The sequence below is a fragment of the Pseudomonas sp. FW305-3-2-15-C-LB1 genome, assembly GCF_058787615.1.
Genome location: NZ_JBYSZX010000007.1, coordinates 227385 through 322774, shown reverse-complemented (window position 1 = coordinate 322774; position 95390 = coordinate 227385). Strand labels below are relative to the sequence as shown.

The window sequence follows — 95390 nt, the reverse complement described above, 5'->3', positions numbered from 1 at the left end:
CCAAACACCTCAGATTTGGGCGCCATCATAGCGCCCGATTGAAGTGTCCAAAATCATTAGGCCAGTTCAGCTTGCCCGCGAAGGCGGTGGGTCAGACGCCAAACTGCTCGCGATATGCACGCACCGCTGGCAGGTGCTGCTTGAGCTGCGGATCATCTTCCAGGAACTGCAACACCTGGTTCAACGACACGATGCTCACGACTGGAATGCCGAAATCGCGCTCCACTTCCTGGATGGCCGACAACTCACCGTTGCCACGCTCCTGGCGGTTCAGCGCGATCAGCACACCGGCAGCCTTGGCGCCGTCCTGGGAAGCGATGATCTGCATGACTTCACGGATGGCGGTGCCAGCAGTGATCACGTCGTCGATGATCAGCACATCGCCCTTGAGTGGAGCCCCGACCAGGCTGCCGCCTTCACCGTGGGCCTTGGCCTCTTTACGGTTAAAGCACCAAGGCAGGTCCTGCCCGTGATGCTCAGCCAGCGCCACGGCGGTCGCGGCCGCCAGGGGAATACCCTTGTAGGCCGGGCCAAACAGCACATCGAAGGAAATACCGCTTTCAACGATGGCAGCCGCATAGAAACGACCCAGCTGAGCCAGGGCCGATCCCGAGTTGAACAGGCCCGCATTGAAGAAGTACGGGCTGGTGCGCCCTGACTTGAGGGTGAACTCACCGAAGCGCAAAACCCCGCGATCGATGGCAAAACGAATGAAATCGCGTTGATACGCCTGCATGAAAAAAGCCTCAGATACCACGGATTTAGCTAATTAGGTAGACGGCGTGTATCATACACGCACGCGATTTTTGGGGCCATTTATGCGGATCATCAGTGTGAACGTTAATGGTATTCAGGCTGCAGTCGAGCGTGGTTTGCTCAGTTGGCTGCAAGCCCAGAATGCCGACGTCATCTGCCTGCAGGATACCCGCGCCTCCGCCTTTGAACTGGACGACCCAGCCTTCCAACTGGATGGCTACTTCCTTTATGCCTGCGATGCCGAAGTGCCCACCCAAGGTGGCGTGGCTTTGTATTCGCGGTTGCAACCCAAGGCGGTCATCAGCGGCCTCGGCTTCGAGACAGCCGACCGCTACGGGCGCTACCTGCAAGCCGATTTCGACAAGGTCAGCATCGCGACCTTGCTGCTTCCTTCGGGGCAGAACGGCGATGAAGACTTGAACCAGAAGTTCAAGCTAATGGACGATTTCGCCCGTTACCTGGATAAACAGCGACGCAAACGTCGCGAGTACATTTATTGTGGCTCGCTGTACGTGGCGCAACAGAAGCTGGATATCAAGAACTGGCGCGACAGCCAGCAATCCCCGGGTTTCCTGGCGCCGGAACGGGCCTGGATGGACGAGATTGTCGGCAACATGGGCTATGTGGATGCCCTGCGCGAAGTCAGCCGCGAAGGCGACCAGTACAGCTGGTGGCCGGATAACGAACAGGCTGAGATGCTCAACCTGGGCTGGCGCTTCGACTACCAACTGCTGACCCCGGGCCTGCGCCGGTTCGTTCGCAGTGCACGCCTGCCGCGCCAGCCGCGATTCTCGCAGCACGCGCCGCTGATCGTGGACTACGACTGGACATTGACCATCTGAGGTCTTTTCCCAGGCACAAAAAAACCGACATCGCTGTCGGTTTTTTTGTGCCTGTTCACTATTTGATCACTCGCCAGGTCAAGGGGTAGCGGTAAGCGATCCCCTTGTTGGCCTTGATGCTACCAATGATGGTCAGCACCACCGTGGCGATTGCCAGGGCAACCATCAGGAAAAAACCGATCACTGCGAAGGCCAGCACAATGCAAGCGATCCAGGCGATGGCGACGGTGATCTGGAAGTTCAGGGCTTCCTTGCCCTGATCATCAATGAACGGGTCCACTTCTTTCTTCATCTGCCACAGGATCAGTGGCCCCACGACGCTGCCGAAGGGGAACACGAAACCCAGAAACGCCGCGAGATGACACAACATTGCGCCCTGGCGCACTTCGTAGGAAGGCGTCGGCACAGGCATTTGGCTGCTGTCATTCATGGCGCTTCTCCTTGAGGTGGGCTCAGTCAGCCAGGGCGGCGTTCTGCAGTTCGAAGATCTCTGTCATGCCTTTCTGGGCCAGGGCCAGCATCGCGTTCAATTCAGCCGGCTGGAACGGGGCGCCTTCGGCGGTGCCTTGCACTTCGATGAAACCACCGGTGCTGGTCATCACCACGTTCAGGTCGGTCTCGGCGGCCGAGTCTTCCAGGTAGTCCAGGTCCAGCACTGGCTCGCCCTGGTACATGCCCACCGAAACAGCGGCGATCATTTGCTTGAGCGGGTCACCGCCCTTGAGGCCGCCACGCTTCTTGATCACTTTCAGCGCGTCAACCAGGGCCACCATGGCACCGGTGATGGACGCAGTGCGCGTACCGCCGTCAGCCTGGATCACATCGCAGTCGACGTACAGGGTCACGTCGCCCAGCTTGGACATGTCCAGGGCGGCGCGCAGTGAACGGCCGATCAGGCGCTGGATTTCCAGGGTGCGGCCGCCTTGCTTGCCACGGCTGGCTTCACGCTGATTACGCTCGCCGGTGGCGCGCGGCAGCATGCCGTACTCGGCGGTCAGCCAGCCCTGGCCCTGGCCTTTAAGGAAGCGCGGCACGCCGTTTTCGACGCTGACGGTGCAGATCACCTTGGTATCGCCAAACTCGACCAGTACGGATCCCTCGGCGTGTTTGGTGTAGTTGCGGGTGATGCGGATCGAGCGGAGCTGATCGGCAGCGCGACCACTTGGACGTTTCATAGGGAACACCTGTACTGAGGACGAAAAACTGCCGAGCATTATAGAGCCGCGGGCCGATTCGGGGCACTGCTAAAAAATCCAGTTACGAATGCCCGGGTTTGGGCGCACTCGCCCCACTGCGCTACAATCCTGCGCCTTCCCAATCATCAGCCCGCATTTAAAGGGCTGCAACGCGAGGTACCTCCATGGTGCACAGCATGACCGCCTTTGCCCGCGTCGAAAAAGCCGGCGTACAAGGCACCCTGAGCTGGGAACTGCGCTCGGTCAACAGCCGCTACCTGGAGCCGCATCTGCGTCTGCCGGAATCGTTCCGCGACCTCGAAGGCGCTGTGCGTGAAGCGCTGCGCCAGGGCATTTCCCGCGGCAAGCTGGAATGCACCCTGCGCTTTACCGAAGAAACCACCGGCAAGCCGCTGCAGGTTGACCGCGACCGCGCCGCGCAATTGGTCGCCGCCGCCGAAACCATCGCCGGTCTGATCAAGCAGCCGGCCGCGCTCAACCCCCTGGAAGTGCTGGCCTGGCCCGGCGTGCTGGTGGCCGACGCCATCGACCCGCAGGCGCTCAACGCCGAAGCCCTCGCCCTGTTCAATCAGGGTTTGAAGGAGCTCAAGGCCGGCCGCGAGCGTGAAGGCGCCGAGTTGGCCCGCCTGATCAGCGAGCGCCTGACCTCGATCGAAGAAGACGTGGTCACCCTGCGCGAGTTGGTCCCGCAGATGCTTGCCACCCAGCGCCAGAAGGTCCTCGACCGCTTCACCGACATGAAGGCCGATCTCGACCCGGTGCGCCTGGAGCAGGAAATGGTGCTGCTGGCGCAGAAGAGCGATGTGGCCGAAGAACTGGACCGCCTGAGCACCCACATCCTCGAAGTACGCCGCGTGCTCAAGTCCGGCGGCGCCGCCGGTCGGCGCCTGGACTTCCTGATGCAGGAACTCAACCGCGAAGCCAATACACTGGGCTCCAAGGCTTTCGATCCGCGCAGCACCACGGCTGCGGTCAACCTCAAGGTGTTGATCGAGCAGATGCGCGAACAAGTACAGAATATTGAGTAAGGCAACCTCCATGACCCACAGCACCGGCACCCTTTACATCATTTCCGCGCCTTCTGGCGCAGGCAAGAGCAGCCTGGTCAAGGCCCTGACCGACGCTGACGAGCAGATCCGCATCTCGGTCTCCCACACCACCCGCGCCATGCGCCCGGGCGAGGTGAACGGCGTGCACTATCACTTCGTCGAGCGCACCGAGTTCGTCAAGATGATCGAACACGGCGACTTCCTGGAGCGCGCCGAAGTGTTCGGCAACCTCTATGGCACTTCGCAAAGCCACTTGCAGCAGACCCTGGACGAAGGCCACGACTTGATCCTGGAAATCGACTGGCAGGGCGCCGAACAAGTACGCCAGCTGATGCCCAAGGCGCGTTCGATCTTTATCCTGCCGCCGTCGCTTGAAGCGCTGCACCAGCGCCTGACCAACCGCGGCCAGGACAGCGACGAGATCATCGAAGGCCGCATGCGTGAAGCGGTCAGTGAAATGAGCCACTACGTCGACTACGACTACCTGATCATCAACGACGATTTTGCCCACGCGCTGGACGATTTGAAGGCGATTTTCCGCGCCAATCAGCTCCAGCAAAAGCGTCAGCAACAGCGTTTCGGCAAATTACTCGCCGAACTGCTCGGTTGATTGGCTCTTCCCAAAACCGCTGCAAGGGCTTTACATTGGCGCTTGTAGCGGTTTTGCGAGGGCCTGCGAAAAATCAGCGCTTCCCTAAACGCTGGTGATTTTTTAAACTGTTTAGTCCGCTCGCCCAACCGGGCAGCGCGCATCTTGCATTCGCTCCGAGGAATACCATGGCCCGCGTAACCGTTGAAGACTGCCTAGAACACGTGGATAACCGCTTTGAGCTGGTCATGCTCTCTACCAAGCGTGCCCGTCAACTGGCCACTGGCGGCAAAGAGCCCCTGGTCCAGTGGGAAAACGACAAGCCTACCGTTGTGGCCCTGCGTGAAATCGCCGAAGGCCTGATGAGCTACGAGTTCATCGCCAACGCTGAAATCGTTGAAGACGAACCGCTGTTTGCAGCGTTCGAGGACGAGTCCAACGAGGCCGTCTAAGCCTATGCCTGGTCGACGTAGCACGGCGCGGGGTCACAGCCAACGGCAGGAGTTCACACTTTGCCGAGCATAGACGCCCTCGCCGATCGCTTATCGGCCTACCTCGGCCCAGACCAGGTCAACCTGGTCCGCCGAGCGTATTTCTACGCCGAACAAGCCCACGACGGCCAACGCCGCCGTAGCGGCGAGGCGTATGTCACCCATCCCCTTGCGGTGGCAAACATTCTTGCCGACATGCACATGGACCATCAGAGCCTGATGGCCGCGATGCTGCATGACGTGATCGAAGACACCGGCATCGCCAAGGAAGCGCTCAGCGCGCAATTCGGCGAAACCGTGGCCGAACTGGTCGACGGGGTCAGCAAACTGACCCAGATGAACTTCGAGACCAAGGCCGAGGCCCAGGCGGAAAACTTCCAGAAGATGGCCATGGCCATGGCCCGCGATATTCGCGTGATCCTGGTCAAACTGGCCGACCGGCTGCACAACATGCGCACGCTGGAAGTGCTGTCCGGCGAAAAACGCCGGCGCATTGCCAAGGAAACCCTGGAAATCTACGCGCCCATCGCCAACCGTTTGGGCATGCACGCCATACGTATCGAGTTCGAAGACCTCGGCTTCAAGGCCATGCACCCGATGCGTTCGGCGCGCATCTACCAGGCAGTCAAGCGCGCCCGGGGCAACCGCAAGGAAATCGTCAACAAGATCGAAGAGTCGCTGAGCCATTGCCTGGCAATCGATGAGATCGAAGGCGAGGTCAGCGGCCGGCAAAAGCATATCTACGGCATCTACAAGAAGATGCGCGGCAAGCGCCGGGCCTTCAACGAAATCATGGACGTGTACGCGTTCCGGATCATCGTCGACAAGGTCGACACCTGCTACCGCGTGCTGGGCGCTGTACATAATTTGTACAAACCCCTGCCGGGCCGTTTCAAGGATTACATCGCGATTCCCAAGGCCAACGGCTATCAGTCGCTGCATACCACGCTGTTTGGCATGCACGGGGTGCCGATCGAGATCCAGATCCGCACACGCGAAATGGAAGAGATGGCCAACAACGGCATCGCCGCCCACTGGCTGTACAAGTCCAGCGGCGACGAGCAGCCCAAGGGCACTCACGCCCGCGCCCGCCAGTGGGTCAAAGGCGTGCTGGAAATGCAGCAACGCGCCGGCAACTCCCTCGAATTTATCGAAAGCGTGAAGATCGACCTGTTCCCGGACGAGGTCTACGTGTTCACGCCCAAAGGCCGGATCATGGAGCTGCCCAAGGGCTCCACGGCGGTCGACTTTGCCTATGCGGTGCACACCGATGTGGGCAACAGCTGCATCGCCTGCCGGATCAATCGTCGTCTCGCACCGCTGTCCGAACCGCTGCAAAGTGGCTCCACGGTCGAGATCGTCAGCGCCCCGGGCGCACGCCCGAACCCGGCGTGGCTCAACTTCGTGGTCACCGGCAAGGCGCGCACGCACATCCGTCACGCGCTGAAATTGCAGCGCCGCTCCGAGTCCATCAGCCTGGGCGAACGCCTGCTGAACAAGGTGCTCAACGGTTTCGACAGCGCCCTCGACAAGATCCCGCAGGAACGCGTGCAAGCGATGCTCCACGAGTACCGCCAGGAAACCATCGAGGACCTGCTGGAAGATATCGGCCTGGGCAACCGCATGGCCTATGTAGTCGCCCGCCGCCTGCTCGGCGAAGGCGAACAGTTGCCAAGCCCGGAAGGCCCGCTGGCGATTCGCGGCACCGAAGGCCTGGTGCTCAGCTACGCCAAGTGCTGCACGCCGATCCCGGGCGACCCGATTGTCGGCCACTTGTCCGCAGGCAAAGGCATGGTGGTGCACCTGGACAACTGCCGCAACATCACCGAAATCCGCCACAACCCGGAAAAATGCATCCAGCTCTCGTGGGCCAAGGATGTCACCGGCGAATTCAACGTCGAGTTGCGGGTGGAGCTGGAACACCAGCGCGGCCTGATCGCCCTGCTCGCCAGCAGCGTCAACGCAGCCGACGGCAATATCGAAAAAATCAGCATGGACGAGCGCGATGGCCGCATCAGCGTGGTCCAGTTGGTGGTCAGCGTACACGACCGCGTGCACCTGGCCCGCGTGATCAAGAAACTGCGTGCCTTGACCGGTGTGATCCGCATCACTCGCATGCGCGCCTAACCCACATTACAAGGAGTCATTCATGACCAAGACCGTTATCACCAGCGATAAAGCCCCTGCCGCCATCGGCACTTACTCCCAGGCGATCAAGGCGGGCAACACCGTCTACATGTCCGGCCAGATCCCGCTGGACCCGCAGACCATGGAACTGGTGGAAGGCTTCGAAGCACAGACCGTACAGGTCTTCGAAAACCTCAAGTCGGTGGCTGAAGCAGCCGGTGGTTCGTTCAAGGACATCGTCAAGCTGAACATCTTCCTCACCGACCTGAGCCACTTCGCCAAGGTCAACGAGATCATGGGCAAGTACTTCGAACAGCCGTATCCAGCCCGCGCCGCCATCGGCGTTGCCGCCCTGCCAAAGGGTGCGCAGGTCGAGATGGACGCGATCCTGGTCATCGAGTAAAACACCCGGCGCAGCCCCCACAGGCTGCGCCGACTTCGTTTCAGAAGGATTTCATGATGCGCAAAGCGCTTGTAGCCTCATCAATGCTCGCCCTGTTGCTCGGCGGCTGTGCCAGTAACCCTGCCGACAGGGATGTGAGCGGCACCTGGATCAACCAGGTCGCCATCGATGCGGCAGCCAAGGGCGGCCCTTTGCGTGAAGCCCTGCAGAGCTATGGCCCGAACCTCGAGTGGGAGGTCAATACCAAGGCTTCACAGGCCCGCTACTACAACGGTTTTGAAGTAGCGGAAGGCAAGTTGCTGGGTGAACAGTCCGGCGCGTGGAGCGTGGATTTCTACGGCAGCTCCGCCACCGAACTCAAGCGCAAAGGCAAGCAACTGCTGCAAGTGGCCAACGACAACGAGCCCGAACAGCTGTTTGCCCGCGCCAAAGACCCGGCCCCGGAAGGTGCACCTTTGGGTGCCAACTTCGAGCGAGCGCTGTACGGAGCCTACCTGGGCGGCGACTGGAAGATCAGCGACGGCTTCGGCAGCGGCGCCATCGTGCAGTTCCAGGCTGACGGCAAGGTCGCCGGCCTGCCCAATGTGGACCGGTATTCGCTGTGCCTGGCCGGTGATTGCGCCTCAATGAGCGGTGGCTACGACAGCATCTGGCTGCAGCTCAACGGCCAGGGCAACCCGTGGATCTTTACCCGCAAAGGCAAGCAGCTGGAAATCTTCCAGGCGATCAACACCGCGCAGGCGGATGAAGTGCCCTCGTTCACACCAGGCCCACGCCAATGGCTGCTTGAAAAGCAATAAGCAACCAAACATAGATCCAAATGTGGGAGGGGGCTTGCCCCCGATGGCGGCGCATCAGCCACTACAACGGTGTCTGACACACTGCTATCGGGTTTTGAGTTTCAGCCTTTGAGAATTGCTGCGTAGCCTTCGCGGAAGGTCGGGTAAGTCGGCGTCCAACCCAACGCCTTCACCCGAGCATTGCTGCACTGCTTGCTGCCCGCTCGCCGCACACTCGCATCCTCAGCCCACTCAGTCACACCCAGGTATTCGTGCAACCAGCCCACCACTTCGGCCAGTGGAGCAGGTGCATCGTCGACACCGATGTAGACCTTGTCCAGCGAGCCGCCCTCTTCCACATGGCGCAACAAAAAGGCGAGTAGCCCCGCCGCGTCGTCCGCATGAATGCGATTGCCATATAAAGGTGGATCGATTGCCACGCGATAGCCTTGGCGAACCTGGGTCAGCAGCCGTTCGCGACCAGGACCATAGATGCCGGTAAGCCGCACGACACTCGCCGGGATGCCGCTATTGAGCGCCACTTGCTCGGCTTCCAGCATCACCTGCCCGGAATATCCTTTCGATTGAGTCTCCGACGTTTCGTCGACCCACTCGCCATTCTGCTGCCCGTAGACGCTGCTGCTGGATACGAACAGCAGGTGTTTGGGTTCCTGGCCGTAGTCACTCAGCCACTCCAGCACATGTTTCAGCCCTTCTACATAAGCGGCGCGGTAGCCCGCCTCGTCGTGATCCGTCGCAGCCGCGCAGTACACCAGGTAATCCACCCCACCAATCGGCCAGGTGTCGGGGCAATCCTTTTTGAACAGGTCACCGGCAATGCCGATCACGCCGCCGGGAAGCCGCGAAATATCACGGCGCAGGCCATATACCTCCCATTCCGAGGCAAGCAATTGGCTGGCCAGCCGGCTCCCCACATCGCCACATCCGGCAATCACAACAGAAGGCGCTGACATCACAAAACTCCGCACAGAAAGGTCTAGGTTAGCCTTCGCAGATGACAGACGGCCAGAAAAAGCACAAATAAAGTTACTGTATTACTTCTGTTAACAAGAATTACTTGCAATAATAACCACCCATTTGTCCTCGACCCCTGGGTCTGGAAGGACGATCACTCATTTTTTTACTCAGGTCCGGCCAGCATGACACGTAATACAACCCCCGCTTCGCCAACCAAGCTTCACAGCCCATCCCGCGCCTGGCGCGCGATTGCTGCGCTGCTGTTCAGCGTACTGCTGGCACCGACCGCCGCCTTCGCTGATGCCACCGCACCAGCCACCCCCGCGGCTGCCGAGCACAACACCGCGGCACCGGCAGCACCTGCCGCAGCACCCGCTGCCACCGACCCGGCCCAGGCCGCTGACCCTGCCGCCGCCGACGACACCGGCGTAGTGCTGGAAGAAGACAACACCCTGGGCATGGCCCACGACCTGTCGCCCTGGGGCATGTATCAGAACGCTGACGTGGTGGTAAAAGCCGTGATGATCGGCCTGGCCATCGCCTCGATCATCACCTGGACCATCTGGATCGCCAAAGGCTTCGAGCTGCTGGGCGCCAAGCGTCGTCTGCGCACCGAAATCGTCCACCTGAAAAAGGCCACCACCCTCAAGGAAGCCAGCGAAAGCGCGACCAAGAAAGGCACCCTGGCCAACACACTGGTGCACGACGCGCTGGAAGAAATGCGCCTGTCGGCCAACACCCGCGAAAAAGAAGGCATCAAGGAACGTGTGGCCTTCCGCCTGGAGCGCCTGGTGGCAGCCTGCGGTCGTAACATGAGCAGCGGCACCGGCGTGCTGGCGACCATCGGTTCCACCGCGCCCTTCGTCGGTTTGTTCGGTACCGTGTGGGGCATCATGAACAGCTTCATCGGCATCGCCAAAACCCAGACCACCAACCTCGCCGTCGTTGCCCCAGGCATCGCCGAAGCCCTGCTGGCCACCGCCCTGGGCCTGGTTGCCGCGATTCCTGCGGTGGTGATCTACAACGTCTTTGCCCGTTCGATTGCCGGCTACAAGGCCCAGGTATCGGACGCGTCGGCGGAAGTCCTGCTGCTGGTCAGCCGCGACCTCGATCACCTGCCTACCGAGCGCAGCTCGCAACCGCACATGGTGAAAGTGGGGTAATCGGCCATGGGCCTGCATTTGAATCAAGGCGACGACGAACTCGTCGAGAACCACGAAATCAACGTCACGCCGTTTATCGACGTGATGCTGGTGCTGCTGATCATCTTCATGGTGGCGGCACCGCTGGCCACCGTGGACATCAAGGTCGACCTGCCCGCGTCCAGCGCCAAACCAGCGCCACGGCCGGAGAAACCGATCTTCCTCAGCGTCAAGGCGGACCAACGCCTGTTCCTGGGTGAAGAAGAAGTCAAGGCTGAAACCCTGGGGCCGGTGCTCGACGCCAAGACCCAGGGCAAGAAGGACACGACGATCTTCTTCCAGGCTGACAAAGGCGTGGACTACGGCGACCTGATGAGCGTGATGGATGCCCTGCGGGCAGCCGGCTACCTCAAGGTAGGCCTGGTCGGACTCGAGACGGCAGCCAAGAAATGATCACGACGCGCCACAAACTGACGCGTTATGGCACCAGCCTCGCCGTCGTACTGGGCGTGCATGCCATCGCGATCGCTATCGCGCTTCACTGGTCGGCGCCGCGCACGGTGCAGTTGCCACCGGCTGCCATGGTCATCGACCTGGCACCGATGCCAGCCCCACCGCCGCCGGCACCGCCCAAGGTGGTCACGCCGCCGCAACCGCCTGCACCGGTGGAAGAGCTGCCCCTGCCGAAACTGGCCGAGGCACCCAAGCCGACGATCCAGGTGCCCAAGCCGGTCAAGCCCAAGCCCAAACCGCAGCCGCCCAAGCCGGTGGAGAAGAAAATCGAGCCGCCCAAGGAGAAACCTTCCGAGGATCCGCCGAGCGACGCTCCGCCGACCCAGGCACCGGCTGAAAAATCAGCCCAGCCCGTTCCTGGCCCATCGCCGCAACAGATCGCCGCCAAAGCGTCCTGGGAAGGCACCCTGCTGGCTCACCTGCAGAAGTACAAGAAGTACCCGCCAGGTGCCCAGGCACGTGGCAAGGAAGGCCTCAACCGCCTGAAGTTCGTGGTGGATGCCGAGGGTAACGTGCTGTCCTACGAGTTGGTGGGCCGCTCCGGCAACGCCGACCTGGACCGCGCCACGCTGGACATGATCCGGCGTGCCCAGCCGCTGCCCAAGCCGCCGGCAGACATGCTCAAGGGTGGCAGTATCGAGATCGTTGCACCGTTCGTGTACAACATCGAGAAACGTCGTCGCTGAGCCGCTCCCAATGGGCACCCTCGGGTGCCCATTGCATTTCCCCTCCCCCGTATTTCAAGCCTTGCAGGCCCGCAAGCTGAACCGTGACTGAATGTGAAACCAATGTCATGGTTCTTCACTTGTAACACTTCAATACACCACCAATCATGCGCGAACAATTCTCATTTGAGAGGCCTTTCGCCATGTCCTGCCCTCCCCGCCTGACGCTTGCCCTGCTCGCAATCGCTGGCGCCCCCTGCGCAGCCCATGCGGATCAACTGGTCAGCCTGACCGTGCAGAACCACACCTTCACGCCGGCCAGCTTCACCGTGCCGGCCGGCGAGCGCTTTCGCATCCAGCTCACCAATAACGACGACACCGTCGACGAATTTGAAAGCTACGACATGAAGTTCGAAAAGATCGTCGTGCCCGGCAACACTATTACCGTCTTCGCCGGCCCTATGCATCCAGGCACCTACAGCTTTTTCGACGACTACCATCCCGACCAGGCCAAAGGCACCGTCACCGTCGTCGCGGCCAAGGAGTAAGTCATGCTGGCCTGTCTGCTGATCGTGTTTCGTGAAGTGCTGGAAGCCGGCATCGTCATCGGTATCGTCATGGCCGCCACCCAGGGGCTGGCGCGGCGCAGTACCTACATCATCGGCGGCATCGCTGCCGGTGTTGGCGGCGCGGCGATCCTCGCGCTGTTCACCGGCGCCATTACCCAGGCCCTGGACGGTTTCGGCCAGGAAATCTTCAACGCCGCCATCCTTATCGTCGCGGTGTGCATGCTCGGCTGGCACAACCTGTGGATGAGCAGCCATGGCCGCGAACTCGCCACTCAACTGCGCGAAAGCGGCGCCGCGGTGCAACGCGGCGAGAAGACCCTGTGGGCACTGGCCATCGTGATCACCGTTGCCGTGTTGCGCGAAGGCTCGGAAATCGTGCTGTTCCTCTATGGCATCGCTGCATCCACCCACACCGAACCCCTGACGATGCTCATCGGCGGCATGCTCGGGATTGCCGGCGGCGGCGTGCTGTCGTGGCTGCTGTATCGCGGGCTGGTGGTGATCAGCCTCAAGCGTCTGTTCTCGGTCACCACGTGGATGATCGCCGTACTCGCGGCGGGAATGGCCGGCCGCGCCGCCGCGATCCTGGCCGGTATCAACCTGATCCCGGCCTGGGGCTACGAGTTGTGGGACACCTCCTGGCTGGTGTCCGACGCAAGCCTCACCGGTCGGGCGCTGCAAGCGCTGACCGGCTACACCGACCGCCCCCTGGGCGTTCAACTGTTTGCCTGGGTGGTCACCCTTACGCTGCTGTTACTGGGTAGCCGCCTTGTGCAGTCGCGCACCACTCAATCGTCGTCACCCACCCTGGAGCGTCACCCATGAAACACCTGCACAAACCTGTGGCCGCTGCATTGGTCCTGACCAGCACCCTGGCTTTTTCTGCCTTCAGCCAAGCCCGTGAATACCCCATCGGCGGCCCGGTCCAGACCCACGACATGGAAATCGCCTCCTCGTACCTCACCGGAATCGAGATGGCGCCAATGCCACCGGGCATGGTCATGGACAAGGACTCGGTGCACCTTGAAACCGATGTGCATGCCACCGCTGACAACAAGTACGGACTGTCCAACGGTGAATGGGTACCTTACCTGAGCATCTCCTATTCCCTGGTCAAGGAAGGCGCTCCGGACTACAAGCAAATCGGCACGCTCCTGCCGATGGTCGCCAAAGACGGCGCCCACTATGCGAACAACGTGAAGATGGACGGCCCAGGCACCTATACCGTGGTGCTGCGCTACGAGAGCCCGCAGATCAATGGTTTCTTCCACCACGTCGACAAAGAAACCGGCGTACCCGAGTGGTGGGGTCCTTTCACCGAGACCTTCACCTTCAAATACCCGCAGAAATAACCGGCAAAACACCTGCGGCACCCGATTAGCCGGTGTCGCAAACCCCATCGTGTCTGATAACGTGCGTCTATCGATTGCAGCCGGTATGCTTGGCCCGCAACCTCATGGACGCCCGCTATGACTCTTACAGAATTGCGCTACATCGTTACCCTCGCCCAAGAGCAGCACTTCGGCCACGCGGCCGAGCGTTGCCATGTCAGCCAACCGACGCTGTCGGTGGGCGTGAAAAAGCTTGAAGACGAACTCGGTGTGCTGATTTTCGAGCGCAGCAAGAGCGCCGTGCGCCTCACACCGGTGGGCGAAGGCATTGTGGCCCAGGCCCAGAAGGTACTGGAGCAGGCGCAGAGCATTCGCGAACTGGCCCAGGCCGGCAAGAACCAGCTGACCGCGCCGCTCAAGGTCGGCGCCATCTACACCGTCGGGCCTTACCTGTTCCCGCACCTGATCCCGCAACTGCACCGCGTCGCGCCGCAGATGCCGCTGTATATCGAAGAAAACTTCACCCACGTGCTGCGCGACAAACTGCGCAACGGCGAGCTGGACGCTATCATCATTGCCCTGCCGTTCAATGAAGCCGACGTGCTGACCCTGCCGCTCTACGACGAGCCGTTCTACGTGCTCATGCCGGCCTCGCACCCGTGGACACAGAAAGACACCATCGACGCTGGCCTGCTCAACGACAAGAGCTTGCTGCTGCTCGGCGAAGGCCACTGCTTCCGCGACCAGGTCCTGGAAGCCTGCCCGACCCTGACCAAGGGTAATGACGGCGCCAAGCACACCACCGTGGAATCCAGCTCCCTGGAAACCATCCGTCACATGGTCGCGTCCGGCCTGGGCATTTCGATCCTGCCGCTGTCGGCGGTGGACAGCCATCACTACGCCCCCGGCGTGATCGAAGTGCGCCCACTCACGCCGCCGGTGCCGTTCCGCACCGTGGCGATCGCCTGGCGCGCCAGCTTCCCACGGCCCAAAGCGATTGAGATCCTCGCCGACTCGATCCGCCTGTGTTCGGTCGCCAAGCCGACTGCCGCGAGCTAAGCCAGGGTATGACTGAGCTGTCGCAGGTCTCGGTGACGGCACTCAAGGGTGTCGGTGAAGCCATGGCCGAGAAGCTGGCCAAGGTGGGCCTGGAGAACCTCCAGGACGTGCTGTTCCACCTGCCCCTGCGCTATCAGGACCGCACCCGCGTAGTGCCCATCGGCCAGTTGCGCCCCGGGCAGGACGCAGTGGTCGAAGGCACCGTCAGCGGTGCCGATGTGGTGATGGGCAAGCGCCGCAGTCTGGTCGTACGCCTGCAGGATGGCACTGGCGGCCTGAGCCTGCGCTTCTACCATTTCAGCAACGCGCAGAAGGAAGGCCTCAAGCGCGGCACCCGCGTGCGCTGCTACGGCGAAGCGCGACCCGGCGCATCCGGCCTTGAGATCTATCACCCGGAATACCGCGCCATTACCGGTGACGAACCGCCGCCGGTCGACACCACGCTCACGCCGATCTACCCACTCACCGAAGGCCTGACCCAGCAACGCCTGCGCCAACTGTGCATGCAGACGTTGACTATGCTCGGCCCGAAAAGCCTGCCTGATTGGCTGCCCCAGGAACTGGCCCGCGACTATCAGCTGGCGCCGCTGGACGATGCGATCCGCTACCTGCATCACCCGCCCGCCGACGCCGATGTCGACGAACTCGCGCTCGGTCATCACTGGGCCCAGCATCGCCTGGCCTTCGAAGAACTGCTGACCCATCAACTGTCCCAGCAACGCCTGCGCGAGAGCATGCGCTCCCTGCGTGCACCGGCAATGCCCAAGGCCACGCGCTTGCCTGCGCAGTACCTGGCCAACCTGGGTTTTGCGCCGACCGGTGCCCAGCAACGCGTCGGCAATGAAATCGCCTATGACCTGAGCCAGCAGGAGCCCATGCTGCGGCTGATCCAGGGCGATGTGGGCGCAGGCAAGACCGTGGTCGCCGCCCTCGCCGCCCTGCAAGCGCTGGAGGCCGGCTACCAGGTGGCGCTGATGGCGCCCACCGAGATCCTCGCCGAGCAGCATTTCATCACGTTCAAGCGCTGGCTCGAACCGCTGGGCCTGGAAGTGGCGTGGCTGGCCGGCAAGCTCAAGGGCAAGAACCGCGCGGCGGCACTGGAACAGATTGCCGGCGGCGCACCGATGGTGGTGGGCACCCACGCGCTGTTCCAGGACGAAGTGCAGTTCAAGAACCTGGCCCTGGTAATCATCGACGAACAGCACCGCTTCGGCGTGCAACAGCGCCTGGCGCTGCGCCAGAAAGGCGTCGGCGGGCGGATGAACCCGCACCAGTTGATCATGACCGCCACACCGATCCCGCGCACCCTGGCCATGAGCGCCTACGCCGACCTCGACACCTCGATCCTCGACGAACTGCCGCCTGGCCGTACGCCGGTCAACACCGTGCTGGTCACCGACACCCGGCGTGTGGAAGTGATCGAACGCGTACGCAGCGCCTGTGCCGAAGGGCGCCAGGCGTACTGGGTATGCACGCTGATCGAAGAGTCCGAAGAGCTGACCTGCCAGGCCGCCGAAACCACCTATGAAGACCTCACCAGCGCCTTGGGCGAACTCAAGGTCGGCCTGATCCACGGGCGCATGAAGCCGGCTGAAAAAGCCGCAGTCATGGCCGAATTCAAAGCTGGCAACCTGCAACTGTTGGTGGCCACTACCGTGATCGAAGTCGGCGTGGACGTGCCCAACGCCAGCCTGATGATCATCGAAAACCCCGAGCGCCTGGGCCTGGCGCAACTCCACCAGTTGCGTGGCCGGGTGGGCCGGGGCAGCGCCGCCAGCCATTGCGTGCTGCTCTACCACCCGCCGCTGTCGCAGATCGGTCGCCAGCGCCTGGGCATCATGCGCGAAACCAACGACGGGTTTGTCATCGCCGAAAAGGACCTGGAACTGCGCGGTCCCGGCGAAATGCTCGGCACGCGCCAGACCGGCCTGCTGCAATTCAAGGTCGCCGACCTGATGCGCGACGCCGACTTGCTGCCTGCCGTGCGCGATGCCGCACAGGCACTGCTGGAGCGCTGGCCGGACCACGTCAGCCCGCTGCTCAATCGCTGGCTCAGGCACGGGCAGCAATACGGCCAAGTGTGACGCCTGACGCACTTAAGCGACCAACAGTTGTATCAAGCTGGTTATACTTCGGTGACTGTAAGAAATTGGATCAGGCCATGTCAGAAGTTGCCCTCGCCACAGCCCCACTGACCGCCCCGCCGGTCATTCGGGCTCTGCTCGCAAAACTCGCCATCCCCTACACGGAAGTCGCCGACCTCCCGGGCCTGAATCCTGCGCAGAAGGTCCAGGCAGTGCTGCTGGAAGATGCGGTAGGCGCCCTGATGGTGCTGTTCCCGCAGAACCAGTTGCTCGACCTCAACCGCCTCGCCGAACTCACCGGCCGCCGCCTGACCGCTGTATCGCCGGATCGCGTCAAGCGCATGCTCGACAAACATGACCTGAGCCTGTTGCCAGGTTTGCCACCCCTTACCAGCTCGCCCTGCCTGTACGAAGGCAGCCTGCTCGACGAGCCGAGCCTGATGGTGCATTCGGGTGAAGCAGGCCTGTTGCTGGAGATTCCCAGCGACGCCTTCAAGACGATGCTCACCAAGGCCAGCGCCGGCCACTTCGGCGAGCCGTTGAGCAATATCCGCCCCAACCTCGACCGCCCCAACGATGACCGCGAGGAAATCACCCAGGCAATGCAGGCGTTCACCGCCCGCCGTATCCAGCAGCGCCTGGAAGCGACCATCGAGATTCCGCCCCTGGCCGACACCGCGCAGAAGATCATCAAGCTGCGCGTCGACCCAAACGCCACCATCGACGACATCACCGGCGTGGTCGAGACCGACCCGGCCCTGGCCGCCCAAGTGGTGAGCTGGGCCGCGTCGCCGTACTACGCCTCGCCGGGCAAGATTCGTTCAGTGGAAGACGCCATCGTGCGTGTGCTGGGCTTCGACCTGGTGATCAACCTGGCGCTGGGCCTGGCCCTGGGCAAGACCCTGAGCCTGCCCAAGGACCACCCGCACCAGTCGACGCCGTACTGGCACCAGTCGATCTACACCGCCGCCGTGATCGAAGGCCTGACCCGCGCCATGCCCCGCGCACAGCGCCCGGAAGCCGGCCTCACCTACCTTGCCGGCCTGCTGCACAACTTCGGTTATCTGCTGCTGGCCCACGTGTTCCCGCCGCACTTCTCGCTGATCTGCCGTCACCTGGAGGTCAACCCGCACCTGTGCCACAGCTATGTCGAGCAACATCTGCTGGGCATCAGCCGCGAGCAGATCGGTGCCTGGCTGATGCGCTACTGGGACATGCCGGACGAACTGTCCACCGCCCTGCGCTTCCAGCACGACCCGACCTACGACGGGCAATACGCCGAGTACCCGAACCTGGTGAGCCTGGCGGTGCGTTTGTTGCGTAGCCGCGGGATCGGTTCCGGGCCGGATGAAGCGATTCCGGATGCGCTGCTGGAGCGCCTGGGCTTGAGCCGTGACAAGGCTGAAGAAGTGGTGGGTAAAGTGCTGGATGCTGAAGTGCTGTTGCGCGAACTGGCGTCACAGTTCAGCCAGGGCTGAATCGATCGCCTGTCAGACCGCTATCGGGGGCAAGCCCCCTCCCACACTTGAAATGCATGCCCATGTGGGAGGGGGCTTGCCCCCGATGAATCCACCACGCTCTATTTCTTTTTCTTCGGCTTCAAGTACTTGGTCAACCCCTGGAACCAGATCACCAGCGCCGGGTTGCCCTTGATCTGGATCGACTTGTCCTGGATCCCCGTCATGAACGCCAGCTGCTTGTTCTTCGCCTGCATCGTGGCGAAGCCATAGGCGGCGTCTTTGAACGCGATGGCAAACGCCGGCGCCGGGTGAACACCCGAGCGGCTGGTGATGCGCTGGTCTTTGACGATGAAGTGACGGGCAACCTTGCCGTCGAGGGTCTGCAACTGGAACGCCAGGTCTTTATCGCCCAACTGTTGCTGGAAGGCAGGATTGGTGCGGCTGGCTTTGCCCATCATCAGGCCCAGCACCCACAGGAGAAGACGGAATTTCATGCACACGGCCTCGGTGTAATTATTGAGTGGCCGCAGCAGTTTAACGATTTGCAAAAAGAACGCCACCGATCTTGCGCATTAGCGGAAGATCGGCTGGCGTTTGACGCTTATAGCAGCATATTACTTAAACGTTTGGGCAAGGAACCGGCGCCCAGTCGGCCAGGTTCGGATCGCGGCAGCTGCCTTCGAGCTGAGTTTTACCGGCGCTGGCGACCTGCTTGCTTTCAGCTTGCTTGACCTGGGCAGTCTGGAAGGTCTTCTCGGTGCTCACCGCTTCTGTGGGTACGGTTGGCAGAACCGGCTTTTTCGGCGGTTTGGTGCCTGTGCCTTTCTTCTTGCCCGATGTCACAACAGGTGTTGTGTCGGCCTTGGCCACGGTGACCACGTCAGTACGCTGTACGCCAACCTGTTGCAGGTCTTTCTCGTAGGCCTGGGTGTAGTTGTTCAGGTCTTCGGCGGCTTTACCGTTGACCGCAACGATCAGGTCATTGGATTCCTTCAGGCCCGAGACGATTTCCGCCAGGCGCTTGCGGCCTTCGGTGTCGTTGACGGTCTTGGCTTTGCGATCAGCCACCAACTTGGTGAACGCGCTCTGGTAGCACTGCTGGGACGCCTTGGCGTACGCCGTGCTGCGGTCGATGTCGGAGACGCTTTTGTTCACATCAGCCGCATATGAGGCAATACGCTGGTTGTCATCGGCGATCTGCTTCTGACGTTCGGTGTAGTAACCCGCTGCACCGCCGGCCAGGGCGCCGCCCGCAGCACCGATGGCCGCATTACGGCCACGTTTTTCCTTGTCGCCGGTCAGGGCGCCGAGCAGGGCACCGCCGGCAGCGCCGATGGCCGCACCGGTCACGACCGACTTGGTCATGTTCGAGTCGGTGGCGCGCAAGTGCTGCACGGGCTCATAGCAGTTGGGGTAGTACTCGACCTTGGTGCTCGACGCGACCTTGGAGGCCGGCGATGTGGCGCAACCGGTCAGCACAGTGCTGAAGCCAGCCGCGATCAGCAGCAAGTGACGCTTGGAAACCGCCTTACGGGAAAAAAGCATAGGTGTGTTCTCTTTTAAGTTTGACTTGCCCAGCACGGCCCACCGCCGCCTGAGTCCCTTCCAAGCTCGCTATACAGCCAGCGCTCATCGCTGACCGCTCGCTGCGAGCAATTCCTTCAAGATCGTTGCCGGGTCGGCCCGCTGTTGCTTGCGGTAGTTGCCGACATGGCGAACGAACAGTGTTGCGCGCGTCACCAGGCTCTTGCCGAGCACCGGCTTGCGATCCAACTCTTCCTTGATCCGTTGAAACTGCGCCTGGATCACCGCATCGGTGTAGCGCGTGCCGGTGGCCAGGTTGTCGATATAGATCGCCACTGCGCCGTCGAGGGCGCTGCGGCCATTGGTAATGGCCATCTCGAACAGTTGCGCGCTGGCCGCGTCCTTGTTGTCCAGGGCCTGCTGGCGACTCTTCTGCAGGTTGGCCAGGCGGATGTTGTAGTTGGCGATGGTCTCGGCCACCAACGCGGCCGACTGAATCAGGTTGCCCGCCGCTTCTTCGCGTTGCTGGGCGATCAGCGAGACGTTGCGCTTGAGCTCTTCGTTGACCAGCCCCAGCTCGGCTTGCAGTTTGGGATCGACGCTGGCGGCGATGATGCTGTCCAGGCGCTTGGTCGGGTCCTGGGCGTCGTCGATGGCGTCGGTCAGCGAGGCCAGGCGGCCCTCTTTCTGCCATTGGGCGAACAGCTCCTTGTAGCGCGAACGTGGCGCCGACAGCGCGCCGATCGCCACGCGGAAACCGGTGGTCTCGTTGCTCTGCTCGGTGCCATCGGCGGCAAACAGGGGGTATTCGCGGCGCATGCCGGTGAACAGCGTGCCCTCGCCTTCCAGGTAGTTGCCGCCCTTGACCACAAAGCCACCGTAGGTGCCCTGGCGGCGCCCGGCGTGGACCAGTTGGAACGATTCCTGGACCATTTCCGCAGCGTTGCCGATCACGTCGAACATACCAATCGGATTGGGCAATTTGGTACCGATGGGCATCAGGCGCGCAGCCTGGCCGGTACCACCGGCGACCTGGTTGAACACCGCGTAATCACTGAGCGGGCCGTCGCTGTCGCTGCCGTCGACACGGCGCGGGAACAGGCGCCCTTCCAGGTCCTGGCGGCTCACCGCATGGCCGCCGCGCGCAGCGAACTCCCACTCCACTTCGGTGGGCAGGCGCACAAAACCCAGTCCGCCGTCATCCGCCGAGGAACCACGGCCACTCACCGGCAGCAAGTCGCGGTGGTATTTCATCAGCCAGGCGCTGTACACCGCCGAGAAGCGCTCGGCTTCAAAGCGCGACAGTTTCACCTTGGGCAGGCGCCCGGCCATGCCGGTCGGCGCATCGCACGCCGGCGCCGGTTCGCCACTGGCCAGGGACTGCGCCTGGGACATCACCTGGGCGTACTGGCGCGCGGTCACTTCGTACTTGCCGATGAAGTACAGCATGGGCTTGAGCGGAGTCTTGGCGTCGGTCTTCGGCATCAACGGCGCGATGACTTTGTTCCAGTCCTTGGGCAGGTCCTTGAGGGTGAACTGGCCATTGATGAAGTCGCGACGGTAGCCGGAAATAAACGATTGCTGATAACCCGCCTCGCCTTCGGCAAAGGGGTAGCCGAGGCTGATCTCGCGGTCATCCAGGGTGCCCTGGGCCAACACGTAGGCGTAGCGGAACACCATGTTGCCTTCACAAGGCAACGGCAGGCTGACGTCGCCTTCCAACGGCTTGGGGTTGTCGAGCTTGTCACTCGCCTCATCGGCCCAGGCCATCGAGGCCAGGGTCAGCGCCACACAGGCGCCCAGCAACTTATACATCTCTGATTCCTTCAGAAGCCTGGATCCGCGCCACTCGCCAACCACCACACGCCGCCGCCACGGCGCTGACGCCGAGGACTGCAACCAGGGCCAGGCCGTAATGGCGCGCCAGCAGGTGGCTGGCGTGTTCGCCCGGCACCTGCACGAATAATTCATTCAAGCCCGACTCGGCCAGGCCATACAGCCCGGCACTGAGTACGGCGGCGAAACCCGCGCTGTACAGCGCCTGCACCACCACGAATAACAACAACCCACCGGTGGAAAACCCCAACAGGCGCAACACTGATAACTCACGCCGCTTGCGCGCGACGCAGGCCAGGGCGCCGGCAAAAATGGCCGCAAACGCCCCCGCCAACGCCAGCCCGCAGATCACCCAGAACACGATCGACAGGTTGCGGCTCAACGACTGCACCTGCGCGATGGTCTGCGCCTGGGTCGACACCAACAGGTTCTGCCCCGCGAAGTACACCCGCAGCGGCTCCACATCGGTAAGGTTGCGGGCATACAGGCGGAACGCCGGGTACACGCGCTGCTCACTGACGCCTGCAGCCTCCCCGTCCCAACCCAGGCCTGGCACTGCGCGGCCATCGCGGTAATCTTCCGCCGCTTCCAGCAAACCCAGGTCGGCAAACAAACCGTCACGAGCAAAGGCTTCCAGCGGCAACACCGCCAGCACCTGCACGCGCGTGCGCTGGGCTTCGACGCGCCCGGCCACTTGTCGTGCAAAGCTGGTTTCCAGCCAATCGCCAGGCCGCGCCGCCAGCTTTTCGGCAGCGGTGTGGCTCAGCACAATCTGGTCCAGGCCCTTGGGCACCGGCAGGCCGGCCAGCAGTGGGTCACCGGACGCGGTCGGCAGCATCTCCAGGGCCAACATGCCCACTTGCGCCGTCGCCGCAATCTGCCGCGTACGCGGTATGGCGAACGCCACCTCACTGCGCTCGCCCAGTTGCTCGATAAACGCACTGCTGAATCGACCACCGCCCAACGGAATAATTTCACGGGTGGCGGGGTCGGTCTGCAAACGTTCGGTCAAACTGCTAACCAGTCCAAATTTCAGGCCGAATAACACCAGCAGCGGCGCGATCACCGCCACCAGCGCCAGCACCGAACAGGCCGACAGCCAGGCATCGTTGCGGTAATCCTGCCAGGCCAGCGACGCCACCAGACCGATGCGCATCAGCACACCTCCCCGAGGGTGGCGGTGACGCCGCCATCGGTGTCGCGACGGCAACTGATGCGTCGCACCTGCAAGCCACTGGCGCGGGCCAGGGGCTCGTCGTGGGTGGCGATCACACAGGCTGCACGGTGTTCACGGGCCTGGGCCAGCAATGCGTGCATCACGCGCTCGGCATTCAGGGGGTCGAGGGACGCTGTCGGCTCGTCCGCCAGCACCAGTTGCGGCGCATGGGCCAGGGCGCGGGCACAACTGACGCGCTGGCGCTGCCCCACCGACAGCGTCGCCGGTTTCTTGGCCAACTGGTCGCTGATCTCCAATTGCTCGGCCAGGCGCGCCACGCTGCCATCGTCCTTCAAGCCCAGCAGTTGCCGGGACAAGGCAATATTGCCGCGCACATCGAGAAAGCCCAGCAGGCCGCCGGTTTGCAGCACATAGCCCAAGTGCTGGCTGCGCAGCGCGGCCAATGCGGATTGCCGATCAGCGCGCCACAGCCCGGCAATGTCCTGCTGATAAAACTCGAACTGCCCGACCTGATCCGGTGCCAAGACCAGCGCCAGCAGGTCGAGCAAGGTGCTTTTGCCGCAACCGCTGGGCCCGACAATCGCCACTTGCTCGCCCGCACGCAACGCCAGCGCCGGGATCACCAGGCTATAGCGCTGGCTACCGACGCCCCGGCTCTTGTGCACCGCGTTCAGGGTGAGCATCACGGCAACGTCGACAACGGAACGCGGTACAACGCATCGCCCGGCTCGGCATCGCCGAAACGGACCCAGTTGGCCAGGTCATTGTGGAAGGTTTCGTAGAGGCGGATTTTCGAGTCCAGCTCGTCAATAAAGTCTTCCTGCTCGGCCACGCTCAACGACAACCACAGGTCCTGGGTCATGTTCAGCGATTTGCTGCGGTACGGCAGGCCTTCGAGGTATTCGCCGAGAATGCCGCCGTCGGCCAGATTGCCGCCCTTGCGCAGGGCCTGCGGGTCCCGGCTCATGTAGGCCGAGGCACTGGCGATTTCCTGGAAGAAGTCCTTGGGCGAGGTCTGGGTCTTGCGCGCCGCGTCGACGATCAGTTTCAGTGACTGCTGCAGATCGTTGAGCTGCAACTTGGTCAGCATCACGCACACCTGGAACGCCGGCAGTGCCGGGTTGGTCAGGTCGCGGTCGGCGGTCCAGGCGCTGACCAGTTGCGGCGCCTGGCTCGCGGTTTTGCGGCCGAGGAAATCCATGTGCATGGCATAGCCGACCGCTGCGGACTTATCCGCCAGGCTCGGTGCGCTGCTCAGCAACGGCACCGGCTGCGGCGTGTTGCTGCGCACCTGATGCACAAGGTTGGCGAACACCGTGCCGATCTCATCCACCCGCTCGCCGAGCTTGCGCACATCGCCACCGGGCACCGCGGTGTACAGGTCGCCAATCTGCGGGTTGGCGTCGGCAGTGAGGATGCGGTACTGGCTCTCGGCACCGGCGTGGGTTTTCTTGCCGGCGTCGGTGCGCAGGTGCAAGGCGTAGATCTTGATCTGCTTGCCCAGCGCGGCCTGGCGCACTTCGGCTTCGTTCATCTGGGTGGCGGCGAACGGGTCATTCTTGCGCAGCGCACCGGCGTCGGTAACCAGCAGGATGATGCGCCCGCCATAACCGGACCAATCCATGCCGTCTACCGCCTGCATCACCCCGGCGAACGCATCTTCGTTGAAGGAGTGGCTGGACACGGTGGACGCCTTGACCTGGCGCGCCATGTCGAGGAAGCGTTGCGGATCGCGGCCCTGATCGAGGCTGATCAGGGTCTTGGCCACGTATTCCAGGCCCGGGGTTTTCTTGATGCTGCTGCGAAAACCGACCATGCCGAAGCTGACACTGTCCAACTCGCCGCGCTCGGCGATGCGGGTTTGCAACTCGTGCACCACATCGCGGATCTGGTCGATATAGGGCTGCATCGACACGGTGGTGTCCACCACCAGCACCACGGCCGTGCGGAAGGCGTCGGCGTTTGCATTCATCACCGGCGTCGCGGGTTTGGCGGCCGCGCTGCCGCCGGGGTCGATGGAGGCGACATTGAGTAACTGCACCGGTTGGCCGTTTTCGTCGAAGCTCTCTTTGGAGTCGAAGATCGGCAACAGGTAGAACTGGTTCTGCGGGACGGCGCTGGCGGCAGGTTCCAACGCCAGGATCTGGCTGTTGTCTTCGCTGTTTTTCTGCGCCTTGGCCAGCACGCCTTTGGCGGCGGAAGGGTCAGCCAGCAGCTTTTCCACTTCGCCGGATTGGCGCAGGAACATCACCGGCGCCCGGCCCGAGCGCTCGGTGAATTTCAGCACCAGGCTCTGCTTCCAGTCGCTGACTTGAGACGCAGGCAACCAACCGTCGCTGCGCCCATCGGTGGCCGCGCCGACACGCACCCACGGGCTGCCGTCGACGTCCTTGCGCTGGTACACATAGAGCACGGAAAACGCCGGCAGGGCCTTGCCTGGCGCGCTGCCCGCATCGGTCGAAAGCTTTGCGCCCGGCTTGCTGAGCACGCGCTGGAACAGGGTCTTCTTGCCGGCCATGAGCAACGGGCGTTGGCCGCCATCCGCTTCGGCGACCACTGGCGGCGGTGGCGTGACTTTCGGCACCTCGGCAGCGGGCGGTTTGACCACCGGCTCGTCGCTACCGCTCAACCACCAGTAGCTCGCACCGCCAATCGCCAGTGCAACCGCCACTGCAACCGCCGCCAGCGCCAACACCGGCCCACGGCGCTGCTCGCTGTGCTGGGTCGGCGGCACCACCGGTTGGCGCACCGGCTGGGGTTTATCACTGGGAATCTCGATGGACTCCGGGGTAATGCCCGCCAGGTCGAAACTCATCGGAATCGGCAACGGCCGCACCAGGGTGGCTTCCGGAGAGTCCGCCGGCAGGTTGTCCAAGGCGCGCAACAGCGCCGCCGCATCCGGGAAACGCTCAGCCGGGTCCTTGGCCAACAGCTTGCGCAGCACGTCCTGATAACGGCCATGGTGCACCGGCAGTTCCGGCAGCGGTTCGGTCAGGTGCGCCAGCGCCGTGGAGAGTGCATCGGTGCCGGTGTAAGGCAGCTTGCCGACCAGAATCTCGTACAGCACCACGCCCAGCGCATACAGGTCGGCGCGGCCATCGATCTCTTGGCCCCGCGCCTGTTCCGGGCTCATGTAGCTGGGGGTGCCCACGGCAAACCCGGCCTGGGTGAATTGCGTGCGGTCATCCAGCGACTTGGCGATACCGAAGTCGGACAGCACCGCCGTGCCATCGGCGCGAAACAGGATGTTCGCCGGTTTCACATCGCGGTGCACCAGGCCCTGGGCGTGGGCATAGCCCAGCGCCGAGGCGATCTGGCGGATCAGCGTCACACCCTGCTCCGGTGTCATGCCGGCGGCGATGCGCTCCTTGAGGGTGCCGTTGGGCAGGTATTCCATGGCCATGTAGTACAGCTCACCGACATTGCCGATGTCATGGATGGTCACCGTGTGCGGGTGCGACAAGCGCGCCAGGGTCTTGCCCTCGCGCAGGAAGCGCTCGCAGAAGGTTGGATCGGCCGCCAGCGCCGCCGCCATCACCTTCAACGCCACCTTGCGCTCCAGCGAGCGCTGCGTCGCCAGGTACACGCTGGCCATGGCGCCTTCGCCGATCTCGCCTTCGATGTCATAACCGGGGATGACGATGTTCATGGCGATACCTTCACGACAATGGCGGTGATGTTGTCCGGCGCGCCACGGTTGAGCCCCAGGTGCACCAGGCTGCGCACGATTTCGTCCGGCGCGTCGTGGCTGAGCACATCGCGGATTTCATGGTCTTCGACGGTCTTGTTCAGGCCGTCGCTGCACAGCAGGTAGCTGTCACCGGGGGCGATCAGCAGGTCGACCACCGCCAGGTCCAAGTGGGCTTCCACACCAATCGCACGGGTGACGATGTTGGCGCGCGGGTGCGTACGCGCGTCGGCTTCGCTGAGCAGGCCGCTGTCCTGCAGGTCCTGGACGTAGCTGTGGTCGCGGGAGATGCCTTCGAGCACGCCGTCGCGCAGGCGGTACAAGCGACTGTCGCCGGCCCACAGGCACACACCGCGCAGGCCACGGGCGGCCAGCACCACCACGGTGCTGCCCATCATGGTCACGCCACGGTTGGCGGTTTCTTCGCGCACGGCTGCGTTGATGCGCAGCAGGTCATTGCGCAGCGCTGCCGTGTATTCATCCAGGGAGCGCCCCACCGGCACGCTGCGCAGGCTGTCGACGATCAGGCTGCTGACATAGTCGCCGGCCGCATGCCCGCCCATACCGTCGGCCACTACCCACAGGCGGTTTTCCGGCAGGTCCAGGCAGGCGTCTTCGTTGACCTGGCGGACCATGCCCACATGGCTTTTGCTCGCGGATTTGTACGTCGACCCCATCTACACCACACCTTCTTGTCCGAGCAAAAACTGCGCAAAATCGCTGGCGGCAGGCAGGCCCTGACACCGCAGCAAACCAGGGGAAATACGTTGCGAACCACGCCCCCACCACAGGCTCGCGCCGTCGCAGGCCTGTTCGGCCAGGGCCGTCATGCGCTGCTGCGGCACGGTCGCGGCCACCCGTTGCAGGCCGGCGAAACGGCTGTCCACGGCACGCGGCTCACTCGCCGGCAAGCCCAGGCCATCGAGGCCATCGTTGAAACCTTCAAAGGTCGCACCGGTATCCAGGGTGCTGAGCAACAGCGCCTCGGCCTGCTCGAACCAAGTGTCCGGCCCGCCCACCAGGGAGGCCGGATTGGTGTCGTGATCGAGCAACGCCACCACCGCCAGCGGGAAGTAGCGCCCCACCCGATCGATGCTCGGCATCACCACGCCAGCCGCCGCATCCGGCCCGCACACGCCCGGCGCCAGCACAAAGCGCCACAGCGGGCTGACCAGGTAAGTATTGAGCCATTCACCGCCGAGGCTGTTCTGACTGGCCAGCAAACCCGCCGCCAGCCAGCTGTCCCACGGGCCGATAAAGCTCTGGGGCAAGGCGCGGCTGACAAAGTCGCCACGGTTGGCCAACTTGCCGTAGAAACCCAGGGTCGTCATAGCCGCTCCGGCAGGCTGAAGCCACTGAGCACGCGGCTCTTGAACGGGTTGAAGGCACTGTTGGCGCGCAACTCGTAGGCGATGCTCGCACCGTCGACGCGCAGGCGCAGGTTGAAGCGGTCCGGTGAGTTGCCGGCGGTAAGATCCGACTGCTCCAGCAAGCGGAACCAGGCCCACGGCCCGTCCAGGGTCACGCCGGAACGGCCACTGGCCGAGGGCGGCATGATGGAAATCCGCACCACGCCAATGCTGCCGGGGTTCGGCCATTGCATCGCCACCGGGCGGCTGGGGCCGTGGTCGTAGCTCAGTTGCTGGCCGTCCAAGTCCAGCAGGAACTGGGTGATGGTCGGGTCCATCGACACTGGCTTGAGTTCAAACCGCACGATTGGCTGGGTGCCACCGGAGCGGAAGAACGCATCGCGGATCGTCGCGGCTCGCTGGAAGGTTTGCAGCACGCCCGGAGCAATACCGAGTTTCTGTGCCGCGCCCGGCTGCCAGCGCCAGGTCTGCGCCGAAGTGTCCACGTACGGCTGCAGGTATTTGCGGAAGTAGTTATCCATCACCCCGCCCACGCCGAAGAACTGGCCGAAGTCATCCAGGGTGGCATCCCGTGCACTGCCCGGCGACATCGGGTAACGCCCGGCGAGGGACTGGCGGTACACGTTGACCACTTCGCTGACCCAGGCCGCGTTCAATTGGTTGCGCACGCCGCCCATCATGCTGTTGGTGGTGGAATTGACCACCGACTTGACCATGCCCTGCACCAGCGGCGGCTGGCGCTCGGCATTCAGACTGACCCGCGTGGCCGCAGCCGCTGCCTGGTTCTTCGCCTCGCCGAGCAACGCATCGCCGCTGGCGCCGACCATGGCGCTGACCTGCACATACAGCGCGTTCATGTCGGTGAGCAGGCCGTCGATAGCCGCCGGTTCGCCTTCGTTCTTGCTGACAATGCTGTTGAGCTGGGCGAAGTGCGCGGTCACCGGATCCTCCGCCGCCGCAGGCGCATTGGCCGTCGGTTGCTCCTGGCCGAGCAGGCTGCCCAGGCGCTCCTTGAGCTTGTCGACGCCCCCTTCTACCGGCACGCCTTTGGCGGCCAGTTGCCGCTCTTCGGCTTGCAGGTCGGTTTCCTTGGCCACCGCCACCAGCAGTTTTTTCAGCGGCGAGGTCGGGCCGGAAATCACCCGCAGTACATCGGCCGCCTGGGCCACGCTGGTGATCGGCACAAAGTCGATGTCCGCCAGCAACGCATCCCACTGGCGCTGGTAATCCTGGAAATACAGGCGCCGCACATCGGCGGCCAGGCTCACGACGTTCTGCTGGTCAGCCTGTTCGTTGCCCAACACCCACTGTTCTTCAGCGAGGGTGCCGGTCTGGTTCAGGCTGCTCAGCAGAAACGCCTGGCGATAGCCCTTGGCGGTGAAGAAGCCACTCAACGGCTCGCCCAGCGGCTTGCCGCTCTTGCGGCTGAACACCAGCGCGGCGTCACGGCCGGCGGCTTCGTTGAGGCGAAAGTCCGGGATGCCCTCGGGCAGTTTCTGGCGCTTGACCCGGTCATATACGCGCTGGGCCACTGGCAGTTGTTGCAACTGGCGGCGCAGGTCGTCGATCAGCCGTTGATCCAGGCGCGCGTTCGGCGGGTGGCGTTCGAACAGCGACTGCAAGTGCCCGGCCAATGCCTGGCGCTGATCCGCCGGCAGGTCGCGGGGCAGGTTGCGGTCCCAGTCCAGGGCAATCCACGCCTTGATGAAGTCCGGGTCGTAATGCTCGGCGTCAGCCAGCATCAGGTAAGCCTTGAGGCCTTCGTAGAGGAAGTCGGAATTGCCGCCGCCGTGCAGTTGTTCTTCGATGCGCGTCACCAGGCGTGGCGCGAACACCGCGATCAGCAGCTTGCGGTAGACGCTGGCGGACTCGGCTTCAAGCATATCGCCCTGATACAGCCCCAGGCCTTCGGACCAGCTCGGCGAATCGCCCGCCAGGTTTTTCACGGCGTTGAGCAACGGCAGCACGGCGAGCACTTCGCGCTGCGCCGGGCTCAGGTTCTGTACGGCCTGGCCCAGCGGCGCGACTTTCTGGTCGACTTGGGCGATGTAGGCCTGGTTGGCGCGGTAACTCACCCACCACAGGCCGCTGACCACCACGACCAATGCCACAGTAGCGGCCAGCACACCCCGCGCAATCCACTTGCGCCGCCGCTCGACCTTCGGGTTCACCCCCACCAGGCCACGCTCGGCAAACGCCACGGCGGTGAAGAGTTTTTCGATGAAGTAGCTGCGCCCGGTGCCGCTCTGGCGCGCCAGGTGCTGGCGGTCCAGGTTCATGCTCTGGGCCATGGCGCCGATCAGGCGGTCAATCGGGCTGCCTTCCTGGGTGCCGCTGGTGAAGTACACGCCGCGCAGCAACACGCGCTCTTCAAAGGCATTGGGTTTGAACACGCCTTCGAGGAAGCTTTGCAGGCAGTCCTTCAACGCGCCGAACTGCTGCGGGAAGCCGTAGATCAGGTCGCGCCGCGCCGGGTCGCGCTCCTGTTGCAGGCGTTCGACCAGGCGTTCGTTGAGGCGCTGTTCCAGCCCGGCGAACTCGCTTTGCAGGTGTGCCAATGGGCTGTCGCTGTTTTTGCCATCGTCCAGGGCAAAGGTCATGCCCCACACCTGGGCGCGTTCCTCCTTGCTCAGGTTGTCGAAGAACTCCATGAAGCCCGGCACCAGGTCGAGCTTGGTCAGCATCAGGTAGATCGGGAAGCGCACGCCCAGTTGGGTGTACAGCTCCTGGATACGCAGGCGGATGGCAGCGGCATGGGCGGCGCGCTCGGCGTCAGTGCCCAGCAGCAGGTCCGACAGGCTGATGGCGATAAACGCACCATCGATGGGGCGACGTGAGCGCTGTTTTTTCAGCAGGTCGAGGAAGCCCAGCCACGCGGCCTTATCCACCGTGGAGTTGCTGTCCTGGGTGGTGTAGCGGCCAGCGGTGTCGAGCAGCACGGCTTGATCGGTAAACCACCAGTCGCAGTTGCGCGTACCACCGACACCACGCACGGCGCCGGCGCCCAGTTGCGCGGCCAACGGGAAATGCAGGCCGGAATTGACCAGCGCGGTGGTCTTGCCCGAACCCGGCGGGCCGATGATCACGTACCACGGCAGTTCGTAGAGGTTGCGGCGCTCATCGCCACCGAGCTTGGCCTTTTTCAGCAGGGCCAGGGCCTCGTCCATGCGCTGGCGCAGGGTGGTGAGTTCTTCGGCGGTGGCGACGCTGTTGGGGTCGGCCGGGGTTTCGGCGGCCAGGCTGCGCATCACTTCGGCGGCCTGACGCCGGGCCTGGATGATGCGGAACACGCGGTAGGCCAGCCATACCGCGAATACCAGGACGATCAGCGCCCAGCGCCGGCCTTCCGGTACCAGCACGTCGAGCAACGGCCCGACAAACCAGATGATCAGGCTCAGGGCAATCAAACCCAGCACGGGGATCACCCAGCGAATCATGAAACTGAAAAACGCCTTCACTCGACGCCCTCCGCCAATACGGTGATTTCAACCCGACGATTGCGGGCACGGCCTTCGGCAGTGGCGTTGGTCGCCACCGGCTCGGTGTCGCTGCGGCCCTCGGCACTGAAGCGCTCGGCCTGGCCGGTCTTGGCCGCCAGGATCTCCAGCACCGACTTGGCCCGCGCTTCGGACAGCGCCCAGTTGGACGGGAAGCGCAGCGTGGCAATCGGGCGGTTGTCACTGTGCCCGGTCACCCGCACCTGGCCCTTGACCTTGCGAATGGCGTCGGCGATACGCAGCATCAGCGGCTGGTAGTCGTCGACGATGCTGGAACTGGCGGAGGCGAACAGCTCATCGCCACGAATGGTCACCACGGAACGGTCGACCGCATCCTCCACCGCCACGCGGCCGGCCTTGATGTCTTCCACCAGGAAGCCCGCCAGGCGCGGGCGCTCGATGACTTTGGGCTGCGCCACCGGACGGTCGATGGCTTGCACCGGAATCTCGCCCAGGGCATGGATATTCTTGAACACCGGTTCGGCATCCGCCGCCAGTTTCAGGCGCAGGCCGAACAGCAACGCCAGCAGCAACGCGACACCGATGGCAACGGCGATCCAGGGTGGCATGAATTGCGCCAGGCGATCGCGCGCCACGGTCACGCCGCGCCAGTGCGGCGACAGCTCACGCTCATGCTCGCCACGCGCACTGCGAATGGCCGCGGCGGTGCGTTCGCGCAGGGTCTCCAGCTGGCTGCGACCGTCGTTCATTACGCGGTAGCGGCCTTCGAAACCCAGGCACATGCACAGGTACAACAGCTCCAACAGGTACAGGCGTTCCCGTGGGCTTTGCAGGCAGTGGTCCAACAGTTGGAAGACTTTTTCGCCGCCCCAGGCCTCGTTGTGCACGGTGATCAGCAGGCTCTGCTTGCCCCAGTCACTGGTGCTGCCCCAGGGCGTGCTCAACACCGCCTCATCCAGCGCGGTGCAAAGCGCGTAACGCGCCAGCAGCACTTCGTTACGGGCGATGCCAGCGGCTTCGGCACGCTCTTCGAACTGGCGCAGGTAGGCCAGCAATTGTGCGCGCAAGCTGGCCGGCGCCGGGTGGGCGATGGTGTTGCGCAGGCGCGTCAGCAGCGCCAACAGCGGACCGGCGGCACTTTCCAGCGGGTTGAGGCCGTGGCTCTTGCCGGTGAGCATCGGTGCGGCCGGCATGGCCAGGGGCGAAGGTTCGGCACGCACAGGCTCCGGCACCCGGCCACCCGGACGCGGCATGAACTGGGTGCGGTCATCATCATTGGGATGCATCGCGGATTATCCTCGGATCGCCCAGAAGGCCAGGTTCAAGCCCGGGAACTGCCCGGCGATATGGAAGGCAAAACCGCCGGAATTGCCCAGTTGTTGCCAATGCTCGCTGCCGCGATCGAGCTCGTAATACGTCGAGCCTGCGTGGTACGGCAGTTGGCGTGGCGCCACCGGCAGAGGCAACAGGCCAATACCCGGCAGTTGCAGGTTAACCAGGTCGCGGATGTGCTCCACCGAGCCGACTTTGCTCTGCTGGCCGAAGCGTGCGCGCAGGGTTTCGCCGGGCACATCGGCGCGCACCACCAGGATGAAACTGGCGTTGTCGAGCAGAGTCTTGTCGGCCAGCATCGCCACGTGCACGCCATAGGCTTTCTCGACAATCGGGATCGGTGTGGCCTTGCTGTCGATCAGCATCGACAACGCTTCACGCAATGCCGCCATCACCGGCGCGAAGCTCAGGGCCAGGTCATCGTGCTGATACTGCGGGTATTCCTGGGGGCGACGACCGGAGGTGGAGAAGGTCGAGAACTCGCCGGCCAGGCTGACCAGCTCGCTGAAGAAGCGCTCCGGGTGCAACGGGCTCAACTGGCTCAAATGCTGGACCAGCGGTTGGGCACGGTTGACCAGTTGCAGCAGCATGAAGTCGGCGATCTCCGACGCGCCACCGGCGCCCGATGCCACCACCCGCCCCGCCAGGGCTTCGCCGCGCTGGTGCAGCAGGCCGAGCAGTTCGCTGCGAAAGGCGGTGAGCGGTTTGCTCGCGGCCACATCCAATACTGGCGGGATGTAGGTGTCATCGAGCACCAATGCGCGGTCGGCCCGTTTTTCCTTGATGCGCACCAGGCCCACGGCGGCGTAATCGCTGATGCCATCCTGGGCGGTGAGCAGGCGCAGGGCGCGGGAACCCACGGCCACCGGGGCGCGGTTTTCGAAAGGTGCGTTGTCATCGCGTACTTCGCGCACCTGGCTCACATAACGCGCAGCCTCCAGGGCTTCGCCTTCATCCACGGTATCGCGGGCGCCGGAGCGCTTGAGCGGCAGGGCCAGGTACACCAGGCCGTCGCGCAGGTTGTCATCGATATTCAGCGGGCTTGGCGCCAGGTCATCCTGGGGGATATTGAACGGCGTGCCGTCGGGCAGCAGGCCACGCGCCGACACGATCGCCAGCTTGCCCTGGGCCAGCAGGCCCTGGTCGATCAGCAGCTCGGAAAAACCCCAGGCGCCGGCGGACAACGGGCGACTGCGGGCATCGATCAGGTTTTCCAGGTAACGGTCATGCTGCTGGAAGTGCTGCGTTCCGATGAACATGCCTTCCGACCAGACCACGCGATTGTTCCAGGACATGGGGGCTCCGATTGCTTCTTATTGGGCAGGGCTGGATGGGGTGACCACGACGTCGGCGCGCACGGCACGCACATCGAGGCTGATCTGGTATTCGGTGTACTGGCGCGCGGGCACGTTGATCACCGTGCGCCATTGCGCGCGGTCCAGCTCGCGATAGCCCACCAGCAGGCCGATCTGGCGCGTGGACGGGTCGAGGTCACGCTGGATGCTCAATTGCTCGCCGGGTTGCACCATCACTTCGTCCTGGTCCAGCAGGTCCAGGCCCAGTGTGGATTGCGCACGGTCCGCCAGAGCGAAGTAATCGGAACGGGCGAAGGTGGCGGCGTTTTTCAGTTCGAAGATGCGCACCCTTACCGGGGCGGCCTGGCCGTTGGCACCGGGGTTGAGCCCGCTGATCGCATGAAAGTGCAGCTCGACGGCGGCCGTATCCACTTCGGCCTCGGCGGCTGTTTCGGGTTTGGCGGTGTCTTTGGCACACGCCGTCAGCAAAAGCAGTGTGGCGACTGCGAGTAAAAACCTGGGAATCATCCTGCGTCCTCAATGACGTACTTAGCTATCCGTTAAATCCATGTGCTGCGGTTCAGCGTCGCTGTCGTGCGCTGTGTTCTTCGTAGGCCCGGCTGAATTCGCGGCCGAACAGGTCCTGGAAATCTTCCTGGGCCTCGCGGGAAATATTGCTGTAGAGCTCGGTGAACTGCTGCCAGTACTGGGCCTGGCGCGAACCGTTGAAAAGGCTCGACAGCCCGCCGGGCTTGCCCATGCGTTCTTCCAGTTGCGTCGGTTCAAAGCGGCTGAGCAGGTGCTTGATCGCCGCTTCCACGCCGGCCATCACCGCCAACTGGTGGGCGCGCAGGTCGTTGAAACTGTCGCGTACGGCGAGGTCGGGTGCCATAAACGCCTGGTTGCCGTGGCGCAGGAGCAGCAGTAACGCTTCGTCGGCATTCGGGGCGAATTTCAACGGATTGTTTTCTGCCGGCTGGATCATGGTCTGCTGCATGCGGAACTCGCCCTTGAGGCTGGCGCGGGCCCGCAGCACGTCGATCAGGCCTTCGACCATCAGGCGGTAGCTGCGGCCGATATTTTCCATCTGGGCCTCGGCCTGGGCTTTGTCCAGGCGCAGTTGGTCCAGGCCCGCACCACGCAGGAAGGCTTGCAGAAGGTCCGGTTGCTGGCTTTCCGCCACGGGCGGCGGGGGCTCGACCACCGGGGGCGGCTGGATGACCGGTGGCGGCGCAGGCGGCGGCGCAGCGCTGACGACGGGTGCTGGCGTGTCGCCAAACAGGTCCCAGTCTTCGGGAATCACCGCGCCCGACACCACCGGCGGGGCCACTACCGGCACAGCCACCGGTGTCGGCGGGCGGAAGTCATGTTGCTCGGAAGGCACGTGGTCCGGCACGGTTGGCGGCGGTACGGCGGTAGGACTGAGGAAGTCGAACAGGTCCGGCAGCGTGTCCATCGATGAAGCGCCCTGGAATTGCGGCGCAATCACCGGAACAGGCGCGGGCTTATTCGACACGGCGCCCATCAGCGCTTCGAAACTGTTCGGCGACTCGCCGGCAAACGGCTGGCTGTCGACGGCCTGTACGTTGAAATCGATACGCGCCTGGATCTCGTAATCGCCGATGCGGATCAGCTCGCCATCTTGCAACAGCTCGCTGTTACCCCTGCGCAAACGAATGCCGGCGTTAACCAACTCCACTCCGTTGGTACTGTTATCAGTTAAATAATAACGGCCATCTTTGTACTGAATAACGCAGTGCTGCGAGGAGACCAGACGCTCAGGATCAGGCAATACCCAGTCATTGTCCGAGCTGCGGCCGATAGCCATCGAGCCCTGATTCATGGACTTTTCGGAGCACTGCCCAGGGGTAATCTTGTGATAACTAGTGATAGTCAAACACAGCGACATCTCGCCTCCTTGCTGATACTTCGCGCGCGGTCGATTCCCGGGACAGCGCTTCCCGGGATATCCCCATCAGGTCGAGCAATCGACCGTCCAAAACCTGCCAATACCAGCATGATCGCTGATCTTAACTGGGCTCTATGACAAAAATCCTGTCCCGGTACGTCGTTCGACCCACCAGTCGCGCAGGTTGTTAAGCACCGCACATCTGTCACAGAGGGCGAATAGCTTACCTTGACAAGGCATAAGTACTACACCAAAAATGCACAACTTCTTGAATACCAGTGATGGCACATTAGTGGCATCTTGCTTATATGACCAAGAAAACATGCAAAGTTCCTTGCGCAACTAATGCATGAATTGCCCGCTATCTAACGGGCTGATAGGGAGATCAAATACAGTGGATGTGCCGTTGCTGCTCACCGCCGTTTCCGCGACTTCGCCCTGTGGCGAAGACATGGAATATGACGCGCAATTTCTGCAATTGGAGCGTGATGCCAAGGGCCAACCCGAGCGCAGCATGGGCGACTCGATCCTGCCCGCTGAACCGCCGGAATGGCGCAGCATCCAGCAGCAAAGCCTCGACTTGCTCGCGCGCAGCAAAGACCTGCGCATCACTCACTTCCTGTTGCAAAGCGCCCTCGCCCTCCAAGGCGTGGCCGGCCTGGCCGAAGCGCTGACGCTGATCGATGCGCTGCTGCGCGATTACTGGGCCGACCTGCACCCGCGCCTGGACGCCGACGACGATAACGACCCTACCGTACGCATCAACGCCCTCACCGGCCTGACCTGCGACACCAACATCCGCCTGCTGCGCGAAAGCATCCTCACGCGTTCGCGCACCTTCGGCCCCGTGAGCCTGCGCGCGGCGCTCAACGCCAGTGGCCTGTTGAGCTTCCCCGATGAACAACTCGGCGCTCAGCAGCTCAACGCCGCGTTCCTCGACAGCGACCCCGAGCAGCTACAGGCCACCCGCGACGCTCTGATTACCGCGCGTGCGGCGTGCGAAGCGATCGAACAACAGGTCAACGATCAGGTCGGTTCCGCCCAGGGCGTGGACCTCAGCGCCTTGAAGCAGCCGCTCAAGCAGGCGTTGCAGATACTCAATCAAGCAGTGCCCGGCGCCGCCGGCAGCAGCGAACCCGAGGCCGTCAGTGACGACAATGCCCCCTCGGCCGACTTCGCCGCCGCCCCCGCAGCACCGCGTCCCGTTGGCGATATCGCCAGCCGCGACGATGTGCTGCGCAGTCTCGACAAGATCCTTGCGTACTACACCCGGCACGAGCCTTCGAGCCCGCTGCCGGTGCTGTTGAACCGGGCGAAGAATCTGGTGCACGCCGACTTTGCGGCCATCGTGCGCAATCTGATTCCCGACGGCATGTCCCAATTTGAAAACCTGCGCGGGCCGGACGGCGAGTAAGCCATCCGACTGTGCAGTAACAACACCGTCGCTCAAGCGACCAGGAGCAGCAACGTGGCGAAGCAAAGTTCTCAGAAATTCATCGCGCGCAACCGTGCGCCTCGAGTGCAGATCGAGTACGACGTCGAGCTCTACGGCGCCGAGAAAAAGGTCCAGTTGCCCTTCGTAATGGGCGTGATGGCCGACCTCGCCGGCAAGCCTGCCGAGCCGTTGGCGCCGGTGGCCGACCGCAAGTTCCTTGAAGTGGACGTCGACAACTTCGACTCGCGCCTCAAGGCCATGCAGCCGCGCGTGGCGTTTCACGTACCGAACGAACTGACCGGCGAAGGCAACCTGAGCCTGGACATCACCTTCGAAAGCATGGACGACTTCAGCCCGGCCGCCGTGGCACGCAAGGTCGACTCGCTGAATCAACTGCTCGAAGCCCGCACCCAGCTGGCCAACCTGCTGACCTACATGGACGGCAAGACCGGCGCTGAAGAAATCATCATGAAGGCGATCAAGGATCCGGCACTGCTGCAAGCACTTGCCAGCGCGCCTAAGCCTGCAGGGGACCAGTAATCATGACTGACAATACCGCCCGCGAAGGCTCCCAGATCCTGGGCACCCAGACCGAAGAAGCCAGCGAGTTCGCCAACCTGCTGCTGCAGGAATTCAAGCCCAAGACCGAGCGCGCCCGCGAAGCCGTGGAAACCGCCGTGCGCACCTTGGCCGAACAGGCCCTGGCGCAAACCGACCTGGTCTCCAATGACGCGATCAAGTCGATCGAATCGATCATCGCTGCCATCGACGCCAAGCTGACCGCCCAGGTCAACCAGATCATCCATCACCCGGACTTCCAACAGCTGGAAAGCGCCTGGCGTGGCCTGCACTACCTGGTCAACAACACCGAGAGCGATGAGCAGCTCAAGATCCGTGTGCTCAACATCTCCAAGCCGGACCTGCACAAGACCCTGAAGAAATTCAAGGGCACCGCGTGGGACCAGAGCCCGATCTTCAAGAAGATGTACGAAGAAGAATACGGCCAGTTCGGCGGCGAACCCTACGGCTGCCTGGTGGGCGACTACTACTTCGACCAGTCGCCACCCGACGTGGAACTGCTGGGCGAACTGTCGAAAGTCTGCGCCGCCATGCACTCCCCGTTCATCGCTGCCGCTTCGCCGACCGTGATGGGCATGGGCTCGTGGCAAGAGCTGTCGAACCCACGCGACCTGACCAAGATCTTCACCACCCCGGAATACGCCGGCTGGCGTTCGCTGCGTGAATCGGAAGACTCGCGCTACATCGGCCTGACCATGCCGCGCTTCCTGGCGCGCCTGCCGTACGGCGCCAAGACCGACCCGGTGGAAGCCTTCGCCTTCGAAGAAAACACCGACGGTGCCGACAGCTCCAAGTACACCTGGGCCAACGCCGCGTACGCGATGGCGGTGAACATCAACCGTTCGTTCAAGCACTACGGCTGGTGCTCGCGCATCCGTGGCATCGAGTCTGGCGGTGAAGTGGAAAACCTGCCGGCCCACACGTTCCCGACCGATGACGGTGGCGTGGACATGAAGTGCCCGACCGAAATCGCCATCAGCGACCGCCGTGAAGCGGAACTGGCGAAAAACGGTTTCATGCCGCTGCTGCACAAGAAAAACACCGACTTCGCCGCGTTCATTGGCGCGCAGTCGTTGCAGAAACCGGCCGAGTACGATGACCCGGACGCCACCGCCAACGCCAACCTGGCCGCGCGCCTGCCGTACCTGTTCGCCACCTGCCGTTTCGCTCACTACTTGAAGTGCATCGTGCGCGACAAGATCGGTTCCTTCAAAGAGAAGGACGAGATGCAGCGCTGGTTGCAGGACTGGATCCTCAACTACGTGGACGGTGACCCGGCGCACTCCACCGAAACCACCAAGGCCCAGCACCCATTGGCTGCCGCCGAAGTGATCGTGGAAGAAGTCGAAGGCAACCCTGGGTACTACAACTCCAAGTTCTACCTGCGCCCGCACTACCAGCTCGAAGGGCTGACGGTGTCGCTGCGCCTGGTATCCAAGCTGCCTTCGGCGAAAAGCGCGTAAACCACCGATGAGCTAGCTCTTCTGTGGGAGGGGGCTTGCCCCCGATGGCATCACCGGGGTGTAACTGACACACCGAGGTGCCTGCATCGGGGGCAAGCCCCCTCCCACACAAAAGCACTGCCCATTTGGAGTTAATCAAATTCAGTGGCCCACGCCACACAGGGAGAAAACATGGCTGTTGATATTTTCATCAAGATCGGCGACATCAAGGGCGAGTCCATGGACAAGGCCCACAAGGACGAAATCGACGTGCTGAACTGGAGCTGGGGCATGGCCCAGTCCGGCAACATGCACGTGGGCGGCGGTGGCGGCGCGGGCAAGGTGAACATCCAGGACCTGTCGCTGACCAAGTACGTCGACAAGGCTTCGCCGAACCTGATGATGCACTGCGCCAGCGGCAAGCACATCGACAAGGTCAAGCTGACCGTGCGCAAGGCCGGTGGCGAAAGCCAGGTCGAGTACATGGTGATCAACCTGGAAGAAGTGCTGGTGACCTCGCTGAGCACCGGCGGTTCGGGCACCGATGACCGCCTGACCGAGAACGTCACCCTGAACTTCGCCCAAGTGATGGTCGACTACCAGCCGCAGAAAGCCGACGGCACCAAAGACGGCGGCGCGATCAAGTTTGGCTGGAACATCCGTTCCAACACCAAGCGCTGATAGCCCTGGTGGCCGTGGCGCCATGCCACGGCCCCTGGTTTTTTGTCCCTCTCGCAACCCGTCCGTGGAGCTGCTTTGGTGGTAACTGAAATCGCTTCCCGCGACCGTCTGCAACCGTCCCTGTTGGACCGGCTGACGGACGACGATCCAACCAATCCCAAGGAAAGCGCCGACAAACGCGTGCTGTCCCTGACCCAATTGAAAGCCTCGGTGCTGCGTGACCTGGCGTGGCTGCTCAACACCACGTCGTTGCTCGATGCCGATGCCACACTGCACACTCCAGCCGGCACCTCGGTGGTCAATTACGGCCTGCCGGCGCTGGCGGGCAACAGTGTTTCCAGCGTGGATATCAAGGCGCTGGAAGCCCTGATCTACCAGGCCATCGCCACCTTTGAGCCGCGCATCCTGCGCCACACCCTGCGTGTCAAAGCCCGTGTCGGCCATGGCGAAATGAACCACAACGCCCTGAGTTTCGAGATCGAAGGCGACCTGTGGGCCCAGCCGGTGCCGTTGCGCCTGTTGCTGCAAACCGACCTCGACCTGGAATCCGGCCACGTACGCGTGGTCAATGCCGACCAGCGGAGGCGCCCATGAACCCGCGCCTGCTGGAGCTGTACAACCAGGAACTGCACCACGTGCGCGAAAGCGCCGCCGAGTTCGCCAAGGAATACCCGAAGATCGCCAGTCGGCTGACCCTGTCCGGTATGGACTGCGCCGACCCGTACGTCGAACGCTTGCTCGAAGGCTTTGCCTACCTCACGGCCCGCGTGCAGCTCAAGCTCGACGCCGAGTACCCGACCTTCACCCACAACCTGCTGGAAATCGCCTACCCGCACTACCTGGCACCGACACCGTCGATGACGGTGGTGCAGTTGCAGACCGACCCGGACGAAGGCTCGCTGGCCAGTGGTTTCCCGCTGCCCCGCGACACCGTCCTGCGCGCCGCCCTGGGCCGCGAAACCCAGACCTGCTGCGAGTACCGCACCGCTCACCCGGTGACGCTGTGGCCGCTGCAGGTGAGCAACGCCGAGTACTTCGGCAACCCTGCCGCCGTATTGGGACGCTTAGCCGCCAGTGAGTCGAAAGCCAAGGCCGGTCTGCGCCTGACCCTGCGCACCGGCGCCGAGCTGCCGTTCAACAGCCTCGACCTGGATAATCTGCCGCTGTACCTCAGTGGCGCCGACGAGCAACCGTTCCGCCTCTACGAGCAACTGCTGGGCAACGCCTGCGCGGTGTTCGCACGCAAGCCGGGTGGCGATTGGGTCGAGCGCCTGCCGCAAGACGCGTTGCGCTCCCGTGGTTTTGACGACGCCGACGCCGCGATGCCGGTCGTCGCACGCGCCTTCCAGGGCTATCGCCTGCTGCAGGAATACTTCGCCCTGCCCCACCGCTTCCTGTTCGTCGAATTCGCCGAGCTGAGCCGTGCGGTCAAGCGTTGCGACGGCCAGGAGCTGGAACTGATCGTGCTGTTCGACCGCCACGAACCGAGCCTGGAAGGCAGCGTCGGCGCAGCGCAGTTCCTGCCGTTCTGCACCCCGGCGATCAACCTGTTCCCCAAGCGCGTGGATCGTATCCACTTGTCCGACCGGGTCAATGAACACCATGTGATCGCCGATCGCACACGGCCGATGGATTTCGAGATTCACTCCCTGAGCGGCATCACCGGCCACGGCACCGGGCCGGAGCAGCCGTTTTTGCCGTTCTACGCGGTGCGCGACCCGTCGCGCTATGGCCGCGACCAGGCGTACTACACCGTGCGTCGCGAGCCGCGCGTACTGTCCAGCGACCAGCGCCGCAACGGGCCGCGCTCCACCTATGTGGGCAGCGAAACCTTTGTCAGCCTGGTGGACAGCCGGCAGTCGCCGTACCGCCACGATCTGCGCCAGCTCGGCGTGACCGCACTGTGCACCAACCGCGATCTGCCGTTGTTCATGAGCGTGGGCAACGGCAAGACCGACTTCACCCTGGCCGACAGCGCGCCGGTATTGTCGGTGCGCTGCGTGGCAGGCCCCAGCCGCCCGCGCCCCAGCCACGCCCATGACGCCAAGGCCTGGCGCCTGATCAGCCAGCTCTCGCTCAACTATTTGTCCCTGAGTGAACAGGGCCAGGGCGCCGGCGCCTTGCGCGAACTGCTGCGCCTGTACGGCGACAGCAACGACGCCGCGCTGCAATTGCAGATCGAAGGCCTGCGCGAGGTCAGCAGCAAAGCCGTGACCCGACGCCTGCCGATGCCCGGCCCGATCGTGTTTGGCCGGGGCCTGGAGATCACCCTGGAATTCGATGAAAACGCGTTTCGCGGCACCGGCGTGTTCCTGCTCGGTGCGGTATTGGAACGCTTCCTGGCACGCTACGTGTCGATCAACAGTTTTACCGAGACGGTGATCCGTACCACCGAACGCGGCGAGATCATGCGATGGAAAGCCAAGCCCGGACGTCGTCCGACCCTGTGAGTACCCTGGATGCGATGCATCAGGAGCCCTGGGAATACGATTTCTTCCAGGCGCTGCGGCGTATCGAGTGCGAATCGCCGGAGCTGCCGCGCCTGGGCCATTCCCTGCGCCTGGCGGATGACCCGCTGCGCCTGGGGCAACAGGCCGATTGCACCTTCGCCCCGGCCACGCTGGCCTCGGTCGACCCCGGCGGCGACGGCAAGCCGGCGCGCCTGGAGCAGTTCTTCTTCGGTCTTGGCGGCCCCAACGGCCCGCTGCCGCTGCACATCACCGAGTACGTGCGCGAGCGTCAGCGCAACAACGCCGACAGCACCAGCAAGCAGTTCCTGGATGTGTTCCACCATCGCCTGCTCAGCCTGTTTTACCGGGCCTGGGCCGAGGCGCGGCCGACCGTCAGCCACGACCGCCCGGACGATGACTACTGGTCGGCACGCCTCGCCGCGCTGAGCGGCCGGGGCATGCCGAGCCTGCTGAATCAGGGGCTGATCCCGGATACCGCCAAGCTGCACTACAGCGGCCACCTGTCGGCGCAAACCCGCTACCCGGACGGCCTGAAGGCGATTCTCAGCGAGTATTTCGGCCTGCCGGTAGAGATCGAAGAGTACGTCGGCCAATGGCTGGAACTGCCCGAACGCAGCCGCGTGAGTGTGAGCGCCAACCGCCTGGGCGTGGACTTTTGCCTGGGCAGCTTCGTGTGGGACCGCCAGCACAAATTCCGTATCCGCCTGGGCCCGCTCACGCTGGATGACTACATGGGCATGCTGCCCGGCCACCAGCCATTCAACGAACTGGTGGCGTGGGTGGCCGAGTACCTGGGCCATGAACTGGACTGGGACCTGAACCTGGTTTTGCAACAACCCGAAGTCCCGGCGCTGCAACTCAACGGCCAGTTCCGCCTGGGCTTCAACACCTGGCTCGGTAAACCCGAGCATGACGCCAACGACCTAATCCTGGCCCGGCACTACGCCGACCACGCCACCACCTCAAGGAATCCAGAGCATGGGTGAAATCAGTCGCGCCGCACTGTTCGGCAAACTCAACAGCGTGGCCTACAAGGCCATCGAAGCCGCCACCGTGTTCTGCAAACTGCGGGGCAACCCGTATGTGGAACTGGCCCACTGGTTTCACCAGTTGCTGCAACTGCAGGACTCGGACCTGCACCGCATCATCCGCCAGTTCAACGTCGAGCCGGCACGCCTGGCCCGTGACCTTACCGAAGCGCTGGACCGCCTGCCGCGTGGCTCGACGTCGATCACCGACCTGTCGTCCCATGTGGAAGAAGCCGTCGAGCGCGGCTGGGTCTACGGCAGCCTGATGTTCGGCGAAAGCCAGGTGCGCACCGGTTACCTGGTGCTGGGCATTCTCAAGACGCCGAGCCTGCGTCACGCGCTGCTGGGTTTGTCCGCCGAATTCGACAAGATCAAGGCCGAGGCCCTGAGCGAACGCTTTGATGAATACGTGGGCGACTCGCCGGAAAACGCGCTCAGCGCCAGCGACGGTTTCAACGCCGGCGCCGTGCCGGGCGAAGCCAGCGGCGCGATGGCGCCGAGTGCGATGGGCAAGCAGGAAGCGCTCAAGCGCTTCACTGTCGACCTGACCGAACAGGCGCGCAGCGGCAAGCTCGACCCGATTGTTGGCCGCGATGAAGAGATCCGCCAACTGGTCGACATCCTTATGCGCCGCCGCCAGAACAACCCGATCCTCACCGGTGAAGCCGGGGTGGGCAAGACCGCCGTGGTCGAAGGCTTCGCTTTGCGCATCGTCGCCGGGGACGTGCCGCCCGCGCTGAAAGACGTAGAGCTGCGCAGCCTCGATGTGGGCCTGCTGCAAGCCGGCGCCAGTATGAAAGGCGAGTTCGAACAGCGCCTGCGCCAGGTTATCGAAGACGTCCAGGCCTCGCCGAAGCCGATCATCCTGTTTATCGACGAAGCGCACACGCTGGTGGGTGCCGGTGGCGCCGCCGGAACAGGTGATGCCGCCAACCTGCTCAAGCCGGCCCTGGCCCGTGGCACCTTGCGCACCGTGGCCGCCACCACCTGGGCCGAGTACAAGAAACACATCGAGAAAGACCCGGCCCTGACTCGCCGCTTCCAGGTCGTGCAAGTCGCCGAACCGTCGGAAGACAAGGCGCTGCTGATGATGCGCGGCGTGGCCTCGACCATGGAAAAACACCACCAGGTGCAGATCCTCGACGAAGCCCTGGAAGCTTCGGTGAAGCTGTCCCACCGCTACATCCCGGCGCGCCAGTTGCCGGACAAATCCGTGAGCCTGCTGGACACCGCCTGCGCCCGCGTCGCCATCAGCCTGCACGCGGTGCCGGCGGAAGTGGACGACAGCCGTCGTCGTATCGAGGCGCTGGAAACCGAGTTGCAGATCATCGCCCGTGAGCATGCCATCGGCATTGCGATTGGTGCGCGCCAAACCAACACCGAGGCGCTGTTGAGCGCTGAGCGTGAGCGTCTGGCGACCTTGGAAAGCCGCTGGGCTGAAGAGAAAACCTTGGTGGACGAGTTGCTAGCCACCCGTGCAACGCTGCGTGAAAAGGCGGGCGTCGTGGACAGTGGCAACGATGAACTGCGCGCCCAACTGGTCGACCTGCAACAGCGCCTCACCGTCCTGCAAGGCGAAACCCCGCTGATCCTGCCCACCGTGGATTACCAGGCCGTGGCCTCGGTGGTCGCTGACTGGACCGGCATTCCGGTCGGCCGCATGGCGCGCAATGAGTTGGAGACGGTGCTCAACCTCGACCAGCACCTGAAAAAACGCATCATCGGCCAGGACCACGCCCTGCAGATGATCGCCAAGCGCATCCAGACCTCCCGCGCCGGCCTCGACAACCCGAGCAAGCCGATTGGCGTGTTCATGCTGGCGGGCACCTCGGGCGTGGGCAAGACCGAAACCGCCCTGGCCCTGGCCGAAGCCATGTACGGCGGCGAACAGAATGTCATCACCATCAACATGAGCGAATTCCAGGAAGCCCACACGGTGTCGACCCTCAAGGGTGCGCCTCCAGGCTATATCGGCTACGGCGAAGGCGGCGTGCTGACCGAAGCGGTGCGGCGCAAGCCCTACAGCGTGGTGCTGCTGGACGAGGTGGAAAAAGCCCACCCGGACGTGCATGAGATCTTCTTCCAGGTGTTCGACAAGGGCGTGATGGAGGACGGCGAAGGCCGGGTGATCGACTTCAAGAACACCCTGATCCTGCTGACCACCAACGCCGGCACCGAGCTGATTTCCCAGGTGTGCAAAGACCCGGCGAACATCCCGGAGCCGGAAGACATCGCCAAGGCCCTGCGCCAGCCGCTGCTGGAGATTTTCCCGCCGGCTCTGCTCGGCCGTCTGGTGACCATTCCGTACTATCCGCTCAGCGACGAGATGCTCAAGGCGATCACCCGCCTGCAACTGAACCGCATCAAGAAGCGTGTGGAGAGCACTCACAAAGTGGCCTTCGACTACGACGACGCGGTGGTCGATTTGATCGTCTCGCGTTGCACCGAAACCGAAAGCGGCGGGCGCATGATCGACACCATCCTGACCAACAGCCTGCTGCCGGACATGAGCCGTGAATTCCTCACGCGCATGTTGGAGGGCAAGGCGTTGGCGGGGGTACAGATCAGCAGTCGGGATAATGAATTGCACTACCAGTTCAACGATTGACCTGACGGAATACTGCTCAACATGTGGGAGGGGGCTTGCCCCCGATGGCGGTGAATCAGTCACCTGATGCATCCACTGACACACTGCTATCGGGAGCAAGCTCCCTCCCACATTGGATTGGGTTCCTTCAGTTATTAGGGTATTTCGATGCTATTCAACCAAGCCTCACGCCTGGCCAAAATCACCAGCCCCCTCGGGCCGGATGTACTGCTGCTCAATGAAATGGGCGGCGGCGAAGAGCTGGGGCGGCTGTTCAACTACGAGCTGCAACTGACGTCCCTGGATGCCAACATCGACCTCAACCAATTGCTCGGCAAACCCATGAGCGTGGGCCTGCAGTTGGCGGACGGCGGTGAACGGCACTTCCACGGCATCGTCGCACGGTGCAGCCAGAACATCGACCAGGGCCAGTTCGCCAGTTACCAGGTGACGCTGCGCCCTTGGCTGTGGTTGCTCAGCCGCACCTCCGATTGCCGGATTTTCCAGAACCTGAGCATCCCGCAGATCATCAAGCAGGTGTTCCGCGACCTGGGTTTTTCCGATTTCGAAGACGCCCTGAGCCGGCCGTACCGCGAGTGGGAATATTGCGTGCAGTACCGCGAGACCAGCTTCGATTTCGTCAGCCGCTTGATGGAACAGGAAGGCATCTACTATTTCTTCCGCCACGAACAGGACCGCCATGTGCTGGTGCTGGCCGACGCCTACGGCGCCCACACCACGGTGCCGGGCTACGCGTCGGTCCCGTATTACCCTAAGGACGAGCAGCAGCGCGAACGCGACCACATGCACAACTGGCACCTGGCGCAGGAGGTGCAGCCCGGTTCGCTGGAGCTCAACGACTACGACTTCCAGCGCCCCAGCGCCAGCATCGATGTGCGCTCGGCCATGCCACGCCCGCACACCGCCGGCGACTACCCGCTGTACGACTACCCCGGCACCTACGTGCAAAGCGAGGACGGCGAACACTACGCACGCACCCGCATCGAAGCCCTGCAGACCCTGCATGAGCAGATCGAATTCAGCGGCAATGCGCGGGGTTTGGGTTCGGGGCATTTGTTCAGCCTCACCGGCTTCAGTCGCCAGGACCAGAACCGTGAATACCTGATCATCGGCTGCCGCTACTACATCGTCCAGGAAAGCCTGGAAAGCGGCGGCGGTTCGGGCTCGGCACAGTTCGAAAGCAGCCTCACCTGCATTGACGCCCAACAGAGCTTCCGCCCGCTGGCCATCACCCACCGCCCTATCGTCAAAGGCCCGCAGACCGCGCTGGTGGTCGGCCCCAAGGGCGAGGAAATCTGGACCGACCAGTACGGCCGCGTCAAGGTGCACTTCTACTGGGACCGTCACGACCAATCCAACGAGAACAGCTCGTGCTGGATTCGCGTGTCGCAATCCTGGGCCGGCAAGAACTGGGGCTCGATGCAGATCCCACGGATCGGCCAGGAAGTGATTGTAAGCTTTCTAGAGGGTGACCCGGACCGGCCGATCATCACCGGAAGGGTCTACAACGCCGAGCAGACCGTGCCCTACGACCTGCCGGAAAACGCCACCCAGAGCGGCATGAAAAGCCGCTCGAGCAAGGGCGGCACGCCGGCCAACTTCAATGAAATCCGCATGGAGGACAAGAAGGGGCTGGAGCAGCTGTATATCCATGCCGAGCGCAACCAGGACATCGTGGTCGAGGTGGATGAGAGCCATTCGGTGGGGCATGACCGCAACAAGAGCATCGGGCATAACGAGACGGTGACGATTGGCAACAACCGCCTGCGTGTCGTGCGCAGCAACGACACCGTACTGGTGGGCGGCGCCAAATCGGACAGCGCCGCCACGCACTACACGATCGAGGCCGGCGAGAGTATTCGCCTGGTGTGCGGCGACAGTGTGATCGAGCTCAAGGCCGGTGGAGACATCAACCTGACCTGTGGCTCGTTCAATCTGTTTTCCAGCGGCAGCAGCAAGATCCAGACGAAAGGAAAACTGGACATCAACCTGGGCAGCGACAAGGGCACATCGCCCGGCGCCCAAGGTGTGCAAAGCACGATCAAGTCCGCCGTCGAATCAAAATTTTCCGGCAAGCCCGGCGCTGATCAATAACGAGATTTCCCCACCATGAATTACGTAATTAACGAAGCCCAATTCACCCTGCCAGATGCCGAGGTGCAGGACACCTCAATCAATATTCTCAAGTTCGCCAGCCTGGGTACCACGCTGGTGGTCAGTCGCAGCCCACTGGCGGAGGGCGAGACCTTGCACAGCAACTTCGAGGGCCAGCTTAAGAAGCTTGAACAGCAAGTCAAAGACCTTCGTTATTCGCCAGCGCAAGCTATCAAGGTGGGGCCGGCGCAGGATATCGATGCCTTTGAGGTGCAGAACCGTTTCAATAAAGGCAGCGACAACATTTACCAGTATCAGTTGGCGATGCAGATACCCGGCACACGTCGCTTGATCGCCCTCAGCTACGTAAAGACCCAGCCCTTGGGGTCTGCCGAGGCAGCGCATTGGGCAACACTGAAAAACACCCTCACCTTTCTCGCCACGCCCTGAGTCGAAACTGAGCAATGAGTGAAGACCTCTGGGCCGCCCGCGAAGGCGACGCACTGCTGCACACCTCGGTGATGGCCGATATTCTCGGCGGTGTACTGGAAGTGGCCGCCTATGCGGCAATCACCTACGTGGGCTGCCTCGCGGTCGCGGCGGCGGTTGCTATAACAACCGGCGCAACCATCGCCACCGGTGGCGTTGCATTGGTTTTGGTCGTGGGTGCGGTCGTCGGGATCACCGCGGGGCTTACAGGGGCCGATCTGAAAATATCCAGTTGGTGCGAGTCAGCTGCCAATTGGGTGTTTCCACCGGTGATCGACGCCTTCATTACCAGTGGTTCAGACAACGTTTTCATCAACGGGAAAAAGGCTGCACGAGCGGCTGGCAAGATGACCGCTGTGCCGGTGGCCCCCAGTGAGCCACCAGAACCGAGCTTTCTGGACATGGCCGGGGAGTTTTTCTCTCAACTGTGGCGACCGACCGTCGCCTCACCCGCTCCCGGCACCGAGCCTTGCCGACTGGACACCGTTGCGTGCAACAAGCACCCGCCGATGCCCTTGCAATTCATTGCAGAGGGCTCAAGCTCAGTGTTCATCAATGGGCAACCTGCAGCGCGAAGCGGCGATCGCAGCACCTGTGACGCCAAGGTAGGGACAGCCCAGGGTCTGATCTCGCCGGATGTGCGCATCGGTGGTGAGACCATCGTGGTGCAGGAAATTCGCAGCGGAAAAACGCCCGGCGTAGGCCTGGCGATTGCTGTGGTGATGGCGTTGCGAGGCAACCTGAAGTGTTTCTGGAGCAAGCTGCCGTGCCTGGTCGGAGGTTTGTTGGTAGGAGGTGCCGTCTCTTACGCAACCAGCAAGATCACCTCTGCGCTCAAGAGCGCCACAAATGGCTCGCCCAATCCGGTTCACAGCGCGACCGGGGCCAAGATCCTGGGCGGGGACGAGGAACTCGACTTCATCCTCCCGGGCTTGCTCCCGATAGATTGGCAGCGTTTCTACAGCAGCCTCGACACACGCCGGGATGGCCTCTTTGGCGCCAGCTGGAGCGTTGCGTATGAGGTGTCGATCGAGATAGAGGCAGACGATAACCTGTTCTACATCGATGAGCAGGGGCGCCGCCTGGAGATCGGTTATATCCCCTTGTCCGGTGGAGCCTTCGATCCGGGCGAAGGCCTTGCGGTCAGGCGCAGCGGTGACGGCGCAATATTGATCGAGAGTATCGACGGCCTGTATCGACTGTTCGAAGCCGACCCGCTAAACAGTTCGCGGATGCGCCTGCATCTGCTGGGTGATCGCAATGAAGGGCGGATCTTTCTCGACTACGACACTCAGGGGCGGCTGTATCGCCTACGCGACACCCATGACTTGATGCACGTAGAGCTGAGCTACTCGGCGGAACACCCACGGCGCGTGAGCGAAATCGAACGACGTTACCTGCACCAGCAACATTTCGAAGCGCGCAGCGATGTGCTCGTCAGTTACCGCTATGACAGTCATGGCGACCTGGCTGAAGTCTTGGACGGGCAAGGTACGACCCTTCGACGCTTTGCTTATGACAATTGCCGGCGAATGGTCGAACACCAATTGCCCGTTGGCCTGCGCTGCTTCTACCAATGGGGTGCAGTGCCCGGGCCGCACGGCGAGGAGTGGCGCGTGAGCCGCCACTGGACAGACGCTGGCGACGAGTACACCTTCGACTACGATCTCTACGCTGGTATTACCCGTGTGACCGACGGCCTGATGCGCGTCAGCACACGGCATTGGAACCCGCAGTACCAGATCACTCGCTACGTCGATAACCTGGGCCATACGTGGCAGTTCGAGTGGAACGAAGATCGCCAGTTGCTCGGTGCGATTGACCCGCAAAACGGCCAGTGGCGCTTCAACTATGACGCGTCCGGCAACCTGAGCACGGTGATCGATCCATTGGCCAGGACCAGTAGCACGCAGTGGCTGGCGCACTGGGCATTGCCCCAAGTGGAAACTGATCCGGCGGGCAACAGTTGGCATTATCGCTACGACCAGCGAGGCAACTGCATCGAAGAAATCGACCCACTGGGCAACCGTACTTGCTATGTCTATGACGGTTTCGGTCAGCCGGTGCGCATCATCGATGCCACGGAAAAAACCAAAGTGCTGCATTGGAACGAGTGGAGCCAACTGGTCGAAGCGGTGGATTGCTCGGGTTATCCCACCCGTTATCAGTACGACGCCTTTGGCAATCTGGTGGTGCAAACCAATGCAGAAGGCGAGTCGGTGCGCTACCGGTACGGCCCTCGAGGGCTGCTCTTGGAGAGCCAACTCCCGGATGGCCGTGTGGAACAGTTCCAGCGCAACGCCAGCGGTTATCTGACGGCCCATGTCGATCCCGCCGGTAGCACCACGCGCTACGCCTATGACACACGCGGCCTGGTCAAGCAACGCTGGGATGCGCATAACCGCACGGTCATGTTTGATCACGACGCCTACGGGCGACTGCGCAAGCTGACCAATGAGAACGGCGAAAGCTACCGCTTCGAGTGGGATGCGGCCGACCGCATGGTGCAACAGCAAGACCTCGACCAGAGTCGGCGCTGCTACACCTATGATCCGCTGGATGATATCGTCGCCGTGGACTATCTGCCGGGGACGGAAGGCGAACCGGTAGCGCCGTTCTCACACCAGTTTCAACGAGACCCAATCGGACGCCTGTTCAGTAAAGTCACCGCAGACGGCATCACCGTTTACGAACATGATCTGAACGATCAACTGGTCAGCGTCACGTCCACCGCGCCTGACGGTCGACAGCATCGACTGGACTTCAGCTACGATGCGCTTGGGCAACTGCTGCAGGAGCAAAGTACAGCGGGCTCCCTACAGCATTGCTACGACGAATTGGGGAACCTGATTCAGACCCGGTTGCCCGACGGTCGATGGCTGAACCGACTCTACTACGGCAGCGGCCACCTGCATCAGTTAAATCTCGACGGAAAGGTCATCAGCGACTTCGAGCGTGATCGTTTGCACCGCGAAGTACAGCGCACTCAAGGCCAACTCAAGACAAGTACCACATACGACCGCAGTGGCAGGATTCGCTCACGGCAGCGCCGCAGTATTGACCAACCGTGGCAGTTGCCGCCGTTGGTCGAGACTGGCTACAGCTACGATTCCAGCGATAACCTGATCGGGCGTCGTCGCATCGGCCGTATTCACGATCGCCAAGAGCACTTGGGTTACGACAGCACCGACCGCATTCTTGTCTGCCACCACATCGGAAAGAGCGAAACCTACGCCTATGACGCCGCAGCCAACCTGCTGGATAGCGGGCATCAAGGGGGACTTGTACGACATAACCGGCTGCTCACCTATCAGGACAAGCGTTATCGATACGATGCCATGGGCCGTATGATCGAAAAACGCAGCGGCATGCGTGGTTTTCAGCGCTTTGCCTATGACGCGGAAAGTCGGCTGGTTGAAGTGCGAAATGAGAGCGGCAGCGTGGTCAGGATGACCTATGACCCACTGGGTCGACGCGTCGAAAAAAACGAATATGACGACGATGGCTATCCGCTGGGTCAGACACGTTTCACCTGGGATGGTTTACGCCTGTTGCAAGAGCATAAGCACAGCCAGACGAGCCTTTATGTTTATGAAGGGGAAAGCTACGAGCCTCTGGCCCGAATAGACGGTACCGGGTCGCTTGAAAAAATTCGCTATTACCACAATGATCTGAACGGCCTCCCTGAGCAGCTTACCGAGGCCGATGGACACCCCCTCTGGCAGGCCAGTTACCAAGTGTGGGGCAATACCTCCGAGGAAGTGCGCGAGCCTTACTACATTGAAGAGCAGAACCTACGATTCCAGGGACAGTACCTGGACCGGGAGACGGGGCTGCATTTCAATACATTTCGGTTTTATGATCCGGATATAGGGCGCTTTACAACGCCGGACCCTGTTGGGCTGGCAGGAGGTTTTAACCTTTATCAGTATTCTCCTAATCCTTCCGGATGGATCGATCCGTTGGGATGGGCACCTTGCGGTTCAACAACAGCCAAGCTTCAGGCACACGCCAATGCCGCTAGAAAGGCTGTTTACAGTAACCCTCAACGGTCGTTGACCCCGAAACAGAGAGCAGCAGTAAAACGAGCCTATGACAGAGGTGATCTCGGACAAGCACGATCACGCTATCGCCGGTATGTAGGGCAGAGAATAGATGCAGACTTCAAAAACAGAGTAAAAAATGACCCGTCACTGGGGCATTTGGAGGTATCCAAATCAGGGCAACGCCTACCCGATGTGTATGAAACTAAAACTAAAACCTGGTGGGATCTCACGACGAAGGCTGATTGGAAAAGGGGCACGCATCAGCGGCGTTACGGGGACTGGGGCAATGGTTATGAAGGAATATTATGGTGAGTGAAAAAATTCCATCAAAGGTACTGTCCGGCGTTGAGCAGGACGGACTTGTTTTGCCTAAAAAAACGCGCTTTGAAAACGAGCTCATCAGTGGTTGCAAACTGAAAAACGCGAACCTCTGCGATCCGATTTTTGACCAATGTGTTTTGGAAAATTGCGACTTTGAGAAAGCTGACTTTTCCGGCTCGCGATTCTTCAATAAAACATCCTTGACCCGTTGCTCGTTCAAGAATGCGGATTTTCAGGCATCCGGCTTCAGCAATAGCAAATTCGAAAACTGCACGTTTGTGAAATGCAACTTCCGTGAAGCATCCTTGAAGGATTGCACCTTTGTCAGCTGCACCTTTTCTCAGTGCAAAATCATTGATAACTCGTTTAACGCAAAAAATATAACCAACATTAAATTCATTGGAAAACTCCAGGAAGTCCGTTTTATATCAGATCAGCCCCACACCCCAATTTCTGTCGACTTTGAACTTTGCAAACTTGACTATGTAACCTTTGAAAACTGCAACCTGGAAAACATCATACCCCCCGCCGAGGCCAAACACGTTTTCTTTAAGGATGTGGCAGCCCGCGCAAAAAAAGCACTCACAGTGATCTCTGCGGAACCTGAAAGCCAGATCAACAAAATATTAAAGCGACGACTGTTAAAACTCACAACTCAACGAGGTGCAGTTTTCAACACTGACAATCTGGAAGAATATGAAGGCGCAGAATTCACCGCACGATTTATTTCACTTCTCCAGGATTCTTAAACAGCACAGTACAGTTGAAGCCTTTGATCGTGCACGCTATTTCAACACTGGCCAAGATGATTGACCCGCCCAGTGAGGAGTGGGAATTTGTTGATATCGGGGAAGGTGGCGCTGATGTCGTCAAGACAGTGGAAGAGCAAGTCGACGCTCTAAAACGCGATTAGACGAACTGGCTTGAATTGGCATACGTATCAATACCCCACAAAAAATGGGCACCCGATCCAGTCGGCGTGCCCATCTCTCCTACCACCCCGCCCCCTTCGAGACGGTAACGCCATTACGCGTTGACAGTGTCTTTCAGCGATTTACCCGGCTTGAACGCAACCGTGTTGCTCGCCTTGATCTTCACCGGCTCACCGGTTTGAGGGTTTTTGCCGGTGCGGGCGCCGCGGTGGCGTTGCAGGAAGGTGCCGAAGCCAACCAGGGTGACGCTGTCCTTGCGGTGCAGGGCGCCGGTGATTTCTTCGAGAACGGCGTTGAGGACGCGGTTGGCCTGTTCTTTAGTGAGATCGGCTTTTTCAGCGATGGCGGCTGCGAGTTCTGGTTTACGCATAAGTGAAGCCTCTTTGACGGTTTTTTGTTGTTATGTCCGTGCTGCTCTCTTCTGGAGCAGCGCCCAAAGCGCCGCAGGCTCTACTCTGCGGCAGACGGGAGTGAGGATGGCATGCCCTCGCACGCTCCGCCAGTCTAGCGGCGACCTTTCTGGAGGGAAAAACGTGCTTATTCCGACAGAACGACCGGTATTTACGCCAGCAACGGCGGAAGTTCTTTGTTAAGGGCGAGTTTTTCCATCACGGCGCTGCCAGTCAGTGCGTAACCCAGCAGGCGACCGCTGGCGTCACGGCACAGGGCCTTGATGTCGGCGCCCTCGCCTTCGACACTCCAGACGCCTTCGGTGCCCCGAGGCGGTGGCGAAACCACCAGCGGGCAGATCGGGGTTTTCACGGTCACCGGCATCGGGCCGTAGCTGACGGCAGTGGCGTTGCCGGCCAGGGTCTGGGCCAACGCACGGGCGCAGCTCATCAGCGGCATCACGTACAGCAGGTTCAGGCCGTCGACCTCGGCGCAGTCGCCCAGGGCGTAGATATTGGCGTGGGAGGTCTTGAGGTGGCGGTCCACCATGATCCCGCGATTGGTCTGCAGGCCGGCGGCGGCGGCCAGGTCGACGCGTGGGCGCAGGCCGATGGCCGAGACCACCAGGTCGCAGGCGATCACTTCACCGTCCGACAGGTGAGCTTCCAGGCCATCAGCGGTGCGCTGCAGGCGATTGAGCACCGGGCCCAGGTGGAAACGCGCGCCGAGGCCTTCGAGGCCGGCCTGTACCGCGGCGGCGGCGGCCGGGTGCAACAGGGTCGGCATGACTTGCTCGCACGGTGCCACCAGGTCGATTTCATAACCGCCCAGGATCAGGTCATTGGCGAACTCGCAGCCGATCAGGCCGGCGCCGAGCAGCAGCACACGGCGCTTGCCGGCAGCGGCGGCACGAAAGCGCGCGTAGTCTTCGAGGTCGTTGATCGGGAAAATCAGGTCAGCCGCATCGCCCTCAACCGGCACACGCACGGTTTCTGCGCCCCAGGCCAGGATCAGGTCGCGGTAGGCCACCGCCTCCTCGCCGATCCACAGGCGCTTGTGCCCGGGGTCAATGCCGCTGACGCGGGTGTGAGTGCGCACTTCGGCCTTGAGTTGCTCGGCCATGGCGCCCGGTTCAGCCATGCTCAGGCCATCGGCTTGCTTGTTCTTGCCAAACCCGGTGGAGAGCATGGGCTTGGAGTAGGAGCGCCCGTCATCCGCAGTGATCAGCAGCAATGGGGTTTCGCTGTCGAGCTTGCGAAACTCACGGGCCAGGTTGTAACCGGCCAATCCGGTGCCGATGATCACGACAGGTGCGTTCATTCCTTTCTCCTTGTAATACTTTTCTGAAAATCGAGAATCAACCGATTTCGATCATTTCGAAATCCATTTTGCCCACGCCGCAGTCCGGGCACAGCCAGTCTTCCGGGACGTCTTCCCAACGGGTGCCAGGCAGAATTCCGTCATCCGGCCAGCCGTCCTTTTCGTCGTAGATCAGGCCACAGACGACACATTGCCACTTCTTCATTACTTGTTCCTCAGGAGTCCAGGCTTCTTGGCCGACGGTCGATAGACCCGCATTGCCGTACGGCTCAGGGCGTTTTGTACTGATGGTGGCCGGCAGATGCAAGCATGATCGACGCAAACAGCCGGTTGCCTCCGGCAAAAACGTTGGACGCCATGGTAAGCTCGCCGCCTCTTTTGCTGCCGATACTGACTCACCGTGCCGCACTCAATCGACCCTCCCGATGCTTGCCAATGGTTGACCCAGAGCCTCCTGGCCCCTGTACCCACGTCCTTGACCCTCAATTGGCTGTTCAACGAAGACTCGCTGACGCGGCGGTTGACGTGGCTGTCCAACGACGGTTTCAGCGTCACGCCACTGTTCGAAGGCTGGCAACCGCTACGCGATGACGAATGTGCCGCCCTGGCGCTGGCGCCGGCCAGTATCGGTTGGGTGCGCGAGGTGTATCTGCGTGGGCATGGTCAGCCGTGGGTGTTCGCACGCAGTGTGGCCGCACGCGGCGCTCTGCAGGGCGACGGCCTGCATATGGATGAGTTGGGCAGCCGGTCCCTGGGCGAACTGCTGTTCTGTGACCAGGCCTTCACCCGCCAGGCCATCGAAGTGTGCCATTACCCTCGGCACTGGTTGCCAGCGGCCGATCAGGTCGACGGGCTGTGGGCACGCCGCTCACGCTTTGATCGCGGGCCGCTGAGCGTGCTGGTCGCGGAAGTCTTCTTGCCCAGTTTCTGGCACGCGCTGCACGCCCATCCGGAGAATTGCTGATGTACCAACGTCTGCTCAAGTCCCTGAACCACCTGAACCCTAGGGCCTGGGATTTCATTCAACTGACCCGTATGGACAAGCCCATCGGCATCTACCTGCTGTTGTGGCCGACCCTATGGGCGCTGTGGATCGCCGGCAAAGGCTCGCCTTCTTTAATCAATATCGTGATCTTCGTGCTCGGCGTGGTGCTGACCCGCGCCGGTGGCTGTGTGATCAACGACTGGGCCGACCGCAAGGTCGACGGCCATGTGAAGCGCACCGAGCAACGCCCGCTGGTGAGCGGCAAGATCAGCTCCAAAGAGGCGCTGGTGTTTTTTGCCGTGCTGATGGGCATCAGTTTCCTGCTGGTGCTGCTGACCAATGCCACCACCATCCTGCTGTCCCTCGGTGGCCTGGCCCTGGCGGCGAGCTACCCGTTCATGAAGCGCTACACCTATTACCCGCAGGTGGTGCTGGGGGCGGCGTTTTCCTGGGGCATGCCGATGGCGTTCACTGCCGAAACGGGTCACCTTCCCGCTACGGCCTGGCTGCTGTATATCGCCAACCTGCTGTGGACAGTGGGTTACGACACGTATTACGCGATGACCGACCGGGATGACGATTTGAAGATCGGCGTGAAATCCACCGCCATTCTATTTGGCGATGCGGATCGCGTGATCATCCTTACGCTGCAAGGGCTGTCGTTGGTGTGCCTGTTGCTGGCGGGGGCGCGATTCGAGTTGGGTGGCTGGTTCCACCTGGGTCTGCTGGGCGCGGCGGGCTGTTTTGCCTGGGAGTTCTGGTACACCCGGGACAAGGACCGCATGAAGTGCTTCAAGGCGTTCCTGCACAACCACTGGGCGGGGTTGGCGATATTTGTCGGGATTGTGGCGGACTATGCGTTTCGCTGAGGTTTTTGTGGCGGTTGTCCCGACCTCATCGGGGGCAAGCCCCCCTCCCACATTTGGAATGTGTTCCCCTGTGGGAGGGGTGGTACGACGATTCGACTTGCCCCCGGTGATTTCAGCGGCACCGCGTCATCAAGGCTTGATCACGTGCCACGCCCCACCTTTGCCATCACCGGTCTTGTCACCGGCCTTGTGGTCATCCTTGTAGGTGTAGACGGGCTTGCCGTCATAGGCCCACTGGCTGGTCTGGTCATCGCGGGTGATAACGGTCCATTTGCCCATCGACTTGTCAGTGGACTCTGCCTTCAACGGCGGCCAATTGGTCGCGCACTGGTCCTTGCACACGGACTTGCCGTCAGCGTCCTTGTCGAAGGTGTAGAGCGTCATGCCCTTGTGGTCCACCAGCATTCCGTCTTTGGTCATCGCCGGCTCCGCCGCAAACGCCAGGCCCGGCAGCGTCAACGCAGCCGTCACCAGCAGGGCTTTCCAGGAAATCGTGCTGTAAGTCATCGGAACCTTCCTTTTGTGGTTGTCAGGATTCGGACTCAAAGCGTAGTCCAGAGAGGCGGGAATTGCCCGAGCGACTAAATTACTGTCACACGACTGCAATAATTCCGTTATCTAATGCGGCGCAAGACAGTTAAATGACAAGAGGATTTTCGAGCATGGTTGGCAGGAGCATTCTGATTGTTGACGACGAAGCGCCCATCCGCGAGATGATCGCCGTTGCGTTGGAAATGGCCGGCTATGACTGCCTGGAGGCGGAGAACTCCCAGCAGGCCCATGCCATTATCGTCGACCGCAAGCCGGACCTGATCCTGCTGGACTGGATGCTGCCCGGCACCTCCGGCATCGAACTGGCCCGCCGCCTCAAGCGTGACGAGCTGACCGGGGACATCCCGATCATCATGCTCACCGCCAAGGGCGAAGAGGACAACAAGATCCAGGGCCTGGAAGTCGGTGCCGATGACTACATCACCAAACCTTTTTCCCCACGGGAGTTGGTAGCGCGCCTGAAGGCCGTACTGCGCCGCGCCGGGCCTACCGATGGCGAAGCGCCTATCGAAGTCGGCGGCCTGCTGCTGGACCCGATCAGCCACCGCGTGACCATCGACGGCAAACCGGCCGAGATGGGCCCCACCGAATACCGCCTGCTGCAATTCTTCATGACCCACCAGGAGCGCGCCTACACCCGTGGCCAACTGCTGGACCAAGTGTGGGGCGGCAACGTGTACGTGGAAGAACGCACCGTGGACGTGCATATCCGTCGCCTGCGCAAAGCCTTGGGCGATGCCTACGAGAATCTGGTACAAACCGTGCGCGGCACTGGTTACCGCTTCTCTACCAAGGGCTGAGCCAATCGGATCCTGACTTAACAGCTGACAAGGACGCATGTTCAAGTGAACCAAAACTGGCATGGCACCCTGATCCGCCACATGCTTTTGCTGATCACCGGCTGCCTGCTGGTTGGGCTGGTCAGCGGCTATTACGGCTGGAGTCTGGCAGTCGGCATCGCGCTGTACCTGGGCTGGACCCTCAAGCAACTGCTGCGCCTGCACGAATGGCTACGCCAGCATAAACCCGATGAGGCACCACCCGATGGCTACGGCCTGTGGGGCGAGGTGTTCGACAGCATCTACCACCTGCAACGTCGCGACCAGCGTGTGCGCGGCCGCCTGCAAGCGGTGATCGACCGGGTGCAGGAGTCCACCGCCGCGCTCAAGGACGCGGTGATCATGCTCGACAGCGACGGCAACCTGGAATGGTGGAACCGCGCCGCCGAGACCCTGCTGGGCCTCAAGACCCCCCAGGACAGCGGCCAGCCAGTGACCAATCTGGTGCGCCACCCGCGCTTCAAGGAGTACTTCGAACAGGAGAACTACGAAGAAGCCCTGGAAATCCCCTCGCCCACCAATGACCGCGTACGCATCCAGCTGTACCTGACGCGCTACGGCAATAATGAACACCTGATGCTGGTGCGCGATGTCACCCGCATCCACCAGCTGGAGCAGATGCGCAAGGACTTCGTCGCCAACGTCTCCCACGAGTTGCGTACACCGCTGACGGTGATCTGCGGCTACCTGGAGACGCTGCTGGACAACGTCGACGAGATCAACCCACGCTGGAGCCGGGCCCTGCAGCAAATGCAGCAGCAAGGCTCGCGCATGCAGACCCTGCTCAACGACCTGCTGTTGCTGGCCAAGCTGGAAGCCACCGATTATCCGTCGGATAACCAGCCGGTGGCCGTGCAAAGCCTGTTGCAGACCATCAAGAACGACGCCCAGGCCCTCTCCGGCCAACGCGGGCAGCAGATCAGCCTGGAAGCCGACCCGGCCGTGCTGCTCAAGGGCAGCGAAGGCGAGTTGCGCAGCGCGTTTTCCAACCTGGTGTTCAACGCCGTGAAGTACACCCAGGACAAAGGCAATATCCGCATCCGCTGGTGGGCCGACGAACAAGGTGCGCATTTGAGCGTGCAGGACTCCGGCATCGGTATCGACGCCAAGCACCTGCCGCGCCTGACCGAGCGCTTCTACCGTGTCGACTCCAGCCGCAATTCCAACACCGGTGGCACCGGGCTCGGCCTGGCGATCGTCAAGCACGTGCTGCTGCGCCACCGCGCACGCCTGGAAATCAGCAGCGTGCTGGGACATGGCAGCACGTTTACCTGCCATTTTCCGCCGGCTCAGGTGGCGCGCTCGCGAGCCCTCGGCAACGACAACTAAACCAAAGACACCACGGGCCTACATGTGGGAGGGGGCTTGCCCCCGATGGCGGCGGGTCAGATATGAATGTGCTGCCTGACATACTGCCATCGGGGGCAAGCCCCCTCCCACAGTGGACCGGTGTTGTTTTAGAGAGTGCATTCCAGGCCCCGCCCGGCAGTGGGCACTAGGCAAGCGCCCCGTCAGCCGCTACATTGGCCGACTTGCGCCTGCCTTTCAGGCCCGCCTGCCACCCCTTACTGAACATACGGAACCTGCAAAACCCCATCATGGACCCTTCCCCTGGTATCACCCTCGCGACACTCTTCGCCGACTTCGGCATGATTCTTTTTGCTCTGATCCTGGTACTGCTCAACGGTTTCTTCGTTGCGGCGGAGTTCGCCATGGTCAAACTGCGCGCCACCCGGGTCGAGGCCATCGCCCACAAGAACGGCTGGCGCGGGCAGATCCTGCGCACCGTACACAGCCAGCTCGACGCCTACCTGTCGGCGTGCCAGCTGGGCATCACCCTCGCCTCCCTGGGCCTGGGCTGGGTCGGTGAACCGGCCTTCGCGCACATCCTCGAGCCACTGCTGGGCGCCGTGGGCGTCGAGTCGCCGGAAGTGATCAAGGGCGTGTCGTTCTTTGCGGCGTTCTTCGTGATCTCCTACCTGCACATCGTGGTCGGCGAACTGGCACCCAAGTCCTGGGCGATTCGCAAGCCCGAGTTGCTGTCGCTGTGGACGGCGGTGCCGCTGTACCTGTTCTACTGGGCCATGTACCCGGCGATCTACCTGCTCAACGCCAGCGCCAACGCCATCCTGCGCATTGCCGGCCAGGGCGAGCCTGGCCCGCACCATGAACACCATTACAGCCGCGAAGAACTCAAGCTGATCCTGCACTCCAGCCGTGGCCAGGACCCGAGCGACCAGGGCATGCGCGTACTGGCCTCCGCCGTGGAAATGGGCGAGCTGGAAGTGGTGGACTGGGCCAACTCCCGGGAAGACCTGGTGACCCTGGACTTCAACGCGCCGCTCAAGGAAATCCTTGCGCTGTTCCGTCGCCACAAGTTCAGCCGTTACCCGGTATATGACGCGGTACGCAACGAATTCGTGGGCCTGTTGCACATCAAGGACCTGCTGCTGGAACTGGCGGCCCTGGACCACATCCCCGAGTCGTTCAACCTGGCCGAGCTGACCCGCCCGCTGGAGCGTGTGTCGCGGCACATGCCGTTGTCACAGCTGCTGGAACAGTTCCGCAAAGGCGGCGCGCACTTCGCCCTGGTGGAAGAAGCCGACGGCAAGATCATCGGCTACCTCACCATGGAAGACGTGCTGGAAGTGCTGGTGGGCGATATCCAGGACGAACACCGCAAGGCCGAGCGCGGCATCCTGGCCTATCAGCCGGGCAAGCTGCTGGTGCGTGGCGACACGCCGCTGTTCAAGGTGGAGCGCCTGCTGGGCGTGGACCTGGACCACATCGAAGCCGAAACCCTGGCCGGACTGATCTATGACACCCTCAAGCGGGTGCCCGAGGAGGAAGAAGTGCTGGAGGTTGAAGGCTTGCGCATCATCATCAAGAAGATGAAAGGGCCGAAGATCGTACTGGCCAAGGTGCTGTTGCTGGATTGACCGTCAATTGCCCAATGCAAAATTGGGCAATGCACCGACCGGCTGATTGAACTCATATGGGATCGAGACCAGCCCCGCCCCGGTAACGCGCTGCACCACAAAATGCAGATGCGGCCCGCTGCTGTTGCCGGTATTGCCCGACAACGCCAGCGGGCTCCCCACCGCTACATGCTGCCCGACCCGGACGCTGACCGAACCTTGCTTGAGGTGCAGGTACACGCCCTCGGTGCCGTCGTCGTGGCGCACCCTCACGAAATTCCCCGACGCATCACTGCCCCGCCCGGTCTGCTCGTTCTCGGTTTTCACCACCATCCCGCTGCGCGCCGCAATGATTGGCGTGCCTTCGGGCATGGCGATATCCATGGCGTAGCGGCTCTTACTATCGGTATGGCTGAAGGTGCCGTTGGGGCCTTGGGTCAGGCGAAACGGACCGCCGCGCCAGGGCAAGGGGTAGCGGTAGGCCTGAGGCGGGTAGCGGGCCGGAGGCCTGTCGATTATCGGCCGTTCAAGCTTGCGCTCCCGGATCACAAATACCTGGGCGCCCGGCGTATACCGGTCGCTGATAAACACCAGGCCATTGGCATCGACGGATTTGTAGAGGGTCATGGCCTGGGTCGACACGGCGACCGTTGCCAACCCGCAGCACAGCAAGAAGCGCATAAGCATGGCGTAAACCTGCCGGGATGACTGAGCGGCAGGTTAGCGCGGTTTGATGACAACTTCAGGCAGGCAGCCCGTTGAAACAAATATCCACGTTCATTTGGGCGGCCGCCGACAAATTGACCAAGGCATCCAGGGAGAGTTTGTCGATCTTGCCGGTGAGAACGTCGTTAAGTCGGGGCTGACTGATCCCCAGTCTTTGCGCCGCATCTTTTTGAGAAAGCTCCCAGCGACGAATGGTTTGGCACAGCTCCAAAAGCAATTTTGAACGCAGCCGCATATTGGCGGCTTGCTGGGGTGTGTCTTCCAGAGCATCCCAGACACAACTGAAACGCTCGCCGTAATCTTTTTGATTCGTCATGGGCTCACCCTAACTCCTGCAATCTGGCACGAGCCAGCTCGATATCACGCCCTTCGGTTTTTTGTGTGGTCTTGCGCAGCGCGTGCAACACATAGATGGCCTCTGGCCGGTTGACCACATAAAACACCCGAAAAGCGCCCGACTCTTCAGTGATCCGGATCTCGCTGACGCCCCTCCCAATGGTCTTCATCGGCTTGCAGTCAAAGGGTTGCTCACCGTGCTGCAAGAGATCCAACTGAAACCCCACTGCCCTCCGGGCATCGAGCGGAAACGCTTTGAGATCCTTGAGCGAGCTTCCTAGAAACACCACATCCTTGTGCCTTGGCATTGGCTTCTCCTTTCATGGAAAGAAAAAGCGTAATCGACGATTCGGCCAAGGAACGTGGAGGTTTGTTTCAAGGCATAGCAAAGCCTCGCTGACACCGAAGCGTTATCGAAAGCCTATATCGAAACAGATATAAATCAAGGCACGTACCGGGAATCAGACAGTCGGTCGATTCCCGGCACTCAGGGAATCACGCACCCGGCACAAAATGCTTCTGCGCCGTGCCACGTGCGATCAGGCGGGAGATGTAGTCGAGCTTCTGCGCATCCTGGTCAATAAACCGGAACGTCAGCTGCAGCCAATCGCTGTCCGGCTTCGGTTCGAAGGCGACGATGGCGTGCAGGTAGCCATTGAGGCGGGCCACTTCGGCGTTTTCGCCTTGCTCCAGGTCGAGCACGGCGCTTTCCAGTACCTGGGGCAGGACTTCACCGCGACGCACCACCAGCAGCGCTTCCTTGATGCTCAGCGCCTTGATCACGCATTGCTGGGTGCCACTGGACAGGCGCAATTGGCCCTGGCCACGACCGCCAGCCGGCGCAGCCGCTACCGGCGCCTGCACCGGTGGGCTGTTGAGCAACCCTTTGTTAGGCGCAGGAGCGGCAGCCGCAACGGGAGCCGCACGCGCCACTTCGGGTTTGCCGCCGGTCAGGGCGCTCAAGGAATCGTTGCCGAAAGCCGAGTTCATCTTGGTCGGCGCGCTGGCGACCAGGGCATCGAGGCGACCGATCTTGTGCAGGGCCTGCTTGACCTTGTTCAGCAACTGCTCGTTGGTAAACGGTTTGCTGACGTAGCCGGAAACCCCGGCCTGGATAGCCTGGACTACGTTCTCCTTGTCGCCACGGCTGGTGACCATCACGAACGGCATGGCTTTGAGGTGAGGCTGCTCGCGGCACCAGGTCAACAGCTCAAGGCCGGACATCTCTGGCATTTCCCAGTCGCACAGCACCAGGTCGAAGGTCTCGCGCATCAGGATGGCCTGGGCCTTTTTGCCGTTCACCGCATCTTCAAGCTTGATCCCGGGGAAGTAGTTGCGCAGGCACTTCTTCACCAGGTCGCGGATAAACGAGGCGTCATCCACCACCAACACACTGACTTTACTCATCGACCCTTCATCCTATAAAAACTTCGGCACGCAAGACGCCTGACTGATGGCATTTTGCCAAAAACTCTGCAGTCACGTTGGGACTTTCTTGTGCCCCCTCGCTGAAAAATTCGGGCCCGCAAACAAAAACGCCCGACCAAAGGCCGGGCGTTAATTTCTCGGGCAACCTTACTTATCGTCAGGTACGCCCGGAACATTAGGGATTTGATCGACTGAACCTTCAACTTCGGCCTTCATGCGCTTGAGGCCCATGTGCCGCACGTCGGTGCCGCGCACCAGGTAAATCACCAGTTCGGAGATATTGCGCGCATGGTCGCCAATCCGCTCTAGGGAGCGCAGCACCCAGATAATGCTCAAGACCCGCGAGATAGAGCGCGGGTCTTCCATCATGTAGGTGGCCAGCTCACGCAGCGCAGTCTTGTACTCACGGTCGATGACCTTGTCGTACTGGGCCACCGACAGTGCCAGTTCGGCGTCGAAGCGGGCAAAGGCGTCGAGCGCATCGCGCACCATGTTGCGCACCTGGTCGCCGATGTGGCGCACTTCCACGTAACCGCGCGGCGCTTCGCCTTCTTCGCACAACTGGATGGCGCGTCGGGCGATCTTGGTGGCTTCGTCGCCGATGCGCTCCAGGTCGATCACCGATTTGGAGATGCTGATGATCAACCGCAGGTCGGACGCCGCCGGCTGGCGACGGGCGAGAATGCGCAGGCATTCTTCGTCGATATTGCGTTCCATCTGGTTGATCTGGTCATCGATCTCACGCACTTGCTGGGCCAGGCCCGAGTCGGCCTCGATCAGCGCGGTGACCGCATCGTTGACTTGCTTCTCCACCAGCCCGCCCATCGCCAGGAGGTGGCTGCGCACTTCCTCGAGCTCGGCGTTGAACTGCGCGGAGATGTGGTGGGTAAGGCCTTCTTTGCTAATCATGTTGGCGTCCTTGGAGCGTCCGGTAAGGTGCGGATAACCGCAGCGTCAGTGCAATCAGAACCACAGCTTCCTAGCCGTAGCGACCGGTGATGTAGTCTTCGGTCTGCTTCTTCGCCGGATTGGTGAACAGGGTATCGGTGTCGCCGAATTCCACCAGCTTGCCCATGTACATGAACGCGGTGTAGTCGGAAACCCGCGCCGCCTGTTGCATGTTGTGGGTCACGATAACGATGGTGAACTTGGACTTGAGCTCGTAGATCAGTTCTTCGACTTTCAGCGTCGAGATCGGGTCGAGAGCCGAGCAGGGTTCGTCGAGCAGCAACACTTCCGGCTCCACGGCGATTGTGCGAGCGATCACCAGACGCTGTTGCTGGCCGCCGGACAGACCGAGGGCCGAGTCGTGCAGGCGGTCCTTCACTTCGTCCCACAGCGCCGCGCCTTTCAAGGCCCACTCGACCGCTTCGTCGAGGATGCGCTTCTTGTTGATGCCCTGGATACGCAGGCCGTAGACCACGTTTTCGTAGATGGTCTTGGGGAACGGGTTGGGCTTCTGGAACACCATGCCCACGCGCCGACGCAGCTCGGCCACATCTTCGCCCTTGCGGTAAATGTTGGTGCCGTAGAGGTTGATGGCACCGTCCACACGGCAACCGTCCACCAGGTCGTTCATGCGGTTGAAGGTACGCAGCAGCGTGGACTTGCCACAGCCCGACGGGCCGATGAAGGCGGTCACGCGCTGCTTGGGAATGTTCATGCTGACGTCGAACAGCGCCTGTTTTTCACCGTAGTACAGGCTCAGGCCCGGCACTTCGATGGCCACGGTTTCCTGGGCAAGGCTCAGGCTCTGCTTGTCGCGACCCAGGGCAGACATGTTGATGCCGTGAGTGTGGGTGTCTTGCTGCATGGGATGCTCCCTGTGCTACCAATTCATTGTGTGTGGGAGGGGGCTTGACCCCTCCCACATTGAAAAGCTTTAGCTGTCCAACGCTTTGTATTTTTCGCGCAGATGGTTACGGATCCACACTGCCGACAAGTTGAGCGTGGCGATCACCAGCACCAGCAGCAACGCGGTGGCGTACACCAGCGGCCGGGCGGCTTCGACGTTGGGGCTCTGGAAGCCGACGTCATAGATGTGGAAGCCCAGGTGCATGATCTTCTGGTCCAGATGCAGGTACGGGTAGTTGCCGTCCAGCGGCAACGACGGCGCCAGTTTCACCACGCCCACCAGCATCAGCGGCGCCACCTCACCGGCGGCGCGGGCCACGGCGAGGATCATGCCGGTCATCATTGCCGGGCTGGCCATCGGCAGCACGATCTTCCACAGCGTTTCCGCCTTGGTCGCACCCAGTGCCAGGGAGCCTTCACGCACAGTGCGAGGAATTCGCGCCAGGCCTTCTTCCGTGGCCACGATCACCACCGGCACCGCCAGCAGCGCCAGGGTCAGCGAGGCCCACAACAGGCCCGGCGTGCCGAACGTCGGCGCCGGCAGGGCTTCGGCGAAGAACAGCCGGTCAACCGAGCCACCCAATACATACACGAAGAAGCCCAGGCCGAACACGCCGTAGACGATGGCCGGTACGCCGGCCAGGTTGTTCACGGCGATACGGATAACCCGCGTCAGGGTGTTCTGCTTGGCGTATTCACGCAGGTACACCGCCGCCAGCACGCCGAACGGGGTCACGATCATCGCCATGATCAGGGTCATCATCACGGTGCCGAAGATGGCCGGGAAGATCCCGCCTTCGGTGTTGGCTTCCCGTGGGTCATCACTGAGGAATTCCCAGACCTTGCTGAAGTAGAAGCCGATCTTGGTGATCGTGCCCATGGCGTTCGGCTGGTAGGCGTGCACCACTTTGCCGATGCCGATTTCCACTTCCTTGCCGTTGCCGTCGCGAGCGGTCAGCGCGTCGCGGTTGAACTGGGCGTGCAGGTCGGCCAGGCGGGCTTCGATGTCTTGGTAACGGGCATTCAGCTCGGCGCGGTCGGCGTCCATGTCGGCCTGTGCGGCGGCGTCGAGCTTGCCTTCCAATTCCAGTTTGCGGCCATGCAGGCGGATACGTTCCAGGCCGGCGTTGATTGCGCCGATGTCGGATTTTTCGAGGGTCTTGAGCTGGGCAGCCAGCTTGTTGACGCGGTCCACACGGGCCTGCAGCTCCGGCCAGGCAGCCTCGCCTTCGGCAATGACCTTGCCATCCTGCTTGACGTTGACCAGGGTGCCGTAGAAGTTGCCCCACTCACGCCGCTCGATGGTCATGAGGTTCGCCGGCGTGGTCTGGTCCTTGAGCCACTCGCCGACGATCCAGGTGAAGTCATTGCCGTTCAGGTCACGGTTGCCGACCTTGATCAGCTCGCGGGTCATGAACTCAGGGCCCTGGTCCGGCACCGGCAGGCCGGCGCTTTTCAGGCGCTCGCGGGGTACTTCTTCCTTCTGCACCACTTCGCCGATGACGATATGATTTTCCTGGCCCGGCACGTTGTAGTTGGCCTGGATCAGGTCGGCCGGCCAGAAGTGGCCCAAGCCACGCACGGCGATCACCGCCAGCAAACCAATGGTCATGATGACCGCGATGGACACCGCGCCACCACTGATCCAGACGCCGGGGGCGCCGCTCTTGAACCATCCATTCAGGGAGTTCTGTTTCACAGACTTCTACCTTTCTTAAAGCGACGAGTATTTCTTGCGCAGACGCTGACGGATCAGCTCGGCGAGGGTGTTCATGATGAAGGTGAACAGCAGCAGCACCAGCGCCGAGAGGAACAGCACGCGGTAGTGACTGCCGCCCACTTCCGACTCGGGCATTTCCACGGCGACGTTGGCCGCAAGCGTTCGCAGGCCTTCGAACAGGTTCATCTCCATCACCGGGGTGTTACCGGTGGCCATCAACACGATCATGGTCTCGCCTACCGCACGGCCCATGCCGATCATCAGTGCCGAGAAAATGCCCGGGCTGGCGGTGAGGATGACCACGCGGGTCATGGTCTGCCACGGCGTGGCGCCCAGGGCCAGGGAACCCAGGGTCAGGCCGCGCGGTACGCTGAACACGGCGTCTTCGGCGATGGAGTAGATGTTCGGGATCACCGCGAAACCCATGGCCAGGCCGACCACCAGGGCGTTGCGCTGGTCGTAGGTGATGCCCAGGTCGTGGGAGATCCACATGCGCATATCGCCGCCGAAGAACCAGGTTTCCAGGTACGGGCTCATGTACAGCGAGAGCCAGCCCACGAACAGGATCACCGGGATCAGGATCGCGCTTTCCCAGCCATCCGGTACGCGCAGGCGCAGGGACTCAGGCAGGCGGCTGAAGATGAAGCCGGCCACCAGGATGCCGATCGGCAACAGCATCAACAGGCTGAAAATGCCCGGTAGATGCCCTTCCACATACGGCGCCAGGAACAGGCCGGCGAAGAAGCCGAGGATCACCGTCGGCATCGCCTCCATCAACTCGATCACCGGCTTGACCTTGCGGCGCAGGCTCGGGGCCATGAAGTAGGCGGTGTAGATCGCGGCGGCAACGGCCAGTGGCGCGGCCAGCAACATGGCGTAGAACGCGGCCTTCAAGGTGCCGAAGGTCAACGGGGCCAGACTCATCTTGGGTTCGAAGTCGGTGTTGGCGGCGGTCGACTGCCAGACGTATTTAGGCTCGTCGTAGTTTTCGTACCAGACCTTGCTCCACAACGCGCTCCAGGACACTTCCGGGTGCGGGTTGTCGAGCATCAGCGGCTGCAGCTTGCCGCCCGCCTCCACGATCACGCGGTTGGCCCGTGGCGACATGCCGTACACGCCTTGGCCGTCGACCACCGGGTCCACCAGCAGGGTGCGGTGGGCAGTGCTGTGGAATACGCCGAACTGGCCGGACGCGTCGAGGGCGGTGAAGCCCTTGCGGCGCTCTTCGGCGGAAATTTCCACGATAGGCGTGGTGCCCATCTGAAAGGTACGGATCTGCTTGAGCCGCTGTTCACCATCCGGGTCGCGGGCCATGAACCACTGGGCCAGGCCGCCCTTGGAGTTACCGATGATCAGCGAGATGCCGCCCACCAGCTGCGTGCTCGCGGTGACTTCGGCAGTCCCGTCTTCCAGCAGTTTGTAGCGACCATTGAGGCTCTTGTCGCGCAGGCTGAACACATCGGCCAAGGCACGGCCGTTGATCACATACAGCCATTGCTGGCGCGGGTCGATGAAAATTGCCTTCACCGGCTCGGTCATCTGTGGCAGCTCAATGCGCTTCTGCTCGCTGGTAACTTCGCCGGTCATCATGTTTTCTTCGCGGCTCAGGGACAGCACATTCAAGTGCGAACCCGCGGAGCCTGCCACCACCAGGGACGAATCCGTGGCGTTGAGGGCCACGTGTTCCAGCGGGCGGCCGGCGTCATCCAGAACGATCGGCGTTTCACCGTAGGGGTATTCGATCGCCGGCGTGATGGTTTTCTTGCCGTCCGGGTAGGACACCTTATAGGTGTGGCGGAACACCAGGGACTGGCCATTGGATAGACCGAGGATCACCAGCGGGCTGCCGGGCTGGTCTTCACCGATAGAAGCAACGCTGGTGCCGGCGGGCAGGGGCAGGTCGACACGCGTGAGCTCGGCACCGGTCTCGACATTGAAGAACAGCGCCTGGCCCTTGTCGGAAACCCGCATGGCGACCTGGTTCTGTTCTTCTAGGGAGATCATCAGCGGCTTGCCCGCGTCCTGGATCCAGGCCGGGGTCAGTGCGTCTTCCTTGGTCAATGAGGCGCCTTGAAACAGTGGCGCGACGACGTAGGCCAGGAAGAAGAAAATCAGGGTGATGGCGCCGAGGACGGCGAGGCCGCCGACCAGCACGTACCAACGGGTCAGGCGATCCTTGAGCGCGCGAATGCGGCGCTTGCGTTGCAACTCAGGCGTATTGAAGTCAATGCGCTTGGGGGGAGAAGTCGTCGTCATGGTGGAATTGGCCAGATCATTCATGCGCACACCCTAGCGATCCTGTATGACAGAAAGATGACAGTGCAGTGACGCAACAAATCCGCCGCGAAGCATGGCTGGCAGCGGACTAGAAAATTCGGATGCGGAGCCGGCAGGCCGGCCCCGCAGAGGCAATCAGTTGCCTTCTTTCAGACCCAGGTCAGCCAGGGCCTTGGCGGCGACTTTGGCTGGCAGTGGGATGTAGCCGTCTTTCACTACAACTTCCTGGCCTTGTTTGGACAGCACCAGTTTCACGAACTCGGCTTCCAGCGGGGCCAGAGGCTTGTTCGGCGCTTTGTTGACGTACACGTAGAGGAAACGCGACAACGGGTATTTGCCGTTCAGGGCGTTTTCTTCGCTGTCTTCGACGAAGTCAGTGCTGCCTTTCTTGGCCAGGGCCACGGTCTTCACGCTGGCAGTCTTGTAGCCGATGCCCGAGTAACCGATGCCGTTCAGCGAAGAGCTGATCGACTGCACGACCGAAGCCGAGCCTGGTTGTTCGTTCACGTTTGGCTTGTAGTCGCCTTTGCACAGGGCTTCTTCCTTGAAGTAGCCGTAGGTGCCGGACACCGAGTTACGACCGAACAGTTGCACCGGCTTGTTGGCCAGGTCGCCGGTCACGCCCAGATCACCCCAGGTTTTCACGTCGGCTTTGCCACCGCACAGGCGAGTCGAGGAGAAGATCGCGTCGACTTGTTCCATGGTCAGGTGCTGGATCGGGTTGTCCTTGTGCACGAACACGGCCAGGGCATCCACCGCAACCGGAATAGCGGTTGGCTTGTAACCGTACTTCTGCTCGAAGGCAGCCAGTTCGGTGTCCTTCATCTTGCGGCTCATCGGGCCCAGGTTGGAGGTGCCTTCGGTCAGCGCAGGTGGCGCGGTGGCCGAGCCGGCAGCTTGAATCTGGATGTTGACGTTCGGGTATTCCTTTTTGTAACCCTCGGCCCACAGGGTCATCAGGTTAGCCAGGGTATCGGAACCAACGCTGGACAGGTTGCCCGACACACCAGTGGTCTTCACGTACGCCGGGATTGCCGGATCAACACCAGCGGCCACCGCGTTGGCGGTCGCAACGCCAGCAGCGACAAAAGTCATTGCCGCCATCAAACGTTTCAGTTTCATGCCTTGCTCCTAGCAGATAGGGATAATTGGATCGGGGCCAAGTATCGGGAGGCCGTGTGAACACTCTATGTCTGGAATGTGACAATTAGATGAAAGGCCACTATTCAACGACGCCACGAAAAGCGCGCAGGCACGAGGCCCGGGAGGGAGAGATTAAGGCTTGGAAATACGTTGAAACGTGATCGTTCCCAGGGCCGGGAACGATCGTCATCCATGGCTTAGCGCGAACGCTTCCACAAATACCCACCCACCACCATCCCCATCACACACAGGGCGGCAACGTAGTAGGCCGGACCCAGCGGGCTTTCCTTCATCAGCAGCGATACCGCCAGCGGCGTCAGCCCGCCGAACACGGCGTAGGCCACGTTGTAAGAGAACGACAAGCCGCTGAAACGCACCACGGGCGGGAAGGCCTTGACCATCACGTAGGGCACCACGCCGATGGTGCCCACGAACAGACCGGTCAGGGTGTACAGCGGGAACAGCCAGTCAGGATGGTTGAAGAGGCTGTGATAGAGCGTCCAGGATGTAGCCAGCAACAGCGCACAACCGATCACCAGTACCCGGCCGGCACCGAAGCGATCAGCCAGGGCGCCGGAGGCGATGCAGCCCAGGCTCAGGGTGACGATGGCCAGGCTGTTGGCCTGTAATGCCACGGTCGGGCTGAAGTGATAGAGGGTCTGCAGCACGGTCGGGGTCATCAGGATCACCACCACCACGCCGGCCGACAGCAACCAGGTCAGCAACATCGACAAGACGATGGCGCCACGGTGGTCGCGCAGCACCGCGCGCAACGGCAACTCGGCGGCCAGTGCCTTGCGCTGCTGCATCTCGGCGAAGATCGGCGTTTCATGCAGCCAGCGGCGCAGGTACACCGACAACAGGCCGAACACACCGCCCAGCAGGAACGGGATACGCCAGGCGTAATCCGAGACTTGCTCCGGGCTGTAAATAGTATTGATGGCGGTGGCCACCAGCGATCCCAGCAGGATCCCGGCGGTCAGGCCGCTGGTCAGGGTGCCGCAGGCGTAACCGATATGCCGTGGCGGTACGTGTTCGGAGACGAACACCCAGGCGCCGGGTACTTCGCCGCCAATGGCCGCGCCCTGGATGATGCGCATCAGCAGCAACAGGATCGGCGCCCACAGGCCGATCTGCGCGTAAGTTGGCAGCAGGCCCATGATCAGGGTGGGCACGGCCATCATGAAGATGCTCAGGGTGAACATCTTCTTGCGGCCCAGCAGGTCGCCGAAGTGCGCCATGATGATGCCGCCCAGGGGGCGCGCGAGGTAACCGGCGGCAAAGATGCCGAAGGTCTGCATCATGCGCAGCCATTCGGGCATGTCGAGCGGGAAGAAGAGTTTTCCGACCACGGTGGCGAAAAACACGAAAATGATGAAGTCATAAAACTCCAACGCCCCGCCCAAGGCAGACAGCGACAGGGTTTTGTAGTCGTTGCGGGTCAGCGGGCGCGAAGGTTGCGCACTGCTTGCGGGCACGGAGGACATGGCAAGGCTTCTCTTATAGTAGTCGGGACGGCAAGCCCGGGACTTGCGGCAGGCATGGCAAGATAGCAAATCGCTCGCAAAAGCACAGCGGTGAGCGAATAACCGTTCAACCGCGCGAATTATTCCGCTTTCCTGAGCGTTATCTGCGCACAGAAGCACAGTTGCCGGAAAAAGCCGCAATACAGCCGCGAATTGCCGACCAAATGATCGCCCAGAGGTCGTCGTGGCGACAACGTGTCGATATACTCGGCCCTTGCAAGCGCAAGACCCCCAGTCTTGAGGGGCTGCTGTGCCAAACCGTCGTTGGAAGCCGTCCAGCCGATTTGGCAGAGCTTCCCTTTAGTACGCCTTACGAGAAACGCATCACGCGGAGTATGTTGGTGCTGAAACGTTTTTCCATAAGACGGCTATCCACTTGAAATACCCATGAAGCGTTACGGGTCAGAGGCACCCTTGGCATGATCGAACTCGAACAAGAAGATCCTATCCCGCAAGGCGATCTCGCCCTGCAAATCACCGCCCTGCCGCGTGAAACCAACGGTTTTGGCGACATTTTCGGCGGCTGGCTGGTCGCACAGATGGACCTGGCCGGCACCGCGATGGCAAGCAAGGTCGCGGGCGGGCGTGTAGCCACCGTGGCCATTGATCGCATGGCGTTCCTGGTGCCGGTCGCCGTGGGCGCGCAGCTCTCCTTCTATACCCAGGCCCTGGAAATCGGTCGCAGCTCGATCCAGATGATGGTGGAAGTGTGGAGCGACGACCCATTGTCCAGCGAATGGCGCAAGGTGACCGAGGCGGTGTTCGTGTTCGTCGCCATCGATGGCAGTGGTCGCACGCGTTCGGTGCCGTCGCGCGCACGTTAAACCTCACCGGGTTTTGACGGTCAATTGCCCCATTGCCTGCCATGAAGAGTGCTTTGTTATGCCGACACCCCACGTTGAATCCGTGAAAATCGACGAGTTGGACTGCTGGCGCATCCGCCACAACGGCGCCGAACTGATGGTGGCCCGACAGGGCGCACATATCTTCAGTTACCAGCGCGACGGCGAGCAGCCGCTGATCTGGCCGAACCCCGAAGCGGTGTTCAAGCAGGGCAAAGGCATCCGCACCGGCGTTCCGGTATGTTGGCCGTGGTTTGGCGTGTTCGACCGTAACCCGCAGAGCGTCAAGGCGATGCGCCAAAGCGATCATCCGGCCGGCGCCCATGGTTTCGTGCGCACAGCGCTGTGGGAATTGGCCGCGAGCACGCTTGAAGGTGAGGCACTGCGGGTGGACTTGGTGCTGCCAGTCCCAACAGGCGGCTTTCCTGGCTGGCCCCACGAGGTCGATCTTAAACTGAGCCTGTTGCTGGACGATCAGTTGCACATCCGCCTGACCAGCCATAACCGTGGCAACGATACCGTGACCCTCAGCCAGGCGCTGCACACCTATTTTGCGGTGAGCGACGTGCGCAAGGTGCACGTCGAGGGACTGGACGGAGCGGCGTATATCGATACCGCTGACAACTGGGCAACGAAGCAGCAAGCCGGTTTGCTGCATTTCACCGGCGAGACTGACCGTATCTACCTCGATACGCCTGCACAGCTGAGTATTGTCGATAGAGATTGGCAGCGCCGTATCCAGCTCACTGCCGAGGGCTCGACGTCAACGGTGATCTGGAACCCCTGGACCGAACGTGCCAAGGCGTTTGATGACATGGCTGACGATGGCTGGACGGGCATGTTGTGCATCGAGACAGCCAATGTGCTGGATGATGTGGTGAGTCTGGCACCCGGTGAAAGCCACACCTTGGGCGTGAGCATCAGCGCTGTCGCCCTGTAAGAACGACAATCAAAATGTGGGAGGGGGCTTGCGGCCCTCCCACATTGGTTATGCGCAGCCCTTTAAAGATCGGATTCCTTGACCACGCGTACTTTTCCGGCGTCCAGCGCATAAGCGGCATCCGCCAGATCGTTATTGACCTTCTCCACCTTCAACGTGCCCGTGACCCACAGCGGCGTATAGATATCATCCAGCTTCAGTCCTTTTGGATAACGCACCAACACCAGCTGGTTCGGCGGCGGAGGCGGCACGTGGATGCACGCCCCAGGGTAAGGCACCAGGAAGAACAGCGTGCTGCGGCCCTTGGCGTCGGTCTCCAACGGCACAGGATAACCGCCGATGCGGATGTTCTTGCCATTCATGGCCGCCACGGTCTTGGTTGAATACATCACCGCCGGCAAGCCTTTGCTCTGCTTCAGGCCACCCTTGTCGGTGAACGTGCCTTGGGCCTCGGGCGAGTTGTGGTCGATCTCGGGCATGGCTTCGAGGGCTTTTTGATCCGACAGCGGCATCAGGTCGAGCCAGTCGGTTTCCGGCAGTTCGCCGGCGTGCGCCAGGCCAGGGCCCAGCAGGAGGAATATCAACAAAAGACGGCGCATGGAGAGGCTCGGCAAGTACAGGTGGCGAGCATTCTAGCCCTCCGCGCCTGCGCAGCGCAGAGGGCTTCGTCGCTTAGATCATTTCTTTTTCAGCAGGCCGTAGATCACCAGCAGCACGATGGCGCCAATCAGCGCGCCGAGGAAGCCAGCGCCCTGGCCTGCCTGGTAGATGCCCAGGGCCTGGCCACCGTAAGTGGCGACCAACGAACCTGCGATGCCCAGCAGGATGGTCATGATCCAGCCCATGCTGTCGTCGCCTGGTTTCAGGAAACGCGCGAGCAGGCCGACGATCAAGCCGATAAAAATGGTTCCGATGATACCCATGGCATTTCCCTCTGAATGTAGGTGAGCTATGCCAAAGCCTAGTCAGGCTTTGGCATCCTGCAATCAGAGGACGGCGGTCGCCGAATGGTTCCCGCCGATCCGTGGCTTATTGCTCGGCGATCAACGCTTCGACCTTGAGGATCTGCGCTTGCAGCGTTGCACGATCCTTGCAGCGCAGGTTGGCGTGGCCGACCTTGCGCCCGGCCTTGAAGGCCTTGCCATAGTGATGCAGATGGCAGTCGTCGATCGCGATGACTTTTTCCACGGGCGGCACCACACCAATGAAGTTGAGCATGGCGCTCTCACCGACCTTGGCCGTGGAACCCAACGGCAAGCCCGCCACCGCCCGCAGGTGGTTTTCGAACTGACTGCACTCGGCGCCTTCGGTGGTCCAGTGCCCGGAGTTGTGTACGCGCGGGGCGATTTCGTTGGCCTTGAGGCCACCGTCGACTTCAAAGAACTCGAACGCCATCACGCCGACGTAATCCAGCTGCTTGAGTACACGGCTGGAATAGTCTTCGGCCAGCGCTTGCAACGGGTGGTCGGTGCTGGCCACGGACAGCTTGAGGATGCCGCTGTCATGGGTGTTGTGCACCAATGGGTAGAAGCGGGTTTCGCCATCACGGGCACGCACGGCGATCAGCGAGACTTCACCGGTGAACGGCACGAAGCCTTCCAACAGGCAGGCGACGCTGCCCAGCTCGGCGAAGGTGCCGACCACATCGGCGGCGGTGCGCAGGACTTTCTGGCCCTTGCCGTCGTAACCCAGGGTGCGGGTTTTCAGCACGGCGGGCAGGCCGATGCTGGCGACGGCGGCATCCAGGTCCGCCTGGGACTGGATATCGGCGAAGGCCGGGGTCGGAATGCCCAGATCCTTGAACATGCTTTTCTCGAACCAGCGGTCACGGGCGATGCGCAGGGCTTCGGCGCTCGGGTATACCGGCACGAATTGCGACAGGAACGCCACGGTTTCAGCCGGAACGCTTTCGAACTCGAAGGTCACCAGGTCGACTTCGTCGGCCAGCTGGCGCAGGTGGTCCGGGTCGCTGTAGTCAGCGCGCAGGTGTTCGCCCAGGGCTGCCGCGCAGGCGTCCGGCGCCGGGTCCAGGAAAGCGAAGTTCATTCCCAGCGGGGTGCCCGCCAGGGCCAGCATGCGGCCCAGTTGGCCGCCACCGATTACACCGATTTTCATCGTCAACAACCTCAGGCGATGCGTGGGTCTGGATTGTCCAGCACGCTGTCTGTCTGCTCAGCACGGAATTTTTTCAGCACCGCATGGAATTGCGGGTGCTTGGCGCCCAGGATACTGGCGGACAGCAGGGCGGCGTTGATCGCGCCGGCCTTGCCGATCGCCAGGGTCGCCACCGGGATACCGGCCGGCATCTGCACGATGGACAACAGCGAATCCACGCCCGAGAGCATCGCCGACTGCACCGGCACGCCGAGCACCGGCAGGTGGGTCTTGGCCGCACACATGCCGGGCAGGTGCGCTGCACCGCCGGCACCGGCGATGATCACCTCGATGCCACGGGATTCTGCTTCATCGGCATACTGGAACAGCAAATCCGGAGTGCGGTGGGCGGAGACCACTTTCACTTCGTAGGGAATGCCGAGTTTTTCCAGCATATCGGCGGTGTGGCTAAGGGTGGACCAATCGGACTTGGAGCCCATGATCACGCCAACCAATGCACTCATCGTCGTGCCTCTTCTCTCTGGGCGCCCACAGGCGCGTCAAAAAACAACAAGCCACGCGGGAAATCCGGCGTGGCTTGGTGTACGAATTAAGGCCGGTTGGACCGGCCGAAGGCCGCGCAGTATACCGTAATAATCCAGATAAACAGCCCCTGGGATGACCATCTGTCCAGCGCATCGCCCAAGGCCACTTATTGACTCAGAAGTCAGCCGCTTTCTGTTCAATCCCATTAAAAGCGCCACACTGATAACTGCGCGAATTACAACACCTGACACAGTTTCCTACTGACTCTTCAGACAAGTTATCACTTCATGAAAGTGCATCGACTATACGCTCGTTCCTCGTCACTTAATCTTCGACACGACACACGGAGGATATATCTATGGGCACTTACTCCATCTTCAACTTCTATCGAATCGTTTCACAAGGCGCCTCAACAATAACGGAACATTCCGCGCGCCCCGCCAGACAACCGATTTATGTGAATGTGATTTTTCACAAAGACTTGGGTCATGTCACCGAACGGGAATTCGAGCAAACTCATTTGGCCTTGGCCAAAAAACACATTGAGGAAATTTCAGGACGGGAAGTTGTCATCAATGTGATCCGCGACCCCAAAATTCGAGACTTCGCCTACAAATCCGACAACGATGTCGAGCGTGGCCTTCACGAACACCTGAGCAGAAACGGGAACCCAGGTCGCGACCGCCAAGCGGGAAAACCCAAGATCGAGAAAACTTTATTTGTAACACCGAACACTTCAAGCTTCAGAGAACCTGCAAAGGCCGACCCCAGCCATACGTATGGAATAACTTCTTACAACAATCCTCGAGGCGCTGCGCACGCACTTGGGCTTCTGCTGGGCGCAACGCGTGAAGACGGGGCCATCACTTATAACGGTTGGTGGAATGATACGTTCATGAAATACAACGGCGAGTCCCTGCTGCGCGGCAATGACTTGAACTACTCCGACGCCAACAAACAAAACATTCGCAAATACCTTGATAAATTCGACTGAGCCACCGTCCCGATCAATTTCACCAGGTCACGATCGCTTTGGGTTTTATTCGCCGCTCACAGCGTTGCGCCGGCCACGCCACCTTCCAACTTGCGCCATAGCAACCGCACATTCGCCTTGCGTACCAAGGCACAGCGGTACAGCCGAATCTCCAGCGGCACATGCCATTGCGGCCCGCCGCAGACCACCAGCTCACCACGCGCCAGCTCGGCACGCACGCTCAACTGCGGCACCCAGGCAATGCCCAGGCCTTCCAGGGCCATGCTCTTGAGGCTGTCGGCCATGGCGGTTTCGTACACCGTGGTGAAGCGCAGCGCACGCTGGCGCAGCAGCAAATTCACCGAGCGACCGAGAAACGCGCCGGCGCTGTAGGCCAGCAACGGGACGCTGCCGTCGCCTTCCAGGTCGAACATCGGTTTGCCATCGGCATCGGCGGCACACACCGGGAGCATTTCGGTGTTGCCCAGGTGCAGCGACGGGAAGATTTCCGAATCCATCTGCATCGCGGCGTCCGGGTCGTAGAACGCCAGCATCAGGTCACAACCGCCTTCACGCAGGGCGTGCACAGCGTCGCCGACGTTGGTGGCCACCAGCCGCGTGGCGATGTTCAAGCCTTCGTTGCGCAGTTGCGCGATCCAGCGCGGGAAGAAGCCCAGGGCCAGGGAGTGCGCCGCAGCCACTTGCATGACCTCACCCTGCCCGCCTTCCAGGTGATGCAAATGGCGCAGCACTTCACCGAGCTGCTCGACCACCGTGCGGGCAGTGACCAGGAACAACTGGCCCGCCGCCGTCAGCTCCACCGGCGTGCGCGAGCGGTTGACCAGGGTCAGGCCCAGGGCCGCCTCCAGGCTGCGGATGCGTCGGCTGAACGCCGGCTGGGTGACGAAGCGCCGCTCCGCCGCCTGGGAAAAACTGCGGGTCGCCGCCAAGGCGCTGAAGTCTTCCAGCCATTTGCTCTCAAGGTTCATTGCTGCCTCCCGTGGGTACGCACCATTTTGGCACACACGCCCGCCATGATAACCGGGTCACACTCACATTATGCCGTTTGTGCATAGGCCAGTGTTTAACAGCATTGGCCCAAAAAGTTCTACAAGCCTAGCATTCGCAGCGTTCCGGCCAGTTCCGGGTCCATATCGAGATGATTTCCGTCATGTCCTCCGCTGCATCTTTCCGTACCGAAAAAGACCTGCTTGGCGTACTCGAAGTACCGGCTCAAGCGTATTACGGCATCCAGACCCTGCGAGCGGTGAACAACTTCCGCCTCTCGGGCGTTCCGATTTCGCATTACCCGAAATTGGTGGTCGGTCTGGCGATGGTCAAGCAAGCGGCGGCTGACGCCAACCGCGAGTTGGGCCAGCTCAGCGAAGCCAAGCACGCTGCCATCAGCGAAGCCTGTGCCCGTCTGATCCGCGGCGACTTCCACGAAGAGTTCGTGGTGGACATGATTCAAGGCGGCGCCGGCACTTCAACCAACATGAATGCCAACGAAGTCATCGCCAACATCGCGTTGGAGGCCATGGGCCACAAGAAGGGCGAGTACCAGTACCTGCACCCCAACAACGACGTGAACATGGCGCAGTCGACCAACGACGCCTACCCGACCGCGATCCGCTTGGGTCTGCTGCTGGGCCATGACGCGCTGCTGGCCAGCCTCGACAGCCTGATCCAGGCGTTCGCCGCCAAAGGCGTCGAATTCAGCCACGTACTGAAAATGGGCCGCACCCAACTGCAAGACGCCGTGCCGATGACCCTCGGCCAGGAATTCCGCGCCTTCGCCACCACCCTGGGTGAAGACCTGGCACGCCTGAAAACCCTGGCACCTGAGCTGCTGACCGAAGTAAACCTGGGCGGCACCGCCATCGGTACCGGCATCAACGCCGACCCGCGCTACCAGGCCCTGGCCGTACAGCGCCTGGCGGTAATCAGCGGCCAGCCGGTCGTGCCGGCTGCCGACCTGATCGAAGCCACCTCCGACATGGGCGCCTTCGTACTGTTCTCCGGCATGCTCAAGCGTACTGCGGTGAAGCTGTCGAAGATCTGCAACGACCTGCGCCTGCTGTCCAGCGGCCCACGCACCGGCATCAACGAGATCAACCTGCCGGCCCGCCAGCCGGGCAGCTCGATCATGCCCGGCAAGGTCAACCCGGTGATCCCGGAAGCCGTGAACCAGGTGGCGTTCCAGGTCATCGGTAACGATCTGGCCCTGACCATGGCGGCCGAAGGCGGCCAACTGCAACTGAACGTAATGGAGCCGCTGATCGCCTTCAAGATCTTCGACTCGATCCGCCTGCTGCAACGTGCCATGGACATGCTGCGCGAGCACTGCATCGTCGGCATCACCGCCAACGAAGCCCGCTGCCGCGAACTGGTGGAGCACTCCATCGGCCTGGTTACCGCGCTGAACCCGTACATCGGCTATGAAAACGCCACCCGCATCGCCCGCATCGCCCTTGAAAGCGGCCGCGGCGTGCTGGAACTGGTGCGCGAAGAAGGCTTGCTCGACGACACCATGCTCGACGACATCCTGCGCCCCGAAAACATGATTGCTCCACGCTTGGTCCCGCTGAAGGCCTAAGCGTTTGTTGCACCGCTCACCAGGCTGAGGGACTAGACACCTCTCACCTTTTGAGGGCCTGAAGGCTCGTTCTTCAGGCCCTTTTTTTTGCCCCGAGGTTGTGAAATGAAGCCTATAAAAACGCCAATATCGCTCTGCAGGCCCACCGCCCAGCTGAAACCTTTAATCGCCCCGAGCAGACGGATCACGTTCGCCTAGGTATAGTGCCGCCCCTCTTCGCGTCAGAGATCGTCGGTAACGAGGTCCTGTGCAGCGCGAAACCGCATGAATAACAACACCCGCAAAAGGATTGGGGTCGAACGTCGTGCACTGCCTGGTGCTGAGCGATAGCGTCGAACCGTCCTGCGTTTGCCATTAGAAAAATCAGCGAGGAACACTCCATGCTCGAAGTCATCAACGACTTCCTCTCAGGGAAAGTACTGATCGTGCTCATTGTCGGGCTCGGCGGTTATTTCACGATTCGCTCGCGTTTCGTACAACTGCGTCACTTCTTCCACATGTTTTCGGTGTTTCGCGACAGCCTGAAAAACAGCTCCGACCAGCTCAGCTCCTTCCAGGCGCTGATGCTCAGCCTGGCCGGTCGCGTGGGTGCCGGTAACATTGCCGGTGTCGGTATTGCCGTGACACTGGGTGGCCCGGGCGCCGTGTTCTGGATGTGGGTCACCGCACTGGTGGGCATGTCGTCGAGCTTTATCGAGTGCTCCCTCGGCCAGTTGTACAAGCGCACCGACGCGGAAGGCACCTTCCGTGGCGGCCCGGCCTACTACATCCAGCACGGTTTGCAGAAGCGCTGGCTGGGCATGGTCATGGCGTTCCTGTTGCTGGTGACCTTCGGTTTTGCTTTCAACGGCTTGCAAGCCCACGCCGTGACCCACTCGCTGAACAACGCCTTTGGCCTGGACACCACCTACACCGGCCTGGCGCTGGCGGTACTGCTGGGCCTGGTGTTCATCGGCGGGATCAAGCGCATCGCCTCGATTGCCGACCTGCTGGTGCCGGTCAAGACCCTGGTCTACATCGCCGTGACTCTCTATGTAATCGTGCTGCAATTCGACCATGTGCCGGCCATGCTCGCGACCATCGTCAAGAGCGCCTTCGGCCTCGACCAGGCCTTCGGGGGCCTGGTGGGCAGCGCGATCATCATGGGTGTGAAGCGCGGCGTGTTCGCCAACGAAGCCGGCCTGGGCAGTGCGCCTAACGTGGCGGCGGTGGCGTCGGTCGAACACCCGATCGCCCAGGGCGTGGTGCAGGCGTTCAGCGTGTTCCTCGATACCTTCGTGATCTGCACCTGTACCGCGTTGCTGATCCTGCTCTCCGGCTTCTACACCCCGGGCTTCGAAGGCGACGGCATTGCCCTGACCCAGAACTCCCTGGCGGCGGTGGTGGGCGACTGGGGCCGCATGTTCATCTCGGTGGCCCTGGCGTTGTTCGTGTTCACCTCGATCATGTACAACTACTACCTGGGCGAGAGCAATCTGCGCTTCCTGGTAGGCAACAACCGCAAGGTGCTGATGGGCTACCGCGCCCTGGTGCTGGTGCTGATTTTCTGGGGTTCCATCGAGAACCTGAGCACCGTGTTCGCCTTCGCCGACATCACCATGACCCTGCTCGCGTTCGTCAACCTGTTCGCCCTGGCGTTCCTGTTCAAGATCGCCATGCGCATCCTCAACGACTACGACAACCAGCGCGCCGCAGGCATCAAGACCCCGGTATTCGATTCCAGCCAGTTCCCTGACCTGGACCTGGACCGCAAGGCCTGGCCAGCCAACCCGGTCAAGCCTGAGCCAAGCGCTCAAACTACCGCTGAACTGAACGCTCAAGCGCAACGCTGAGTGTAGAGAGATGACACGCCGCCCGGCCTTGGGCATGCTCTGGGCCCGGCGGCGTTTTTCGTTCAGGAGAAAATTCGATGTCCCCAGCTAACAACGTGATGGTGCTCTACACCGGTGGCACTATCGGCATGCAGGCCAGCGCCAACGGCCTGGCGCCCGCTTCAGGTTTTGAGGCGCGTATGCGCGAACAGCTTGCCGACGCGCAAGTGCCCGCCTGGCGCTTCCAGGAAATGTCGCCGCTGATCGACAGCGCCAACATGACCCCCATCTACTGGCAGCGCCTGCACGCCGCCGTGGTTGAGGCGGTGGACGCCGGCTGCGACGCCGTACTGATCCTGCACGGCACTGACACGCTGGCCTACAGTGCCGCCGCCATGAGCTTCCAACTGCTCGGCCTGCCGGCGCCGGTGGTGTTCACCGGCTCCATGCTACCCGCCGGCGTGCCCGACAGCGATGCCTGGGAAAACGTCAGCGGTGCCTTGGCGGCGCTGGGCGAAGGCCTGGCGCCGGGCGTGCAGTTGTTCTTCCACGGTGCGCTGATGGCGCCGACCCGCTGCGCGAAAATCCGCAGTTTCGGTCGCCACCCGTTTGCTGCCCTGCAGCGCAATGGCGGCGTCGCCCAGGCCGAAATGATCCCGGCCGCCCTGCATTACCGTCAGCTCAAAGCCGTGGCTAACGTCGGTGTGCTGCCGCTGGTGCCGGGTATTGCCGCCGGACAACTGGATGCACTGATCGACAGCGGCATTCAGGCGTTGGTGCTGGAATGCTTCGGCAGCGGCACCGGGCCGAGCGACAACCCGGCGTTCCTGGCCAGCCTCCAACGCGCGCACGATCAAGACGTTGTGGTGGTGGCGATCACCCAATGCCATGAAGGCGGTGTGGAGCTGGATGTGTATGAAGCGGGCAGCCGTTTGCGCGGCGTCGGCGTGTTGTCCGGTGGCGGCATGACCCGCGAAGCGGTGTTCGGCAAGCTCAATGCACTGCTCGGTGCAGGGCTCGACACCGCCGAGGTTCGTCGTCTGGTGGAACTCGACCTGTGTGGCGAGCTGAGCTGACCGGCCTGTAACTTGCTTCCCTTCCAGCCATCCCCTGGCTGGAAGTCCCCTATGCTGCACTCCCACCTGACCACTCTCAACGCCGTGTCCCTGGTGCTTAACGCTTTCAAGGCCGAAGGCTTGCCGGCCCAGGAACTGCTGGCTGGCAGCGGCATCTGCGCGGCGGACTTGAGCCGCGCCGACACGCGCATCACCACCAACCAGGAGATGCGCGTGTGTGCCAATGCCGTGGCGCGGCGTCGGGATATCGGCCTGGAACTGGGCCGGCAGATGCATGTATCGGCCTATGGCATGCTCGGCTATGCCCTGCTCACCAGTGCCACCTTTGGTGACGCCTTGCGCCTGGCGCTGCACTACCCGGCGCTGTTGGGAACACTTTTCGAGCTGAGCCTGGAGGAAGATGGCCAGCGCGTCTGGTTCACCGCCCGTGATTATCGCGAAGACCCGACGCTTGAGATGTTCAATGTCGAATTGTGCCTGGCCTCGCTGAAGGTCATCTGCGACGACCTGCTGGGCCAGCCGCTGCCACTGCTCGCCGCACGCTTCGAGTACGGCGCCCCGGACTACTGCGCGCGTTATACCGAAAGCTTCCCTTGCCCGTTGCAGTTCCAGGCCAGCGCCAACGCGTTTGCCTTCGACCGGCACTGGCTCGAACAGCCACTGCCGCTGGCAGACACCGTCACCCACCACGCCATGGCCGAGCGCTGCCGCAAGCAGAACCTGGAGTTCACCGGGCGCCAGGCCTGGCTGGGCAGGATTCGCCAGTTGCTCACCGCGCAACTCAACGCCGCGCCGGGCCTGGAAGGCCTGGCCATGCAGATGAACTGCTCGGCGCGCACCCTGCGCCGGCATTTGCACGACCAGGGTTGCAGCTACCAGGAGCTGTTGGACGAGTTGCGCTTCGAGCGCGCCAAGCAACTGCTGGCGGAGGACCAGTGGCCGATCTACCGGATTGCGGAGGCCTTGGGGTTCAGCGAAACAGCAAGTTTCCGGCATGCATTTGTGCGCTGGAGCGGCGTAGCACCGAGCCAATTTCGAGCATGATGCGCCATTGAGGGGCGAATTACGGACAGACACTTTGGCCATATTCATCCCCTTTTGGCCGCTCCTGCCGTTCTCTTGAACCGCGCCCACCGCAAGACTGCATGCACCGACCCAGCCTGCGGAGAACAAGAATGCTGACGATCTACTCGGACGATCACCACCTGCACCACGGCCGCTGCGAATTGATGGACGGGCAACTGATGCCCTGCTTCGAAATGCCCTCGCGGGCCGACCATGTGCTGCAGCGGGTCAAGGACCGCGAATTGGGGCCAGTGCAGGCGCCATACGACTTTGGCCTGGCGCCTTTGCAGCGCATTCACAACCGCGACTACCTGGATTTCTTCAAAGGCGCCTGGGCGCGCTGGACCGAATACGGCGAGGACGGCGATCTGCTGCCCTACACCTGGCCCGCGCGCACCCTGCGCCGCGTGCTGCCCACCAGCCTGCACGGCCAATTGGGCTATTACAGTTTCGACGGCGGCGCGCCGATTACCGCCGGGACCTGGCAGGCGGCCTACTCGGCGGCGCAAGTGGCGCTCACCGCACAACAGGCGATCCAGCGCGGCGCCCACAGTGCGTTCGCGCTGTGCCGCCCACCGGGGCATCACGCCGCCAGCGACTTGATGGGCGGTTATTGCTACCTGAACAACGCCGCGATTGCCGCCCAGGCGTTTCTCGACCAGGGCCACCGCAAGGTCGCGATCCTCGATGTGGACTACCACCACGGCAACGGCACCCAGTCGATTTTCTACGACCGCCGCGATGTGTTGTTTACCTCGATCCACGGTCACCCGGAGGCCGAGTTTCCGTTTTTCCTGGGCTATGCCGATGAGCTGGGCGAAGGCGCTGGCGAAGGCTTCAACTTCAACTACCCGCTGCCCGCTGGCTCCGGCTGGGACACCTGGAGCGCAGCACTGGAGCAGGCCTGCCGGGAGATCGAACACTACGGCGCCGACATCCTCGTGGTCTCACTGGGCGTGGACACCTTCAAGGATGACCCGATCTCCCAGTTCAAGCTCGACAGCCCGGACTACCTGGCCATGGGCGCGCGCATCGCACGCCTGGGCAAGCCGACGCTGTTCGTGATGGAAGGCGGTTACGCGGTGGAAGAAATCGGCATCAACGCCGTCAATGTGCTCGAAGGTTTTGAGGGGGCCGCCCAATGAATATGCTCAAGTCGCTTATGCTCTGCGCCGCCGTGCTGAGCAGCACCGCACACGCCGAAGAAAAAACCCTGAAGGTCTATAACTGGTTCGACTACATCACGCCCAAGGCGCTGGAGGACTTCAAGGCGCAGAACCCGAAGATCAAGCTGGTCTACGACATCTTCGACACCAACGAAGCACTGGAGGCCAAGCTGCTCACCGGCAACTCCGGCTATGACGTGGTGGTGCCCTCCAACGTGTTCCTCGCCAAGCAGATCGAAGCCGGCGTGTTCCAGCCCCTGGACCGCAGCCAATTGCCCAACTGGAACCACCTCGACCCCAAGCTGATGAAGCTGATCGAAGCCAATGACCCCGGCAATAAATTCGCCGTGCCCTACATGTACGGCACCATCCTGATCGGCTTCAACCCGGCCAAGGTCAAGGCTGCGCTCGGCGACAACGCTGCGGTGGACAGCTGGGACCTGATTTTCAAGGAAGAGAACATCAGCAAGCTCAAGCAATGCGGCGTAGCCCTGCTCGACTCGCCTTCGGAGATCCTGCCGTTGGCCCTGCAGCACCTGGGCCTGGACCCCAACAGCAGCAACCCCAATGACTACGTCAAGGCCGAGGCGCTGTTGATGAAGATCCGCCCGTACATCACCTATTTCCATTCGTCCAAGTACATGGCCGATATCGCCAACGGTGACATCTGCGTGGCCGTGGGTTATTCGGGCAGCTTCTCCCAGGCGGCCAACCGCGCCAAGGAGGCCAGGAACGGCGTAGTGGTGGATATGCGCCTGCCCAAGGAGGGCGCGCCGATCTGGTTCGACATGCTCGCCATTCCCAAGGGTGCGCAGAACCCACAGGACGCCTACACCTTTATCAACTACTTGCTGCAACCCCAGGTGATCGCACCTGTCAGCGACTTTGTCGGCTACCCCAACCCGAACAAGGATGCGACCGAACAGGTCGACCCGGCGATCCGCAACAACCCCAACCTGTACCCCACCGAGGCGGCGATGGCGGGGCTCTATACCCTGAAACCCCTGGGCCGTGATGCCGAACGTGCCAGGACCCGCGCCTGGACCAAGATCAAGTCCGGCACCTGATTGCCATAGATAAACACCGCCTTCCTGACGGCATGCTTCCTAGCATGGCAACACCCGGGGCTCAGCCTCGGGCGTCGCCCACCCATGCCTGTCAGGTCCCTTATGACATCAACCACAGCATCGCCTGCTTCGTCGTCAGCCTCCCGCTTCTACTCCACAGCCACTTTGATCACTCAGTTATCTGCCGGCCCTGCCTTTCGCGAGGTGGCGGCCGCATTGCTGCGACGCGAGCTCAAAATAAACTATCCCCATCTGGATATAGACCCCAATGTCACCGTGGTCGGTACGCCCGTCTGGGACATCGTCGGCGATAAGATCATCGCCAAGCCCCCTCGGTATCAGGCACTGTCCGACGTGCTGGCCAAACAGGCAGTACTCGGTGTACCGACGCTGTATGTCGAAGGGGAACACTTTCTCACCCAACTGCCTATCGCTGAACCGCCGGTGCACCTGCCCGTGCACATTGAAGACATCGCCAACACTATCAATTTGCTGGCACCGGTGATGATCATCGGGTTTCAGGAACAACAGGCCGATTACTGGAACTTGTCCAACGGCAATGCCGTCCCCCACTGGCATCAACTCTCCAGCGCCCTTCGCAGCTTCTGGAATGTGGACAAGGTGGAGGGCTGGACCCATGAAGACTGTGTCATGGCGCGCAGCCTGTACGTTGAACCGGACCCGGATCTGCGCAAGCGCAACGACCCTTATGCATCCCGGGCCTGCCTGGTGGATATCTTCCTGATCGACGACGCTGGCAAGGCCACCCACCTCAATGACAGCTTGATCGCGGTACTGGTCGGTAAACAGAACGGCCAGGAAGTTTTACTTACATACGCGCCGGGGCACGGCTATGACAAATTCAATTCCACCGAGGCACTGGGCAATGCCCTGGAGAATTATCTGCCGGACCGCGCCCTGGGCAAGAAAATCGATTGGCGCCTGTTCGAACCCAGCGGCAACTTTTTCGACCAACAAGCCTGCATCTTGATCTCCATTCAGATCGACGCCATCGGTGCACTGCACTTTACGGACACGATGCAAAGCCTGCCGGGGCCAATCACGGCACCTGCCGCCAAGGCTGTCAGCCAAAAGACACCCGGCCTGGACTGGTACAGGGAAGCCTTGCCGGAATGGCTCATCGAGGCCTCCAGTTCGGACCAGGATGCCTATGGCCGCCACCTGAAGGATCTGGCGGCGCTGCATAGCCTGAACGAGGGCCAGGCTTACGATGACGGCATTGCGCCGATCGAGCAGTACGCGCTAGAAGCGCTGAAACTGCAGATGAGCAAAGATCACGCAGAGGCCAGGGACCTGGCTTTGGAAAAGTTCGACATCGTGATCCAGAGCCCCGTCATCTGGGGCACCTTCACCGTGCCTGGACAAACCGTGACCACCACCTTCAGCCTGGCGCAACTGGCCCTGCAAAACCTGATCGCCCTGCCCCTGGGCAACAAAACCCTGCGCAGAAGCAATGGCGGCGCAATACCCAAGTGGCTCACTGTCAGCTACCTGGAAACCTTGATTACCGGCATTGATGTCGGCAACGCCTACCCCGCGCTGATCAAAAGCAAACTGCTGGATGACCCGACGGAATCGTGGCGACGCGAGCAGCTCTACACCAGCCATCTTCGCATTCAACTGCCACTGCTGGCGCTGCACTGCAAACTCAACCGGATCGGCGGCATCGACGAACGGGGTTATCGCTATGTGAACGCCGTGATGCAAGACAAAGCGGCCGATCACAAAGTCGAAGGCAATACGATCGTCATCCGGCCGCTGGCCTTTGTAAGTCGGAACACCAGCGGCAAGCCGGACACGGTTGCGAACATGTTCGTGATCGGGCCCTCCCATATGCAGGCCGGGCCCTGCCTGCTCTACCGCCCCTTGCTCGAGGACCCCTTGAGCCAATACCCATCGCCGGCCAATCTGATCTACGCGATCCAGCAATCCCCGAGCGTGCGCGAATCGGTGCTGGCCTGGCTGCCGGACAACGTGCGCACGGATTACGCCCGGTACGTGTTCCCAAGTTCCGTGCCCTCACCCTGGTCGGTGGTGGATTTCCTGGTGGACACTGCCAAGGTGCTGAGCCTGAGCGGTCCGTTGCGGTTGGGCGAGGAAACCCTCGATGGCGACCGGCTAGCCGCCCTGTTCAAAGCCAATGCCAATGCGCTGGTCACGTTGGCCGACAGGCAGTCGGTCTCCAATGCCGATGCGCGCTGGGCCACTTTCGAGCGCACCGGCTGGCTGATCTTCAACGCCGCTTTGCCGTTCCTGGGGCGCACGGCCGGCGTTGCGGCGTGGATCTGGCAAATCATGGATCAACTGCAAGAAGTCGTCGACGCCGAAGAGGACCCCCAGCACCGGTTACGCTGGAATGCCATCACCGACTTGCTGCTCAACCTGGGCATGGCGATCACGTTGCACCGGGTAACTCGCCGCACCGAGGCGTTGCCTCCCCCTGCGAAGCGGCCGCTGATAGAGCCAACGCTACCCGAAGAAAAACCATCGACCACCATTCGCAAGATCGCAGACGTCAATACCTCTGAAATCCCCGCAGACCGCTCCCAGCCGTTGCACACCAGCGGTGCATCCCACCGCAACCCTTCGCAACTGGGCGCGTTCCTGGACACCTACAAGGTCGAGAAACCCAGCAACCTGGGCGAACCGATCAGCGAGCAAGGCCCCAGCCAACACCTTTACAAGGTCGCGGACAAATATTTCGCCCCCGTGGGAAACCGCTGGTTCCAGGTGATCATTGATGAAAGCGACTATGTCGTGATTGTCGATGGGAAACAGCTGTCACGCCTGGGCCCCTTGTTGATCGCCAACCGCCAAGGCAACTGGTTCGTCGATACCCGCCTGCGCTTGCGCGGCGGCGGGCCTACGTTGAAAGCCAGAAGGGCCAAGGCCTTGGCGCAAGAGCGCGCGAAACACTTGCGCACCCAGTTGAGCGAATTCGAAAAAACCAAAAAAGATGCACAGGCCGAGCTGCAAAAAGCCCATGCAGACATGACCAACGGGGCCGCCGAAACGGCCGATTCACGTCGGCAACGCTATCTGCAGACCCTGGTCGATCAACGCGAAAACTATGAATCGGCCCTGCAGCAACTCAAGCAGTTGAATATCTTCGCGCCCTCATCGGACTACGCGTCCAAGGCCATCACCTACCTCAAGGCACAGATCGAATTCACCCGCGCGGGGATTCGCGAGGCCCTCACCCGCTTTGCCCCCATGATGCGCAGGGTGTTGGACCAACTTCAGAATCCAACCGATGAACGCCCCATTGATGACGCACGCGAGATGATGGGCCTGACCCAGGACATGCTTGAGCGCCTGGACTACATGAACACGCGCTTCGACGAACTCCGGCTGTTGTCCAGGGAAGGCGTCACCTTGATCCGAGACACCAAGGGCACCTTGCCGCATTATCCTCGCGAATACCTCAAGGCCCTGCAGATCACCCTCGCCCGCCACTTGTGCCTGTCGCAAAACACACTCAGCACCGCCCCGCAGGCCTGGTCGACCATCGATGCGATTGTCGACGCCGCCGATATCGTCGTCCAATGCCTGAACGACACCTTGCAGGAGCGCAGTGAGTCGCGCCTTGATGAACGTATCGACACCTTGGGCAGCCTGGTCGGTCAGTTCCAGATGCTTGACGAACGCTTGAGTGATTTTGCCGAACGCTTTACCGAACATGTACAGACGGACCCGATCAGGCAGCTGCACACGCACATCAGCGAGTTCAGCCAGCAGGCTTCACAGAATCTGGCACTGCTGATCGTCGAGAGAGATGCGTTCAGGTTGCGCCCCGCCCCGGCGCCCGTGAGGCCGCGCCCCCTGACCAAGTTCATCCGTACCCGCTACGATGGCATCCGCATCGGCGAAGCGCGGCTGTCGTCGGCCGGGCAGGAGACCGACCTGGTGGATATCCGCTCCCCGACTACAAACAGGATCATCGCCACTTATCACCAGAAAAGCCCGGGGGTCTGGGTCGAACGGCTGCCCACCTCTAAAAAACCGATGCCCACGCTCAGCACGTCCGTCGCCGTCAGCGAAGGCCAGGCCCTGCTGGACACACTGCCCGACTTCCATCGTCGTACCGAATTGCGTGCCAACCAGGAGGCACGTACACCAACGGGCATCGAATTTCTTTATCACCAGCAAGCCCAGCGCCTGGAACAGGCTGTCGAAGCCATTGACCGCGCCTTGACCCAAAGCAACATCACCGACGACGACACGCTCTCGGCCAGCACTGTCAACAAGGCGCTGACAGCAGCCATCGCCGAGCTGTACAACCGCAGTCGCAATCACGTGCGCAGGCTTTACAAGAAGTTGCCGCCGACCACCCAGAGTGTCGAGTGGCTGCTTGAGCATGATGAAATCACAATCCGGAAAACGGTCTCTCGACGCAGGCTCAAGGGCCCTCGCCCGGACTTTCTCGATGAATACAGCATCACCGAGCGCAGCTCTGGCAGCCCGCTGTGGTATGCGCACTTTCGCTACAGTGCCTCCTGGACACCGGCAAAAAACTACATCGCCGCGCGGTTGAAAACCGTGGCCGAACAACGCCAGGGCCGGATCGCTGACACCACCACGGGCCTGAGCGAAACCCAGCGCATCGACTTCTACCTCAGCGAAATCAGCCTGGAGCAAGCCCGCCGGCTGTTTTTCGAGAAGCGCAGAACCTGAACCGCCCGGGTCGACCGTTAATTAACTACCATCCGCGACCTTCCTTCTGTCATTACCGTGCGCATTCGCCCGGGTCAACGACAGAAGGAGCCGAAAATGCCCACCCACGCGCACACCAACAACAACCACAACCTGAACGGGCGCCCCACCAACGCCTACGAACTGCTCACCCAACTGACCACCGGACCGTCCACCCGGGAAGTGGCGTCCGATATCTTGCGGTCGGCTCTGCGCGAGCAGTATCCGAGGCTTAACATCGACCCGGATTTGACGATGGTCGTCACGCCACGCTGGCGGGTACTCAAATCGGGCATCGTGCCCGTGCGGCCCCACGTGGAGTCCCTCACCTCGGCGCTGGCACGCCAGGTGCTGGCCTCCAACCCGGTGACCTACATCGAAGGCGAGCACTTTCTCACGCTAAACCCGGAGTCACCGAGCGCCGTGCACCTGCCCGTGAAAATCGACGCCATTGCCCATTTGATCAATGAACTGGCCGGCCTGCTGTTCGTTGCGTCCCAGGAACATCAGCTTGACTACTGGAATGCGTCGAGCGGCAGCACATGGCCACGCTGGCAAATCTTTGCCTATACGTTGCGCAAAGCCTGGAACGTCAGCGTCCATGAGGATTGGGATGTCCTTGAGTGTGCTATGGCACGGGGCCTTTACCAGTTTCCGCGACGCGCCCAACGCGCCACCAGCGACCCCTATAACAGCCGTGCCTACCTGGTGGATACCAGCCTGTTACGCGATGGCCGCACCGTACATGTCGGCGTTCTGGACATGGCAGTGCTGGTCGGCGAGTACAACCAGCGCACAATGATCCTCGCTTACTCACTGGTCAGCGGTTACGAGCGCTTCGAAACCCTTGAGCAATTGGGCCAGGCGCTGCCGGCCAAGCTGATCCAACTGCAATCGGGAACCACCCTGCAGTGGCAGCTGTACGAGCCCGGCGACAATTTTTTCGACAGCCTGGCCTGTGCCCTGATCACCATGCAGATCGAAGCGATCGGCGAGGCGGAGTCATTGATGCCCGGCTCCATTACCCCGCCACCCGAGATGCCTGCGCCGCTCCTGCGGGTGTTCCCCGGTATCGAAAACCTGAGCGATCATGCGTTATCCAACATCCGGCAGATACACCAGCAATTACCGGATTGGCTGACCGATGCCTCGGATCAGGACATCGCCTTTTACAGCCGCTACATCATTGAACTGGCCCAGATCCATACGGCCAACCACGGCCGTTCGTTTCAGGACGATATCCCGCCCCTGCGCGACTACGCCCTGCAGCGACTGCAAGCGCACATCCGCACCCACAAAGAAGGCGCGGGCCTTGATCCTAGAAAAATCGAGGTGGTCATCGAGAGTCCGGTGATCTGGGGAACATTCGCCCTGCCCGGCCAGGTCGATGTCACCCGGCGCAACCTGATCGATCTGACGCTGGAAAACCTCACCGGCCTGCCGACAGGCCAAGCCACCGTGTTTTATGACGGCTCCCTGGCACCCGATTGGATGACGTTCAGCTACCTCAAGGACGTCATCGAAACACTCGACATCGGCGAGCACTACCCGGCACTGATCAAAAGTACATTGCTTGGCGATCCCATCAAGGCCAGGAACCGGGAGTTGCTGTACGCCAGTCATTTGCGGGTGCAACTGCCATTGTTGGCGCTGCACTTGAAGATCCAGCAACGGCAGGGCATTGACGAGTTGGGCTACCGCTACGTCGCCGCGGCGCTGCAAGTGCAACGCCAGGAACAGGAGGTCGACGGGCAGCAGATCGTGATACGCCCACTGGCGTTTGTTCCGACCTTGCGCAAGGGCACTCAGCGCGACGAGGTCGCCAACATGTTCGTGATCGGCCCGCTCAACGCCGCCAGTGGCCCCTGCTTGTTGTACCGACCGCTGCTGGAGCCGGTGTTGACCCAGTTTCCGTCCAGGCAAAATCTGCTGGATGCCATCAAGCAGGATCGAGCGCTGCGCGAATCCGTACTTGCCTGGCTACCCGACGACGTACGCTTCAACTACGAGCAATATGTGTTCCCCGATACCCTGCCGTCGCCGTGGGTCGTGGTGCGGGTGTGGGTGGAACCGGTGACGGCGGTGCATATGAGCGGGCCTATCGAACTGAGCGACGACAGCGTGGGCGGTGACGCGCTCACAGCGCTGTTCCAGGCCAACGCCAGTGCCATGGTCACGCTGGCAGCCCGCCAGTCGGTTTCCAATACCCAGAAACGCTGGGCGACGTTTCGCCAGACCGGTTGGCGGATCTTCAACGCCACGCTGCCTTTCCTGGGCCCCACCGTGGGGGTTGCCGCCTGGATGTGGCAAATCATGGAAGACCTGGAACAGGTGCAGGAAAGTGTAGAGCCCTCAAGCGCCGCCGACGGCTGGAGCGCGCTCGTCGACCTGTGGTTCAACCTGGGCATGGCCCTGGCCTTGCATATAGGGATGCGCCATCCGGCCAAGGAGGCTGCAGCCAAGCCCCTCAAACCGGGCCTTGAGCCACTACCCGAAAACCCCATCGACACCCTGCCCCATATCGTCCCCGAAACAACGGACCAACCGCTGCCCAAGCCCGCGCCCGTTGAAACCAGACAGTTGCAGGACCTGCCTGCCAGCGACCTCTACCCCCTGCATCAAAACACGTTGCACATCAGCGGCGCATTGAGCCGCGCACCTTCGAGCCTGGGAACCCGGCTGGACACCTTCAAGACCGAGAAACCCTCCACCTTGGGTGAGCAGAACAGAAAACCGGGGGCCTACCTGAACCTGTATCCCGATAAAGACCGGTGGTATGCACCGGTTGGTGAGCGTTGGTTCGAAGTCAACCTGGACGAAAATGATAACGTGGTCATCGTTGATCCCCTTGCGCCCGCGCGTACCGGCCCCCTGCTGGTAAGCAACCGCTCCGGGCAATGGTTTGTCGACACACGCCTGCGCCTGCGGGGGGGTGGCCTGCGTAATCGCCGGCGCACCGCTCAACAGCAGAAACCGTCACGCATCAGCGAGTTGAGGCAACACCTCAGCGAGTTCGATGCCAGGGAAAGCAGCGAGCAAGCGGCGCTTTCGGAGTCCCTCGCCGCCATCGGCTCGGAGCCGGGCCCCGCGACCGATTTGCGCCGCGAGGCGTATATCCGAGACGTCAACCGGCGGCTGGACGAATACGAAGAGCCCATCCGGCAGCTCCGGGCGTTGGGCATCATCGACACGGTTCCCCACTACCAGGTGGCGATGGCCGACTACTTGAACAAGCAGTTGCTGCTCACCCGATCTGCGGTGGAGGAGCGCTTGCGGCCCTATCGAGACACCTTGAACAGCACCATTGCGCTCCTGGACGAAGACTCCGCCACTTTGCCGAAGGACAAAGCCCGCCTCGCCGAGGAAATGTCCACGTTGAACCTGGAAATGATCAGTCGCCTGGAATATGTCGACTCGCGTTTCAAAGAACTGGAGAAGCTTGGCGTCGCGGGCGCACAGGTGATCCAGATGTCGTCGAAGGCCTTGCCCAGCCTGAGCCTGCACGACCTCAAGGCCTTACAGATCATGGTCTCGCGCTACCTGTGCATCAAGCGCGGTAACGCCCCGGAGCAGCTGCAGGCTCGCACGCGCCTGAACACCATCGTGACGAACGCCGACCTCGCCGTACAAAGCTACCTCGATACCCAACAGCCTGAAGCCGACAGCCCCTTGCCCGAACGTATCGAAGCACTCGACAGCCTGGTGGACCAATTCACGATCACCGATCAACGCCTGCGTGATTTGCACACCGACGCCGGCCATCAGGTACTCAGGGAGCCTCTCAACGAGCTGCTCAAGCTTGTCGACCAATTCAACCAGCTGGCGGTTCGCGACCTGGCCGTGTTGATAAGGGAACGCAGGGCGCTGGAA

At 61.8% G+C, this 95390-nt stretch carries 80 protein-coding genes (1 of these 80 only partly in view); 44 read left to right on the top strand and 36 right to left on the bottom strand.

Annotation, left to right across the window (positions count from 1 at the left end):
• Positions 1 to 91 precede the first annotated feature (91 nt).
• A complete protein-coding gene (pyrE, locus tag AC3WP7_RS16755; RefSeq protein WP_028618476.1) occupies positions 92 to 736 on the bottom strand; it encodes an orotate phosphoribosyltransferase in 645 nt (214 codons plus the stop codon).
• An 82-nt stretch (positions 737 to 818) separates the two neighbouring features.
• Here pyrE and crc point away from each other — a divergent pair, with 82 nt between their 5' ends.
• Positions 819 to 1598, top strand: coding sequence for a catabolite repression control protein Crc (gene crc / locus AC3WP7_RS16750; protein ID WP_003195493.1), 780 nt, complete (start codon positions 819 to 821; stop codon positions 1596 to 1598).
• Between the two features lie 58 nt (positions 1599 to 1656).
• On the opposite strand, the gene AC3WP7_RS16745 is transcribed toward crc, so the two are convergent.
• Together AC3WP7_RS16745 and rph are read right to left on the bottom strand one after the other, a co-directional pair.
• Positions 1657 to 2028 (bottom strand): DUF4870 domain-containing protein, encoded by a 372-nt coding sequence (locus AC3WP7_RS16745; protein WP_071488075.1) that lies wholly within the window; start codon positions 2026 to 2028, stop codon positions 1657 to 1659.
• Positions 2029 to 2050: 22 nt separating this feature from the next.
• Positions 2051 to 2773 carry a ribonuclease PH gene (rph, locus tag AC3WP7_RS16740; RefSeq protein ID WP_016975928.1) on the bottom strand — a complete coding sequence of 241 codons (723 nt, stop codon included), beginning with the start codon at positions 2771 to 2773 and terminating at the stop codon, positions 2051 to 2053.
• Positions 2774 to 2958: 185 nt separating this feature from the next.
• On the opposite strand from rph, the gene AC3WP7_RS16735 reads away from it, so the two are divergent.
• The 6 genes from AC3WP7_RS16735 (at position 2959) to AC3WP7_RS16710 (ending at position 8253) form a co-directional block, all read left to right on the top strand.
• Positions 2959 to 3822 (top strand): YicC/YloC family endoribonuclease, encoded by an 864-nt coding sequence (locus AC3WP7_RS16735; protein ID WP_102592224.1) that lies wholly within the window; start codon positions 2959 to 2961, stop codon positions 3820 to 3822.
• Positions 3823 to 3832: 10 nt separating this feature from the next.
• Positions 3833 to 4453 (top strand): guanylate kinase, encoded by a 621-nt coding sequence (gene gmk, locus AC3WP7_RS16730; RefSeq protein ID WP_003213284.1) that lies wholly within the window; start codon positions 3833 to 3835, stop codon positions 4451 to 4453.
• A 167-nt stretch (positions 4454 to 4620) separates the two neighbouring features.
• Positions 4621 to 4884 (top strand): DNA-directed RNA polymerase subunit omega, encoded by a 264-nt coding sequence (rpoZ, locus tag AC3WP7_RS16725; RefSeq protein WP_003176920.1) that lies wholly within the window; start codon positions 4621 to 4623, stop codon positions 4882 to 4884.
• 60 nt (positions 4885 to 4944) lie between these two features.
• Positions 4945 to 7050 (top strand): bifunctional GTP diphosphokinase/guanosine-3',5'-bis pyrophosphate 3'-pyrophosphohydrolase, encoded by a 2106-nt coding sequence (gene spoT, locus AC3WP7_RS16720; protein ID WP_058424246.1) that lies wholly within the window; start codon positions 4945 to 4947, stop codon positions 7048 to 7050.
• Positions 7051 to 7072: 22 nt separating this feature from the next.
• Positions 7073 to 7453 (top strand): RidA family protein, encoded by a 381-nt coding sequence (locus AC3WP7_RS16715; protein ID WP_034116422.1) that lies wholly within the window; start codon positions 7073 to 7075, stop codon positions 7451 to 7453.
• A gap of 56 nt (positions 7454 to 7509) precedes the next feature.
• Positions 7510 to 8253, top strand: a complete 744-nt coding sequence (locus AC3WP7_RS16710) for a hypothetical protein (protein WP_093120380.1) — start codon at positions 7510 to 7512, stop codon at positions 8251 to 8253.
• 101 nt (positions 8254 to 8354) lie between these two features.
• On the opposite strand, the gene AC3WP7_RS16705 is transcribed toward AC3WP7_RS16710, so the two are convergent.
• The gene (locus AC3WP7_RS16705; RefSeq protein ID WP_102592223.1) at positions 8355 to 9206 is read right to left on the bottom strand and encodes an SDR family oxidoreductase; all 852 of its coding nucleotides are present in this window, start codon (positions 9204 to 9206) and stop codon (positions 8355 to 8357) included.
• A 186-nt stretch (positions 9207 to 9392) separates the two neighbouring features.
• Here AC3WP7_RS16705 and exbB point away from each other — a divergent pair, with 186 nt between their 5' ends.
• The 9 genes from exbB (at position 9393) to AC3WP7_RS16660 (ending at position 18051) form a co-directional block, all read left to right on the top strand.
• Positions 9393 to 10373 (top strand): tonB-system energizer ExbB, encoded by a 981-nt coding sequence (gene exbB / locus AC3WP7_RS16700; RefSeq protein WP_092241664.1) that lies wholly within the window; start codon positions 9393 to 9395, stop codon positions 10371 to 10373.
• A gap of 6 nt (positions 10374 to 10379) precedes the next feature.
• Positions 10380 to 10805 carry a TonB system transport protein ExbD gene (gene exbD / locus AC3WP7_RS16695; RefSeq protein WP_003195519.1) on the top strand — a complete coding sequence of 142 codons (426 nt, stop codon included), beginning with the start codon at positions 10380 to 10382 and terminating at the stop codon, positions 10803 to 10805.
• Entirely contained in the window at positions 10802 to 11551 is a 750-nt protein-coding gene (locus tag AC3WP7_RS16690; protein WP_071488079.1) for a TonB family protein, read from the top strand. The genes exbD and AC3WP7_RS16690 overlap by 4 nt, the downstream gene beginning before the upstream one ends.
• Positions 11552 to 11733: 182 nt before the next feature.
• Complete coding sequence (locus AC3WP7_RS16685) at positions 11734 to 12078, top strand: cupredoxin domain-containing protein (RefSeq protein WP_071488080.1); 345 nt, start codon at positions 11734 to 11736, stop codon at positions 12076 to 12078.
• A 3-nt stretch (positions 12079 to 12081) separates the two neighbouring features.
• Positions 12082 to 12924, top strand: a complete 843-nt coding sequence (locus tag AC3WP7_RS16680) for an FTR1 family iron permease (RefSeq protein ID WP_102592222.1) — start codon at positions 12082 to 12084, stop codon at positions 12922 to 12924.
• Entirely contained in the window at positions 12921 to 13451 is a 531-nt protein-coding gene (locus tag AC3WP7_RS16675; protein ID WP_071488082.1) for an iron transporter, read from the top strand. Before AC3WP7_RS16680 ends, AC3WP7_RS16675 begins: the two co-directional genes overlap by 4 nt.
• 117 nt (positions 13452 to 13568) lie before the next feature.
• On the top strand, positions 13569 to 14489 hold the full coding sequence (locus AC3WP7_RS16670) for a hydrogen peroxide-inducible genes activator (RefSeq protein ID WP_016975936.1): 921 nt from the start codon (positions 13569 to 13571) through the stop codon (positions 14487 to 14489).
• 8 nt (positions 14490 to 14497) lie between these two features.
• Positions 14498 to 16573 carry an ATP-dependent DNA helicase RecG gene (recG, locus tag AC3WP7_RS16665; RefSeq protein WP_092242371.1) on the top strand — a complete coding sequence of 692 codons (2076 nt, stop codon included), beginning with the start codon at positions 14498 to 14500 and terminating at the stop codon, positions 16571 to 16573.
• 77 nt (positions 16574 to 16650) lie between these two features.
• Positions 16651 to 18051 carry an aminoacyl-tRNA deacylase and HDOD domain-containing protein gene (locus tag AC3WP7_RS16660; RefSeq protein WP_102592221.1) on the top strand — a complete coding sequence of 467 codons (1401 nt, stop codon included), beginning with the start codon at positions 16651 to 16653 and terminating at the stop codon, positions 18049 to 18051.
• A 101-nt stretch (positions 18052 to 18152) separates the two neighbouring features.
• On the opposite strand, the gene AC3WP7_RS16655 is transcribed toward AC3WP7_RS16660, so the two are convergent.
• The 13 genes from AC3WP7_RS16655 to tagH form a co-directional block, all read right to left on the bottom strand.
• A complete protein-coding gene (locus AC3WP7_RS16655; RefSeq protein ID WP_003195530.1) occupies positions 18153 to 18527 on the bottom strand; it encodes a hypothetical protein in 375 nt (124 codons plus the stop codon).
• Positions 18528 to 18651: 124 nt separating this feature from the next.
• Positions 18652 to 19578 carry a type VI secretion system-associated lipoprotein TagQ gene (gene tagQ, locus AC3WP7_RS16650; protein ID WP_102592220.1) on the bottom strand — a complete coding sequence of 309 codons (927 nt, stop codon included), beginning with the start codon at positions 19576 to 19578 and terminating at the stop codon, positions 18652 to 18654.
• Between the two features lie 84 nt (positions 19579 to 19662).
• On the bottom strand, positions 19663 to 21372 hold the full coding sequence (locus tag AC3WP7_RS16645) for a formylglycine-generating enzyme family protein (protein ID WP_071488085.1): 1710 nt from the start codon (positions 21370 to 21372) through the stop codon (positions 19663 to 19665).
• Positions 21365 to 22549, bottom strand: a complete 1185-nt coding sequence (locus tag AC3WP7_RS16640; RefSeq protein WP_092241656.1) for an ABC transporter permease family protein — start codon at positions 22547 to 22549, stop codon at positions 21365 to 21367. The genes AC3WP7_RS16645 and AC3WP7_RS16640 overlap by 8 nt, the downstream gene beginning before the upstream one ends.
• Positions 22549 to 23253 carry an ABC transporter ATP-binding protein gene (locus AC3WP7_RS16635; RefSeq protein ID WP_093527163.1) on the bottom strand — a complete coding sequence of 235 codons (705 nt, stop codon included), beginning with the start codon at positions 23251 to 23253 and terminating at the stop codon, positions 22549 to 22551. The genes AC3WP7_RS16640 and AC3WP7_RS16635 overlap by 1 nt, the downstream gene beginning before the upstream one ends.
• Positions 23253 to 26219 carry a serine/threonine-protein kinase gene (locus AC3WP7_RS16630; RefSeq protein WP_102592219.1) on the bottom strand — a complete coding sequence of 989 codons (2967 nt, stop codon included), beginning with the start codon at positions 26217 to 26219 and terminating at the stop codon, positions 23253 to 23255. Before AC3WP7_RS16630 ends, AC3WP7_RS16635 begins: the two co-directional genes overlap by 1 nt.
• A complete protein-coding gene (locus tag AC3WP7_RS16625; protein ID WP_092241650.1) occupies positions 26216 to 26935 on the bottom strand; it encodes a PP2C family protein-serine/threonine phosphatase in 720 nt (239 codons plus the stop codon). Before AC3WP7_RS16625 ends, AC3WP7_RS16630 begins: the two co-directional genes overlap by 4 nt.
• Positions 26936 to 27589 carry a type VI secretion system-associated protein TagF gene (gene tagF / locus AC3WP7_RS16620; RefSeq protein ID WP_102592218.1) on the bottom strand — a complete coding sequence of 218 codons (654 nt, stop codon included), beginning with the start codon at positions 27587 to 27589 and terminating at the stop codon, positions 26936 to 26938.
• Entirely contained in the window at positions 27586 to 31086 is a 3501-nt protein-coding gene (gene tssM / locus AC3WP7_RS16615; RefSeq protein ID WP_092241648.1) for a type VI secretion system membrane subunit TssM, read from the bottom strand. The genes tagF and tssM overlap by 4 nt, the downstream gene beginning before the upstream one ends.
• A complete protein-coding gene (locus AC3WP7_RS16610; protein ID WP_092241646.1) occupies positions 31083 to 32372 on the bottom strand; it encodes a DotU family type VI secretion system protein in 1290 nt (429 codons plus the stop codon). Before AC3WP7_RS16610 ends, tssM begins: the two co-directional genes overlap by 4 nt.
• A gap of 6 nt (positions 32373 to 32378) precedes the next feature.
• Positions 32379 to 33713: a type VI secretion system baseplate subunit TssK gene (gene tssK, locus AC3WP7_RS16605; RefSeq protein ID WP_102592217.1), complete on the bottom strand. Its 1335-nt coding sequence runs from the start codon at positions 33711 to 33713 to the stop codon at positions 32379 to 32381.
• An 18-nt stretch (positions 33714 to 33731) separates the two neighbouring features.
• Entirely contained in the window at positions 33732 to 34241 is a 510-nt protein-coding gene (gene tssJ / locus AC3WP7_RS16600; protein ID WP_092241644.1) for a type VI secretion system lipoprotein TssJ, read from the bottom strand.
• Between the two features lie 52 nt (positions 34242 to 34293).
• Positions 34294 to 35622: a type VI secretion system-associated FHA domain protein TagH gene (gene tagH, locus AC3WP7_RS16595; RefSeq protein WP_093120356.1), complete on the bottom strand. Its 1329-nt coding sequence runs from the start codon at positions 35620 to 35622 to the stop codon at positions 34294 to 34296.
• A gap of 394 nt (positions 35623 to 36016) precedes the next feature.
• Between tagH and tssA the strand changes: the two genes are divergently transcribed.
• The 12 genes from tssA to AC3WP7_RS16535 all read left to right on the top strand — a co-directional run bounded on the left by tssA (position 36017) and on the right by AC3WP7_RS16535 (position 53565).
• A complete protein-coding gene (gene tssA, locus AC3WP7_RS16590) occupies positions 36017 to 37036 on the top strand; it encodes a type VI secretion system protein TssA (RefSeq protein WP_071488096.1) in 1020 nt (339 codons plus the stop codon).
• 54 nt (positions 37037 to 37090) lie between these two features.
• Positions 37091 to 37597 carry a type VI secretion system contractile sheath small subunit gene (gene tssB / locus AC3WP7_RS16585; protein WP_010207547.1) on the top strand — a complete coding sequence of 169 codons (507 nt, stop codon included), beginning with the start codon at positions 37091 to 37093 and terminating at the stop codon, positions 37595 to 37597.
• A gap of 2 nt (positions 37598 to 37599) precedes the next feature.
• The gene (gene tssC / locus AC3WP7_RS16580) at positions 37600 to 39099 is read left to right on the top strand and encodes a type VI secretion system contractile sheath large subunit (RefSeq protein WP_058424268.1); all 1500 of its coding nucleotides are present in this window, start codon (positions 37600 to 37602) and stop codon (positions 39097 to 39099) included.
• 171 nt (positions 39100 to 39270) lie between these two features.
• Positions 39271 to 39759 (top strand): Hcp family type VI secretion system effector, encoded by a 489-nt coding sequence (locus AC3WP7_RS16575; RefSeq protein WP_005792512.1) that lies wholly within the window; start codon positions 39271 to 39273, stop codon positions 39757 to 39759.
• A gap of 78 nt (positions 39760 to 39837) precedes the next feature.
• Positions 39838 to 40353 carry a type VI secretion system baseplate subunit TssE gene (gene tssE / locus AC3WP7_RS16570; protein WP_005792513.1) on the top strand — a complete coding sequence of 172 codons (516 nt, stop codon included), beginning with the start codon at positions 39838 to 39840 and terminating at the stop codon, positions 40351 to 40353.
• Positions 40350 to 42209, top strand: a complete 1860-nt coding sequence (gene tssF / locus AC3WP7_RS16565) for a type VI secretion system baseplate subunit TssF (RefSeq protein ID WP_102592216.1) — start codon at positions 40350 to 40352, stop codon at positions 42207 to 42209. Before tssE ends, tssF begins: the two co-directional genes overlap by 4 nt.
• Complete coding sequence (tssG, locus tag AC3WP7_RS16560) at positions 42173 to 43216, top strand: type VI secretion system baseplate subunit TssG (protein WP_058424270.1); 1044 nt, start codon at positions 42173 to 42175, stop codon at positions 43214 to 43216. Before tssF ends, tssG begins: the two co-directional genes overlap by 37 nt.
• The gene (tssH, locus tag AC3WP7_RS16555) at positions 43209 to 45866 is read left to right on the top strand and encodes a type VI secretion system ATPase TssH (protein ID WP_093514209.1); all 2658 of its coding nucleotides are present in this window, start codon (positions 43209 to 43211) and stop codon (positions 45864 to 45866) included. Before tssG ends, tssH begins: the two co-directional genes overlap by 8 nt.
• Before the next feature lie 147 nt (positions 45867 to 46013).
• Complete coding sequence (locus tag AC3WP7_RS16550) at positions 46014 to 47960, top strand: type VI secretion system Vgr family protein (RefSeq protein WP_092241638.1); 1947 nt, start codon at positions 46014 to 46016, stop codon at positions 47958 to 47960.
• 15 nt (positions 47961 to 47975) lie between these two features.
• Complete coding sequence (locus AC3WP7_RS16545; protein WP_092241636.1) at positions 47976 to 48410, top strand: DcrB-related protein; 435 nt, start codon at positions 47976 to 47978, stop codon at positions 48408 to 48410.
• 14 nt (positions 48411 to 48424) lie between these two features.
• On the top strand, positions 48425 to 52807 hold the full coding sequence (locus AC3WP7_RS16540; protein WP_102592215.1) for an RHS repeat-associated core domain-containing protein: 4383 nt from the start codon (positions 48425 to 48427) through the stop codon (positions 52805 to 52807).
• Positions 52804 to 53565 carry a pentapeptide repeat-containing protein gene (locus tag AC3WP7_RS16535; RefSeq protein WP_170856040.1) on the top strand — a complete coding sequence of 254 codons (762 nt, stop codon included), beginning with the start codon at positions 52804 to 52806 and terminating at the stop codon, positions 53563 to 53565. Before AC3WP7_RS16540 ends, AC3WP7_RS16535 begins: the two co-directional genes overlap by 4 nt.
• A gap of 277 nt (positions 53566 to 53842) precedes the next feature.
• On the opposite strand, the gene AC3WP7_RS16530 is transcribed toward AC3WP7_RS16535, so the two are convergent.
• The 3 genes from AC3WP7_RS16530 to AC3WP7_RS16520 form a co-directional block, all read right to left on the bottom strand.
• On the bottom strand, positions 53843 to 54118 hold the full coding sequence (locus AC3WP7_RS16530; RefSeq protein ID WP_003176958.1) for an HU family DNA-binding protein: 276 nt from the start codon (positions 54116 to 54118) through the stop codon (positions 53843 to 53845).
• Positions 54119 to 54309: 191 nt separating this feature from the next.
• Positions 54310 to 55458 carry an NAD(P)/FAD-dependent oxidoreductase gene (locus tag AC3WP7_RS16525; RefSeq protein WP_102592214.1) on the bottom strand — a complete coding sequence of 383 codons (1149 nt, stop codon included), beginning with the start codon at positions 55456 to 55458 and terminating at the stop codon, positions 54310 to 54312.
• A gap of 37 nt (positions 55459 to 55495) precedes the next feature.
• Complete coding sequence (locus AC3WP7_RS16520; protein ID WP_015886569.1) at positions 55496 to 55663, bottom strand: rubredoxin; 168 nt, start codon at positions 55661 to 55663, stop codon at positions 55496 to 55498.
• Positions 55664 to 55858: 195 nt separating this feature from the next.
• Between AC3WP7_RS16520 and AC3WP7_RS16515 the strand changes: the two genes are divergently transcribed.
• Together AC3WP7_RS16515 and ubiA are read left to right on the top strand one after the other, a co-directional pair.
• Entirely contained in the window at positions 55859 to 56422 is a 564-nt protein-coding gene (locus AC3WP7_RS16515) for a chorismate--pyruvate lyase family protein (RefSeq protein ID WP_092241628.1), read from the top strand.
• Positions 56422 to 57312 (top strand): 4-hydroxybenzoate octaprenyltransferase, encoded by an 891-nt coding sequence (ubiA, locus tag AC3WP7_RS16510; protein WP_093514212.1) that lies wholly within the window; start codon positions 56422 to 56424, stop codon positions 57310 to 57312. Before AC3WP7_RS16515 ends, ubiA begins: the two co-directional genes overlap by 1 nt.
• A 129-nt stretch (positions 57313 to 57441) precedes the next feature.
• On the opposite strand, the gene AC3WP7_RS16505 is transcribed toward ubiA, so the two are convergent.
• Complete coding sequence (locus tag AC3WP7_RS16505) at positions 57442 to 57819, bottom strand: COG4315 family predicted lipoprotein (protein WP_071490818.1); 378 nt, start codon at positions 57817 to 57819, stop codon at positions 57442 to 57444.
• Positions 57820 to 57974: 155 nt separating this feature from the next.
• Between AC3WP7_RS16505 and phoB the strand changes: the two genes are divergently transcribed.
• From phoB to AC3WP7_RS16490, 3 genes are all read left to right on the top strand, one after another.
• Positions 57975 to 58664: a phosphate regulon transcriptional regulator PhoB gene (gene phoB / locus AC3WP7_RS16500; RefSeq protein WP_003176964.1), complete on the top strand. Its 690-nt coding sequence runs from the start codon at positions 57975 to 57977 to the stop codon at positions 58662 to 58664.
• An 81-nt stretch (positions 58665 to 58745) separates the two neighbouring features.
• Positions 58746 to 60032 carry a phosphate regulon sensor histidine kinase PhoR gene (phoR, locus tag AC3WP7_RS16495; protein WP_219731685.1) on the top strand — a complete coding sequence of 429 codons (1287 nt, stop codon included), beginning with the start codon at positions 58746 to 58748 and terminating at the stop codon, positions 60030 to 60032.
• Between the two features lie 269 nt (positions 60033 to 60301).
• The gene (locus AC3WP7_RS16490; protein WP_010207573.1) at positions 60302 to 61642 is read left to right on the top strand and encodes a hemolysin family protein; all 1341 of its coding nucleotides are present in this window, start codon (positions 60302 to 60304) and stop codon (positions 61640 to 61642) included.
• A gap of 3 nt (positions 61643 to 61645) precedes the next feature.
• On the opposite strand, the gene AC3WP7_RS16485 is transcribed toward AC3WP7_RS16490, so the two are convergent.
• From AC3WP7_RS16485 to AC3WP7_RS16440, 10 genes are all read right to left on the bottom strand, one after another.
• Positions 61646 to 62308, bottom strand: coding sequence for a M23 family metallopeptidase (locus AC3WP7_RS16485; protein ID WP_092241622.1), 663 nt, complete (start codon positions 62306 to 62308; stop codon positions 61646 to 61648).
• 55 nt (positions 62309 to 62363) lie between these two features.
• The gene (locus tag AC3WP7_RS16480; protein ID WP_092241620.1) at positions 62364 to 62663 is read right to left on the bottom strand and encodes a helix-turn-helix domain-containing protein; all 300 of its coding nucleotides are present in this window, start codon (positions 62661 to 62663) and stop codon (positions 62364 to 62366) included.
• 4 nt (positions 62664 to 62667) lie between these two features.
• Positions 62668 to 62991, bottom strand: a complete 324-nt coding sequence (locus tag AC3WP7_RS16475) for a type II toxin-antitoxin system RelE/ParE family toxin (RefSeq protein WP_092241617.1) — start codon at positions 62989 to 62991, stop codon at positions 62668 to 62670.
• 187 nt (positions 62992 to 63178) lie between these two features.
• Positions 63179 to 64090, bottom strand: coding sequence for a response regulator (locus AC3WP7_RS16470; protein WP_092241615.1), 912 nt, complete (start codon positions 64088 to 64090; stop codon positions 63179 to 63181).
• A gap of 168 nt (positions 64091 to 64258) precedes the next feature.
• Positions 64259 to 65020 carry a phosphate signaling complex protein PhoU gene (phoU, locus tag AC3WP7_RS16465; protein ID WP_058424288.1) on the bottom strand — a complete coding sequence of 254 codons (762 nt, stop codon included), beginning with the start codon at positions 65018 to 65020 and terminating at the stop codon, positions 64259 to 64261.
• A gap of 70 nt (positions 65021 to 65090) precedes the next feature.
• Entirely contained in the window at positions 65091 to 65924 is an 834-nt protein-coding gene (gene pstB / locus AC3WP7_RS16460) for a phosphate ABC transporter ATP-binding protein PstB (protein WP_025856391.1), read from the bottom strand.
• Positions 65925 to 65993: 69 nt separating this feature from the next.
• Positions 65994 to 67664, bottom strand: a complete 1671-nt coding sequence (gene pstA / locus AC3WP7_RS16455; RefSeq protein ID WP_071490822.1) for a phosphate ABC transporter permease PstA — start codon at positions 67662 to 67664, stop codon at positions 65994 to 65996.
• A 15-nt stretch (positions 67665 to 67679) separates the two neighbouring features.
• Entirely contained in the window at positions 67680 to 69713 is a 2034-nt protein-coding gene (locus AC3WP7_RS16450) for an ABC transporter permease subunit (protein ID WP_172963318.1), read from the bottom strand.
• 384 nt (positions 69714 to 70097) lie between these two features.
• Positions 70098 to 71084 (bottom strand): phosphate ABC transporter substrate-binding protein PstS, encoded by a 987-nt coding sequence (locus AC3WP7_RS16445; protein WP_092241611.1) that lies wholly within the window; start codon positions 71082 to 71084, stop codon positions 70098 to 70100.
• A 218-nt stretch (positions 71085 to 71302) separates the two neighbouring features.
• A complete protein-coding gene (locus tag AC3WP7_RS16440; protein ID WP_093120318.1) occupies positions 71303 to 72592 on the bottom strand; it encodes an MFS transporter in 1290 nt (429 codons plus the stop codon).
• Positions 72593 to 73050: 458 nt separating this feature from the next.
• Between AC3WP7_RS16440 and AC3WP7_RS16435 the strand changes: the two genes are divergently transcribed.
• Entirely contained in the window at positions 73051 to 73455 is a 405-nt protein-coding gene (locus AC3WP7_RS16435; protein ID WP_003176975.1) for an acyl-CoA thioesterase, read from the top strand.
• A 58-nt stretch (positions 73456 to 73513) separates the two neighbouring features.
• Positions 73514 to 74413: a D-hexose-6-phosphate mutarotase gene (locus AC3WP7_RS16430; RefSeq protein ID WP_102592213.1), complete on the top strand. Its 900-nt coding sequence runs from the start codon at positions 73514 to 73516 to the stop codon at positions 74411 to 74413.
• A gap of 62 nt (positions 74414 to 74475) precedes the next feature.
• On the opposite strand, the gene AC3WP7_RS16425 is transcribed toward AC3WP7_RS16430, so the two are convergent.
• From AC3WP7_RS16425 to purE, 4 genes are all read right to left on the bottom strand, one after another.
• Complete coding sequence (locus AC3WP7_RS16425; RefSeq protein ID WP_102592212.1) at positions 74476 to 75012, bottom strand: DUF3299 domain-containing protein; 537 nt, start codon at positions 75010 to 75012, stop codon at positions 74476 to 74478.
• A 78-nt stretch (positions 75013 to 75090) separates the two neighbouring features.
• Positions 75091 to 75336 (bottom strand): GlsB/YeaQ/YmgE family stress response membrane protein, encoded by a 246-nt coding sequence (locus AC3WP7_RS16420; RefSeq protein ID WP_058424295.1) that lies wholly within the window; start codon positions 75334 to 75336, stop codon positions 75091 to 75093.
• Between the two features lie 106 nt (positions 75337 to 75442).
• Positions 75443 to 76528: a 5-(carboxyamino)imidazole ribonucleotide synthase gene (locus AC3WP7_RS16415; RefSeq protein ID WP_015886586.1), complete on the bottom strand. Its 1086-nt coding sequence runs from the start codon at positions 76526 to 76528 to the stop codon at positions 75443 to 75445.
• 11 nt (positions 76529 to 76539) lie between these two features.
• A complete protein-coding gene (purE, locus tag AC3WP7_RS16410) occupies positions 76540 to 77031 on the bottom strand; it encodes a 5-(carboxyamino)imidazole ribonucleotide mutase (RefSeq protein ID WP_003176980.1) in 492 nt (163 codons plus the stop codon).
• A 380-nt stretch (positions 77032 to 77411) separates the two neighbouring features.
• Between purE and AC3WP7_RS16405 the strand changes: the two genes are divergently transcribed.
• Entirely contained in the window at positions 77412 to 78047 is a 636-nt protein-coding gene (locus tag AC3WP7_RS16405; protein ID WP_102667382.1) for a hypothetical protein, read from the top strand.
• Positions 78048 to 78103: 56 nt separating this feature from the next.
• Here AC3WP7_RS16405 and AC3WP7_RS16400 read toward each other — a convergent pair whose 3' ends face one another.
• Positions 78104 to 79015: a LysR substrate-binding domain-containing protein gene (locus AC3WP7_RS16400; RefSeq protein ID WP_092241605.1), complete on the bottom strand. Its 912-nt coding sequence runs from the start codon at positions 79013 to 79015 to the stop codon at positions 78104 to 78106.
• A gap of 182 nt (positions 79016 to 79197) precedes the next feature.
• Here AC3WP7_RS16400 and aspA point away from each other — a divergent pair, with 182 nt between their 5' ends.
• The 8 genes from aspA to AC3WP7_RS16360 form a co-directional block, all read left to right on the top strand.
• A complete protein-coding gene (gene aspA / locus AC3WP7_RS16395) occupies positions 79198 to 80622 on the top strand; it encodes an aspartate ammonia-lyase (RefSeq protein WP_102592211.1) in 1425 nt (474 codons plus the stop codon).
• A gap of 380 nt (positions 80623 to 81002) precedes the next feature.
• Complete coding sequence (locus AC3WP7_RS16390) at positions 81003 to 82454, top strand: alanine/glycine:cation symporter family protein (RefSeq protein WP_071490830.1); 1452 nt, start codon at positions 81003 to 81005, stop codon at positions 82452 to 82454.
• 77 nt (positions 82455 to 82531) lie between these two features.
• Positions 82532 to 83509, top strand: a complete 978-nt coding sequence (locus AC3WP7_RS16385; RefSeq protein ID WP_102592210.1) for an asparaginase — start codon at positions 82532 to 82534, stop codon at positions 83507 to 83509.
• Positions 83510 to 83560: 51 nt separating this feature from the next.
• Complete coding sequence (locus AC3WP7_RS16380) at positions 83561 to 84553, top strand: AraC family transcriptional regulator (RefSeq protein ID WP_092241599.1); 993 nt, start codon at positions 83561 to 83563, stop codon at positions 84551 to 84553.
• Between the two features lie 131 nt (positions 84554 to 84684).
• Positions 84685 to 85719, top strand: coding sequence for a histone deacetylase family protein (locus AC3WP7_RS16375; RefSeq protein WP_102592209.1), 1035 nt, complete (start codon positions 84685 to 84687; stop codon positions 85717 to 85719).
• Positions 85716 to 86807 carry a polyamine ABC transporter substrate-binding protein gene (locus tag AC3WP7_RS16370; RefSeq protein ID WP_093514222.1) on the top strand — a complete coding sequence of 364 codons (1092 nt, stop codon included), beginning with the start codon at positions 85716 to 85718 and terminating at the stop codon, positions 86805 to 86807. Before AC3WP7_RS16375 ends, AC3WP7_RS16370 begins: the two co-directional genes overlap by 4 nt.
• Positions 86808 to 87023: 216 nt before the next feature.
• On the top strand, positions 87024 to 91502 hold the full coding sequence (locus tag AC3WP7_RS16365; protein WP_309475179.1) for a dermonecrotic toxin domain-containing protein: 4479 nt from the start codon (positions 87024 to 87026) through the stop codon (positions 91500 to 91502).
• 96 nt (positions 91503 to 91598) lie between these two features.
• Positions 91599 to 95390 carry the 5' portion of a dermonecrotic toxin domain-containing protein gene (locus AC3WP7_RS16360; RefSeq protein WP_102592207.1) on the top strand. 864 nt of this gene lie beyond the right edge of the window, so the window shows 3792 of its 4656 coding nt (coding positions 1–3792); the start codon lies at positions 91599 to 91601; its stop codon lies beyond the right edge, outside the window.

Excerpts from the sequence above, each read along its gene's own strand:
- AC3WP7_RS16680 (WP_102592222.1), top strand. The coding sequence starts at position 12,082 with ATGCTGGCCTGTCTGCTGATCGTGTTTCGTGAAGTGCTGGAAGCCGGC.
- AC3WP7_RS16715 (WP_034116422.1), top strand. The coding sequence starts at position 7,073 with ATGACCAAGACCGTTATCACCAGCGATAAAGCCCCTGCCGCCATCGGC.
- AC3WP7_RS16675 (WP_071488082.1), top strand. The coding sequence starts at position 12,921 with ATGAAACACCTGCACAAACCTGTGGCCGCTGCATTGGTCCTGACCAGC.
- tssF (WP_102592216.1), top strand. The coding sequence starts at position 40,350 with ATGAACCCGCGCCTGCTGGAGCTGTACAACCAGGAACTGCACCACGTG.
- recG (WP_092242371.1), top strand. The coding sequence starts at position 14,498 with ATGACTGAGCTGTCGCAGGTCTCGGTGACGGCACTCAAGGGTGTCGGT.
- AC3WP7_RS16550 (WP_092241638.1), top strand. The coding sequence starts at position 46,014 with ATGCTATTCAACCAAGCCTCACGCCTGGCCAAAATCACCAGCCCCCTC.
- AC3WP7_RS16525 (WP_102592214.1), bottom strand. The coding sequence starts at position 55,458 with ATGAACGCACCTGTCGTGATCATCGGCACCGGATTGGCCGGTTACAAC.
- ubiA (WP_093514212.1), top strand. The coding sequence starts at position 56,422 with ATGTACCAACGTCTGCTCAAGTCCCTGAACCACCTGAACCCTAGGGCC.
- AC3WP7_RS16385 (WP_102592210.1), top strand. The coding sequence starts at position 82,532 with ATGTCCCCAGCTAACAACGTGATGGTGCTCTACACCGGTGGCACTATC.
- AC3WP7_RS16400 (WP_092241605.1), bottom strand. The coding sequence starts at position 79,015 with ATGAACCTTGAGAGCAAATGGCTGGAAGACTTCAGCGCCTTGGCGGCG.
- rpoZ (WP_003176920.1), top strand. The coding sequence starts at position 4,621 with ATGGCCCGCGTAACCGTTGAAGACTGCCTAGAACACGTGGATAACCGC.
- AC3WP7_RS16445 (WP_092241611.1), bottom strand. The coding sequence starts at position 71,084 with ATGAAACTGAAACGTTTGATGGCGGCAATGACTTTTGTCGCTGCTGGC.
- AC3WP7_RS16505 (WP_071490818.1), bottom strand. The coding sequence starts at position 57,819 with ATGACTTACAGCACGATTTCCTGGAAAGCCCTGCTGGTGACGGCTGCG.
- aspA (WP_102592211.1), top strand. The coding sequence starts at position 79,198 with ATGTCCTCCGCTGCATCTTTCCGTACCGAAAAAGACCTGCTTGGCGTA.
- tagF (WP_102592218.1), bottom strand. The coding sequence starts at position 27,589 with ATGACGACCCTGGGTTTCTACGGCAAGTTGGCCAACCGTGGCGACTTT.
- AC3WP7_RS16530 (WP_003176958.1), bottom strand. The coding sequence starts at position 54,118 with ATGCGTAAACCAGAACTCGCAGCCGCCATCGCTGAAAAAGCCGATCTC.
- AC3WP7_RS16640 (WP_092241656.1), bottom strand. The coding sequence starts at position 22,549 with ATGCGCATCGGTCTGGTGGCGTCGCTGGCCTGGCAGGATTACCGCAAC.
- AC3WP7_RS16405 (WP_102667382.1), top strand. The coding sequence starts at position 77,412 with ATGGGCACTTACTCCATCTTCAACTTCTATCGAATCGTTTCACAAGGC.
- AC3WP7_RS16685 (WP_071488080.1), top strand. The coding sequence starts at position 11,734 with ATGTCCTGCCCTCCCCGCCTGACGCTTGCCCTGCTCGCAATCGCTGGC.
- tagH (WP_093120356.1), bottom strand. The coding sequence starts at position 35,622 with ATGTCGCTGTGTTTGACTATCACTAGTTATCACAAGATTACCCCTGGG.
- purE (WP_003176980.1), bottom strand. The coding sequence starts at position 77,031 with ATGAGTGCATTGGTTGGCGTGATCATGGGCTCCAAGTCCGATTGGTCC.
- AC3WP7_RS16435 (WP_003176975.1), top strand. The coding sequence starts at position 73,051 with ATGATCGAACTCGAACAAGAAGATCCTATCCCGCAAGGCGATCTCGCC.
- AC3WP7_RS16380 (WP_092241599.1), top strand. The coding sequence starts at position 83,561 with ATGCTGCACTCCCACCTGACCACTCTCAACGCCGTGTCCCTGGTGCTT.
- phoU (WP_058424288.1), bottom strand. The coding sequence starts at position 65,020 with ATGATTAGCAAAGAAGGCCTTACCCACCACATCTCCGCGCAGTTCAAC.
- tagQ (WP_102592220.1), bottom strand. The coding sequence starts at position 19,578 with ATGCTTTTTTCCCGTAAGGCGGTTTCCAAGCGTCACTTGCTGCTGATC.
- AC3WP7_RS16670 (WP_016975936.1), top strand. The coding sequence starts at position 13,569 with ATGACTCTTACAGAATTGCGCTACATCGTTACCCTCGCCCAAGAGCAG.
- AC3WP7_RS16520 (WP_015886569.1), bottom strand. The coding sequence starts at position 55,663 with ATGAAGAAGTGGCAATGTGTCGTCTGTGGCCTGATCTACGACGAAAAG.
- AC3WP7_RS16480 (WP_092241620.1), bottom strand. The coding sequence starts at position 62,663 with ATGACGAATCAAAAAGATTACGGCGAGCGTTTCAGTTGTGTCTGGGAT.
- AC3WP7_RS16645 (WP_071488085.1), bottom strand. The coding sequence starts at position 21,372 with ATGTATAAGTTGCTGGGCGCCTGTGTGGCGCTGACCCTGGCCTCGATG.
- AC3WP7_RS16425 (WP_102592212.1), bottom strand. The coding sequence starts at position 75,012 with ATGCGCCGTCTTTTGTTGATATTCCTCCTGCTGGGCCCTGGCCTGGCG.
- AC3WP7_RS16655 (WP_003195530.1), bottom strand. The coding sequence starts at position 18,527 with ATGAAATTCCGTCTTCTCCTGTGGGTGCTGGGCCTGATGATGGGCAAA.
- AC3WP7_RS16430 (WP_102592213.1), top strand. The coding sequence starts at position 73,514 with ATGCCGACACCCCACGTTGAATCCGTGAAAATCGACGAGTTGGACTGC.
- AC3WP7_RS16375 (WP_102592209.1), top strand. The coding sequence starts at position 84,685 with ATGCTGACGATCTACTCGGACGATCACCACCTGCACCACGGCCGCTGC.
- AC3WP7_RS16660 (WP_102592221.1), top strand. The coding sequence starts at position 16,651 with ATGTCAGAAGTTGCCCTCGCCACAGCCCCACTGACCGCCCCGCCGGTC.
- AC3WP7_RS16710 (WP_093120380.1), top strand. The coding sequence starts at position 7,510 with ATGCGCAAAGCGCTTGTAGCCTCATCAATGCTCGCCCTGTTGCTCGGC.
- rph (WP_016975928.1), bottom strand. The coding sequence starts at position 2,773 with ATGAAACGTCCAAGTGGTCGCGCTGCCGATCAGCTCCGCTCGATCCGC.
- tssC (WP_058424268.1), top strand. The coding sequence starts at position 37,600 with ATGACTGACAATACCGCCCGCGAAGGCTCCCAGATCCTGGGCACCCAG.
- AC3WP7_RS16630 (WP_102592219.1), bottom strand. The coding sequence starts at position 26,219 with ATGAACATCGTCATCCCCGGTTATGACATCGAAGGCGAGATCGGCGAA.
- AC3WP7_RS16470 (WP_092241615.1), bottom strand. The coding sequence starts at position 64,090 with ATGAGTAAAGTCAGTGTGTTGGTGGTGGATGACGCCTCGTTTATCCGC.
- pyrE (WP_028618476.1), bottom strand. The coding sequence starts at position 736 with ATGCAGGCGTATCAACGCGATTTCATTCGTTTTGCCATCGATCGCGGG.
- tssG (WP_058424270.1), top strand. The coding sequence starts at position 42,173 with ATGGAAAGCCAAGCCCGGACGTCGTCCGACCCTGTGAGTACCCTGGAT.
- phoR (WP_219731685.1), top strand. The coding sequence starts at position 58,746 with ATGCTTTTGCTGATCACCGGCTGCCTGCTGGTTGGGCTGGTCAGCGGC.
- gmk (WP_003213284.1), top strand. The coding sequence starts at position 3,833 with ATGACCCACAGCACCGGCACCCTTTACATCATTTCCGCGCCTTCTGGC.
- AC3WP7_RS16390 (WP_071490830.1), top strand. The coding sequence starts at position 81,003 with ATGCTCGAAGTCATCAACGACTTCCTCTCAGGGAAAGTACTGATCGTG.
- exbB (WP_092241664.1), top strand. The coding sequence starts at position 9,393 with ATGACACGTAATACAACCCCCGCTTCGCCAACCAAGCTTCACAGCCCA.
- AC3WP7_RS16545 (WP_092241636.1), top strand. The coding sequence starts at position 47,976 with ATGAATTACGTAATTAACGAAGCCCAATTCACCCTGCCAGATGCCGAG.
- crc (WP_003195493.1), top strand. The coding sequence starts at position 819 with ATGCGGATCATCAGTGTGAACGTTAATGGTATTCAGGCTGCAGTCGAG.
- AC3WP7_RS16540 (WP_102592215.1), top strand. The coding sequence starts at position 48,425 with ATGAGTGAAGACCTCTGGGCCGCCCGCGAAGGCGACGCACTGCTGCAC.
- AC3WP7_RS16475 (WP_092241617.1), bottom strand. The coding sequence starts at position 62,991 with ATGCCAAGGCACAAGGATGTGGTGTTTCTAGGAAGCTCGCTCAAGGAT.
- exbD (WP_003195519.1), top strand. The coding sequence starts at position 10,380 with ATGGGCCTGCATTTGAATCAAGGCGACGACGAACTCGTCGAGAACCAC.
- AC3WP7_RS16420 (WP_058424295.1), bottom strand. The coding sequence starts at position 75,336 with ATGGGTATCATCGGAACCATTTTTATCGGCTTGATCGTCGGCCTGCTC.
- AC3WP7_RS16440 (WP_093120318.1), bottom strand. The coding sequence starts at position 72,592 with ATGTCCTCCGTGCCCGCAAGCAGTGCGCAACCTTCGCGCCCGCTGACC.
- AC3WP7_RS16575 (WP_005792512.1), top strand. The coding sequence starts at position 39,271 with ATGGCTGTTGATATTTTCATCAAGATCGGCGACATCAAGGGCGAGTCC.
- AC3WP7_RS16635 (WP_093527163.1), bottom strand. The coding sequence starts at position 23,253 with ATGCTCACCCTGAACGCGGTGCACAAGAGCCGGGGCGTCGGTAGCCAG.
- pstB (WP_025856391.1), bottom strand. The coding sequence starts at position 65,924 with ATGCAGCAAGACACCCACACTCACGGCATCAACATGTCTGCCCTGGGT.
- phoB (WP_003176964.1), top strand. The coding sequence starts at position 57,975 with ATGGTTGGCAGGAGCATTCTGATTGTTGACGACGAAGCGCCCATCCGC.
- AC3WP7_RS16490 (WP_010207573.1), top strand. The coding sequence starts at position 60,302 with ATGGACCCTTCCCCTGGTATCACCCTCGCGACACTCTTCGCCGACTTC.
- AC3WP7_RS16625 (WP_092241650.1), bottom strand. The coding sequence starts at position 26,935 with ATGGGGTCGACGTACAAATCCGCGAGCAAAAGCCATGTGGGCATGGTC.
- AC3WP7_RS16415 (WP_015886586.1), bottom strand. The coding sequence starts at position 76,528 with ATGAAAATCGGTGTAATCGGTGGCGGCCAACTGGGCCGCATGCTGGCC.
- AC3WP7_RS16370 (WP_093514222.1), top strand. The coding sequence starts at position 85,716 with ATGAATATGCTCAAGTCGCTTATGCTCTGCGCCGCCGTGCTGAGCAGC.
- AC3WP7_RS16735 (WP_102592224.1), top strand. The coding sequence starts at position 2,959 with ATGGTGCACAGCATGACCGCCTTTGCCCGCGTCGAAAAAGCCGGCGTA.
- AC3WP7_RS16705 (WP_102592223.1), bottom strand. The coding sequence starts at position 9,206 with ATGTCAGCGCCTTCTGTTGTGATTGCCGGATGTGGCGATGTGGGGAGC.
- AC3WP7_RS16485 (WP_092241622.1), bottom strand. The coding sequence starts at position 62,308 with ATGCTTATGCGCTTCTTGCTGTGCTGCGGGTTGGCAACGGTCGCCGTG.
- AC3WP7_RS16690 (WP_071488079.1), top strand. The coding sequence starts at position 10,802 with ATGATCACGACGCGCCACAAACTGACGCGTTATGGCACCAGCCTCGCC.
- AC3WP7_RS16745 (WP_071488075.1), bottom strand. The coding sequence starts at position 2,028 with ATGAATGACAGCAGCCAAATGCCTGTGCCGACGCCTTCCTACGAAGTG.
- AC3WP7_RS16610 (WP_092241646.1), bottom strand. The coding sequence starts at position 32,372 with ATGCATCCCAATGATGATGACCGCACCCAGTTCATGCCGCGTCCGGGT.
- tssJ (WP_092241644.1), bottom strand. The coding sequence starts at position 34,241 with ATGATTCCCAGGTTTTTACTCGCAGTCGCCACACTGCTTTTGCTGACG.
- tssK (WP_102592217.1), bottom strand. The coding sequence starts at position 33,713 with ATGTCCTGGAACAATCGCGTGGTCTGGTCGGAAGGCATGTTCATCGGA.
- tssH (WP_093514209.1), top strand. The coding sequence starts at position 43,209 with ATGGGTGAAATCAGTCGCGCCGCACTGTTCGGCAAACTCAACAGCGTG.